This is a genomic window from Vibrio sp. THAF190c (assembly GCF_009363355.1).
Taxonomy (GTDB): domain Bacteria; phylum Pseudomonadota; class Gammaproteobacteria; order Enterobacterales; family Vibrionaceae; genus Vibrio; species Vibrio fortis_A.
This window is the reverse complement of sequence record NZ_CP045340.1, coordinates 403,701-518,670: the sequence shown is the minus strand read 5'-3', so window position 1 is coordinate 518,670 and position 114,970 is coordinate 403,701. Positions and strand designations below refer to the sequence as shown.

Annotated in this window: 117 protein-coding genes and 1 pseudogene (1 of these 118 running past the window's edge); 74 read left to right on the top strand and 44 right to left on the bottom strand. The window is 44.2% G+C overall.

Annotation, left to right across the window (positions count from 1 at the left end):
* Positions 1-134: 134 nt before the first annotated feature.
* Positions 135-641, top strand: a complete 507-nt coding sequence (locus FIV04_RS25195; RefSeq protein WP_152471124.1) for a GNAT family N-acetyltransferase — start codon at positions 135-137, stop codon at positions 639-641.
* Positions 642-702: 61 nt separating this feature from the next.
* A pseudogene (locus FIV04_RS25190) lies at positions 703-894 on the top strand (MerR family transcriptional regulator); the annotation flags it as partial.
* A gap of 278 nt (positions 895-1,172) precedes the next feature.
* On the opposite strand, the gene manA reads toward FIV04_RS25190, so the two are convergent.
* A complete protein-coding gene (gene manA / locus FIV04_RS25185) occupies positions 1,173-2,360 on the bottom strand; it encodes a mannose-6-phosphate isomerase, class I (protein ID WP_152471123.1) in 1,188 nt (395 codons plus the stop codon).
* Positions 2,361-2,421: 61 nt separating this feature from the next.
* A complete protein-coding gene (locus tag FIV04_RS25180) occupies positions 2,422-3,189 on the bottom strand; it encodes a phytanoyl-CoA dioxygenase family protein (RefSeq protein ID WP_152471122.1) in 768 nt (255 codons plus the stop codon).
* 247 nt (positions 3,190-3,436) lie between these two features.
* On the opposite strand from FIV04_RS25180, the gene FIV04_RS25175 reads away from it, so the two are divergent.
* Positions 3,437-4,306 carry an AraC family transcriptional regulator gene (locus FIV04_RS25175; protein ID WP_152471121.1) on the top strand — a complete coding sequence of 290 codons (870 nt, stop codon included), beginning with the start codon at positions 3,437-3,439 and terminating at the stop codon, positions 4,304-4,306.
* Here FIV04_RS25175 and FIV04_RS25170 read toward each other — a convergent pair.
* The 7 genes from FIV04_RS25170 to FIV04_RS25140 form a co-directional block, all read right to left on the bottom strand.
* On the bottom strand, positions 4,303-4,638 hold the full coding sequence (locus tag FIV04_RS25170) for a PTS fructose transporter subunit IIB (RefSeq protein ID WP_014232161.1): 336 nt from the start codon (positions 4,636-4,638) through the stop codon (positions 4,303-4,305). The genes FIV04_RS25175 and FIV04_RS25170 overlap by 4 nt on opposite strands.
* Before the next feature lie 152 nt (positions 4,639-4,790).
* Positions 4,791-5,468 (bottom strand): transaldolase family protein, encoded by a 678-nt coding sequence (locus FIV04_RS25165; protein ID WP_152471120.1) that lies wholly within the window; start codon positions 5,466-5,468, stop codon positions 4,791-4,793.
* 51 nt (positions 5,469-5,519) lie between these two features.
* Complete coding sequence (locus FIV04_RS25160) at positions 5,520-6,377, bottom strand: sugar nucleotide-binding protein (protein ID WP_152471119.1); 858 nt, start codon at positions 6,375-6,377, stop codon at positions 5,520-5,522.
* A 2-nt stretch (positions 6,378-6,379) separates the two neighbouring features.
* The gene (locus tag FIV04_RS25155) at positions 6,380-7,258 is read right to left on the bottom strand and encodes a [formate-C-acetyltransferase]-activating enzyme (protein ID WP_152471118.1); all 879 of its coding nucleotides are present in this window, start codon (positions 7,256-7,258) and stop codon (positions 6,380-6,382) included.
* The gene (locus tag FIV04_RS25150; protein WP_152471117.1) at positions 7,224-9,524 is read right to left on the bottom strand and encodes a formate C-acetyltransferase; all 2,301 of its coding nucleotides are present in this window, start codon (positions 9,522-9,524) and stop codon (positions 7,224-7,226) included. Before FIV04_RS25150 ends, FIV04_RS25155 begins: the two co-directional genes overlap by 35 nt.
* Before the next feature lie 187 nt (positions 9,525-9,711).
* A complete protein-coding gene (locus FIV04_RS25145) occupies positions 9,712-10,035 on the bottom strand; it encodes a PTS fructose-like transporter subunit IIB (RefSeq protein ID WP_152471116.1) in 324 nt (107 codons plus the stop codon).
* Positions 10,036-10,120: 85 nt separating this feature from the next.
* Positions 10,121-11,194, bottom strand: coding sequence for a PTS fructose transporter subunit EIIC (locus tag FIV04_RS25140; RefSeq protein ID WP_014232155.1), 1,074 nt, complete (start codon positions 11,192-11,194; stop codon positions 10,121-10,123).
* A 435-nt stretch (positions 11,195-11,629) separates the two neighbouring features.
* On the opposite strand from FIV04_RS25140, the gene ptsP reads away from it, so the two are divergent.
* The 14 genes from ptsP (at position 11,630) to FIV04_RS25070 (ending at position 27,974) form a co-directional block, all read left to right on the top strand.
* Positions 11,630-14,140 carry a phosphoenolpyruvate--protein phosphotransferase gene (gene ptsP / locus FIV04_RS25135; RefSeq protein WP_152471115.1) on the top strand — a complete coding sequence of 837 codons (2,511 nt, stop codon included), beginning with the start codon at positions 11,630-11,632 and terminating at the stop codon, positions 14,138-14,140.
* A gap of 70 nt (positions 14,141-14,210) precedes the next feature.
* On the top strand, positions 14,211-15,254 hold the full coding sequence (locus FIV04_RS25130; RefSeq protein ID WP_152471114.1) for a Gfo/Idh/MocA family oxidoreductase: 1,044 nt from the start codon (positions 14,211-14,213) through the stop codon (positions 15,252-15,254).
* A complete protein-coding gene (locus tag FIV04_RS25125) occupies positions 15,251-15,721 on the top strand; it encodes a heme-degrading domain-containing protein (protein ID WP_152471113.1) in 471 nt (156 codons plus the stop codon). Before FIV04_RS25130 ends, FIV04_RS25125 begins: the two co-directional genes overlap by 4 nt.
* Before the next feature lie 2 nt (positions 15,722-15,723).
* Complete coding sequence (locus FIV04_RS25120; RefSeq protein WP_152471112.1) at positions 15,724-16,317, top strand: SIS domain-containing protein; 594 nt, start codon at positions 15,724-15,726, stop codon at positions 16,315-16,317.
* A 185-nt stretch (positions 16,318-16,502) separates the two neighbouring features.
* Positions 16,503-17,477 carry a 1-phosphofructokinase gene (gene pfkB, locus FIV04_RS25115; RefSeq protein ID WP_172974329.1) on the top strand — a complete coding sequence of 325 codons (975 nt, stop codon included), beginning with the start codon at positions 16,503-16,505 and terminating at the stop codon, positions 17,475-17,477.
* Entirely contained in the window at positions 17,464-17,946 is a 483-nt protein-coding gene (locus tag FIV04_RS25110; protein WP_172974328.1) for a LacI family DNA-binding transcriptional regulator, read from the top strand. The genes pfkB and FIV04_RS25110 overlap by 14 nt, the downstream gene beginning before the upstream one ends.
* A 186-nt stretch (positions 17,947-18,132) precedes the next feature.
* Complete coding sequence (locus tag FIV04_RS25105) at positions 18,133-19,224, top strand: glycerol dehydrogenase (RefSeq protein WP_152471109.1); 1,092 nt, start codon at positions 18,133-18,135, stop codon at positions 19,222-19,224.
* Positions 19,225-19,393: 169 nt separating this feature from the next.
* A complete protein-coding gene (locus tag FIV04_RS25100) occupies positions 19,394-21,391 on the top strand; it encodes a methyl-accepting chemotaxis protein (protein ID WP_152471108.1) in 1,998 nt (665 codons plus the stop codon).
* A gap of 10 nt (positions 21,392-21,401) precedes the next feature.
* Positions 21,402-22,634, top strand: coding sequence for an ABC transporter substrate-binding protein (locus tag FIV04_RS25095; protein WP_152471107.1), 1,233 nt, complete (start codon positions 21,402-21,404; stop codon positions 22,632-22,634).
* A gap of 195 nt (positions 22,635-22,829) precedes the next feature.
* Complete coding sequence (locus tag FIV04_RS25090; protein WP_152471106.1) at positions 22,830-23,336, top strand: GNAT family N-acetyltransferase; 507 nt, start codon at positions 22,830-22,832, stop codon at positions 23,334-23,336.
* 61 nt (positions 23,337-23,397) lie between these two features.
* On the top strand, positions 23,398-24,567 hold the full coding sequence (locus tag FIV04_RS25085; protein ID WP_152471105.1) for a MerR family transcriptional regulator: 1,170 nt from the start codon (positions 23,398-23,400) through the stop codon (positions 24,565-24,567).
* Between the two features lie 185 nt (positions 24,568-24,752).
* Positions 24,753-25,544 (top strand): nucleotidyltransferase domain-containing protein, encoded by a 792-nt coding sequence (locus FIV04_RS25080; protein ID WP_152471104.1) that lies wholly within the window; start codon positions 24,753-24,755, stop codon positions 25,542-25,544.
* A gap of 236 nt (positions 25,545-25,780) precedes the next feature.
* Positions 25,781-26,338, top strand: coding sequence for an alkyl hydroperoxide reductase subunit C (ahpC, locus tag FIV04_RS25075; protein ID WP_152471103.1), 558 nt, complete (start codon positions 25,781-25,783; stop codon positions 26,336-26,338).
* Positions 26,339-26,750: 412 nt separating this feature from the next.
* Positions 26,751-27,974: an MFS transporter gene (locus tag FIV04_RS25070; protein WP_152471102.1), complete on the top strand. Its 1,224-nt coding sequence runs from the start codon at positions 26,751-26,753 to the stop codon at positions 27,972-27,974.
* A 56-nt stretch (positions 27,975-28,030) separates the two neighbouring features.
* On the opposite strand, the gene FIV04_RS25065 is transcribed toward FIV04_RS25070, so the two are convergent.
* Positions 28,031-28,507, bottom strand: coding sequence for a peroxiredoxin (locus tag FIV04_RS25065; protein WP_152471101.1), 477 nt, complete (start codon positions 28,505-28,507; stop codon positions 28,031-28,033).
* A 234-nt stretch (positions 28,508-28,741) separates the two neighbouring features.
* Here FIV04_RS25065 and FIV04_RS25060 point away from each other — a divergent pair, with 234 nt between their 5' ends.
* From FIV04_RS25060 to FIV04_RS25050, 3 genes are all read left to right on the top strand, one after another.
* Positions 28,742-29,473, top strand: a complete 732-nt coding sequence (locus FIV04_RS25060; protein WP_367618270.1) for a PhzF family phenazine biosynthesis protein — start codon at positions 28,742-28,744, stop codon at positions 29,471-29,473.
* Between the two features lie 26 nt (positions 29,474-29,499).
* The gene (locus FIV04_RS25055) at positions 29,500-29,784 is read left to right on the top strand and encodes a MazG nucleotide pyrophosphohydrolase domain-containing protein (protein WP_152471099.1); all 285 of its coding nucleotides are present in this window, start codon (positions 29,500-29,502) and stop codon (positions 29,782-29,784) included.
* Positions 29,785-30,041: 257 nt separating this feature from the next.
* Positions 30,042-31,094 carry a hypothetical protein gene (locus tag FIV04_RS25050; protein ID WP_152471098.1) on the top strand — a complete coding sequence of 351 codons (1,053 nt, stop codon included), beginning with the start codon at positions 30,042-30,044 and terminating at the stop codon, positions 31,092-31,094.
* Between the two features lie 59 nt (positions 31,095-31,153).
* Here the strand turns inward: FIV04_RS25050 and FIV04_RS25045 are convergent, their stop codons facing one another.
* Complete coding sequence (locus FIV04_RS25045; RefSeq protein ID WP_152471097.1) at positions 31,154-32,044, bottom strand: LysR family transcriptional regulator; 891 nt, start codon at positions 32,042-32,044, stop codon at positions 31,154-31,156.
* Positions 32,045-32,296: 252 nt separating this feature from the next.
* On the opposite strand from FIV04_RS25045, the gene FIV04_RS25040 reads away from it, so the two are divergent.
* Positions 32,297-33,271 (top strand): alpha/beta hydrolase, encoded by a 975-nt coding sequence (locus tag FIV04_RS25040; protein ID WP_152471096.1) that lies wholly within the window; start codon positions 32,297-32,299, stop codon positions 33,269-33,271.
* A 497-nt stretch (positions 33,272-33,768) separates the two neighbouring features.
* A complete protein-coding gene (locus FIV04_RS25030; RefSeq protein ID WP_152471094.1) occupies positions 33,769-34,800 on the top strand; it encodes an HlyD family secretion protein in 1,032 nt (343 codons plus the stop codon).
* A 97-nt stretch (positions 34,801-34,897) separates the two neighbouring features.
* Here the strand turns inward: FIV04_RS25030 and FIV04_RS25025 are convergent, their stop codons facing one another.
* Positions 34,898-35,368: a Dps family protein gene (locus FIV04_RS25025; RefSeq protein ID WP_150873190.1), complete on the bottom strand. Its 471-nt coding sequence runs from the start codon at positions 35,366-35,368 to the stop codon at positions 34,898-34,900.
* Between the two features lie 151 nt (positions 35,369-35,519).
* Positions 35,520-36,413, bottom strand: coding sequence for a LysR family transcriptional regulator (locus FIV04_RS25020; RefSeq protein WP_152471093.1), 894 nt, complete (start codon positions 36,411-36,413; stop codon positions 35,520-35,522).
* A 173-nt stretch (positions 36,414-36,586) separates the two neighbouring features.
* Between FIV04_RS25020 and tnpA the strand changes: the two genes are divergently transcribed.
* The 3 genes from tnpA to FIV04_RS25000 all read left to right on the top strand — a co-directional run bounded on the left by tnpA (position 36,587) and on the right by FIV04_RS25000 (position 38,015).
* Positions 36,587-37,024, top strand: coding sequence for an IS200/IS605 family transposase (tnpA, locus tag FIV04_RS25010; protein WP_152470858.1), 438 nt, complete (start codon positions 36,587-36,589; stop codon positions 37,022-37,024).
* Between the two features lie 107 nt (positions 37,025-37,131).
* On the top strand, positions 37,132-37,593 hold the full coding sequence (locus FIV04_RS25005) for a DMT family transporter (protein ID WP_152471091.1): 462 nt from the start codon (positions 37,132-37,134) through the stop codon (positions 37,591-37,593).
* Positions 37,590-38,015, top strand: a complete 426-nt coding sequence (locus FIV04_RS25000; RefSeq protein ID WP_152471090.1) for a DMT family transporter — start codon at positions 37,590-37,592, stop codon at positions 38,013-38,015. Before FIV04_RS25005 ends, FIV04_RS25000 begins: the two co-directional genes overlap by 4 nt.
* A 65-nt stretch (positions 38,016-38,080) precedes the next feature.
* Here the strand turns inward: FIV04_RS25000 and FIV04_RS24995 are convergent, their stop codons facing one another.
* Together FIV04_RS24995 and FIV04_RS24990 are read right to left on the bottom strand one after the other, a co-directional pair.
* Entirely contained in the window at positions 38,081-38,449 is a 369-nt protein-coding gene (locus FIV04_RS24995) for a VOC family protein (protein ID WP_152471089.1), read from the bottom strand.
* 178 nt (positions 38,450-38,627) lie between these two features.
* The gene (locus FIV04_RS24990; RefSeq protein WP_152471088.1) at positions 38,628-40,178 is read right to left on the bottom strand and encodes a glutamate synthase-related protein; all 1,551 of its coding nucleotides are present in this window, start codon (positions 40,176-40,178) and stop codon (positions 38,628-38,630) included.
* A 129-nt stretch (positions 40,179-40,307) separates the two neighbouring features.
* Here FIV04_RS24990 and FIV04_RS24985 point away from each other — a divergent pair, with 129 nt between their 5' ends.
* Positions 40,308-40,832 (top strand): GNAT family N-acetyltransferase, encoded by a 525-nt coding sequence (locus tag FIV04_RS24985; protein ID WP_152471087.1) that lies wholly within the window; start codon positions 40,308-40,310, stop codon positions 40,830-40,832.
* A gap of 72 nt (positions 40,833-40,904) precedes the next feature.
* On the opposite strand, the gene FIV04_RS24980 is transcribed toward FIV04_RS24985, so the two are convergent.
* Complete coding sequence (locus FIV04_RS24980; protein WP_152471086.1) at positions 40,905-41,933, bottom strand: metal-dependent hydrolase; 1,029 nt, start codon at positions 41,931-41,933, stop codon at positions 40,905-40,907.
* A 140-nt stretch (positions 41,934-42,073) separates the two neighbouring features.
* A complete protein-coding gene (locus FIV04_RS24975) occupies positions 42,074-43,240 on the bottom strand; it encodes a hypothetical protein (RefSeq protein WP_152471085.1) in 1,167 nt (388 codons plus the stop codon).
* 222 nt (positions 43,241-43,462) lie between these two features.
* Here FIV04_RS24975 and FIV04_RS24970 point away from each other — a divergent pair, with 222 nt between their 5' ends.
* Genes FIV04_RS24970 through FIV04_RS24955 form a run of 4 tightly spaced genes read left to right on the top strand, consistent with a single transcriptional unit; the run spans position 43,463 to position 47,805 of the window.
* Positions 43,463-43,921, top strand: a complete 459-nt coding sequence (locus FIV04_RS24970; protein WP_150873198.1) for a (2Fe-2S)-binding protein — start codon at positions 43,463-43,465, stop codon at positions 43,919-43,921.
* Positions 43,922-43,937: 16 nt separating this feature from the next.
* Positions 43,938-46,127, top strand: coding sequence for a xanthine dehydrogenase family protein molybdopterin-binding subunit (locus FIV04_RS24965; protein ID WP_152471084.1), 2,190 nt, complete (start codon positions 43,938-43,940; stop codon positions 46,125-46,127).
* 46 nt (positions 46,128-46,173) lie between these two features.
* Positions 46,174-47,214 carry an XdhC family protein gene (locus tag FIV04_RS24960; protein ID WP_152471083.1) on the top strand — a complete coding sequence of 347 codons (1,041 nt, stop codon included), beginning with the start codon at positions 46,174-46,176 and terminating at the stop codon, positions 47,212-47,214.
* A gap of 3 nt (positions 47,215-47,217) precedes the next feature.
* Entirely contained in the window at positions 47,218-47,805 is a 588-nt protein-coding gene (locus tag FIV04_RS24955) for an NTP transferase domain-containing protein (RefSeq protein ID WP_152471082.1), read from the top strand.
* A 62-nt stretch (positions 47,806-47,867) separates the two neighbouring features.
* Here FIV04_RS24955 and FIV04_RS24950 read toward each other — a convergent pair whose 3' ends face one another.
* On the bottom strand, positions 47,868-48,782 hold the full coding sequence (locus tag FIV04_RS24950; protein WP_152471081.1) for a LysR substrate-binding domain-containing protein: 915 nt from the start codon (positions 48,780-48,782) through the stop codon (positions 47,868-47,870).
* 263 nt (positions 48,783-49,045) lie between these two features.
* Between FIV04_RS24950 and FIV04_RS24945 the strand changes: the two genes are divergently transcribed.
* Both FIV04_RS24945 and FIV04_RS24940 read left to right on the top strand, forming a co-directional pair.
* Entirely contained in the window at positions 49,046-49,612 is a 567-nt protein-coding gene (locus tag FIV04_RS24945) for a nuclear transport factor 2 family protein (protein WP_152471080.1), read from the top strand.
* 90 nt (positions 49,613-49,702) lie between these two features.
* On the top strand, positions 49,703-50,395 hold the full coding sequence (locus tag FIV04_RS24940) for an SDR family NAD(P)-dependent oxidoreductase (protein ID WP_152471079.1): 693 nt from the start codon (positions 49,703-49,705) through the stop codon (positions 50,393-50,395).
* Positions 50,396-50,548: 153 nt separating this feature from the next.
* Here FIV04_RS24940 and FIV04_RS24935 read toward each other — a convergent pair whose 3' ends face one another.
* Both FIV04_RS24935 and FIV04_RS27045 read right to left on the bottom strand, forming a co-directional pair.
* Positions 50,549-50,917: a nuclear transport factor 2 family protein gene (locus FIV04_RS24935; RefSeq protein WP_150873204.1), complete on the bottom strand. Its 369-nt coding sequence runs from the start codon at positions 50,915-50,917 to the stop codon at positions 50,549-50,551.
* Between the two features lie 213 nt (positions 50,918-51,130).
* Complete coding sequence (locus FIV04_RS27045; protein WP_172974327.1) at positions 51,131-51,277, bottom strand: hypothetical protein; 147 nt, start codon at positions 51,275-51,277, stop codon at positions 51,131-51,133.
* Positions 51,278-51,656: 379 nt separating this feature from the next.
* Here FIV04_RS27045 and FIV04_RS24930 point away from each other — a divergent pair, with 379 nt between their 5' ends.
* Positions 51,657-52,028 carry a nuclear transport factor 2 family protein gene (locus FIV04_RS24930; protein WP_152471078.1) on the top strand — a complete coding sequence of 124 codons (372 nt, stop codon included), beginning with the start codon at positions 51,657-51,659 and terminating at the stop codon, positions 52,026-52,028.
* Between the two features lie 129 nt (positions 52,029-52,157).
* On the opposite strand, the gene FIV04_RS24925 is transcribed toward FIV04_RS24930, so the two are convergent.
* The 4 genes from FIV04_RS24925 to FIV04_RS24910 form a co-directional block, all read right to left on the bottom strand.
* Positions 52,158-53,066, bottom strand: coding sequence for an alpha/beta hydrolase (locus FIV04_RS24925; protein ID WP_152471077.1), 909 nt, complete (start codon positions 53,064-53,066; stop codon positions 52,158-52,160).
* 278 nt (positions 53,067-53,344) lie between these two features.
* On the bottom strand, positions 53,345-55,231 hold the full coding sequence (locus FIV04_RS24920; RefSeq protein WP_152471076.1) for a methyl-accepting chemotaxis protein: 1,887 nt from the start codon (positions 55,229-55,231) through the stop codon (positions 53,345-53,347).
* Between the two features lie 436 nt (positions 55,232-55,667).
* Entirely contained in the window at positions 55,668-56,099 is a 432-nt protein-coding gene (locus tag FIV04_RS24915; RefSeq protein ID WP_152471075.1) for a lipocalin-like domain-containing protein, read from the bottom strand.
* Positions 56,100-56,107: 8 nt separating this feature from the next.
* Entirely contained in the window at positions 56,108-56,404 is a 297-nt protein-coding gene (locus tag FIV04_RS24910) for a putative quinol monooxygenase (protein WP_152471074.1), read from the bottom strand.
* A 140-nt stretch (positions 56,405-56,544) separates the two neighbouring features.
* Between FIV04_RS24910 and FIV04_RS24905 the strand changes: the two genes are divergently transcribed.
* Positions 56,545-57,450: a LysR family transcriptional regulator gene (locus tag FIV04_RS24905; RefSeq protein ID WP_152471073.1), complete on the top strand. Its 906-nt coding sequence runs from the start codon at positions 56,545-56,547 to the stop codon at positions 57,448-57,450.
* Between the two features lie 126 nt (positions 57,451-57,576).
* Here FIV04_RS24905 and FIV04_RS24900 read toward each other — a convergent pair whose 3' ends face one another.
* From FIV04_RS24900 to FIV04_RS24865, 8 genes are all read right to left on the bottom strand, one after another.
* Positions 57,577-57,876 (bottom strand): DUF1330 domain-containing protein, encoded by a 300-nt coding sequence (locus FIV04_RS24900; RefSeq protein ID WP_152471072.1) that lies wholly within the window; start codon positions 57,874-57,876, stop codon positions 57,577-57,579.
* Between the two features lie 10 nt (positions 57,877-57,886).
* On the bottom strand, positions 57,887-58,720 hold the full coding sequence (locus FIV04_RS24895) for an NAD-dependent protein deacetylase of SIR2 family (protein ID WP_152471071.1): 834 nt from the start codon (positions 58,718-58,720) through the stop codon (positions 57,887-57,889).
* The gene (locus FIV04_RS24890) at positions 58,717-59,589 is read right to left on the bottom strand and encodes a protein-ADP-ribose hydrolase (protein WP_152471070.1); all 873 of its coding nucleotides are present in this window, start codon (positions 59,587-59,589) and stop codon (positions 58,717-58,719) included. Before FIV04_RS24890 ends, FIV04_RS24895 begins: the two co-directional genes overlap by 4 nt.
* 164 nt (positions 59,590-59,753) lie before the next feature.
* Complete coding sequence (locus FIV04_RS24885; protein ID WP_152471069.1) at positions 59,754-60,704, bottom strand: NAD(P)H-dependent oxidoreductase; 951 nt, start codon at positions 60,702-60,704, stop codon at positions 59,754-59,756.
* 384 nt (positions 60,705-61,088) lie between these two features.
* Positions 61,089-61,487, bottom strand: coding sequence for a hypothetical protein (locus FIV04_RS24880; RefSeq protein ID WP_253895609.1), 399 nt, complete (start codon positions 61,485-61,487; stop codon positions 61,089-61,091).
* A 281-nt stretch (positions 61,488-61,768) separates the two neighbouring features.
* On the bottom strand, positions 61,769-62,515 hold the full coding sequence (locus FIV04_RS24875) for a DUF4272 domain-containing protein (protein ID WP_152471068.1): 747 nt from the start codon (positions 62,513-62,515) through the stop codon (positions 61,769-61,771).
* 312 nt (positions 62,516-62,827) lie between these two features.
* Positions 62,828-63,727, bottom strand: coding sequence for a LysR family transcriptional regulator (locus FIV04_RS24870; RefSeq protein ID WP_152471067.1), 900 nt, complete (start codon positions 63,725-63,727; stop codon positions 62,828-62,830).
* A gap of 178 nt (positions 63,728-63,905) precedes the next feature.
* On the bottom strand, positions 63,906-65,036 hold the full coding sequence (locus FIV04_RS24865; RefSeq protein WP_152471066.1) for an aldo/keto reductase: 1,131 nt from the start codon (positions 65,034-65,036) through the stop codon (positions 63,906-63,908).
* A 236-nt stretch (positions 65,037-65,272) separates the two neighbouring features.
* On the opposite strand from FIV04_RS24865, the gene FIV04_RS24860 reads away from it, so the two are divergent.
* The 22 genes from FIV04_RS24860 (at position 65,273) to FIV04_RS24755 (ending at position 78,777) form a co-directional block, all read left to right on the top strand.
* Positions 65,273-66,040, top strand: a complete 768-nt coding sequence (locus FIV04_RS24860) for a nucleotidyltransferase domain-containing protein (RefSeq protein ID WP_152471065.1) — start codon at positions 65,273-65,275, stop codon at positions 66,038-66,040.
* Between the two features lie 127 nt (positions 66,041-66,167).
* The gene (locus FIV04_RS24855; protein WP_152471064.1) at positions 66,168-66,563 is read left to right on the top strand and encodes a DUF3465 domain-containing protein; all 396 of its coding nucleotides are present in this window, start codon (positions 66,168-66,170) and stop codon (positions 66,561-66,563) included.
* A 69-nt stretch (positions 66,564-66,632) separates the two neighbouring features.
* Positions 66,633-67,382, top strand: a complete 750-nt coding sequence (locus FIV04_RS24850; RefSeq protein ID WP_152471063.1) for a carbon-nitrogen hydrolase family protein — start codon at positions 66,633-66,635, stop codon at positions 67,380-67,382.
* 117 nt (positions 67,383-67,499) lie between these two features.
* Positions 67,500-68,003 carry a YgjV family protein gene (locus tag FIV04_RS24845; protein ID WP_152471062.1) on the top strand — a complete coding sequence of 168 codons (504 nt, stop codon included), beginning with the start codon at positions 67,500-67,502 and terminating at the stop codon, positions 68,001-68,003.
* 72 nt (positions 68,004-68,075) lie between these two features.
* Positions 68,076-68,657 (top strand): HD family hydrolase, encoded by a 582-nt coding sequence (locus FIV04_RS24840; protein ID WP_152471159.1) that lies wholly within the window; start codon positions 68,076-68,078, stop codon positions 68,655-68,657.
* 112 nt (positions 68,658-68,769) lie between these two features.
* A complete protein-coding gene (locus tag FIV04_RS24835; RefSeq protein WP_152471061.1) occupies positions 68,770-69,183 on the top strand; it encodes a VOC family protein in 414 nt (137 codons plus the stop codon).
* 35 nt (positions 69,184-69,218) lie between these two features.
* On the top strand, positions 69,219-69,698 hold the full coding sequence (locus FIV04_RS24830) for a GNAT family N-acetyltransferase (RefSeq protein ID WP_152471060.1): 480 nt from the start codon (positions 69,219-69,221) through the stop codon (positions 69,696-69,698).
* A gap of 18 nt (positions 69,699-69,716) precedes the next feature.
* Positions 69,717-70,145: a lysozyme inhibitor LprI family protein gene (locus FIV04_RS24825; protein WP_152471059.1), complete on the top strand. Its 429-nt coding sequence runs from the start codon at positions 69,717-69,719 to the stop codon at positions 70,143-70,145.
* Between the two features lie 76 nt (positions 70,146-70,221).
* Entirely contained in the window at positions 70,222-70,671 is a 450-nt protein-coding gene (locus tag FIV04_RS24820; RefSeq protein WP_152471058.1) for a YHS domain-containing (seleno)protein, read from the top strand.
* A gap of 241 nt (positions 70,672-70,912) precedes the next feature.
* Complete coding sequence (locus tag FIV04_RS24815; protein WP_152471057.1) at positions 70,913-71,428, top strand: adenylate kinase; 516 nt, start codon at positions 70,913-70,915, stop codon at positions 71,426-71,428.
* Between the two features lie 64 nt (positions 71,429-71,492).
* Positions 71,493-71,816, top strand: coding sequence for a divalent cation tolerance protein CutA (gene cutA, locus FIV04_RS24810; protein WP_152471056.1), 324 nt, complete (start codon positions 71,493-71,495; stop codon positions 71,814-71,816).
* A 28-nt stretch (positions 71,817-71,844) separates the two neighbouring features.
* Entirely contained in the window at positions 71,845-72,243 is a 399-nt protein-coding gene (locus FIV04_RS24805; protein ID WP_152471055.1) for an ACT domain-containing protein, read from the top strand.
* A 5-nt stretch (positions 72,244-72,248) separates the two neighbouring features.
* A complete protein-coding gene (locus FIV04_RS24800; protein WP_152471054.1) occupies positions 72,249-72,842 on the top strand; it encodes a bifunctional 2-polyprenyl-6-hydroxyphenol methylase/3-demethylubiquinol 3-O-methyltransferase UbiG in 594 nt (197 codons plus the stop codon).
* A 38-nt stretch (positions 72,843-72,880) separates the two neighbouring features.
* Entirely contained in the window at positions 72,881-73,444 is a 564-nt protein-coding gene (locus FIV04_RS24795; protein ID WP_152471158.1) for a nucleotidyltransferase family protein, read from the top strand.
* Positions 73,437-73,973 (top strand): GNAT family N-acetyltransferase, encoded by a 537-nt coding sequence (locus tag FIV04_RS24790; RefSeq protein WP_152471053.1) that lies wholly within the window; start codon positions 73,437-73,439, stop codon positions 73,971-73,973. Before FIV04_RS24795 ends, FIV04_RS24790 begins: the two co-directional genes overlap by 8 nt.
* An 81-nt stretch (positions 73,974-74,054) precedes the next feature.
* Positions 74,055-74,468, top strand: coding sequence for a GNAT family N-acetyltransferase (locus FIV04_RS24785; protein WP_152471052.1), 414 nt, complete (start codon positions 74,055-74,057; stop codon positions 74,466-74,468).
* A gap of 13 nt (positions 74,469-74,481) precedes the next feature.
* Complete coding sequence (locus tag FIV04_RS24780; protein WP_152471051.1) at positions 74,482-74,979, top strand: GNAT family N-acetyltransferase; 498 nt, start codon at positions 74,482-74,484, stop codon at positions 74,977-74,979.
* A 115-nt stretch (positions 74,980-75,094) separates the two neighbouring features.
* The gene (locus FIV04_RS24775; protein ID WP_152471050.1) at positions 75,095-75,520 is read left to right on the top strand and encodes a bifunctional diaminohydroxyphosphoribosylaminopyrimidine deaminase/5-amino-6-(5-phosphoribosylamino)uracil reductase RibD; all 426 of its coding nucleotides are present in this window, start codon (positions 75,095-75,097) and stop codon (positions 75,518-75,520) included.
* 61 nt (positions 75,521-75,581) lie between these two features.
* Entirely contained in the window at positions 75,582-76,376 is a 795-nt protein-coding gene (locus FIV04_RS24770) for a phosphotransferase family protein (RefSeq protein ID WP_152471049.1), read from the top strand.
* 16 nt (positions 76,377-76,392) lie between these two features.
* Positions 76,393-77,358 carry a D-2-hydroxyacid dehydrogenase family protein gene (locus tag FIV04_RS24765; protein ID WP_152471048.1) on the top strand — a complete coding sequence of 322 codons (966 nt, stop codon included), beginning with the start codon at positions 76,393-76,395 and terminating at the stop codon, positions 77,356-77,358.
* Positions 77,359-77,482: 124 nt separating this feature from the next.
* Positions 77,483-77,899, top strand: a complete 417-nt coding sequence (locus FIV04_RS24760; protein ID WP_032550662.1) for a GNAT family N-acetyltransferase — start codon at positions 77,483-77,485, stop codon at positions 77,897-77,899.
* A 38-nt stretch (positions 77,900-77,937) separates the two neighbouring features.
* Positions 77,938-78,777: a DUF3626 domain-containing protein gene (locus tag FIV04_RS24755; RefSeq protein WP_152471047.1), complete on the top strand. Its 840-nt coding sequence runs from the start codon at positions 77,938-77,940 to the stop codon at positions 78,775-78,777.
* 210 nt (positions 78,778-78,987) lie between these two features.
* Here the strand turns inward: FIV04_RS24755 and FIV04_RS24750 are convergent, their stop codons facing one another.
* Complete coding sequence (locus tag FIV04_RS24750) at positions 78,988-80,013, bottom strand: zinc-binding alcohol dehydrogenase family protein (protein WP_152471046.1); 1,026 nt, start codon at positions 80,011-80,013, stop codon at positions 78,988-78,990.
* A 164-nt stretch (positions 80,014-80,177) separates the two neighbouring features.
* A complete protein-coding gene (locus FIV04_RS24745; protein ID WP_152471045.1) occupies positions 80,178-80,468 on the bottom strand; it encodes a putative quinol monooxygenase in 291 nt (96 codons plus the stop codon).
* A 394-nt stretch (positions 80,469-80,862) separates the two neighbouring features.
* Here FIV04_RS24745 and FIV04_RS24740 point away from each other — a divergent pair, with 394 nt between their 5' ends.
* The 3 genes from FIV04_RS24740 (at position 80,863) to FIV04_RS24730 (ending at position 82,846) form a co-directional block, all read left to right on the top strand.
* Positions 80,863-81,780, top strand: coding sequence for a LysR family transcriptional regulator (locus FIV04_RS24740; RefSeq protein ID WP_152471044.1), 918 nt, complete (start codon positions 80,863-80,865; stop codon positions 81,778-81,780).
* 84 nt (positions 81,781-81,864) lie between these two features.
* Positions 81,865-82,275, top strand: coding sequence for a GNAT family N-acetyltransferase (locus tag FIV04_RS24735; protein ID WP_152471043.1), 411 nt, complete (start codon positions 81,865-81,867; stop codon positions 82,273-82,275).
* Positions 82,276-82,414: 139 nt separating this feature from the next.
* Positions 82,415-82,846: a GNAT family N-acetyltransferase gene (locus tag FIV04_RS24730; RefSeq protein ID WP_152471042.1), complete on the top strand. Its 432-nt coding sequence runs from the start codon at positions 82,415-82,417 to the stop codon at positions 82,844-82,846.
* A gap of 145 nt (positions 82,847-82,991) precedes the next feature.
* Here the strand turns inward: FIV04_RS24730 and FIV04_RS24725 are convergent, their stop codons facing one another.
* The 5 genes from FIV04_RS24725 to FIV04_RS24705 are packed head-to-tail and all read right to left on the bottom strand — an operon-like array spanning position 82,992 to position 90,258.
* Entirely contained in the window at positions 82,992-84,194 is a 1,203-nt protein-coding gene (locus tag FIV04_RS24725; protein WP_152471041.1) for a type III PLP-dependent enzyme, read from the bottom strand.
* Positions 84,187-86,052, bottom strand: coding sequence for an IucA/IucC family siderophore biosynthesis protein (locus FIV04_RS24720; RefSeq protein ID WP_253895606.1), 1,866 nt, complete (start codon positions 86,050-86,052; stop codon positions 84,187-84,189). The genes FIV04_RS24725 and FIV04_RS24720 overlap by 8 nt, the downstream gene beginning before the upstream one ends.
* Positions 86,024-87,232, bottom strand: coding sequence for an MFS transporter (locus tag FIV04_RS24715; protein ID WP_152471040.1), 1,209 nt, complete (start codon positions 87,230-87,232; stop codon positions 86,024-86,026). The genes FIV04_RS24720 and FIV04_RS24715 overlap by 29 nt, the downstream gene beginning before the upstream one ends.
* A 6-nt stretch (positions 87,233-87,238) precedes the next feature.
* Positions 87,239-89,050 carry an IucA/IucC family protein gene (locus FIV04_RS24710; protein WP_152471039.1) on the bottom strand — a complete coding sequence of 604 codons (1,812 nt, stop codon included), beginning with the start codon at positions 89,048-89,050 and terminating at the stop codon, positions 87,239-87,241.
* Complete coding sequence (locus FIV04_RS24705; protein ID WP_152471038.1) at positions 89,047-90,258, bottom strand: acetyl-CoA carboxylase biotin carboxylase subunit family protein; 1,212 nt, start codon at positions 90,256-90,258, stop codon at positions 89,047-89,049. Before FIV04_RS24705 ends, FIV04_RS24710 begins: the two co-directional genes overlap by 4 nt.
* A gap of 247 nt (positions 90,259-90,505) precedes the next feature.
* Here FIV04_RS24705 and FIV04_RS24700 point away from each other — a divergent pair, with 247 nt between their 5' ends.
* From FIV04_RS24700 to fecE, 6 genes are all read left to right on the top strand, one after another.
* Positions 90,506-92,542: a TonB-dependent siderophore receptor gene (locus FIV04_RS24700; RefSeq protein ID WP_152471037.1), complete on the top strand. Its 2,037-nt coding sequence runs from the start codon at positions 90,506-90,508 to the stop codon at positions 92,540-92,542.
* Between the two features lie 143 nt (positions 92,543-92,685).
* Complete coding sequence (locus tag FIV04_RS24695) at positions 92,686-94,839, top strand: TonB-dependent siderophore receptor (RefSeq protein WP_301339529.1); 2,154 nt, start codon at positions 92,686-92,688, stop codon at positions 94,837-94,839.
* A gap of 132 nt (positions 94,840-94,971) precedes the next feature.
* Positions 94,972-95,868 (top strand): Fe(3+) dicitrate ABC transporter substrate-binding protein, encoded by an 897-nt coding sequence (locus tag FIV04_RS24690; RefSeq protein WP_152471155.1) that lies wholly within the window; start codon positions 94,972-94,974, stop codon positions 95,866-95,868.
* On the top strand, positions 95,865-96,899 hold the full coding sequence (locus tag FIV04_RS24685; RefSeq protein ID WP_152471036.1) for an iron ABC transporter permease: 1,035 nt from the start codon (positions 95,865-95,867) through the stop codon (positions 96,897-96,899). The genes FIV04_RS24690 and FIV04_RS24685 overlap by 4 nt, the downstream gene beginning before the upstream one ends.
* Positions 96,899-97,870 carry an iron ABC transporter permease gene (locus tag FIV04_RS24680; protein ID WP_152471035.1) on the top strand — a complete coding sequence of 324 codons (972 nt, stop codon included), beginning with the start codon at positions 96,899-96,901 and terminating at the stop codon, positions 97,868-97,870. Before FIV04_RS24685 ends, FIV04_RS24680 begins: the two co-directional genes overlap by 1 nt.
* A gap of 2 nt (positions 97,871-97,872) precedes the next feature.
* The gene (gene fecE, locus FIV04_RS24675; protein WP_152471034.1) at positions 97,873-98,637 is read left to right on the top strand and encodes a Fe(3+) dicitrate ABC transporter ATP-binding protein FecE; all 765 of its coding nucleotides are present in this window, start codon (positions 97,873-97,875) and stop codon (positions 98,635-98,637) included.
* A 99-nt stretch (positions 98,638-98,736) separates the two neighbouring features.
* On the opposite strand, the gene FIV04_RS24670 is transcribed toward fecE, so the two are convergent.
* A complete protein-coding gene (locus FIV04_RS24670; RefSeq protein ID WP_150873255.1) occupies positions 98,737-99,471 on the bottom strand; it encodes a GntR family transcriptional regulator in 735 nt (244 codons plus the stop codon).
* 210 nt (positions 99,472-99,681) lie between these two features.
* Between FIV04_RS24670 and FIV04_RS24665 the strand changes: the two genes are divergently transcribed.
* The 3 genes from FIV04_RS24665 (at position 99,682) to FIV04_RS24655 (ending at position 103,931) form a co-directional block, all read left to right on the top strand.
* Positions 99,682-101,268, top strand: coding sequence for a PTS transporter subunit EIIC (locus tag FIV04_RS24665; RefSeq protein ID WP_150873256.1), 1,587 nt, complete (start codon positions 99,682-99,684; stop codon positions 101,266-101,268).
* Between the two features lie 72 nt (positions 101,269-101,340).
* Positions 101,341-102,666: a 6-phospho-alpha-glucosidase gene (locus tag FIV04_RS24660; protein WP_152471033.1), complete on the top strand. Its 1,326-nt coding sequence runs from the start codon at positions 101,341-101,343 to the stop codon at positions 102,664-102,666.
* Between the two features lie 125 nt (positions 102,667-102,791).
* Positions 102,792-103,931 carry a glycerate kinase gene (locus FIV04_RS24655; protein WP_152471032.1) on the top strand — a complete coding sequence of 380 codons (1,140 nt, stop codon included), beginning with the start codon at positions 102,792-102,794 and terminating at the stop codon, positions 103,929-103,931.
* A gap of 48 nt (positions 103,932-103,979) precedes the next feature.
* Here the strand turns inward: FIV04_RS24655 and FIV04_RS24650 are convergent, their stop codons facing one another.
* The 3 genes from FIV04_RS24650 to FIV04_RS24640 all read right to left on the bottom strand — a co-directional run bounded on the left by FIV04_RS24650 (position 103,980) and on the right by FIV04_RS24640 (position 106,654).
* Positions 103,980-104,714, bottom strand: a complete 735-nt coding sequence (locus tag FIV04_RS24650) for an alpha/beta fold hydrolase (protein WP_152471031.1) — start codon at positions 104,712-104,714, stop codon at positions 103,980-103,982.
* 73 nt (positions 104,715-104,787) lie between these two features.
* Positions 104,788-105,879, bottom strand: a complete 1,092-nt coding sequence (locus FIV04_RS24645) for a DUF1254 domain-containing protein (RefSeq protein WP_152471030.1) — start codon at positions 105,877-105,879, stop codon at positions 104,788-104,790.
* Positions 105,880-105,901: 22 nt separating this feature from the next.
* Positions 105,902-106,654, bottom strand: coding sequence for a hypothetical protein (locus FIV04_RS24640; RefSeq protein WP_172974330.1), 753 nt, complete (start codon positions 106,652-106,654; stop codon positions 105,902-105,904).
* A 175-nt stretch (positions 106,655-106,829) separates the two neighbouring features.
* Here FIV04_RS24640 and FIV04_RS24635 point away from each other — a divergent pair, with 175 nt between their 5' ends.
* Together FIV04_RS24635 and FIV04_RS24630 are read left to right on the top strand one after the other, a co-directional pair.
* Entirely contained in the window at positions 106,830-107,738 is a 909-nt protein-coding gene (locus tag FIV04_RS24635; protein WP_152471029.1) for a LysR family transcriptional regulator, read from the top strand.
* Between the two features lie 739 nt (positions 107,739-108,477).
* The gene (locus FIV04_RS24630; RefSeq protein WP_152471028.1) at positions 108,478-109,908 is read left to right on the top strand and encodes an EAL domain-containing protein; all 1,431 of its coding nucleotides are present in this window, start codon (positions 108,478-108,480) and stop codon (positions 109,906-109,908) included.
* Between the two features lie 87 nt (positions 109,909-109,995).
* On the opposite strand, the gene FIV04_RS24625 is transcribed toward FIV04_RS24630, so the two are convergent.
* Positions 109,996-110,391 (bottom strand): DUF2391 family protein, encoded by a 396-nt coding sequence (locus FIV04_RS24625; RefSeq protein ID WP_150873264.1) that lies wholly within the window; start codon positions 110,389-110,391, stop codon positions 109,996-109,998.
* Positions 110,392-110,721: 330 nt separating this feature from the next.
* Between FIV04_RS24625 and FIV04_RS24620 the strand changes: the two genes are divergently transcribed.
* From FIV04_RS24620 to FIV04_RS24605, 4 genes are all read left to right on the top strand, one after another.
* Positions 110,722-111,612 carry a LysR family transcriptional regulator gene (locus FIV04_RS24620; RefSeq protein ID WP_152471027.1) on the top strand — a complete coding sequence of 297 codons (891 nt, stop codon included), beginning with the start codon at positions 110,722-110,724 and terminating at the stop codon, positions 111,610-111,612.
* A gap of 115 nt (positions 111,613-111,727) precedes the next feature.
* Complete coding sequence (locus tag FIV04_RS24615) at positions 111,728-112,717, top strand: zinc-binding dehydrogenase (RefSeq protein ID WP_152471026.1); 990 nt, start codon at positions 111,728-111,730, stop codon at positions 112,715-112,717.
* 215 nt (positions 112,718-112,932) lie between these two features.
* Positions 112,933-113,925, top strand: a complete 993-nt coding sequence (locus tag FIV04_RS24610; protein WP_152471025.1) for a lipopolysaccharide assembly protein LapB — start codon at positions 112,933-112,935, stop codon at positions 113,923-113,925.
* Positions 113,926-114,106: 181 nt separating this feature from the next.
* A protein-coding gene (locus FIV04_RS24605) for an oxidoreductase (RefSeq protein ID WP_152471024.1) crosses the window boundary here: on the top strand, positions 114,107-114,970 show its 5' portion. It continues 42 nt past the right edge of the window; 864 of the gene's 906 nt are visible here — the first part of the coding sequence; its start codon is at positions 114,107-114,109; its stop codon lies off the right edge, out of view.

The following is a 114,970-nucleotide window of genomic DNA, read 5'->3' as shown; positions in this document are numbered from 1 at the left end:
TGCTCATATCGGTAGATAAAAAAATGTGATTCGATGTTGACCTGTCTATAGCTTTACACTTTATAGTTTGATTATTGAAAACGCTGAGACGTTAAATCGTTGTCGGCGAATATTCATTAATCGGATGAACAGATATGAACATTAGACATGAAACAGAACTAGACTTAAATCACATAGAGTCAATCACTTACCAAGCGTTTGAAAATCACCCTCACCATGAACCAGGTGCAAAACCGACCGAACATTTGATTGTGAACAGACTGCGAGAAGCCAACGCGTTAACGCTTTCTCTTGTTTGCGACGAAGAAGAAGCACTTATCGGACACATTGCCTTGTCTCCAGTGCTAATGGGTGGGAGCGAAAGCCGATGGTTGGGTTTAGGCCCAGTATCCGTAGCTCCTTCTCATCAAGGTAAAGGTATTGGAGGCGCATTGATTCGCGAGGTACTTTCACAAGTTCAAAACTTAGGTTTTGAGGGCGTTGTGTTGCTCGGTGAACCCCAATATTACGGTCGATTCGGCTTCAAAGCACAGCCAGAATTAACGTTATCAGGTGTGCCAGCCGAGTACTTCCTAGCATTGTCATTCAATGGTGAGTTCCCTGAGGGCGAAGTGAGCTATCACTCAGCGTTCTTCGGTTGACTTGTCTATAACTTCATAGTTTAAAGTAATGAACTTAAGCTACAAAGAATGAGCGTAAACCATGTATCAAATATCTGAGCTGGCAAAGAAAGTTGGGTTATCGCGAACTGCACTGCTTTATTACGAGAAGCAAAACCTTATCTCTGGTCGCCGATTAGAGAACGGGTATCGTGTATACAGCGACAAAGATGTGCAGCGTGTGCGCTTGATTCAGCAGTTACAAGCGGGTGGTTTGACGCTGCAGGAGTGCAAGCTATAAAGTGGATTTTGAAACTTATGCATATTTTTCAGTAATTTGCCTACATAAAAGAGCCTCCAAAGGCATCAGCGCTAACCTTTAACGCCAAAGTACAGACAGGTAGGTACTTGTAAAATAACATTAAAGATTGACTAATATACCACCATTGACAACTGCTATCTCGTTATCGGACTTTAAAGTCCTACTTGTTAGGTGATTGTAATTCACTAATGCCGGCGTCTAAAGATGTTGGGGGTGATCATCTTAATTTTGCAATTCTATCGTATTTTTTATCAGTTAAATGCACGAGCTAACATGCCGTGACCTTCACATAAATATTTAATGGAATGATTGCTGACAAAGACAGATTCGCCTGCTTTTAGGTTTATTTTATCCTGCTGGTTTGAAATGGTTACTTTTCCTTCAATACAAAATAGAATTTCTGGACTACGAACGAATTGTATGATGTTCTGATTTGCAACAGGCACAATTTCAAATCCAAAATCATCAACAGGAACAGGATAACTTAGCTTGCCCTCTTTCAATTGCGGCTTTAAACGAATATCTTTTGGCTTGATCGGTTCAAAAGAGGTGTTATTAATCAGCTCAGGCACATCAATGTGTTTTGCAGTGAGACCTGCGCGTAAAACATTATCTGAGTTTGCCATGATTTCAAGGCCTGTTCCTCGAACATAAGCGTGGGGAGTTTCTGAAAGTAGGAACATAGCTTCACCAGGCGCAAGTTCAATCGTGTTAAGCATTAAAGGAGCAAACAAACCAATATCATCAAAGTAATGCTGTTTAAACTCTTTACTGTACTGCAATGCTTCTCGACCCATGATCGTTTTTGCTGGACGTGTTTGAGCTGCATATAGTTCATTCAATGCTTGATCTTTGCGCTCTCCTTCAAGAGACATAATGGCAGTAAAAAATGTTTTGAGAGAGTCATTGTCTGCACTCGTTTTGAGCTCATTAAGTTCTATAGAAAGCGAAGAAATTTCCGCCTCTTCAAATAGTGCAATAATGTCAGCAATTGGGCGGAAGCCATTCATTGCCTTATAGAAGGTTAGTGCATAAACCAATTCAGGCTTATGATTTGGATCTTTGTAATTGCGGTTTTCTGCATTCAATGGAATACCCAGCGCATTCTCACGCTCAAAGCCGATTTCCGACTTACGTTTGCTTGGGTGCACCTGAATAGAAAGCGGTATTTCTGCCGCTAGTACTTTAAATAGAAATGGCAGCTCACCAAAGCGAGAAGCAGTGTAATGGCCTAAAACGTCTGCTTTGTTACCATCGATAATATGCAACAAGGACTCACCTGTTAAGTCCACTTTAGAACAGCCGTTTGGATGCGCTCCCATCCACATCTCAGCTTGCGGTGAGTGTTGGGGATTTTCGATATTAAACATCTCATGGAGAGAGGTGAGGCTACCCCAATCATAGGTTTGAATTACGTTGTTAAGTTTATATATCGACATGTTAAATCTCGCTATTTTAACCAGTTAGCCATTCATATTGAATGGCTAGCCTTTGACATAATTACTCTACATCTAGTAACCATTTTTGAGCTGGAGTTAAGCGGCTAGCTGTATGTTCTGTCAGCCACTTTTGCTGGTCTTGTTGGGCGGCATCATCTCGATCTATATATAGGCCGTGAAGTACTCGTCGGCGTGTTCCCGCATAGTTAATGGTTCCACCGTGCCAGGTGTGAGCGTTGAAAATCATCACGCTGCCAGCAGGGCACTCTAGATAGATTTCGTCGGGGTGCGCGCTTTCTACGTCGTCTAAAACTTCTTCAGGTAACTCTGGACGTAAATGAGTGCTTGGGATAATTCGCGGTGCGCCATTTTCACGAGTTAGGTCGTCAATTGCCCAAATAGAGTTAACCAAGTGAACTTTAGGAAAGTCGGGACGTGGTTTTTTCCAATCGGCATGCAGCGGTTGATGACCACAGTCAGGATGCGCTTCGCGCGCGTTGAGGCTAGAGATTTTAAAAGCGCCACCAAATATGTGTTTACAGGCAGCGAGAGCAAGCGGATGCGCCCATACCTTTTCCCATACTGTGCCTTTATTGATCAGGTTAGCGACTCTTGTTACGCCTTCTTCTTGGTGATGTTCTATCGCCAAGTTTTCGCCTTCTCGTTTAACTAGCATGTCGATAGTTCGACGCATCTCTTCAAGCCAATCTTCATCGACTACGTTGTGAATGACGGTGAAACCTAGGGTGTCTAGCTCGTGAATCATCTGGGGAGACAGTTCAAGATCTGCACCGAGCGCGCTTAAATGCGTTTGAGCGATTTGTGTCATGTAGGGTACCTTTTAACATTATTTTTAGTGCTGACTTCAACCACCAAAATAATGGACATTACGCGTTTTATAAGTAGGGTAATTGTTCGAAATGCTGGATATTTGTTGACTGTTGAGCAAAGTGTGATTTAGCACATATTCTTAAGGTTATTGCTCGAATATCTTGTTGTAAGTTAATGGCTACAATGCTTTAAGGCTTAATTATCCTAAGATTGGGTGTAATGAAAACTCATACAGATAATCAATCATGCTAGACAAAACATATTTATTAGAAGCACTTGAATATTATGCCAACCAGACGGAAGCGATCAGCGATGTCTACTTTGCTGGTAATCTGCCTACACCTCCGCCTTTGGCTTATCAGGTTCACTTTCCTCGTGTAGAAATGGTGCTGGTGGGCGAGTTGGATATGGAAGTGGGCAATAACATGGGTGTTGATACCCAGTACACGCTAAAACAGGGGGGGGTGTTGTACCTGCCTGCGGAAAGCTGGAATAAGCCTGTGTGGAATAAGCCTGTGGTGACGTTAACTGTTATGGCAGGTAAGCAGAGCTTTGGCATGAGTTTATTGAGTTGGGATGGTGAACAGTTTGACTCCGCGATTAAAGAAAGTGTCCTTCGTCGCGGCCCTCGCATTGGTACCTTTATCCTCAATGCCATTGAAGAGTTGATCAAGCAGCCTGAGAGTCAGGGTACTAAGCGACTATTGGTTGGTTCACTGTTTAGCCATATTCTTGATCTGATTGAACGTCCTGTTGAGACACCATCTAAAAGTCATGCGCTATTTGAAGCGGTGAGGGAACATCTTGAGCAACACTATCATGAGCCGTTAACGCGTGAATCGGTGGCTCAGCATTTTTATGTGTCGCCGAACTATTTGTCTCAGCTGTTTCAAAAAGAGGGGCAACTTAAGTTTAACGAATATTTAAACCATGTCCGTTTAGAGCGCGCTAAGTACTTATTGATTGAATACGATATGAAGGTCAAAGAGGTCGCGCATCGCTGCGGATTTAAGGATAGTAACTACTTTTGCCGAGTGTTTAGAAATCAAACTGCACGCTCACCATCGGAGTATCGCGCGCAGTATCTTAGCTCAAGCGCTACGCCAGCAGATTAGAGGATAAGCTCTGCATTGGGTGGCGCGTTGCGTATTTTTTCAATCGCCTGAAGAACTTCGACGCTATTTTTCAAAAAATGCGCTATGGAACAACGTACAATTCGCGTTTGGCTGAATCGCTCGACACCGTCAATATTGATATCGGCAATAATGACCGCAACATCAGCTTCTGCGATATCAGACTCTTCAAGTTGGTTCTCGCTCCCCAGTGCTCCTTGAGTTTCAACTGAGATTTTATATCCCGCTTTCTTACAGGCTTTTTCTAGTGCTTCTGCAGCCATGTAGGTGTGTGCTACGCCACTGATGCACGCAGTAACTCCAACGATTTTCATAATGCGGTCTTTTATTAGTTGTACCAATCGAGATAAATACCTGATTAGTATTATATGTTAATGCCCAACGATTGTAATATCATTGGGCATGCGATTGGTTTCAATTTGTGTGTTTCATAATCCAGTGACCAAAAACTAAGGACTAGATCACATTATAGTACATCTAGCACCGTGGTATCTTTCCCATAAACGCCTTCCCAATCAGCCACAAAGCCTGCGACACCAGAGTCTGTCAGTGGATGAACCAACAGTTGGTCAAACACGTCTGGTGCAATCGTAACTGAGTGTGCGCCTACTAGAGACAATTGATGCACTTGCTGCACGTTTTTAAATGATGCACCGAGAACTTTAGCATCCAAGTTATAAGTGTCGATCAGTGCCACCATCTCAGCAGCAACATTCACACCATCGCTACAGATGTTGTCTAGACGGTTTACGTAAGGGGCAAGAAACTCTGCGCCAGCAACTGCTGCCATTAGCGCTTGCTGAGGAGTAAGGATAGCCGTTGCGGTAATACGGATGCCTTCTGCATGGATAAGCTTCATCGCTTTGATGCCCTGAGGAGTTGCTGGCACTTTTACGATGATGTTGTTATCAAATGTCTTTAGAGCTTTAGCTTCTTCAAACATTGTCTCTGCGTCTTTACCCATCACTTGGGCATGTAGCATACGCTGTTCACCAATACACTCACGGATATCCAATAGAATCTCTTTGAGAGGGCGGTTCTCTTTAGCGATAATGGATGGGTTAGTCGTTACCCCAGCCAGTGGGTAAAGATCTACCGCTTTGCGAATTGCGTTAAGGTCTGCGGTATCTAGCATGTAAATCATGGTATTGCTCCTAAATTGGGCTAGGCTACGCCCCCGCGTAGCCAAACAAACTTAAATAAAGTGGAATTCTTTCAGGCACTTGGTAATAGCATCTTTACTCTCAGTAAAGACAACCCCTTCGTCGGCGAGTTTACTTGTGTCTAAGCGTACATCGCGTGTTTTTGGTGCATCTGCTGCTTCTAACAGTTCATTTAGGCGCTCTTGTTGGCCTAACTCTGTGAGAATGTGCTCTGCAATTTCGTAACGGCTTGCTGGGTTATGTGCACCTGTGTGGTAAGTACCGTAAGGAATAGTAAAAATTTTCGGGAACTGTTCGATAAGCTCGTGAACGTATGTTAGACCACGGAATTCATTGCGACGTTCTTGCATCACCTGTCCGTTAACTAGCGCTTGTAGTGTGTTCCAAACCACGTTCGGGTTGATGGTCGTATTGCGCTCAGGAAGACCAAATAGCCAGGTAAAGCGCAGTACCCACATCTCTTCGAGAATACTTGCTAGCTCCTTCTCTGCCTCTAGTTTGTTCTGACCGTATACGGTATCTGGCACTGGTTGGTCTAATTCGCTGTATGGACCTTTCTCTGGGTTACCGTTAAACACTTGCTCCGTGGAAATAAACACCAGCTTGGCACCGTGTTCTTTACACGCTTTTGCTACGTTGATTGCTCCTTGAACATTAACCTTGTGTGCAACATCAGGATGCTTGTTACAGAAGTCTGTCACCGCAATCGCCGCAGCGTGGATCACGTAATCTGGTTGGAAGCCAGAAAAAGTAGCAATGACCGCTTGGTTGTCTGTGATATCGAGTTGTTCAACGTCTAGGCCAAGGATTTCAAACTCGCCTTGGTAGCGGTTGATAAAACGAGTACCGAAGAAGCCTTTTGCGCCAGTAATGAGTATTTTCTTAGTCATGTTTATCCTCCAATGGTGACGTGGTAGCCTTGTGCCGCAACGTGCTGGCGTATGCTTTCCACCTCTGATTTACTCGGAACCGGAACGTCTTCGAGTAGATACTCCATCCCCAAGGTTTGGTATTTGTTTGCGCCATATTGATGAAATGGCAGTAAATGAATTTTGCTAAGATTGAACGGGCGCAAGAAGTTGATCACCCGGTCAGTATTAATTAGGTCTAAGGTGTAACCTGGGATTAGGGGTAGGCGAGGGACGACGTTCGTCCCTTGCTCTACCAATTGGCGGAAGTTGTCTAAAACCAATTCCAGATTAATCCCAATCACGGTTTTGGCCCGTTGTGGGTCCATGATTTTAAAGTCAAACAGCACTTCATCACACAACTGACCAATTCTGAGTAGTTGCTTGGTGTTACCGTGCCCCGAGGTTTCAATCGCGGTTCTAAATCCCATCGCCTTCAATTTGCTGAGTAACTCAATAGCAAATTTAGGCTGAGTTAACACCTCGCCACCTGATAAAGTAATGCCGCCATCTGAAGTGTTGAAAAACACGTCATCTTTTGTCACTTCAGCAACAACTTCATCTAAGGTCATATCTGTGCCTACTTGCTCCCAAGCGCCACTTGGACACTCATCGACATTCATGGCACAGGATTCACAATCAATGCACTTGGACTCTCGGCGCAAGTATGTAGTGCGGTGCGAACGCGATTCAGGGTTAGCACACCATGGGCAGCTTAATGGGCAGCCTTTAAAGAACACGACGGTACGGATACCAGTGCCGTCGTGCAGCGAGTAGCGCTGGATATTGAATATCCGACCGCTACTCGCTTGATCTTTTGGCGTTGAATTACAGCTCATGTGCGGTTCGGCGAATGATGTCATCTTGAATCTCTTTCGATAACTCAACAAAGAATGCGCTATAGCCTGCGACTCGAACCACCAGCCCTGCGTAATCTTCAGGTTTTTGCTGCGCTTTCTTCAGCGTTTCCGCGTTGAGCACGTTGAACTGAACGTGTTGTAGTTTTAGCTTCATAAACGCGCGCAAGAAGTCGGACAGTTTGCTTAGTCCCGATTGACCTTCTAGGGTTGCAGGAGTGAACTTAACGTTGAGTAAGCTGCCGTTCGAAAGTAGGTAATTGTCAAGCTTGCTTACTGATTTCAGTACCGCAGTAGGGCCAAGTTGGTCTTTACCCAACATAGGTGACAGGCCACCATCTGCGAGTTGTTCTCCAGCTAAACGGCCATCTGCAGTCGCCCCAACAACAGCACCTAGCGGTACGTGCGCTGAAACAGTGTAAGAGCCCGGAGTAAACTGACCACCGCGCGGGTTGTCATACTTCTCTACCTCTTTACAGAACAGGCGCAGAAGCTCAGAACCTAAGTTGTCGACTTCATCAATGTCGTTGCCGTACTTCTCATATTTGTTCATTAAGCGAGTGCGAATCTTGTCACCTTCAGGAACGTCGAAGTTGGCATTTAGAACGTCAATAAATTCAGAAAAACTCAGACGTTGCTCTTCAAAAACAAAGCGTTTTAATGCTTGTAGTGAATCTGATAGGTTGGCAATACCAATACCTTGCACACCAGAGAAGTTATAGCGCGCGCCGCCGTAAGTGATGTCTTTGCCGTTCTCGATACAGTCGCTAATGAATGATGACAGTAGAGGCACTGGAGCCCAGTCACGGTGGCCAAAATCACAGATGTTTGAGCCTTCGACCATGAGTTTTACGTAGTGTTTGATGTCAGTGCGAATCTGCTCAACTAAGTTATCAAAGCTGATATCTGGATTATCCTGATTGCGCTGCATGGTGAGTTCCATCACTTTGAGCAGGTTGAACATCGCAATGTCATGCAGGCCGTAAGTCTTACCTGGGATAGATAATTCAACGCAACCAACTACTGAGTAATCACGCGAGTCTTCCAGTGAAACACCACGGTTCAAGAAGGCAGGAACGACGACTTCATCGTTGAAGATCTGCGGGATACCGGTACCCAAGCGAATGGTTTCGGCGGTTTTCATTAGGAAGCCACGGTCAATGAACTCATTAACGCGTACACCAAGGTTTGGTTGTGGTAGCTGTACGCTTTGATATGCGTCTAAACATAGGCTAGATAATGGGTTAACCGCGCTTTTACCTGTGTCAGTCAGCCCGCCAAGTAAGATGGTGTAGCCAGTAGGGAAACCTGCGAAGAACTTAGCACTACCAGAAGAGCGCAGCAGAACGATATCGTTGGTCTTAATCCATAGACTTTCTAATAGCTCTTTTAGGAATGCCGGAGATTCTCCAGCATCAATGGACGCTTGATAGAACGGCATCATGTACTGGTCAAAGCGACCTAAAGATAGTGAGCTTGCATTAGATTCGTATTGCAGAACAATGTTCATATACCAAAATAGCTGACACGCCTCGTAGAAACCTTGCGGTTTACTGGTGGCGATCTTCTTAGAAATATTAGCGATCTTGACGAGTTCTGCTTTGCGCTCCGCATCATCACACGCTTCTGCCATAATCTGCGCAAGGTCAGCGTATCGGTAGATATGACGAATTGAAGCTTCTAGCAATAGCACCACAGATTGATAGAATTCATTGTCGGGGTTACTTAACGCTAGGCCTTGCATTTCATCCAGTAGTGAACCTAAGCCATGCTCTAACAAGCGATCAAAGTCGATGATGATATGACCTTGGCCTTTATCTGTTTGGTTGACGCTAAAGATCTTTTGCGCCACGGCATCTTTAACTTCAGATGGGATTTGCGCGTTGATGAAATCTTTCATTGAGCGTTCTGACCAGTAAGCCAGTAGCTCGTCACGGTAAACGGCTTTATCTTGTTCTGAGATAAAAAACTTATCTTGAGGGCGAGTAGCGAAGATATCGAGCTCTTTCTCAATCCAGTATGGGTCCATCTCTGGAGAGGCAATACCTGCGCGCGCTTTCACTGTGCGGTTACCGGCAATCAGCTCATCGTCACGAATAGAAATTTCGACATTATCTAGAACATAAGCGGTGGCTTTTGCACGACGAATAAGCGTGTGTTCACCTTCAGTTGTTTTATGACTTTCTGTGTAAAGCAATGCGCGCTCAAGTGAGATTTCACGTTGTGATTCAAACAGTGCTGACTTGAGGCGTTCAATTCTTTGGGTGCTCATTTGCGTGGCTCCTTGCATTACCAGTAATACGGTTGTTGAGCGTTTTGGGGTTTTGAATATTTATAACGAAGTCACCGTGTGCGGATTTCTCAGCAGCGGTCACTTTGGTATCACTACTCGTTGGTGTTAGGCCTCCCCTCCAAGGAGGAGGGGAGTGAGCTTATAGAGGAAAGTGCTTAATGCTATCCTAAGCCGTTACGTTTGCTAGATGAGCTTCAATCTTATCCATTACTGCTGCAGCTCGCTTAACCGCGTCGCTAACACCTATACTCACTACTGTTTTACCTTCAAAGCGTTCGCTGTTTTTGATGTCGATGTCTTTAGTTAGGATAACGACTTCAGCGGCTTCAATGGCTGCAGCAGTCAGTTCGTTTTCGATACCGATAGAGCCTTGAGTTTCCACTTCACATGTCCAGCCTTTTGCTTTTGCTGCTGCGTCGATCGCTTCTGCTGCCATGTACGTATGTGCTACACCTGATGGGCACGCTGTTACTGCTACGATACTAGTCATAATTTGGTTCCTTAATATTCAGTCTGGAGAGCAAGGCGCTAAGTCAAAGAGAGCGCGCCTTGCAAGTTTTGATAGGGTTTGTTGATTAACCGATTTTGATATCTAGGTCTAAGTCGTCAGATTCTTCGTTTGTTTCTTCAAGCACCGGGCGACGTGCCTTTAGGAAGTTAACCAATAGTGCAGTGACGATTGAGCCAACGGCTAGAGCTGCGATAAATCCGATGCGTCCATCAACAACTGGTAGAACAATTAGGCCGCCCCAAGCTGCGTAGCTTTCTACACCGATTACTGCTGCAGTTACTGCGCCGGCTGCGGTACCGATCATGATCGATGGGATAACACGTAGTGGGTCGCCTGCTGCGAATGGGATTGCACCTTCAGTGATACCCATAGTACCCATTAGGATTGATGCGCGACCTGCTTCTTGTTCACTTGAGTCGTATAGTTTCTTGTTGATGAAGGTTGCTAAGCCCATACCGATAGAAGGAACCGCTACGGCTACTGAAGAGATACCCGCTACGTTGTAGATGCCTTCGCCGACACACAAGATAACGAATGCGTAAGCCACTTTGTTGACTGGACCACCCATATCGAAAGCGATCATACAGCCCATGATGATAGCAAGTACCACAATGCTTTCATTCTGCATGCTCTTTAGGAAGTCAGTTAGTGAAGCTGTTGCGGCACCAATTGGCTCACCAATACCCCATACAATAGCGCCTGCTGTGATGAAGGTACCTATGATTGGAATAACAAAGATAGGCATGATGGATCGAGCAAACGCGGGTACTTTTATCTTCTTCAAGTAGAAGACGACGATACCACCGAGTAGACCAGCGAAGATCGCACCGAAGAAACCAGTATTGTACATGTTAGCGCCAATAAAAGCGGCGATGGCAGAAGGTGCTAGCGCTGAACGGTCTGCGATGGAGTAGCCGATGTAAGCAGCTAGGATTGGCACCATAAGTTGGAAACCAGCCACACCGATGAAGAACAGGTCGTGTAACCATGTTCCTTCTTCTGGAACGGCACCTTCACCATACATCATAACTGACGCAGCAAGTAGGATACCGCCAGCTACCACAAATGGGATCATATGAGATACACCAGTCATCAGATGTCTTCTGGTGTCCTTCAAAATTGTGATTAAATCATTCATAGACCTCTCCTTGGGTCAAACTGTAAGTATTGAATCTGTTTCACGTTGGTTTAGCTGCCCGGGCTTTGAATCTAATATAGTGAGCATTTGTGCTGTCTAGTTAGAGGATTTTTATGCTATTTACTGGATAATTGTTAGAGTGGAGGCAAAGTTTGATCACCATCTACATTTTTGTCCAGATTAGCGCCAGATATGCTTGTTATGGTTTTTATCTATTAAAAACAATGGCTTATTTGTTTTGTTTCTGGTTTTTCTATCATTTAAAGTGTTCTGGCTCACAAAATGGATAGTAAATTTGATTTCCTTCACACTTGGTTCCTGATAATACAAAAATCCAGTAATTAGTATTTTTGTCCAATGGCTGGAGTGTGATGATTTGTTATTGTTGTTACATCAACTCGGGCCTATCGCCTAGCAGTACGAGGACAATATGTAATGAAAACTTTCTCTTTCTCTTGCGAGCTACCAAACGGTGTTCACGCTCGTCCAGCGAGTCATGTCGAAGCGCTTTGTAACCAATTTTCTTCTGACATTACTTGGCAAAATAAACGCACAGGTATGAGTGGTAACGCGAAGAGCGTTCTTTCTCTTATTGGCACTGACACGCTTCTTGGTGATGAATGCTTAATTACCATTGACGGTCAAGATGAAGAGTCTGCCATTAACCAACTTAAACAGTTCATCGTTAACGAGTTCCCACACTGTGACGCACCGTTACAAAACAATGAGAGTGCTGACGATGCTGAACTAGCACCGCTACCGCGTAACTTCTCTAATCTAGAAGTGGCACATGAGCGTGGCCGTGCAGTGAGTGAAGGTATTGGTCGCGGCACCCTTACTATTATGGGGGCGGTAAACTTCGATAGTCTAGACAATCTTCCACCTGCGTTAGCGTTCAGTGAAGAGCAACTGCAAATGCAAAATGGGTTGGAGTCAGTGATTAAGTCGGTTTCAATTCAACTCAAAGCCGCTGAACATACCGAAGGGGAAGTGCTAAAAGCTCATCTTTCAATCGCTAAAGACGAAGAGTTTCAGCAAACCATCACAGGTAACTTGAGTGAAGGTCAAAGCTGTGCTGATGCTATTATCGCGACAGCAAAACACTTTGGCGAGATGATGAAGAACTCGTCTAGCAGCTACATGCGTGAGCGTGAGTTAGACATTCGCGATGTTTGCTATCAACTACTGCAAAGCATCTATGGCGACGAGCGATTTGCTAGCCAAACTCAGCTTAATGAGCCAACAGTGTGTCTGGCTGACGATCTAACGCCAAGTCAGTTCCTTGAGCTAGACAAATCTCTGCTTAAAGGATTGATTCTATCTCACGGAGGCAGCACTTCGCACACTGTTATCTTGGCGCGCTCTTTCGCTATCCCGACGATTATTGGTTTAGATGCGGATAAGTTAAGTGAGTTTATGGGTAAGCAGGTGATTGTAGATGGTCACTTAGGTGCGGTAGTGACAGATATCACTGACCCTGTTGAGCGCTACTATGCTCAAGAGCAAAAAGTAAAAGAGATTGTGGCTACACGCCAAGCCAAATACCGTGACCTAGCAGCAGCAACGGCCGATGGCAAAGTGTTAGAAGTAGCAGCGAACATTGCTCACTCAGTGGAAGCGCCACAAGCCTTTGCTCACGGGGCGGAAGCGGTAGGTCTGTTCCGTACTGAAATGCTCTATATGGACAGAACATCTGCACCAGATGAGAACGAACTGTACAACATCTTCTGTCAGGCTTGTGAAGCGGCGAATGACAAATCTATCATTATCCGTACCATTGATATTGGTGGCGATAAGCCAGTGGATTACCTCAATATCCCAGCTGAAAATAACCCATTCTTAGGTTACCGTGCGGTTCGTATCTACCCTGAGTTTATTGAGATGTTCAAAACTCAACTGCGTGCCATCTTACGCGCTTCGGCTCACGGTAACTTGAAGATTATGATTCCAATGATCTCATCAATGGAAGAGATCCTTTGGGTGAAAGATGTACTAGCAGAAGTGCGCCAAGAGCTGCGCAAAGAAGAAGTTCCTTTTGCCGAGCGTGTGCCACTAGGCATAATGCTTGAAGTTCCTTCAGTCGCTTTCATCATCGACCAGTGCTGTGAAGAGATTGATTTCTTCTCAATTGGTTCAAACGACCTGACTCAGTACCTAATGGCAGTTGACCGTGACAACGCTAAGGTCGCCAAAAACTACAACAGCTTGAATCCGGCATTCTTGCGCACGCTTGACCACGTGGTACGTGAAGTCCATCGCCATGGTAAATGGATTGGCCTATGTGGCGAGCTAGGTGCGAAAGGTTCAGTGCTACCACTATTGGTTGGCTTAGGCTTGGATGAAATCAGTATGAGCGCGCCAAGTATTGCAGCTACTAAAGAGCGAATTTCTAAGCTTGATAGTCGTGAATGTCGCCAACTGCTTAACCGTGCGATGGAGTGTCGCACTGTTCAAGAAGTAGAGCATGTTCTAGCTCAGTTCCGCATGACTCAAACAGAAGCACCTATGGTGTCGAAAGAGTGCATCAGCCTTGACCGAGATTTACGTAGTAAAGAAGAGGTCATTAAGACACTTGCTGATAACCTGTTTATCACTGGCCGTTGTCGTTACCCGAATAAGCTAGCCGATGATTTATGGGCACGTGAAGATGTGTTCTCGACTGGACTAGGGTTTGGTTTTGCAATTCCCCATACCAAAAGTGAGCATATTGAACAGTCTGCTATTAGCGTTTGCCGACTAGCAAAACCAATTGCTTGGGGTGATGAAGAAGCACAGTTCATCATAATGCTGACTCTGAATAAACATGCTGCTGGTGACCAGCATATGAAGATTTTCTCTAAACTTGCGCGCAAAATTATGCATGCAGACTTTAGGGAACAGTTAATGACTGCAAGTAGTGATACTCAAGTTGAAGCGCTGTTGAAACAAGAGCTGGAGCTCGCATAAGTTACCCCCGTTTGTACTTTTTGGCTGTGGCGCTCTCTGGAGTCACAGCCTTTTTTATAAGGATCATTTGATGGAAACAATTAGAGTCGGTTTAGTTGGCTTCGGTATTTCGGGGCAGTGTTTTCAAGCGCCAATTATCAGCGATTGTCCACAGTACGATCTTAAGGCTGTTGTCTCTAGCAATGGGGACAAGGTAAAAGCCCAACTGTCAGATGCAAACGTATATCCAAGCTTAGACGTTATGTTGGAGCAAGCTGACATCGAGCTTGTGGTGATCTCAACGCCGAACCATTTGCATGTGCCGCAGGCAATGGCATCACTGCAAGCGGGTAAGCATGTGGTGGTAGAAAAGCCGTTTTCCGTATCATACCAAGAGGGTAAAGCACTGCTAGATATTCAGGCTACCTCAGGCAAGGTACTGACGGTTTATCAAAGTCGTCGTTTTGATGGCGACTTTATCACTATCAAAAAGCTGATTAGTGAAGGCAAGCTCGAAGGTATTCATACCTTTTATTCCAGCTACAACCGATATCGCCCAGTGGTGAAAGTTCGTTGGCGAGAGCAAGACGTCCCAGGTGCCGGCATTCTTTATGATTTAGGCGCGCACTTAATTGATCAGTCCATCGCGCTGTTTGGTACCCCAAATGAAGTGACAGGCATATTGCGAAATCAGAGACCGGGAGCAGAAGCTGTCGACCACTTTCATATAGTGCTCCACTATCCAAAGCGTGAAGTGATTGTCCATGGCAACTGTTTGAGCACGACAGAAGGGCCAAGATTCCAGATTTTTGCCAACAATGGCAGCTTGATTAAATATGGCATGGATGGCCAAGAGGACTTTCTGCGCGAGAAGAAAGGGCCGAGCACCCCAGGTTGGGGTAGCGAAAGCGAAGATCTTTATGGTCAGTACACAGATGTAAACGGCGTTCAAAGTCGCATTGCGACCGAACTTGGCTGTTATCAAAACTTCTATCATCAATTGGCCGATGCAATTCGTCACGGTCATCCTGAACCCGTTCTCGCACAAGAAGCTTTGAGTGTTATTGCCGTCATCGAAGCGGCTTATTTGAGCGCTAAAGAGAAGCGTCGAGTGAAATTACAGGAGCAATTATGATTACCGATCTAAGTCAACTGTTGGCGCAAGAAGCTGAACTACAGTTTGAAGCGTTTAATAACCAAACTGCCTGGGAACTGGGCAGCTTTATTAAAAGCCGTGCTGAAGCGAAACAGGTTAACGTAGCGATTGAAATTGTGCGTAATGGTCATTGCCTGTTTAGTTTTGCCATGCCTGACACGGCTCGTGATAATCAATGTTGGATTGAGCGTAAGCGTAACGTGGTCGATCGTTACCAGCATAGTTCTTGGTATATGGGCCAGTATTACAAGGTGAAAGGCAAAACCATTGACCAAGCATCCTTGGTGGATGCCAAAGAGTTTGCTCCCTACGGTGGTAGTTTTCCTTTGATTATTCGAGGCGTAGGTGTGGTTGGCTCTATCTCTGTATCCGGCCTTCCTCAGTATGAAGATCACAAGTTGGTGGTAGATACCATTACTGAGTATCTGGCAGGTGAAAGGGCGTAACTATGGATATATTACAAAGAGCACGTGATGTAATCGTTCAAGAAGCGGCCGCTATTGCTAGTATCGAAGTTGATGATAACTACGAGAAGGTGGTAAAGCTAATCTTAGAGTGTGACAGCAAAGTCATAACTACTGGGATCGGTAAGGCAGGATTGATTGCGAAAAAGATGGCTGCGACGTTGAGCTCTACGGGTAGTCCGGCTGTGTTCCTTCACGCTGCTGAAGCCGCCCATGGTGATCTCGGCATCGTAAACAGTAACGATATTCTTATCGCTTGTTCAACCAGTGGTAAATCACGTGAGGTGATTGAGATCTTAGAACTCGCTCGCCACCTTGGCGTCCGACACATAGTTGGTGTTACCTCGCATCCAGATTCAGAGCTGAGAGAGCATTGTGAATATGTGCTAAACATGGGGCAGCACAAAGAGGCGTGTCACCTAAACCTAGCACCGACAACCACAATCGCGGTGATGCTGGCGATTTGTGATGCGATTTCAGTGTCTGTTTCAGAAGCAAAAGGGTTTACCAAACAGGAGTATGGACTTAGGCACCACGGCGGTTACTTAGGACGAGCCTCGCGCACCAATAACAATTAATTGCGTGACATCTCAATATTAGCAAGATCGCACATTTTTCTAGTTTATCGAACATCTAACCTACATATCGCAGTACGCAGATTACTTAAACTGTTTACAAATCTACAACAATCCATCCTTTTGGGGCGTTTGCCCTATATGGTTGAGAACCTTTAACCAAGTACATTGCATATAAGGAGGTCAGTTTGAGTCCGACAAAATGGGTTAGTGTGACTCTAAATCCCGCTGTAGACCTGTCTGCTGAAGCGGAACATTTTTCGGTTAACCAAGTTAATATAGTCAAAGAGCAGCACCGCTACGCCGCCGGCAAAGGGATAAATGTTGCTAAGGTAATGTCGGATCTTGGTGCTTCAGTTACTTTAACGGGGTTTCTTGGCTGTAACAATCGAGAATTGTTTGACGAGATGTTTGACGTTAGTGGGCTAGATGCTCAATTTGTTAGCGTGGATGGTACTAACCGGACTAACATCAAAGTTCATGCTGTCAACGGAGAGACCACCGACATTAACTTTAATGGCTTCTCTGTACAGGCTAGTGATATTGAACGGCTGCATGGCAAGCTTTTAGAATTGGCTCGCGACCATGATGGTTTTATTTTTGCCGGTAGCCTGCCTGACAATATGGATGAAAACGTCGTTACAAGTTGGATTAAAGACCTAAAACAGCTTGGAAAAAAGATTGTGCTCGATAGTAGTAAAGCCATGCTCAAAGCGGGTGTTGCGGCGCACCCTTGGTTAATTAAGCCCAATGAAACAGAGGTTTCTGAACTGCTTAGTCGCGACGTAGAATCAATCGAGGACGGCGTCACTGCAGCCCAAGAGTTAGTAGAGCTTGGCGTTAATAATGTTCTAATTTCTATGGGGGAGAAAGGGCTTATTTGGGCGACTGAAACAGACGTATTACTTTCGACGCCTCCGTCTGTTAAACCTGTCAGCACAGTTGGGGCTGGTGACTCTGTGGTCGCTGCATTCTGTTGGGCGAATCAGTTTGGCAACCCACACAGTCAGATTGCGACAGCGACAGCGATAGGAGCCTTGGCGGTTACTCAAGTGGGGGTTGGCGTTCCATCGACCAATCTACTCGATGAAATGCTCAATCAAGTTATTGTACAGCGATACTTGACGCGAATGACACATGAGACCAAGTATGAGATTAAGTGATCTTGCTAAGTTAGCTGGTGTGTCTAAAACGACTGCGAGTTATATATTAAGCGGTAAAGGTGACCAATATCGAATCAGTTTGCCTACACAGAACAGAGTCTTGGCACTAGCCAAGCAGCACAACTACCGACCACACATTGCTGCTAAAGCGTTGCGTGGTGGTCAGAGTCAATTGGTTGGTGTTGTATTACCAAACTTGCACAATTCAAAGGCAATGGAATGTTTGGCAAGAATAGAACAACTCTCCCGAGAACTCGGGTATCGCCTTCTCATTAGCAGCAGTGAATCCACGGAAACGTGTGCGGAAGATTTGTACCGTGATATGCTGCTGCAGGTCGATATTGCAGTCTTAATAACTCAAATTCAAAACGAGTTAGGCCTACAAATTGACGTGCAAGTGCAATATCCAAGAGCAGACAAATACGCTATTAAGTTGATGGAGGCTACTATGCGTAATGAAGAAAAATAACAGGGATGTCGCTAATTAAACTGGCCTATCGGATAGCATTTTCCTACTATTGGCTGTATCACAGAACGAGAATGAGTGTTCAAAAATACTATCTAGTGAAGATTTGTACTATTTCCGCCACTTACGACTCCTGTTGAAATGGAAGCAGAAAAGTATTGAAATCATTATCATAAGTAGAGGTAAATTATGATTACAACGACAGTATTTCCGGGACGCTATGTTCAAGGCAAAGGGGCAAGAAAACACCTCGGTGAAGAGCTTCAACGATTTGGACAAAAAGGTTTGATCATTTGTGACCCGTTTGTTTATGACAATATTTTGCCTGAGTTTGAGAGCTATCTTAGCCAGGTTGAAGTCGATATTGTTTCCTTTTCAGGCGAGTGTTGCGATCAAGAGATCTCTCGCCTTGTTGATAGGCTGAAAAGCAGAGGCGGCGAGTTTGTCGCTGGCCTTGGTGGTGGAAAAACCATCGATACAGCTAAAGCAGTGGCTTACTATGCTGAAGTTGCAGTCGCGGTTGTGCCTTCTCTTGCTGCTAGTGACGCGCCATGCAGCGCGCTTTCGGTTATCTATACCTCGCAGGGTGAGTTTGATCGTTACTTAATTCTGCCGCAAAACCCTAACCTGATTTTAGTCGATAGTGAAATCATTGCTAAAGCGCCGACTCGCTTGCTGGTAGCAGGCATGGGTGATGCCCTTGCGACTTGGTTTGAAGCTAACTCATGTAAGCAAAGCTTTGCGACTAATATGACAGGCCGCTTAGGCTCTATGTCGGCCTACGCGTTGGCAGAGTTTTGTTACAACACTCTGTTAGAGTATGGCCCTCTAGCCAAAGTATCTAATGATGAAGGTGTGGTCACTACAGCGTTGGAGCGTGTTGTAGAAGCTAACACACTGCTTAGCGGCTTAGGTTTTGAAAGTGGCGGTCTTGCAGCGTCGCACGCAATTCACAATGGCTTAACTGTACTAGAGCCAACTCACGCCTATCTACATGGTGAAAAAGTCGCGTTTGGCGTTCTTACTTCGCTTTTCCTAACGGGCAAAGACCCACAAACTATCGAGCAAGTTTACCAATTCTGTGAAAAGGTAGGTCTTCCAACGACGTTAGCGGACATTGGCCTAAAACAAGTGGACGATGCTGACCTAGTTAGAGTCGCACAAGTGGCCTGTGCCGAAGGTGAAACGATTCATAACGAACCAAATCCAGTCGATCCTGACGCGGTGTTTGCTGCAATGAAAGCTGCAAACGCAGAAGGTTGTCGACGCAAAAGCGCTTAGCTTCAACTAGCAAACCCATATCAAATGCAAGTTTTGCGTTATCAATTACTATTTAATCAATCTATCTAGAACGTGAACTAAAGAGGCTTCTTTTTGGAGCCTCTTCCTACAACAATAAGTGGAGCCAGGCGCGCTTCATTTGTCGAAGACTCCACACAAGGGGCTAACATTGAATTTAACTGTCATTAGTCGCACCATATTAGGCTTTAGTTTTGTCGTCTTTTTGATGACACTCTTAGCGGGGGTGGGCTTCTATGCCCAAAAGCAATCATCCAGTGCCTACAAAGAAACAGCAGAAACGCTGATTCCCATTATGGAGCGCAGCTATCAACTAGCGATCATCGCACAAAACGTTAATAGAGCTGTGAGTCAACATGCTAATGCTCTCAACAACCAACAACGCAATCAATTAGAGCAAGAGTTTGATGCTGCCGTCAAACAATATACGGACCTGCGTTCTTTACTGAGCAGCTCTTTAACAGACCAAACTGAGTTCAATCGCTTGCTAAAGCAAGCTGATCAAGCGTTCTCTCAAGCCTTTGCTTTGGGACAACAGCAGATAAGCGCTACCAATGAACTGGCGACGACACGAGACGTGTCACGTGCGGAGATACAGAACTACACAGCCAGATGGATTACTTTCGATGATGAGAGAGATGCAGCAGTGTTGCTAGCTAGCAACTTAGGCTTGGTAGAAAGCTTTGCGGTTTCAGTTATTGCCGACAGCTTAACCCTTGCGCAAGCAACCCTAAGTGGTGTTAGTAATATTGAGAATTTAGAACTGCTGAATAACATTAAGCAAAAGCTATCGACCAATGCGCTAAAGACCGTATCTCGAATCAAAAAGCTCAATGATATGGCACCGAACTCAGCCGAGAAGCTTAAACCTTTTGTCGAATTCCTTAATTTCTCGGTTAACGATAAGCGAGGCTATCTATCTCTGCAGATCAAGTTGGTCTCATTAGGTGAGCAGATAAACCAAAATTTAGTTGAAATCGGCTCATTGGTCAATCTAGGTGCGAAAAGCCTTGATGAACTATCTCAATCGATAAATTCGTTAGTGGCGAGTACCAACCAGAAAGTGGAACAAGGCGCTGACTCTAATATTCTGATGACTTCTGTTTTATTTGTCGTAGCGATAGTTTTCAGTGTTTTGATCGTGTTGAGCCAAATTCAGAGTATTAAGACGCCACTAAAAAGTATCACCAATGCACTGGTTGCGTTAGGCAATGGTCAGATTGATCAGCATATCGATCTTAACAAGAAAGATGAGTTTGGTGAGATTGCTGGTGGTATTAATCAGCTCGCCAAAAAGCTTGGTGGCGTGCTTTCCGAGTTAAAAGAGAGTTCAAGTACGCTGTCTCATTCAGCTCAAGGTGCACTCGATGTAACAACTAAATCGGAAGAGATGCTAGAAAGCCAAAAATTCCAAACTAGTTCAGTTGCGACAGCGGTCACCGAGATGGAATCGGCGGTTTATGAAGTTGCGAGAAATGCAGAATCTTCACTGGGGCAAGTGTTAGCGATTCGCGAACTGGCATCTACTGGTAAGTCGAAGATGGATATGTCGATTAATTCGATTAACGAGCTTGATTCAGACATTGAATCAGCCGCTCAAACCATAGGCCAGATGAAACAAGAGTCGGAAAATATTGAAGGGATTCTTGAAGTGATAACCGGTATTGCCGAGCAAACCAATCTGCTCGCTCTAAATGCGGCCATTGAAGCGGCTCGCGCAGGGGAGCAGGGCAGAGGTTTTGCTGTTGTTGCAGATGAGGTGCGCAATCTAGCCAGTAAAACGCAGAGCTCGACGGAAGAGATTTATCGCATGATTCAGTCACTACAGAAGATCTCTACGTCATCTGTGGACATTATGCAGAAAAATAGCCAGACCGCGAAAGAGGTAGTGGATAATTCTCAACATGCGGCTACTTCGCTGCTTGAAATCTCAACTGCTATTGAAACTGTTGCCAATATGAGTGAACAGATAGCCTCTGCGGCTCAAGAGCAGTCTCATGTATCGAAGGAGATTACGGAAAACGTGGTCGCTATTTCTGACTCTGCAGAGGAAATACACCAATTATCGCGAGGTAATCGACAAACTTTTGCGGACTTAATGTCGCTTTCAGATCAGCAAGCGAAAATCACAGAACAGTTCAAGATGTAGGGGAAAGATAATGAAGAAACTCGCACTCACATTATGTTTATGTTCTGGATTTGTTTACGCTAACTCTTCGGTTGAAGTGCTTCATGGTTGGTCATCCGGTGGTGAAGCTGCTGCCGTAGAAGTGTTAAAGAACAATCTACTCGAACAGGGCATTGAATGGAATGACTTGAAAATTGCTGGGGCAGCGGGCGTCAACGCTCAAAACTACCTTCGTGTTCGAGCCGCCTTTGGTAATCCGCCAACAGCGGTACATATCGGCGGCACTAAGCTGACTGAATGGGCTTCAGAAGGGGTGATGGCAAACATCAATAGTGTCGCGCAGAAGGGGAACTGGGATCAAATTGTCCCTCCAGCACTGCAGAAATTTTCAAAGTATGAAGGCAAATGGGTTGCGTCTCCCGTAGGGATTCACCGGACAAACTGGATATGGGCCAACAAGCAGATTTTCGATGAGCTAAATATTGCAGTTCCAACAACATTTAACGAACTGATGGCTGCCGCTAGTTTAATTCAAGCGTTTGGTTATGTTCCGTTTGCTGGTGGCGGTCAAACTTGGCAAGAAGTGACCATTTTCGATAGCGCAGTACTCAGTGCAGGAGGCTTAAACTTCTATCGCAAAGCGTTTGGTGATTTGGACTATAACAGTTTGAATAGCGCGACTATGGCTAAGGCATTTGAACAGTTAAGGCAGTATCGCGGCTATGTGGATGCTGATTACCCTGGGCGGGATTGGAACAAGGCTACAGCTATGGTGATGCGTGGCGATGCTGCAATGCAAATCATGGGCGACTGGGCCAAAGGGGAGTTTATTAATAATGGCAAAGTGCCAAACAAAGACTTTCTCTGTTTCCAGTATCCAGGTACGGATGGCGCTTTTGTGTTTAACTCTGATCAGTTTGGAATGTTCGACGTGTCTCAAGAGAAGAAAGGGGCTCAAGACAGTATGGCGAGAGCGGTCATGGATCCGGGATTCCAGGCTAAGTTTAATCAGGTTAAAGGCTCTGTTCCGCCAAACTTAGAGGTTAGCGATGATGGTTTTGATGCTTGTGCTAAGAAGTCGATGGCTGATTTAAAGCAAGCCGTGAAGCAAGATTCAATGGTGGGAAGTATTGCGCATGGCCACATGGTATCGAGTGAAGTTCAAAGCGCGATTTATTTGGTCGTGAGGGAGTTTATGAACTCCAACATGAGTGCCCGGCAAGCGTCAAAGGTTCTTGCGGATTCAATCGCTTTTCTTAAGTAGAACCTTGACTTACTAGAGTAAATGAGGCGCTCAGAGGAGCGCCGAATTTCTATCTGATGGATGCTCATATCGGTAGATAAAAAAATGTGATTCGATGTTGACCTGTCTATAGCTTTACACTTTATAGTTTGATTATTGAAAACGCTGAGACGTTAAATCGTTGTCGGCGAATATTCATTAATCGGATGAACAGATATGAACATTAGACATGAAACAGAACTAGACTTAAATCACATAGAGTCAATCACTTACCAAGCGTTTGAAAATCACCCTCACCATGAACCAGGTGCAAAACCGACCGAACATTTGATTGTGAACAGACTGCGAGAAGCCAACGCGTTAAAGCTTTCTCTTGTTTGCGACGAAGAAGAAGCACTTATCGGACACATTGCCTTGTCTCCAGTGCTAATGGGTGGGAGCGAAAGCCGATGGTTGGGTTTAGGCCCAGTATCCGTAGCTCCTTCTCATCAAGGTAAAGGTATTGGAGGCGCATTGATTCGCGAGGCACTTTCACAAGTTCAAAACTTAGGTTTTGAGGGCGTTGTGTTGCTCGGTGAACCCCAATATTACGGTCGATTCGGCTTCAAAGCACAGCCAGAGTTAACGTTATCAGGAGTGCCAGCCGAGTACTTCCTAGCATTGTCATTCAACGGTGAGTTCCCTGAGGGCGAAGTGAGTTATCACTCAGCGTTCTTTGGTTGACTTGTCTATAACTTCATAGTTTAAAGTAGTGAACTTAAGCTAAAAAGAATGAGCGTAAACCATGTATCAAATATCTGAGCTGGCAAAGAAAGTAGGGTTATCGCGAACTGCACTGCTTTATTACGAGAAGCAAAACCTTATCTCTGGTCGCCGATTAGAGAACGGGTATCGCGTATACAGCGACAAAGATGTGCAGCGTGTGCGCTTGATTCAGCAGTTACAAGCGGGTGGTTTGACGCTGCAGGAGTGCAAGGTTTGCCTTGAGGCTAAGGTAGACAGGCAATTACTTCAGAATCGACTCAAAGCGTTAGATGAAGAGATAGAGCAGAAACAAAAGTCACGAACCCTATTAGCGGCGATGCTCGGAGAAGGTGACTTAAAGGCATGGCATGAAGGGCTAGATAAGCTGGCTCCAGATGCTCATCTTGATTGGTTAATGAAGCAAGGCTTTAGTGAGAAAGAAGCCTTGCGATTGAAATGGTTATCAAAAGATATGAACGAACATGATCTCTATATGGCTGACTTTATGCGTGTATTTGAAACGCTAGAGCGATGGGGACCAGGCAGCGAAGAAGAAACTAAGAAAGCACTGTCTCGAGTACCGACTAAGCCGACTAAGATCCTAGAGATTGGTTGTGGTAAAGGGCTGGCGACACAAGTATTGGCAGAACAGACTGAAGCGACGATTACCGCGATTGATAATGAACAGTCAGCACTAGACAGATTAACCGAACGATTTGAGCAACTCGGATTGTCTCAGCGTCTCGCAACGGAATGTTCGAGTATGACTGAGTTACCTTTTGCGAAACGAAGCTTTGATCTAATGTGGGCTGAAGGCAGTGCTTATATCATGGGCGTGGAGAAAGCCCTCGCTGCGTGGAAAGATCTGCTAAGTGACAGTGGTTACCTCATGATCAGCGACATGGTTTGGCGCACGGATTCGCCGAGCAAAGAATCTATCGATTTTTGGAACCAAGAGTACCCAGATATCCAACTGGTACAAACGCGTATCGAACAGATGAACAAGGCGGGTTATCAGGTAGTGGACCATTTTCCAATGAGCGAGGAAGTATGGTTGAACTATTACGGTCCATTAGGCCAAAGAGTCGCTGAGCTTGAGAGCGAAATGGCGGGATCGGCAGCGTTTAAGGATATTAAGCATGAAGTTAACTTATGTACGCAACGTTCTCATGAGTTTGGCTATCACATGTTTGTACTGGCGAAAAGTTGATTTGTTAGTGCGTTAAGTTGCACGCTTGGCTAGCTAAAGGGATCACTGATATGGACGTGACCACTTTACTTATTTCCTTAAAATACATGTTGCTTTTATCTAGAAAATTGACGATTCTATAATGCTGCGTAAATTTTACCGCACCAGCAGTTGCGACCGACAACAATTTTCTTCAAAGGTAAAATATGAAATTCCCTCAATCTCTTCCTCAATCTCACAAAGCACTTCTGCAAGACATTCTGGTTGTTCTCATTGAAGACCCGCGTATTTGCGGTATTGGCCTCAGTGGCTCCTATGCATCAGATACGATGGATCAATACAGCGACTTAGACTTTGTTATTGCAATCGAGCCAAGCCAATATCAAGAAGTGTTTGAACAACGTTTCGATATCTTGAATCAGTTCGAGGAGATGTTGGCAGGTTTCTCGGGCGAACATGTAGGAGAGCCAAGACTGATTGTCAGCGTATTCGGTGGTACAGAGCTTATCCATGTAGATTTCAAGTTTGTGTCTCTGCCAGATGCCGCTCAACGAGTCGATGACACGCAAGTGATCTGGCAACGCGGTACCTGTTTGAGTGATGTGTTTGCAACGGCTGAACCGTACTACCCTCAGCCCGATGCTCAGTGGATTGAAGACAGAATCTGGATTTGGGTTCATTATGCGGCAACGAAGATCGCACGTGGTGAGTACTTTGAAAGCTTAGAATTTCTCTCATTTTTGCGTTTTACGGCATTATCGCCACTAGCACTACAGCAAGCTGGGATGACACCATCAGGTGTTCGTACTATTGAAAAAAGGTTACCGGAATTCGCTGCCAAGTTAGTGAAAACGGTGGCGATGCCTGAAAGAGCATCACTCATTGCAGCACTAAAACAGTGTGTTTCGGTCTACTTAGAGCTGCAGGCTAAAGAGAACGTTACCATCAACGTAAAGGCGAAAGAGGCCAGTATCGAGTATTTGGAAGGGCTAGAGTGACATTGCCCCTAACTTAATTCTTGATGGTGTGACTCCATTTGTGGATATAAGCGGACCTTTTGGGTCCGTTTTTTGTTGGTACTCACAGCACTGTTTTTGTTCAGGTTTCTTTTGATAGGTTTTACCTACTGAATTGATAGAAAAGTCCAAATTTACCCTTCTAAAGATTCGATGCAATATAACCCCAACAGCGCAAGAGAGCGCAAACACAACCGAATTATTGAGAGAGTAAAATCATGATCAACACAGAAATCAAACCATTCAACGCAACGGCATTCAAAAACGGCGAATTCGTAGAAATCTCAGAGCAAGACGTGAAAGGTAAGTGGGCAGTATTCTTCTTCTACCCAGCAGATTTTACTTTTGTATGTCCTACTGAACTTGTAGACCTACAAGAGAAATACGCAGAGCTTCAATCTCGTGGCGTGGAAGTTTACTCAGTATCAACTGACACACACTTCTCTCACAAAGCATGGCACGACACTTCTGACAAAATCGGTACTATCGAGTACTTCATGGTAGGCGACCAGACTGGCACTATCACAGATAACTTCAACGTAATGCGTGAAGGTCAAGGCCTAGCAGACCGCGCTACGTTCCTAATCGACCCAGAAGGTGTTATCCAAGCAATGGAAATCACTGCTGAAGGCATCGGTCGTGATGCTGAAGACCTACTACGCAAAGTTAAAGCGGCTCAGTACGTTGCCAACAACCCAGGTGAAGTTTGTCCAGCTAAATGGAAAGAAGGTGAAGAGACTCTAGCACCATCTCTAGACCTAGTAGGTAAGATCTAAGCATCTGTTAACCTGTTCTACAGGCCCGCCTTAGCCTGCCTCCTAAAGGGCTTTGGTGCGCCGCCCTAAATCCTAACGCTTCACCATGATACCGAGATATGTTCGCTTGGTTTTACGAAAGTAAGTCATATGGTGAGGTGTAAGTTCTCCCTCTGTCCAACACGTTCTTGTTAGAAACTTGTCGCAAATTCGACACCACTCCTATGGATTTAGGAGTGGCTTTTTTGCATCTGTAGAAAGTTTATTATTAGTTTTTATCTAACAATTTAGTAGGTATTGTTCGTCTAGTTGTCACTAATCTCTTCTCCTATGATCTCCCTATCGACGTACAACCGCAATCGTACGTCCATACACTTTACACAAAGCAAGCTACGAAAAATCTATTCCGCTTGCTTGCAATGGGAAATCAACAATGAATACAGCAACTCAAAGTGCTACGTCAAAATACAGCGTGGGATTAACTCTACTCGCAGGATTACCTCTTTTTACCCTTTTGCCACTTGGCTTGGACATCTTCTTGCCCGCGGTATATCAGATCGGCGAATTTTTCAGTAACCAAGGAGTACCGTCGTTAGCGATCAGTGTGTATATGCTGTTCTGGGGACTAGGGCAACTGTTTTGGGGTGGTATGGCTGATACCATCGGAAAGAAAAATATCGCTCTGATTGGCCTTTTGTTGTTCGCTTTAAGCTCTTACTTAATCTCTGGGGTGTCGGCAAATGAGACGACTCAGTTCTTAGCCTATCGCGCACTTCAAAGCTTTGGTGGGAGCGCGTGTTTCACCGCTATCTTTGCAATCATTCGCATGCGATTTGAGGGTGAAACACTGAACAAAGCGTACAGCTACTTAAATGGTATTTTGGCGTTCGTGCCTGTAAGTGCACCTTTAGCCGGTGCTTACATTATTGAAAACAATGAATGGTTCACTCTATTTACCATCATGGCTACGCTGGGTGCGATAAGCATGGTTTGGATTGTTCTAACATTGCCTAATGACAGAACTAAGGGGGCGGTCAGCCAGTCCGAGATTAGTGGTTCTCTAATCAAGCGTTACGTGTCAGTGCTGGCTAACACTCGTTTTAGAACCTACTTGTTCTTTGCCTTGGTTGCACAGAGTCTGTTTATCTACCTTTTAACGGTCGCACCTATGTACTTAATGGGTAAACTCCAAGTGTCACAAGTCGCGTTTGGTCAGATGTTCATGGTGATTGCCGTTGTGTTTATGGTCGGCAGCTTTTTGTCTCCAAAAGTGAATGCGTTGATGAGTATAAAATCACTAATTGCACTTTCACTGACACTTATTGTGGCTGGTGGCGCACTGATGTTTGCCATGAGCGGTGTTGACGCGTGGTACTCATTAATTGGTCCAATGGTGATCATCGCTATCGGCTGTACCATTCTTTTGAGTAGCAGCCCTGCCAATGCACTAGCAGAGTTTAAAGAGAACGCAGGCATTGCAAGTGGCCTATACACGGCGACGACTTTTGGCGCTGGTGCACTTATCTCAGCCTTGTTTACAAAGTTAATCGACAACACGGATTTGACTCAAGTATCACTAGTGTATGCGCTATTTGCAGCCTTCGCGTTAGTGGTTTTCTCACTGAATAAAACCGTTAAACAAGATTCAATACATTAAAAAATAAGGCTCAGCGTTTCGGCTGAGCCCTCATTTTATCTATCCGGTATTTCGGATTACTTCAAAGCCGCCAAAATTGTCTCGGCTTTGCTTGCTTCAAATTGCTTTGGTTCTTCAACATTGAGTTGAGTGACTACGCCATTTTCCACGATCATTGCGTATCTTTGAGAACGCACACCACCAAAGGTCGCGGTATCCATCTCTAACCCAAGTGCTTTAGTAAAACTTGCATCACCATCGCCAAGCATCAAAATTTCGTCAGCATTGTGTGCCTTGCCCCATGCGCTCATCACAAATGCATCGTTAACAGACACACATGCAATCGCGTCAACGCCTGCGGCTTTGATTTGGTCTGCTAAAACGACATAGCCGGGTAGGTGGGCTTCAGAACACGTTGGTGTAAATGCGCCTGGTACTGCAAAAAGTACGACTTTCTTGTTTGCAAAGAGCTCTTCCGTTGAGTGATTCTGCATTCCTTCATCGGTCAGTTCGCTAAGAGTTGCACTCGGTAGTGTTTGGCCTTGCTGGATCATGTTTGCTTTCCTTGTTGTGTTTGTAATAAACAGTGTAGCGAGCAATGGTGAATTGAACCACCGACAGAAAGTAAGGGATTGAGAATATTACTAAAAGTGAGTCATAGACTATTCGTATCACTCGCGATATCTTGGTGTTTACTTAAGCGTTTTCTCCAAGTTGATGACCGTTGATCGCTCGCTGAAGGTTAAAACAGGATAGGTAGGTGCATTATTAGAACGATGATTTTCGATGTGTTTTCTGGGGAGTTTCAATCTGGAAACCCTTGCGGTGTGGTGATGCTGGATGAGTGGTTGACTGACGCAGAACTGCTCCAATTGAGTCAACAACTAGGGCAACCGGTAACTTCGTTTTTGATTAAGTCGAATGGACAATTCCAGATTCGTTGGTTTTCATTGGAAAGTGAAATTAACCTGTGTGGTCATGGTAGTTTAGGAGCCGGTGCCTTTGTTATCACCACATATCAACTTAATAAAGTAGATCTACACAGTCAGTACGGCACAGTAACGGTTCAGAAGCGAGATGAGGGTTATTGCATGACACTACCTGCCTGGAAAGGTGAGTCTGGTGTCATTCCTGAATCATTAAATGGCAGTTTCATGCAAGTGGATGACGTACTTTTTACTCGCGATTTAGTGATCGTTTTACCAGATGAACAATCTGTTGCCAACTTTCTACCTGACCAACAAAAAATTAAGCAGATTCGTAAACATCATGCTCTGATTGTTACTGCGTCGAGTGGCGATAGCGAGTACGTTTTAAGGTATTTCGCGCCCAACATCGGTATAGATGAAGATTTTGCGACAGGGTCAGCACAATGCTCGTTAGCTCCGTATTGGTTTGATAAGCTTGGCGTGGAAACTCTGAGTGTTCGCCAATTATCTAAAGCGGGTGGTCTGTTTCATGTCGAGAAGGCTTCAGACTCGTTGATCACCGTTATCGCCAATGTGACTCTTCGAACATAAACAGTAGATAAGCGTAAAAGGAAGTTATGAAATTATCTGAATTACAAAGCCATATTAAAGCGTTTGATCATGCCCCTGAGCTGTCGGATCACTATTTCTTAAAGTTGATAGAAGAAGTTGGTGAAGTGTCGGAAGCCATTCGTAAAGGGCAAAGTGGTCAGCCAGCATTAGAAGAGTTAAAGGGTTCGCTTGCTGAAGAGTTGTATGATGTTCTCTACTACGTCTGTGCTTTGGCAAACATCTACGACGTGGACTTAGAGAAAACTCACGAACTTAAAGAAGTTCTAAACAAAGCTAAGTACAACCGCTAATGCTCTTTAGCGTATCCGTTTAATCGGAGCCCAACGTCTATGTTTTTTTATCGAACTTGCTTTGGATGGTCACATAGTCACGTGCAAAGCAGCTTCTACTCATTTTTTCCCAAACTATGAACTAGTATCTCTAAGTTATGACAATAGAAAGGTAGATCGTTTCGTCTCACGCTTTATGCTTGTTGCACAATACAGCCGATTTATAGGCGCCACTACCCTTGTACTATGGCGCTAAATGATTGAATTAGAGACTATTGATGAAGAAAATAATTCTAGCTGCACTGATATGTTGTGCTTCCAATGCTCACGCTGAATGGGTCAAGCCTAGCGAGAGATATGCGAATGAATACAAGAAGCATGAAAGTGCAGTTTGTCCTATCGAAAAGAGCGATATTCGCCATTTTGTCTATTTTGCGAGAGACAGGGCCGGCATCCAAAATCACCCATTACTGAAATCTAATAGTTTTGCTGGCGCCCAGATCATGTATCCGTGGGCGGAGTTAGAGCCTGTAGAGGGCGAATATGACTTTTCTCAAATCGAAGCGGATCTCCAATATCTAGAAGCGCACGGAAAAAAGCTATTTATCCAGCTTCAGGATGCGACGTTTACAACCACCTTTAAAGGTGTCCCTGAATACCTTCTGACGGAAAAGTACGATGGTGGCGTTGTTAAACAGATTACGGATGATGGCGTGCATGAAGGCTGGGTGGCCAAAAGGTGGAACAAAGACGTCAATCAACGTTTTGCGAAACTGATTGTTGCCTTGGGTAAGGCGTTCGACGGCCGTATTGAAGGCATAAACCTTCAAGAATCTGCCATCGGCGTGACAAGCGAGATATCTCCGGGATTTACTAATGAGGCTTATGTAGCAGCGATAAAGTCGAATATGGATGCATTAAGTTCAGGTTTTGAACAGTCCGCTACAATTCAGTACGCGAACTTTATGCCTGGCGAATGGCTGCCGTGGGAAGATGAAGGTTATCTTAAGTCCATTTACGAATATGGCGAGAGCATTGGTGTTGGCCTCGGTGCACCAGATTTGATGCCAAAACGTAAAGGACAGCTAAACCATGCGCTTGCGATGATGCATGAGAGTGACTACTCGGTACCCCTGAGTATTGCAGTTCAAGATGGCAATTACATTGGCAAAACCAACAGTATGGATGTTGAGAGCGGTCGTGAAAACCTAGTGCCACGCTTAGTCTCTTTTGCTACGAAGTTTTTGAAAGTCGACTACATGTTCTGGGTAAACCAAGAGCCATACTTCGAGCAAGATGTCCTATCTTGTTTTGATGGTCAGGGAAAATAAACTCAACCGACTTAAATACAAAAGAGCTTAAAGCACTCACTTTAAGCTCTTTTTTTCATTCATTTGAGCATCCGTTGGGAATAATCACGGATTTCTCTTAAGGCGTATGAAATCACCTCGTTATGTTCTAATGCTGGAGAGAAGAATACGCAGATATTGTAATCAATAGTATTTGCGAGTTCATAACAGTCCACTTTTTTGATGTACCCCAACTGAAGATAGTCTTTTGCGAACTCATCGGGAAGTGCTGCCCAGCCTCCTTGTTTTAGCAGCTCTATAACAAGATCATTGCTGCTTATTAAACTGTAATTCGGTGATATTTTGGTACCTTGCAGCTCGGCATCAAAGTGAGTTTCAAAAATATACTGTTTGCTCAATTGCAGTTCTGCTATACGCACATTTTCCCTGTTCGCGAGTGTATGGCTGCTACCCGTATAGATGGAGAGAGGTACTCTACCCAAATTGATGTAATTGACCTCTTTATCAGGTTTCACCAACATTTTTATTGGCATTAAAGCAAGGTGTGCTTGTCTTGAAATCAAATCTTCCATCGCTTGCTGGCGGTGCTTTTGAAGCCAGTTGACCTGTACCTCAGGGTGTCGCTCTTCCATCATATTTGCGATATGGGCTATGAGGGACGCGGGAACAATGGGGTCGTAATAAATGTTTAAAGTTAGTAGCTCTTGTTCAAAAGAGTGAAGAGCGGCTTGTTCAAACTCTTCGATTTGTCGAGCAATAGCAATGCTCCGAGGAAATAACTGCTTTGCTGGCGCCGTTGGTATTGCAGAACGCCCAACAATCTCAAACAGCGCCACACCTATATTGTCTTCTAGTATCGTTACATGTTCACGCACGGTAGAGCGATCTCTGCCGATCTTGCGCGCTGCTGCACTGTAAGAACCTTCCTCATAAACAGCACAGAAACTAATTATTTGGTCTCGGGTAAACATAGATGGCACCAGTTCAGATAGTCAGAATTCATCATAACGAGTAGAACATGGATGATAAAGAAATGAAACTAGCTATATTTTGCTCTCTTCCTGTTGTTTGAATGGCTAACCCCATCATAAGTGGTTATTTGATTCTAGTTTTGGTGGGTATATTTGTCTTGTCGCAGCGAGATAGCGTACTAAGTAATGAAGGTATTTGGTTGCTGTTTTTAAGCTGAAAAATCATATAGTAATTTATAGGTGAGGCAGATTATGTTCAAAATTAACCATCTAACAAAAGCAGTATTGGCATCAGCATTGATTGGTTTTACGAGCTTTACAATGGCAGGCGAACATCAAGTCATTGAAGGGGTAGTTTATGGTCAGGGTGATATTACAAGCAACGGTAAAGTAGAACCAAGAGACTTATGGATGGATGCATACTTGCCTTCTACATCAGACGGTGAAGCAACAGAAGCGATTTTTATGACATTTGGCGGTGCCTATCACCGAGGACACCCGCATAACCCTTATCTAATTGAAGGTGCGCAAACTACTTCAATGAAAGAGTACTGCGAAACGTTCGTCAAACAAGGTTATGCCTGTTTCACCATCGACTATCGTGTAGCCCCGGAAATTCCCGTACCAACAGGGGAAGGCTATAGCAAAGACATGCTGGACCTAGCACCAGCAGCCAATATGGAAGGGCAAGTTAACATTGTACGTTCACTCATGAATCTACCTCCGCTCGATTTTTCAAATAGGTCGGATGTAGAGATTGTAGAAAACACCGTTTTGGCGGCAGCGGAAGACCTGAGAACCGCAGTTAACTTTGTTAAAGAGAATGCCAAAGAATACAACATTGACCCGGATAAGATTGTGTTGGGCGGTTTTTCGGCAGGAGCAATTACCAGTCTCAACGTTGGGCATGGTATGCAGGAACCTGTTGCGGGCGTAATGATGTTGGGTACGGCAGAAATCGGCTTTGATATTAAAAAGACAGTGGTGGATGGTAAATCAGTCAGTCCAATCCTTATGTTTCAAGGGCAGTATGACTTACCTGCAACCTTTATGGGGACTCCGGAACTGTTAAAGCATTACGAAAAGGTTGGCGTCGATTATTCATACTCATGGGTACCAGGAGCGAGTCACTTTTACCCATCAGGTGCGGTCGCTTTGTCAGGTGACGGCCTTCGTCAACCAATCGAGCAGAGAATGCTAGCGTTTATCGAGCGTGTGACAAAATAAATTCAGTCACATATAGAGTGGCCTAGCTATCGGTAGGGCCACTGATTGCTTACAAGCCTAAAAGCTCGATCTCTGAGCTCAGACCATCAATTTCTAACCATCATGGATTTGTCTTAAATTACTTGGTGGTCTGCGTTATTAAAGCTCTCGATTACGGGATGTAACTTGGGTAATCATTGAGGTTTTGTCATGATAATTCACAATACAAGCTTAACCTATGAGGCTCTACCAACGGTATATCCTCTATTGAATACGCCTATTTTCATGTGGGCGATAGTCATCTTTACTGTTTTACTTCTTTGCTGGGTGTTGAAGAAGCTTTGGTACATTCATTCTATACCAAAAATGAAAGCTAAAGAGGAAGGCTTGGCTCAAGCTAAACTTGTCTTTTGGCTCTGCATAATGGGTCTAGTGTGGAAGCCACTTTGGATTGCAGCTGTTATCGCCATAGTGACTGACTGGAGTAAAGTACAGCATTGGCTGAAAGGAGCGCGCGCATGAAAGAAATAATGCTTCCTTATATTCTTCTCGTTTGGCTACTGTTTAAGTTTAAACTGCTAGAGCGCACACCAAGCAACTATTTCACTACAACTCTTATCGGAGTTTTTTTGATGGTAAGTCTGTTTTTTGCGCACCGGTTTTATTCACCTGCTGACTTAACAAATTCTACGACAGTGAAAGCATCGCACGCGATATTATCTCCGGCATTCGGCCAGCAAATTGACCGTGTGTACATCGACCACAATCAGGAAGTGAAAGAAGGTGAAATTCTTTACACATTAAAAGACGACAATATCAAAGCATCGATTATTGAAGTCGAGTCAGAAGCATTTGAGATAGTTCAGCTCATATCCGCTAAGCAAATTGAATTAAAACAAGCCCAGAGAAATCATGTGAGAAATGTGGGTGTTGGCGAGCATGTTTCAAAAGAGGTGTTAGAGCAGTCTGCTGACTTGATAGAGATATTAGAGGCCGAACTAGCGATATTGGAGGCTAAACATACCGGGTTGAAGGCTCGTTTAGCTCACCTGAATTTCGAATACGACAGATTAACTGTTCGAGCCCCCTTTGATGGTATGGTTACCCATGTTTTCATTGCAGATGGTTCACGAGTTGGTGCGTTACATCTTTGGGATGTGAATAAGAAATTTATTGAAATGAGAATCCCTGATCAAGCTTATAAAAACATCCGAGCTGGGCAGTTTAGTGAGTTTTATGTGGATGCATATCCAGGTGAGATTTTTCGCGCCAAGGTGCACAGTATCGTAAATGCTACTGGCGAAGCTCAGGGCAATTTGATGCCAATTGAACAACGCGTTTCCAGTCACATTACGATGGGCGCTGCGCCCGTGGGCAGAACGGTAATCCTAGAAATGGATGCTGAAACAATGGCGCTAATGCCAATTGGTGCAACAGGCTCTGCGTGGATAAGTGCTGATAAGCCTCACTCTTTGCTAGGGTTCCTAGATATTATCGGCGGTGCTGGGGTTAGACTGACCTCAGCCAAATCTTATCTTCAAACGCTTTAGCGCTTTGCATTAGAGTGTTGGACTTTCCAAAATGAAATCAAAAAGAGCTTAAAGCAATCGCTTTAAGCTCTTTTTCAATTTAGAAGTAATCAGCTGGTTACTGAAGGTATGCGTTTAGCATCCACATTAGCTTCTCTTGCTCACGGATGTAGTCACCCATAAGAGCTGCTGTACCTTCATCAGATGCGTCACCTGCTTGTTCAAGAATGTCGCGCTGTTTGACTAATAGCTCGCTGAAGCCATTTACTAGTCCAGTTACGCAGTCTTTACCTTGCGTGGCGTTTTGGTGTTCATTGATTGAACTTACTTCAAGGTAGCGGCTGAATGCGTGATCGGGTGTATGACCTAGTGTAAGGATACGTTCTGCGATCTCATCGATTTTGGTTTGAAGGTCAGTATAGATCTCTTCAAATTTCACGTGCAGCTCAAAGAAAGATTCGCCTTTGATGTTCCAGTGGTAACCACGCGCATTCATGTATAGAACTTGGTAGTGAGCAAGCAGTGAATTTAGTTCATGTGCAAGTTGTTGTGATTGTTGGTTATCTAGTCCAATAAAATTCTTAGTCATTTTGTTTACCTTGTTCTTGTTAGGTTATTTTGTTTTGTTGGGTACAGTTTATGCTGTCCCTATGACTAAGAGAAATGGACTGTTTCTATGTTTTTGATAGGTAAAAGCTATCGTTAACCTGAATTATGAAATAGGTTGCTCGCAGTGGCTTTTAGTATATCGGATTCAATTTACTCTCTAAAAAGTCCAGAAAAACTCTGACTTTCTCTGGTACATGACGACGCTCTGGATAGACAGCGTAGATGTTGTGATCAGGTAGGCTGTACTCTTGAAGTACTTCTAACAATTGCCCTGAATCTAGGTGGCTTCTTACTATGAAAGTGGGCATTTGGCATATTCCTAGCCCCTGTAAAAGCATCTCGCAAATTGCATCGCTGTTGTTGACCACGAAGTTACCCTTAGGTTCAACTTTTAGTTTTTCGTTATCACGATAAAAGGTCCACTCAACTCCCGCTTGGAATAGGCTGTAGTAGATACAATTATGATCTTTTAAATCAGACGGTGTTTTCGGAGTCCCATATTCGGCCAGATATTCTGGAGAGGCGCACACTACGCTGTGGCATTGAGCGAGCCTTTTTGCAATCAAGGACGAGTCTTTGAGCTCACCAATACGTATGCCGACATCGTAACCGCCTTCAATCATCTCTACGACTTTGTCATCCATGCTCAGTACCACTTTGATATCTGGGTACTGGTCGAGAAATTCTTTTAATAACGGGACTAAGTGCAATCTAGAAAACGTCATTGGTGCATTGATTTTCAATGTGCCTTTGGGCTTTCCCTGATGGAGTGTGGTTGCATTGATCCCTTGTTGAGCGATGAATAGGGCGTTGCACGCATAGTCAGAGAACTGCTCTCCGGCCTCAGTCAGTGTGAGTTTACGAGTGCTACGGTGGAATAAACGCGTGCCGAGGTTATCTTCCAGACTGGAAATACGTTTGCTGACTGCGGACTTTGTCATATTCAAGCGTTCTGCTGCTGCAGAGAACGAGCCCGATTCCACGACAGCGACAAAAACAGGTATGGCTGAAAATACATCTCTCATTGTTGAATTTAACTCAACTTAGTTGTTATTAAGTGGATATTATACTTGTTTAATTGTCATCCCTAAACCACCGCCTTTGGCGGTGGTGATTGTTCCTAGGGGCTGTTGCCCGAAAACACGCCCATGTTAGAAGTAATGCTCTTATTCACCACAAGTAAGAGGAAACAAATAACATGGGCGATTATAGAAGTTCATCACACGTCTATTGGCGATGCAAATACCATATCGTTTGGACCCCAAAGTATCGGTTTAAAATTCTCAAGGGTAATGTTGCCAAGGAACTGTATAAGTCAATCTACATACTTTGCAATATGAAGGATTGTGAAGTACTGGAGTTAAATATTCAGCCAGATCACGTTCATCTAGTTGTTATCGTTCCACCAAAAGTTTCGATCTCAACATTGATGGGTATTTTAAAGGGTCGGTCTGCCATTCGATTGTTTAATAAGTTTGCCCACATTCGAAAGAAGCTTTGGGGTAATCATTTTTGGGCGAGAGGGTACTTTGTCGATACGATAGGTGTGAACGAGGCCATAATTCGGCACTACGTTAGACATCAAGACAAGAAAGACCAAGAGTATGAAGCGCAGTTAGAATTGAAGATGAACTAACAGCGTGGGAACGCCCCCTTTTAGGGGGCTGAAAACTAAAGCCGCCTTCTAAGAAGGCGGATTTTTACTGCCTAATTATAATCATGCCATCTTTAAGAGGGTAGATTATGTTAGAGAAACTAAGTTTGAGCCTTATGGCCGTATTTAGCGGTGTGTTATTGGCTTTGATGATTAATGTGAATAGTGAGTTGGCCGTTGCAACGTCTGCTTTTCAAGCGTCCTGGATTGCTCATGGTGTCGGCGGCATAGTAGCGCTCTTCTTGTATTGGATATTTAAGAGTCGTGGCAGTTCGCAGGAAAAGCTAGAGGTAAAGAACCGATATTGGTTTGGTGGAATACCTGGGGCTTTTACCGTGGTCTTAGCTTCGATAACGGTACAGAGTGAAATTGGCCTGACAGGAACGTTAGCTCTGGCGCTGATTGGGCAATTTGCGTTGTCACTTTTGATCGAGCAATTTGGACTGTTCAACCAACCGACGGTAAGGTTATCGCTTGCCAATCTCGTTCCTACATTGTTTGTAACAGCAGGAGCGTTATTGATTATTTACGCTAAGGTAGGCGGCCAATGATTTTTGTGTTGATTGGAATACTGAACGGCTTCTGTATCACATTGAGTCGAGTCTTTAACGGGCAGCTTTCCACGAAATACGGCGCCTTTCATGCGTCTTTAGTGAACCATGTTGTTGGCTTTCTGTTGTTATCCATACTGCTGCTCACTATGTCGGTTTCACTATTGGGCCCTTTGCAGGCTATGCCAAGCGAACCCTTATTATATCTCGGTGGTGTCATTGGAGCTTTATATGTCGCAGTTAACAGCTTCGTAATAGTGAGGTTAGGTTCGACAAACTCCATCGTATTGGTGGTGGCTGGCCAGATGTTGTTTGGCCTCGTCGTGGAAATGTACACCAAAGGTCTAGCGACTTTAGAAATGCAAATGATTGGAGCAGTTTTGGTGGTTTTTGGCGTGCTTTTGAAAGGACGTACTTCGTAATGATGCACTTAACTCGCAGTTTTAACCTTCGAATTATTTGCTAGAACGGCGAGTTAACGAGAGTGCTAAGGGTAGACACTCACTTCGACTAAGTTTTTATCGGGGTCTGAAAAGTACACGGATTGGATTGTGCCAACGGCACCAGATTTTGCGATTGGACCTTCAATGACCTCGATGTTTTCTTTATCCAAGTGATTAATCACTTGTTCTAGTGGCCAATTGGCAATTAAACAGAGATCACCAGAACCAACATTAGCGATGTTTCGTGGCTCTTGTCCTAACAATTGAAAATTGATCTTTTGGTTTCCGAATTTGACTGCCTTGCGACCGTTAGCAAAAGTCACTTCTTCCATGCATAACACACGTGTGTAGAACTCGACAGCTCTCTCTATATCAGAAACAGTAAGAACAATATGATCGAAATGGCTAATCATCTTCACACTCTTTTGGGACATTTATTGTCGTTATTTTAATCAGACTGACCACAAGTAAACAAAGACTTATCTAATTTATGAGAAGTGGGCAGTGAAGAGATCGAAGGAGTTAGAAAGAACGATGGGTTTGAAAAATTACAGTTTGAGAGAAAGGGCAGTGCGAAACTGCCCGATAAGCTTACTGACCAGTTAAAGTGTAGCCAGAGTATTTGATACCAGAGAGGTGAGCCATTTCGCGATTCCAAGTTGCGAGATCGTTGGGGTTAAATTGGTTGAGATGATTGTGGCCACAGGCTCTCGCCATTACCGTCATTAACTCAGTTGAGGCTTCGAAGAAATTCTTCAACTGGTTCGACGCTTTTTCTACATTCAAACGCTGCCTTAAATCGGCTTTCTGGGTTGCAATGCCTGCGGGGCAGCTGTTGGTGTTACACATTCTGGCCGCCACACAGCCGATGGATTGCATCGCACTGTTAGAAATCGCCACACCATCAGCCCCAAGAGCCATAGCTTTAACAAAGTCCATCGGTACCCGAAGGCCACCAGTGATAATAAGTGTGACACGATCTGACGCGCCTACTTTATCTAGGTAAGCTCGTGCTCTAGCCAAGGCTGGTATTGTAGGAACACTGATGTGGTCTCTAAACATCTCTGGAGCTGCACCTGTACCACCGCCACGGCCATCGAGAATGATGTAGTCTGCTGTTGCATCAAGTGCGAACTGGATATCTTCTTCAATATGGTTGGCGCTTAACTTAAAGCCAATCGGTATTCCGCCCGTCACCTCTCGTACTCGGTTGGCAAATTTCTTGAAGTCGTCAACAGTATTCAGGTCTTTAAATGTCGGTGGGGAAATTGCAGCAGTACCTGCTTCAATGCCTCGTACCTCAGCAATTTTTCCGATGTTTTTGGCTCCGGGTAGGTGGCCTCCCGTCCCTGTTTTCGCACCTTGTCCTCCTTTAAAGTGAAAGGCTTGGACATTTTTTAATTTAGACTCTTCGAACCCAAACCCAGCACTGGCCAGTTCGTAGAAGTAACGGCTATTTGCTGCTTGCTCTTCAGGAAGCATTCCACCTTCTCCGGAACAAATCCCCGTTCCTGCAAGCTCGGCGCCCGTGGCTAAGGATACCTTCGCCTCTTCAGAGAGTGCCCCAAAACTAATGTCAGACACGAACAACGGTATTTTGAGTTTAAGCGGCTTCTTCGCTTTAGGACCGATGACTAGCTCCGTGGAAACAGGAATGTCTTCCATCAGCGGTTTAGTTGCCATTTGAGCGACCATAACCTGAATATCGTCCCAATGGGGAAGCAGGTGTCTTGGCACGCCCATGGAAGTCATAGGACCATGATGCCCCATCTTAGATAGTCCTTCCCGAGCCAGCTGATGGATAAACTCCACTGTGGGTTCAACCTTGGTTGCGGTAGCGACTGGCATAGCATCGACAGTTTGAATTTGTACGCCCGGGCCTTCAGCGCCTATATCAGAATCAGAAAATTGCTTATGGGATCCGTCACAGAAAGGAAGGTTTTGGGAGTGTTTACATTGGCAGAGGTAGCTGTCACCACTCTCTTCAGCCGTAAAAGCTTTGGGTTTGAATTCAGTTCCCGCATGAGAACCATCACAGAAAGGTTGGTTTTTTGACCGTCCACAAGTACAAAAGTAGTACTCTTGGTTAGCCTTCAGTTCAACCTTGATAGGTTTGTTACTCGCGACTATTGGTTTGCTCATCATCACATCCATATATTATTAATTTTTTATGGTTTGCTATCAGGCTAAAGTAAAGTTGGACATCGCGAATATTGCAATTAAGCTCGGTAGAAGGACTCCATAGATTGGATAATAGAATAGGGATACAGAGTGGAACAGAAACGCATAAATATAAGACCAGCCAAAGCCAGTGAGCTGACTGAGGTACATGCTTTAGTTACCTCTAATAATGAGTGGACAAAATATAATGGGCCTTACTTCTCATACTCACACCCAACGCTTGAGCAATTTAAAGCATCGTTTTTCCAGCGGTTACTTTCGGGTACAGAACTACAACTTATTACCGCAGACGATATCCCAATTGGAACAGTGAACTGTTATTGGGAGTGTGAAGAAACACGTTGGTTAGAAGCTGGCGTGGTCATTTATGATGCCAATTATTGGGGGCAGGGCATTGCAGCACTCGCGGTCTCACTCTGGGTTTCTTATCTTTTTGCAACAAAAGAGATTGAGCGAGTGGGTTTAACGACATGGTCGGGTAACCCACGAATGATGTCGCTTGCCTCTAAACTTGGCTTCCAACAAGAAGCGAGGCTGCGCAAAGTCCGCTACTTTGAGGGCGAATACTATGACTCAATTAAATATGGCGTGCTTAGATCAGAGTGGGAAGGGTAATATTATCACTTATCCAATGATAGCCAGTGATGGACACTTTTCGAGTTCAACACCACTGGCCACTTGTAATTGTTACTGTTTATAGCTCACTTCGATTCTCTGTAAGTTCGCATCAATGGTCTGATCGCCCTTCAAACGTTGCCAAAGTGGTTCGAGTAAATCTAGGCCTCGTTCACTTGGGTAACGTCGAGTCGCTTCAAGCAATTTCCATTTACCATTGCTATCTTTCTCTGCAAATACAAACTCAAATGATAGGTTATTCGCCATACCTAAACGCAGGTCCGATACAATTAAGGCGTCGTCTTCCACTCTATAGTTTAAGTAGCCATGAGAAAATGCATTGAGCCCCTTTAGTGTGTTTGGTTTCTCTTCTAATGGCCAATTCCCAAGTGGACGAGATATGAAATCAATGTGCTTGTCTTTATCTAAAACTGACGCCAACCCTTCCCAATATTGCCCATCGTCCATTACAACCACGCGCCATAAGAAGGTGTTGAACGCTGTTGGTGTAATCAACACTTGCTGCCCGGGCAGTTTTTGAGCAAGTAAGTTCTGTTCAACGCGTTCAGAAATCACTTGCTGCGATACATAACCCCATCCCAAATAGAGAGTGGATAGCAGTACAACACTTTGACACCATCGCCCTCCTTTGTGCTTAGATATTAAAGCCACACCAATCGCTAGCAATAAGGGTAGGGTGTACAAAGGGTCGATAATGAATACGTTGCGAAGCTCGAAATATCCTTCAAATGGCCAAATGAGTTGGGTGCCATAGGTAGTCATCGCGTCTAACAAGGTATGTGTTACCAGTACACTCACCGTTAGGAAGAACACTCTCGACAGTGTCCAAAACGAGTCAGCGTAGCGGCGGCAATACAGCCATGAAATCAGTAATGCGAAAGGTGGGAGCACCAGCAACGAGTGACTAAAGCCTCGGTGCTTAATGGTGTTTTGAACGGCATCACCGTAATCCAGAATGACATCTAAATCTGGTAGTGTGCCCAAGGCTGCACCTGCGAGGAGAACCTTTGCGTTGCAGCGTTTTCCAGCAATCGCACCAGCAACCGTTGCGCCCAGCGCAGCTTGAGTAACAGAATCCATATCGCCCGTATTAATGTTATTGAAAGGTTACGTTGATTCAGAAAGTAAATTGAAGACGTTTGAGAGTCAAACGTCTTGAAGACTGTGGAGTCTTAATTTACTTACTTTTACATTTTTATGGGATTGTACGATGCTCCAAACTATTTGATGTATGCTTCCAGAATTCGATATTTATCTGGGTGGGTTTCACCGTCACGCTGTTTAAACGAATCAAAGGCTTGTCTAACGCGTTCGTCGGTGACCCTGTTGTTGGTAAGCTTTCCTCCCGCAGCGACTATAGCATCAAGTTTTTCGATAGCTTGCCCAAAGCGCTCTTCGTTTTTTGCTGACGCGGCTTGTAAAAATGCCGCAGCAGCAAAGGATATTTCAGCTGGCCCTATTAGGTTTGGGTCAATGCCGGCATCAAAAAGTGCTGTCATGGTTTCGCCCCTTACGATATCGCTTGAACGTAGAGCGGTGATTATAATGGTGTTAGCATTCTCTTCATCTAAGTTACGATCTAGCTTATTTATCATTGACATTACTACATCGTCATTGGCGCCAGCTCCCATTAAACTCACTAAAGCAATACGATTTTTGGCTCTCTGGTTTGGGTCAAACTCGTTGAGCTGCTCAGCTATATAGGGATTATTGTTCGCATCACCAAAAGTGACTAAGGGGATGATGTGATCATAGGTATCGGTGAGCTCATAACCTGCCGCGAGCAAATAATCAATTTTCTCACGCTGAACACTCACTTCTTGATTGGAGCGACTGATCATTCTAATCAGCGGACTGTAGATCTTCGCGTTGATATCTTGTGAAGCATCGACCAGTTGCGAAAATAGCTCGATGTTTGATTTTACTGCGGCAAAAAGTAACGGATATTGAAAGTTCTGAATTCTAACCCGCTTGTCTATATCAGCACCCTGCTCGATAAGATTAGTGATCAGCTCTTGGTCATTGAGAGTCATGGCAATGTAAAACACGACTTCTGGACTAAGTCGCTCTGAGAAGTAATCAATGGCCGATAGGCTTGTGAATTCTGACCACTGCTGCTCCGTAAGATTGGCCAAATCAAAACCATAGTCATCGAGGGTTTCTTTGATAAATTTTGGAAACGTTTCAGGAGGTTTGGGTAATCGTTCCCCATTAGCTGACGCGCCGTCATTGTTTTCTATTGTCTCGACGGGTGGTGCCTGTGTCTTTGCAGTGAAAACCTCTGCAGGCGTGATTTTTGTTGATGATGTGTGATGAAGGTAGGCACCTGAGGCGTAGCCAACACCGACTGCGAATATAATAGGTAGAGCCTTTTTAACGTTTGTCATTATCCATAACTTATTAGTATTTAAAGGCTTTACTTTATCGATAATGTGAATCGTTTACAATTAGATATTAACCAGTTCCATCTTTAAGCATAGCTTCCAGTCTTGTCTATAATTTGCACTATGGCTCTTTTAGGTCAGCCACATCGAAGGGAGTATACACAGCAGTTTTCGCCTTAGGTTATGACTGTGTATACGTAAATTTCGGCGAGCAGGAGAAGCTCCATGGCATTAACTCTTAACGTAAATGGTGTCGATGTAAGTGTCGATGCAACTCCAGATACTCCAATCCTATGGGTGATTCGAGATCACCTTTCTATGACGGGCACTAAGTTTGGCTGTGGTATGTCATTGTGTGGTGCGTGTACTGTTCACCTGAATGGTCAGGCTATTCGCTCTTGCATTACACCTGTTCAAGCTGCGGTTGGACAAAAAATCACTACGATTGAGGGGGTGGAGAGCCCTGCAGCAAAAGTAGTTCAAGAAGCGTGGGACGAACTTCAGGTCCCGCAATGCGGTTATTGCCAATCAGGTCAGGTGATGTCGGCAGTTGCGCTTTTAGAGCAAAACCCAAACCCGACGGACGATGATATTGATGCTGCTATGGCTGGTAATGTGTGCCGATGCGCTACCTATGTTCGTATTCGCAATGCAATCAAACAAGCTTCAACAAAGTTGTCGTGAGATGGAGTGAACGATTATGCGCTTAATGTCTTTATCAATGGCAACACAAGAAGTTGCTACTAGTCGCCGTGACTTTCTAAAATTGATCGGTGGTGTTGGAGCTGGGTTAACTCTGGGTGTTTCGATAACCAATCAAAAGGCGTTTGCATCCGAACAGTCGGCATCAGATGTATCGTTTGAACCAAATGCGTTCGTTCGTATTGGCAGTGACAACACCGTGACTGTGATGATCAAACACGTTGAAATGGGTCAAGGAACTTACACAGGGTTAACGACACTTGTTGCTGAAGAGTTAGATGCGGCATGGGAACAAATGGTTCCTGAGGGTGCACCGGCGGATGCTTCGCGTTACAACAACACGTTATGGGGCCCTATGCAAGGAACGGGCGGTAGTACCGCAATCGCCAACTCTTACATGCAATTACGAACTGCCGGTGCAGTGGCCAAGTCTATGTTGGTGGCTGCTGCTGCGAAAAAGTGGGGCGTAAACGCCGATGAAATTGTCGTCTCTTCAGGTGTGGTGAGTCATGGGAATAAACAGGCAAGTTTTGGTGACTTGGCCGAAGAGGCTGCCAAAATGCCAGTTCCCGACCCAAGTACCGTCTCTCTTAAATCGCCAGACGATTTTACTTTGATTGGTAAAACCAAGCTCAGTCGAAAAGATATTGGGAAAAACAACGGCACGGCGATATTTACTCAAGATTTCAAATTGCCTGACATGCTGACGGCTATGGTGCTTCATGCGCCTAAATTCGGCGCGACACTGAAGTCGGTCGACTCTAAAAGCGCGAAAGCTTCTCCGGGTGTTGTTGACGTCATTACCATTCCAACTGGGGTTGCCGTATTAGCCACTGATTATTGGAGCGCAAAAAAGGGACGAGACCTACTCGTTGCATCTTGGGATGAGAGTAAGGCCTTCAAAAAAAGCTCCGTTCAGATAATGGAAGAATACACGGAACTCTCAAAGAAACCGGGACTGCCGGCTCGAATTGATGGTGATGCTGTTAAAGCTCTCGAGTCGTCAGATGTTGTGATCGACAACACCTATGAGTTTCCTTTCTTGGCGCATGCAACCATGGAGCCGATGAACTGTGTCGCGCAAGTTTCTGATGATGCTTGTACGGTTTGGAATGGCGAGCAACTTCAGACAGTCGACCAGATGAACATTGCAAACTTATTGGGTATTAAGCCGGAGCAAGTCACCATCAATATGTTGTTAGCTGGTGGTAGTTTCGGACGAAGAGCCAACCCAAGATCGGATTACTTATTAGAGACGGTCGAAATTGCAAAACAGAAAAAGGGCACACCGATAAAGCTTGTTTGGAGTAGAGAAGACGACACCCGCGCAGGTTACTTCAGACCGGCCTATGTCCATCGAGTCAAAGCTGGTTTAGATGCTGATGGCAATATCAACGCTTGGCAACAACATATCGTTGGTCAGTCTATTCTGCATGGCACCGCTTTCGAAGCCTTTATGGTCAAAGATGGCATTGACGCGACTTCGGTCGAGGGTGCGTCGAATAACCCTTATGACATTGCCAACCTCTCTCTTGAATTAACAACGGTTAAAGAAGGCCCGACGGTGCAATGGTGGAGGTCTGTAGGTAGTACGCACACTGCATTTGCCGTTGAAACTATGATCGATGAACTGGCCGTCAAAGCAGGCAAAGACCCGGTTGAGTATCGAATGAAGCTGTTACAAAAACACCCACGCTGGCAAGGTGTCCTTAAACTCGCGGCAGAAAAAGCTGGCTGGGGTAAGTCACTACCAGAAGGAAGTGCCCTTGGTGTTGCTGTTCATGAGTCGTTTGCTACTTATGTCGCACAAGTTGCCCAAGTTTCGATGAAAAATGGCATGTTGAGCGTTGATAAAGTGGTGTGTGCGGTCGATTGTGGCGTTGCAATAAACCCAGATGTCATCAAGGCACAAATGGAAGGCAGTGTTGGTTTTGGTTTGTCTCCAACCCTAATGAGTACGATTACCTTGGATGGTGGTGGGGCGGTAAATCAGTCAAACTTCCATGACTATCAAGTGCTACGCATCAACCAGATGCCGGAAGTCGAAGTTCATATCGTACCATCGGCAGAGGCACCTACAGGGGTTGGCGAGCCGGGTGTTCCACCTGTTGCGCCCGCTGTAGCAAACGCGTTTGCTGCCCTTACTGGCAACAGACAGCACGTGTTGCCCCTCAACCTTAAAGGTTAGGGTAATTCAGTAAACGTCGATAACAGATAAGGGAATGGGGAGTAATATGTCGAATCACTTATTTCATGTTCTGTCGCAATGGCTTCCAAGAAAAGACCAATCTAATTGGGTATTGGGGACTGTGTTCAAAACGGAAGGGTCTGCTTACCGAAAAGCAGGCGCAATGATGCTTTTTAGTGATTCGGGTGAACAGCTTGGTATGTTAAGTGGCGGCTGCTTAGAATCGGATATCCATTTGCAAGCACGTAAGGTCATACTGACAAAAAAGCCAAAAACCTTAACCTATGATGGGAGTGACGAGGACGATCTTGCGTTCCAGTTAGGAATTGGTTGTGGTGGGACGGTCCACGTATTACTGCAACCTATCTCGAGTGAGAACAATTATCTTTGCCTGCCCGATTTGTTCGCCGCGATGAAAGAACGTCGTAAGGGCGAGTATCTTCAGAAAATCGCGATTGATGAAGTTTATGCGAACTTTAGTTCAGGCGCAGTTCGGCTCAGAAGTACAAAATCAAACACTCAATTGATCAAAGATGAAAAGGGTTTGTGGCTTTCGACGCAAGTAGAGGCTCCACCTCACTTGCTTATTGCCGGTGGTGGGATTGATGCGCGACCTGTGGCCAATATTGCTCTCCAGTTAGGGTGGGAAGTCACGATATGGGATCCGAGACCTGCCAATGCAAGACCAGAGTATTTCCCTGAAGTGAAACAGCGCTTGGCCGGCAGTGAAGAGGAACTAACACGCTATTGCAAAGAACATACGGTGCAAGCGGCAATTCTGATGACACACAATGTAGAGTTAGATAGCCAAGCATTGTTCGCTTTGAAGAGTGTGCCGCTGAGCTACATCGCTTTACTCGGGCCCACCAACCGACGAGATCGCGTATTGTCACAGTCAGGCGTAGCGGTCGATGAGCTGAGTGTTCCACTCTCAGGGCCTGCTGGTTTGGATATTGGGGCCGAGTTGCCTGAAACCATCGCTTTAGCCATTCTTGCTGAGTGTCAAGCGGCAATGAGCCAAACAACGGCTGCGTCATTGAGTGGCGTGCTACCTGAGAACGAAAGCCTAAAACGAGCAGCCAGCTAAAAGATGAAGTTAGCAATCATGATTTTAGCGGCAGGACAAAGCCAAAGGTTTAATGGCTGTAAACTGCTCGCTCAAATGAGTTCTGGGGACAGTCTTTTGTCTCACTCTATCGTGAATGCTACAACAAGTGAGGTTGGCGATGTTTACGTGGTTACGGGGCGCTGGCACGACGACATTGAACATGCCCAATGCCAGGCGTTAGTTCCTCCATGTAAACTACTATATTGTTCTGAATGGAGTCTTGGCATTGGTCACTCTATCGCATACGGTGTTGGCTGCTTAGCAGATGATTATGAAGCAATATTGGTGACTCTCGCAGACCAAGTGGCATTGACATCCGAAACGTTCAAATTGCTTGTTTCCGAATACGACGGTAGTGAGATTGTTTGTGCTCTGTACGCTGGCCAGTGTGGCGTGCCAGCACTTTTTCCTAAGCGATATTTTTCGAAATTGATGTCGTTGAGTGGCGATAGTGGAGCCAAAAAAATCCTTTATACTGAAGACGCAGTAAAAGCGATACAGATAAAGAGTGCTGATGTCGATATTGATACCAAAGCCGACCTTGACCGCTGGAATAGCCTAAACGCCTAACACTCAAAATATCCCATCATTAAAGTGCTTTTCACTCGTGATTGATGGGGGAAACCTAGCATCTAGATTTCATTGAGTTGCGCTTTCTCTATCAGGAAATCGATAAGCACGCGCGTTTTCCTCGCTTTCTGACTATTTTGAGAAAAATAAACGTAAAGCCCAGGGATTTCATGCCAGTAGTCTTCAAGAATCGGTATTAAAGTACCGTCTTTGAAGTGCTTCTCTGTCAACGTTGCTAAAAACCGACCAATACCAATCCCAGCTTTCGCAGCGTCGATACTGATATTGGTATCGTTCACTATCATGGCCAGAGGCATCTCAACAGTTATCGTACTTCCATCTTGATCGAGTAGAAGCGGGGCCAGTTTATTTGAGGCACCAAAACGATATTGAATCAGTTTATGTTGCTGTAGATCTTGCGGAACTTTAGGAATGCCATATTGCTGCTTGTAGTCTGGTGATATAAAAAGGGCTTCTTTCACTGGGTCGGTCAGTTTTCTGGCGACAAGGCCTTCTTCAATTCGATCTCCGAAGCGAATGCCAACGTCTATCCCTTCTTTAATAATATTCACTGACGTGTCTGATACTGAGATTTCGAGTTCGATATCTGGGTATAACTTGCAAAACTCGGGGAAGATAGGGCGAATAACGCTTTGATAAACAAACCGAGGAACCGTCATCCTTACCTTTCCTGAAGGGGCGTGGGATAAGTCATGGACACCTTCCAATGCATAATCGAGAGAAGCGATCGCATCCGTGGTGTTTTCCAGTAAAAATTTCCCCGCTTCGGTTAGGCTCATTTGTCGCGTTGAGCGGCTGAATAAAGGCAGTCCTAATTTTTTCTCTAGTAGCTTGAGCGATTGGCTGACAGAAGGCGCAGCCATTTCTAGCTTACGAGCGGCCCCTCGAATACTACCTTCCTTCGCAATACTGTGAAAAATTACGATTTGATTATAACTTGCTCCTGCACCTTTCATCGCTAAATCCATTTTGCTTTACGTAAGGAAAAGGCTAACAGTCTAGTAGTCTTGTGTCATCTTTAATTTATCAATCCATAACCTAGAATAGAATCATCAACAGATGAGTAACTTTCTAGTTTGCTCTTATTTTAAGTGACTTAGGCGACCTAACACCCTTAGCGTGAAATTGTCACTGTTGATGCTCCAGGTAGCTTTGAAATATGGATCTACTCGGTGGCAACCGTCTGAACAACGTAACCTTACAACAGAGGACAAACACCATGAAAAATGTAATTACTCGCTCGCTGCTACTTGCAGGGCTTTTTTCAACATCTGCATTCGCCGGTGACATGCCAATGAATAACCCACAAGCTGCTCAGGATGCAGTTGAGATAAACAATCCTGCACTGTGGCCAAAGCCAGCCAACCCTGTGGCCTCTGGCTCGGAAAACAGCGATGCGCTTAAAGTTGTACAAGGTTTTTTTGGTGCTTACGGTAAAGGTGACATGGAAGGTCTGAAGCAGTTTGTATCGGAAGATGTAGAGTGGCATATTCCTGGCCGCCACCAACTTGCGGGCACTAAGCGTGGTATTGATGAGTTTGTCGATTTCTTTAATCAACTTGGCAAAGCTGGTTTTGCTGCTGAGGTAATGATTCTTGCAGCGAACGATACTTACGTTATTGATGCGCACAGAGGCTGGAGCTCAAATGCAGATGAGAACGTTGATTTGAACTGGATCCTTCTCTATCAAATTGAAGACGGCAAAATCAAACGCGTTCAGAACTTCTCAGGAAATCTCTATGAGTCTGACAAGTTCTTCGAAAAATTCGCTCAATCTATGAAGTAGAAACCATGAGTCAATCGATATAGTGTCGTGTTATTGAGTATTAAATCAGCCTGTTACCTTAGTGACAGGCTGTTTAGCTTGAGGTGGAATATGAAACAAACAAGCCAAAAAATAGCCTTGGTTACGGGTGGTAATCGAGGAATCGGAAAAGCGATCGTCGAATCATTGGCAGCGCAGGGATTGAAGGTACTGCTTGCCTGTCGTGATAAAGAAGACGGGCTTAAAGTCGCTCGAGAAATTCACGGAGATGTGTCAGTCGTACAGCTTGAACTTTCTGACCCTAAGAAGCTCAATAAACAAATCCGCCAAATTGGTGCAGAGTATCCTCAGATAGATGTCCTTGTTAATAATGCAGGCGTACTTGAAGAGAGAGGTTTTTCAAACCTAAGCAGTTCAGATTTGATGCATTCCATGCAGGTCAATGCACTCGCAGCGTACGAGCTCATCCAATTCTTCGGAAATCGCATGGAAAACAATGCCTATGGTCGTATTGTTAACGTATCTTCTGGTTGGGGCGCATTTTCTGATGGACTCACTGGCCCTGCAGCGTACTCGATTAGCAAAGCGACGCTAAATGCAATAACTAAAGTTGCCGCGAATAACTATCCTGATAGCGTCAAAATCAACGCATTGTGTCCTGGTTGGGTGAGAACTCGTATGGGAGGCGCGTCAGCGTCAAGGTCTCCTGAATTGGGAGCTGAGACGGCAGTTTGGCTAGCAACGTTGGATGATAAAGGGCCAACAGGACAGTTTTTCAGAGATAAAAAACAGATTAATTGGTAGTTAATGGAATATATAAAACCAAAGAAATAGCTATGAATGTGGCAATTGAACATAAACAAAAAGGCCACCCAAAACATTCGGGTGGCCTGCGCTTAGGTCGAACTTGGAACCGACATTTAGGCGCAAAGCAGTATATGGACTGATAAAGACGATTTATTCTGCATATTGAAGAGACATACGAGTGATCTTCCCGTCGTTGTTCCACCAATAATGGTAATGTGCAATCCAAGTACTCCAGGCTACTTCTGTTTTGGCGTATGAATCATTTTTCTCTAGTATTCTCACATGTGAAAAGCTTCGGCCGTAGGGAATTACCTCTCTGAGTGCCCAGCGCCTAATAGCATTTTTACCCTCGAAATTACGTGAAACATCAGTCATGACAGAATTTTCCGCGAAGCAAGACATATAGGCATCAATATCTTCTGATTGAGTATTAGTCTGATAACAATCAATAGCTGGTGGAAGCGGCTGCGCGTAGGTCAAGCTTGGTGATAGAGCTAAAGCAAGTAATAAGTATCTCATGCACTTTCCCTTTTTGGTTTTTAACATTTAGGGATAATTTTAAACATCGCTTGATAAGAGTTATTGAATAAAACTGCTTTATTCGTAGTACTTTCTTGCTTAATTAAAATGGTTAAGTATTCTGAGCATTTTTTGTCATTAACAGGGTTAAAATCCGTAAATTACTTCTTGCAAAGGCAAGAAGTAATTTACACAATGAGTATTGTTTAAACTCTATACATAGATAGAAATGCCATGACCACTACAACCACCAGAGCTGTGAGAAGCAGCAGGTGGTGCAGGCTGAGGGGCTGCTTGTTGAGGTGGTGGAGTGCTAACTTGTTGTGGCACTTGTACTGGTGCTGAACCTGATACATTCATATTTATTTCCTTATTTGATAATGACGTTTAAATCTCGATATCTACGAGGTTGAATAAACATAGTAATAATATCGGTTAACACTAATGGAATGTAAGGAAAGGGTTCACTATTAGTTTGTTAGGAAGAAGCTAACACTGGTATCTAAAATTATTCGATATTGTATTATTAGTTGTTATTTATATGTTGGATTTACTTTGTTGGGTTCTATTATCTATGTTTTATTAATTATGTTTACACTAGCTAATAAAATTATCAAACCTGACTTAAGAGTGTTAGTTAATGGCTAATTATTTATTAGGTTGTTACGTTCTTCTTTGAAAAATCGTGAAGCTGTAATCTAAGTGAAATTGTCTAATAAATATAGGGTTAGGAGTGAGTATGAATCGAACTGAATGGGCACTTAGTTTTTTTATGGTCGTAGACTCTCAAAAAATTGAAGATATTACCGCTTATATGACGGATGATGTTCGCCTTAGAATGGGTAATTTCGAAGCGACAATTGGCGTTGAATATGCGAGACAAGTGTTTGCGGATTCAACGGAACGTTTTATGTCCATACAACATGTGGTCGATGGGGTTTGGGAAGGAATGTCCGCAGGTCAGGAGGTTGTATCTGTTGAATGTCGTGTTCGCTATACATTGAGGGATGGACGAGAAATTGAAATTCCAGCAACAAGCACTTTGAGGCTGAGAGGTGAAAAAATCTGTGACTATCGTATTTTTATCGACCCAACACCATTATGGGCATAGTTCGTTGTTTTAATACTTCCTAGGCCGACAAGTTAGGTTATCGAAGAAATAAAAAACTGCAGTAATAGCAGACTTTGAACCTGTTGTTACTGCAGTTCGCCTGTAGTGTGGTTATCGAGAGTATTGTTATTACCCTTTAAAGAATGCAGCAACTGCATCACTGGCATCGTTCACCACATCAGTACGATCATAAAAATCAAACTGAGTTACGTCATCATCGAGCCAAAGCTTTGTTAATGGAGCTTTCATTCTCTTTTCATATGCGTCAGCGCCTACTGGTAAAGCAATAGAAGGAGAACCGACCATTAACATTGGTTTGGTTAATCTATCTGCAGAGCTTTGGGCATCATAAGTTAACCATGGCTTCCAACTCGCAACGGATAACTTGTTGTCATATTCAGTAATCAAACCACGGTCTGTTTCGGTGTAATAAGGAGCTTGGTACATGACTGCTGTTTCGTCAGTTGTACTTGCACCTAATAGTACTTGCTCTGCTGCGCCAGGCGCTTCACTTGAGGCAATTAAACCAGGGACAACCTCTGGTCCACCGTACACCGCTTCAGCGATTGCTGGATCATGTAACCAAGGTGCAACTAAAGCGACTTTTTGAAGATTACTATTGTCGGCGACGGCAGCGGCCATATAGCCAGAAGACGCGCACACCCCTACACCTGAGATGTTTGAGCTATCTACAATATCAAGAGCCGTAAGGAAATCTGCTGCGGATTGGATATCAGCCGTCTTTACTGCAGGATCTTCTACATAACGAGGTGAACCTTCACTCTCTCCCCAACCAGTGAAGTCAAATGCAAGTGCGACAAAACCACGTCCTGCTAGCTCGCGAGCATAAGTACCAGGCATTTGTTCTTTTACTGTCGTCCAAGCACCTGTCACTACAACAGCAGGGAGTGGGGCACTTTGATTATCTGGTGTATATAGCGTTCCCTTTAACGTTGTTCCATTGCTATCAAAAGAGATACTTTGGCTTACAACACCGTCTTTATCTGGAGTGTTTTGTAGATTAATAATGTTAGACATTATATGTCTCCTTGCGTTGGGTCGCTCTGTGAGCTTGTGATCTAATGGAAGAGGCTCTAGTCGATAGAGTCGGATGTTGTGGATGTAACCAGTTATAGTCGTAACAACATGAAAACCATTTTATGTTAATCAGGTGTATAAGATAATAGTCACAAAGCCTAATGAACTGTTAGGTTTAAGCTTACATATGATGCGTCTTGTTCATATCTTAAGTAATAAAAAAACGGCCAGACACTAATGAGCCTGGCCGTTTTCAATGTGAGCTGTTTTTGCAAAAACTACGAAAGTTTAAAGGTAGCTACTTTGTCTGTTAGTTCTTGCGCTTGCTGCTTCAACTTCGTTGATTCTCGTGAGCTATCTTGAGTACTGATGACAAGCTCGTCGGCAACGTCTTTTATAGAGGTAATGTTCTGTGTGATTTCACCTGTGACGTGTGTTTGCTCTTCCGCTGCTGTAGCAATTTGTGTTGCCATGTCGCTGATTAACGAAACTGCATCATGGATTTCACTCAGGGCATTGGTTGCTTGATCCGCATCTGACACGGACTTGTTTGCTAAACCTGAACTGCTATCCATTAAACTTACTGCACGGGTCGTGGTTTGCTGGAGTGTATCAATCGTTGTTTTAATTTCTTCTGTGGATGCATGAGTTCGTTGTGACAGGACGCGAACTTCATCAGCTACTACAGCGAACCCTCGACCTTGTTCACCTGCACGCGCAGCCTCAATTGCAGCGTTAAGTGCCAATAAGTTGGTTTGTTCAGCAATGCCTTGAATAGTCGAAAGTACAGTCGAAATCTCTTGTGCGTGGCGATCCAACTCACTGATAACAGAACTTGCTTCATTCAGTTCAATCGCAAGGTTGTTGATTGATCCTTTTGTTCTTTGTACTAAAGATTGGCCATTGTTGGTGCTCTCGGTTGAGCCTTGCGCTGCATTCGCCGTTTGCTCTGCGTTGGAGGCGATTTCGCGTGTCGCGCTTGCAAGCTCAGTTACCGCCGTTGCAACCATGGTGATCTCTTGTTGCTGGTGGTGAATCTCGGAAACGGCATGGTTAGAGCGCTGTGTATTGTTATCTGACTGTTCATTGATGAGATGCGCTTGCTCTCGGATATGGCCAATCAATTTTTGTAGACTGTTCACAAAAGTATTGAAGTTATGGGCGAGACGACCCACTTCATCTTCGCTTTCGACATCAATTCTCTGAGTAAGATCACCACTACCATTGGCAATTTGCTCAAGTGCTTGCGAAACGTTGTTTAAAGGCCTAAATAGGATGTTACAAAGTAGGTTGAATAGCAGTGTACAAATAACTACTACGATGGCTGTTGCTAATACTTGACCCCACACAGCCTCAAATAAAGGTGCGACCAAAGAACCGTAGTTTATGACAGTAACGGTTGTTAGTGACGTTCCATCAATCTGCTGAGCGTATAATACGTACTTTTCCCCAGAGATTGAAATTGATTGGTCTTGGCCACTGCGTGATGCGTTCTGAATGGTATCGAAGTCTAAGCCCAGTTGTGTCACTGGTTGATTAAGAAGCTTAGTGTCCTTATGAGTAAAGATATTGCCTTTCTCATTAGCGATGAACATATAGCCGTCGCCAGGAAGGATCACTTTATCCATGCTATTTAGAATGTCAGTGATTTCTACATCAGCACCTAATACGACCTGTTGGCCATGCAGATTGAGCGCTTTACCTAAAGATACAACATTGGCACCGGTAGCGGCGGCAACGGTTGGGTTGTCCATAAATACTTTGCTAGGATTGGCGACGGCGTTGATATACCAACCCCATTGACGCGGATCATCGTTTCCTGGCGGCAGCACAACGCCATTTGCGTTATCTTGACTACCATCTGGATAAGCCAAGAATACGTTATCGAAATCTGCAGAGTGGCTAACTTGCTTAAGGTGCGTCACGATAGCGGATTTATTGACTTCTTGAGACAACGAAGTCAAGGCTCGCTCCTTCGATAGCAACCAATCAGTTACGTATTGATTATAAGATGCCGTTGTACTCTCAAGGCGCTGCTCAACTTCTACATCCATGCGATTTAGTGAAGCATTGAATGACAAGGCTTCTACGAGTAGCCCCCCGACTATGATGGCCGTACTCGCTGAAATCGCGAGTTTGTTTTTCAATGAGAGTTTCTTAAGCATTGTAAACCTTCTTAAGTGTTAGATTCAGTTCCATTCGGAACAAGCGAAAATTATGTAACTATTTATTTCTAAGCGTGAATTAAATAATCTTCGAAGTCTAGCTTTTCTAGGTTACCGAGCTCAAATATTCATAAAATTGTCTGTAGCTTGTAATGAATTCACAATATCTATGTTGTCTATGTTGTCTATGTTTACAATGACTTGCTATAGATCTCTGCTCATGAAGTGCCATTTGATGGACGAGCCGGAGGAGGGGGAAGGCTATTTTTGTATATTAATCGGAAAATGAAATCGGTGCTTCAGCGTATCCATGCACGTATTTCGAATACTAAAGGAAGCGGTCATTTGCTTCCCTTAGACAAATTCGAAAGGTTGAGTTATTTGGCTAGACCTGGGCCATGCTTTAATACCCCCGACTCGAATTATTCACCTCATATCAATTTCGCTTTTGGAAAATTACGACGCCAACTCTCTCTGCTCCCGCAATGAAAAATGGAGGTGTTTTCAGCGTGAGTTTGTCACCTTCTACGCTGTATTCTCGTTCTTCTGAATGGCCAACCCAGTTAGGAAATAGGGAATGCTCAATCACGTGTTTTAGCTTACCTTTCTCTTTGACAACCACCCGGCCCGCGTAAGAACTGTATGTTTTCATCGCTAAGACGAATTCCTGTTCGCTACCAGATAAAATGTCATCGGACGAAAAAGCTTCGCGCTCACTATTGTGCAGATCAACACTCATAAAACCGTCTTCGGTGTAAATAAGCTGGCCGCTGGGTTCCTCACCAAATGGGAATAAGACATCGTCACCATTGTCACTGGTGAGCGTAAACCTTTTTAATGCCCATGTACCGATAAGTGTTTTGTCCATTATCTACCTCAGAACAGATCAAACTTGGTTGCTTCAAATGTTTCCATCTCTAGTGAGTCGAACCATGGCTGCGCTTCAGCAAGGTGAGACTGCATGTGTTCTGTTGCTAGGTGAGCAAGAATATCTTCTTTGCTTTCCCACTTTTCAAAAAGAAAGAGCACTAATTCGTTTTCTGTATCGACGTTCAAGTCGTAGGCAATACAACCCTTTTCTGCTCTGACTGTTTCAGCAAGTTCTGCCATGTGAGCAATGAACTTTTCTTTGAATTCAGGTTTTACTTGGCCTTTTACTGTATTGATAATCATGAGGTTCTCCCAATAGACAGTTGCTTTAAGTGAGCATTGCTTTGCTCCAATGGATACAAACGAATTTACGGGTGAATCTTTTGACAATAAATACAACAACACACAAAATACTTTTGTACATATAGGCAATAGGCAAAGTGATGAGTGAAACAAACCTAGACTTGAAATTACTGATGGTGTTTGTCGATGTTGTTGACGCTGGCAGTTTCACCGCAGCTGCGAACCTGAGAGATACAGATGTCGCATACATCAGTCGCCAGATAAAAAAGTTAGAACAAGGGTTGGGGAGCGTGCTGTTTAATCGTTCAACGCGCTCGCTATCATTAACCTCATTGGGTAACGCGACGTATCAAGATGCATGTAAAATCAAAGCGTTGTCTCAAAATATTGTCGAATCTGCCAATCTCGAACAAGAGACGATACAGGGTACAGTTCGAGTCACTTGCGGTTATTACCTCGGCAGGCGATATGTGTTTCCTGTGTTAGAGAAGATAAGTGACCAATTTAGCAAACTGACAATCGAATTTGAGCTTAACGATGATCAGGTCGATTTGATTAAGCAACGCTTTGATTTGTCGCTTAGGGTATGGAAACCAAGAGATACCAATCTTGTTGCGCAGAAGCTACACAGTTTTAGCTTTAAGCTCGTCGCCACGCCAAGCTTCATTGCTCAATACGGTGTGCCACAGTCTCTTGATGATCTCTCCTCGCTACCTTCGGTGCTCTATGCACGACAAGAACACTCCAATAAGCAGTTCTCTTATTACGACTCGGAAGGCGTGATTCGGTCTCACCGTTTGGAAAGCAACTTACTGCTAAGTGACGCTGAGTTGATCGTACAAAGTGTATTAAGGGGCAGTAGATACGGCATCTTCCCAACGTTTATGATTCAAGAACACTTAGAAAGTGGAGAGCTCATTGAGCTTTTACCTGAGATTGAAATTGCGAGTGATGAAGGGATTTACTTGGTGTACCCGACGAAGACAAAAACCAAAGCGGTTGAGTTGGTTATCGATGAACTAAAACGCCAGATTTCGTTCGCGTAAAATACTCAAAATCTTGAGTGGACGAGTAGAGGTCAGGGATTCAATGGCTCAACAGAGTTCCTGTGGAAATAACCAAAGTGCCCGAAAAGTCGAGTAAAAAAGGGCACAATGGTTATTAATTATGGATCAGCTTAGTGCTGGTACTGGAATGATTTTTAGGTCGCTAAGAGCACGATCATCACGTAATTGCTTAAGTGGCGCATACTCTGGTGAATCTAACCAAGCTTGCGCGGCTTCTAGAGATGGCCATTCTTGAATCACGCTAGCATCGATATCAACTGAACCATGAAGTGCGCTAGGTTCCTTATTAACTGCAATAGTTTTGCCGCCATACAAAGCTACGGTGTCAGATACGTTTGCAGCGTACTGTTGAAAGGCTTCCATCTCTTTAATTTTAAATTGGATGTATAGGTATGTCTTACTCATAGGTATTTCCTTAAGCTGAAACTAAACTTGAGAGCGTTTCTTTGATGCCTTGTTGAACTGAGAGCGTCCCCTCTGGCCCGTGAGCATCTTTTGGGTTAATTCGAACTAAAGTACAGTTCGGAATTTGTGTAGCTAAGTGCTCAAAAGGTGCTCTAATGACCCCCGGCGTGTTAAAGCCAACACCAATTTCAAGCAGTAAAAGTTTCTTACCTGCGATATCGGTTAGCCATTGATTGAGTCTTTCATGTTGAGGCTCGTAATGCTTGCTGATGTAGAATGGGCCACTTCTCACATTCATGTAGACTTCGCCACCACAATGAGGGCAGGTGGGTACATATTTGTCATCGGTGAGCATCTGGGTTTCTGGATTTATGTGCTGTTCCATCTCTTCAAGCAATGGCAAAGCATCCCATACGTCTTGAGAACAAGGTGTTTTGCATTGAAACAAGAAAGAGTCACCCTGAGGCGTATAAATCTTGTCGCCATCAAAGCCATTTTTGTAGAACAGACGATCGACATTCGTTGTCATGATGAAATGGTTTTTATCAGCTAAGACGGTCTTAAGGTTCTGGTAAGTCTCATCACGCCCCAAGCGCGCACTGTCCATTAAACTTGCAGAGAGGTATCCCCATCTAAGTTTGTCATCTTGATACGGATATCCCAATAGTTGATAACCATATTCAAAACCGTACTGAGTCATCGCAGGATAATTTTTTTTGAACGCTTCACGATCATCAAGGTCAATGCCAGCAGGGATCGACATTCCTGCACCAGCACCAACTAAAATTGCGTCTGACTCATCAATAAGACCACGTAGCTGGTTTAACTGAGCATTCAGAATCATAGTGTTAATCCCTTCTGATAAAGTTCTGTTGTCTGCTCATCAAATGTGTTGAAAACAACGTGTTTAATCTTGTGATTATGGCGACTTAGCCACGCGTTAACCGTGTTGATGGCAATTTCTGCAGCTTCTTCTTTTGGGAAGCCAAATACACCAGTAGAAATCGCACAGAACGCTACTGACTCAATTTCACCATGCTCTAAAGCAAGATCTAAACAACTGTTATAGCAATCAGCCAAAGCTTGTCTGTCACCATTGGTCAAGAGAGTACCTCGATGGATGATGGGTCCTACAGTGTGCAAAACATAACGGCTTGGTAGGTTGTAACCACGAGTGAGCTTGGCTGCGCCCGTTATTTCATCCTCACCCTGGAGTTGAATGATGGTATGACAATCTTCTCGAAGTCTTGGACCCGCAGCGGTGTGGATGGCATTGTCAATACACGCATGAAACGGCTGAAAACACCCTTGCATCTGTGAGTTAGCGGCATTGACGATGGCATCGGCTTGCAAGGTTGTGATATCGCCCTGCCATGTGATTAGTTTGGTCCCGCAACTGTGGTGCTTATTTACAGGTAAGTCAGATACGTTGACACTTGGCTTAGCACTGTTTGTCTGAATACACCAATGATCAATCGCTCTAAAAAGAGACTCGTTATGGTAACCGGCAGGGCGTAGTGTAAGCATGGCTTTTACCCACTTTTCTTTCTGATCAACAGAAACGATTGGTGCTGGGTGAGCTTTTACGTAAGCCGCCAAAGCTTGGTCATTAGACAGCTGCTCAATGACCTGATCAAGCTTGATGATTTCTTTATATTCTGGTGACCAAAGCTCAAAGAGATTGATCTGCTTGGAGTAATGTTTTAAGTGCATATCACATCCACAGTATTGATTGCTTGGGTTCTATTCTAACTCTGCACTTTTAACCTAGTAGTGGGTAACGAGTTGAATCTATTTAAACCAAAACGATTAAAAAAGTGTTCGAAAAGGTGGGGGGAGTGAAAGCCGCGCAATTAAACAGCGCGGCTTCAGCGCCATTAGATCGTTTTTGAGAGGCGCTCTGTAATGATGACTTTATGATCTACTGTCAAATCGATGGACCACTCTTCGCTGGTGGTTGTGTCAATCGCTTGGCCGTCAATCGTTTGAGCCTTGATATTGATCGTCATGAATACTTTAAAGGCGGATTTGTCACCTTTGGTCATGTTAAACGATTGAATTGTATGTTTGATCGTACCAGGTTTTAGTGTCGCTCTAAGCCCCTCAATCCACTCGACAAACCCCTCATGTGCTTTGTATGTTTTGCCATCAAAATCGAAATGTGTCGTTAGGGTGAAGTGAGCCGTGAAGTGGCCGTTTTCTTCGAGGTCATCCGAAGCAGGAAACCAATCGTTGATTAGAAAATCTTTAATGTGTTCTTCTTCTGAAAATTCCGTGATCGTTTTGATCTCGTTAATCAGCTCATCTGCGTGTTGTTTGGCCCTCGCTTTTACCGACTTTTCACTGTGGTAGATGCCTGGTACATACGCCATATCGTGGCTACGAACCGCGCGGTGCCAGATCATTCGCGCTTTCAATGCGGTTTCTTCGAATGGCGATAATAAGGTATCGATATAGAAATGGTTCGCTCCACCTGGTTTGTAGAATGAGTCACCACCACCAGCCGTGGTTGAAACAATAAGGTGCTTACCTACAAGAGCGTTGCCATTCGGGCCATACGCCCAGCCAAACTCAAGGACTTCATCCAAGTAGTGTTTCAAAATAGCAGGTGAGCTGTACCACCACCAAGGGAACTGAAAGACGATAACGTCTGATTCTTCAAGGGCTTTTTGCTCCGCTTGTACATCAATCTGAAAGTCGGGATACAGAGAGGCAATATCACGCACCTCGACTTCGGGCATTTGTCGATCAATTTGGCGAATGATCTCTTTATTAGCATAAGAACTGCTCATTCGTGGATGAGCTAAGATAACGGTCGCTTTTTTCATAGAACATACTCTCAATGAATTGTTGAAATCTCTAAGAGTAATTATCTTGATTCGCCCAAAAGACAGTAGGGTGAGTGTGGTTATTTGTCTTTCAACCGAATGTAAAAGCTGACAGCGATTATTTAATAAGATAACTGATTAATGTCATGAAAATGGAGGGGAAGGTTTGGTATGTCGTGGTAATGGTGGGAATTGGTGGGACTCTAGAAAGGTTTTGGACAAAAATGTGCCAGAGGTTTTGCTAAATTAGCAAGCCATCAATAACTACCCATATGGCAAATAGTAAAACTGACGTGCAGGACGCACAAGTTAAGTATATAGAGGCTCAGGTTTGTTCAACACTTAGGAGTTTACGTTGGCTACGCAAAGCTTAATGTTAATCTGTTAGGGCTTGTAGCCATATATTCTCAACCCTACCTTGTCCATCTCTACTTCGAAACTCCCGAGCATATTTAAATGCTCTAATATTGGCATTAAATCCTGCGTTTTGTGTTGCGTTGGTGCATTTTTATATGGCTTAAACTCAACTCGCTGAGGCAATAAAAGCCATTCAATACGCCTGAATTCAAAAGGACCATTCAAAGCGCCACAGTCGCCTACATAATTGTCACCAAGTTGCTCTAAATCGGGAACGAAGCCACTTCGGCATTGCTGTTCACCTACAAGTTTCCACGTACATTGTACCATTTTCAAACTTGAGTCATTAACAACCCCGAACAGTTTTCTCCATTTAGAATCGGACATGCACTTGTATGAAAATTTAGCGATATCTTTGTTTAACACCGTATTCTCCTAGAGCCCTAACGTTCATTCTCATATTAACTCAACTGACAATCAATACCTTATGCCACATAAAGAGAAGTTAGAGTACAAGGTGTCACCGAGTAACGGAAAGAAGAGTTATCAGCTCAATCGAATCAGTTTTAGTAGGGTCAACGCACGCCCTCTTATTTGCATAGAGTATTTAGTCTAAGTAATTTTGGGGCATTTTCCACTTTGACCAATTAGTGCAACAAACAGCTGCACTAAAAGTGTTAGCTTAACGTATCAAACACCGCAACCCGTTACGTGTCTGTTGATACATCATCCCATTCTTGGCCCATATAACCTACGAGCCAATTTAAGGTGTAGTGTCTTTCTAACACGACACTTGAATTTATCCCTGAGGGAGTTGGTCGTCCATTGATGCGAGCGTCTACTACTGCCCAGTGATAACGGTAGATAAGATCTGTCTCATCAAGGATTTCGTTAATTGGTCTTAATTTAGCGTCGGAGATGAACTGTTCTGTAGATCTTTGATCAACAAACGCAATAGCTGCATTCACATCACAGATAGTGCTTGGATAGGATAACTCTTCAACATAGCCTAACGCCCATAGAAGAACCCAAGCTGCTTCATACCTCCAGATAAATTGGGTTGTATCATATTCGGAAGGCGACTCATCGTTAATAAACTTCACTTCATTTGGCGACAGCACACTCTCTAGATCATAAGTTTCAACTATTCCATCTATGCCTTCTTGGTTAACTCCATGTGCTTTCACGGCTACTGTAAGTAAAGCGATAGCTCTTTTGGCAATCTCTTCTGTACTCCTTACTAAAGCCTCGTGTTCATCCTCGATATACGGAAGGTTTTTATTAATTGGGACGTCGTATTTGCTCAGGATTTGCTCAGATCTAAATTTTCTCTTTGCAGATGAGATGGATATTTTAGATTCCATCTTTTCAATGTGTTCTCTTCTCTCATTTATATCAGAGGCATTTACATTCATTACACAACCAAGCGCGAGCACCAGTAGTAACTTTTTCATAGGAGGTCTTGAATTCTCTTCACTTAATATTTGAAACAGGCTGGCTCGTTTGAATGCTCAAAACGCAACCTTAGACAGATCGTCTTTATATCTAGTTGCGGGGACTGTATGTCTAGTTCCTTCTTGAGACAATATTTATAAAAATTATGTTATATAAACAGTGATCTACAGCTATAAACCAAGTGAATAGGTGATGGTGGTGGGGTTGGTTTGTATAGTCATTGACAGGGACTCACTAGCAACTATAGTCGAGAAGGGTGGGGAGCTTGTTTTTAGGCCACACAGGCTAGAGCAACCTGTGTAGCTACTTCGCTACCTGAGCTTATCAACAATGAAGTCGATGAATAGGCGTGTACGCTTGGGAAGATTTTCTCTGGATGAATAGTAAATCCAAACGGGTTTAGCACCAGGCCAAGCCGACTCTAATATCGGAACAACTTCTTGTTTTTCGAGCTCTTCTTTTACGTGCCATTTGCCCATATAGACGATACCTAGATCTTGCATCATCACGACTTTTGCAGCGCTAATATTAGATAGAGATAGCTTTCCTTGTGGCGTGAATTGGATGTGTTCATCGTCCTTATTTGACGATGTTTCTCGTAATGGCCAAGTAAAAAGCCTACCGCTCGACAGAGGGCGGTAGATGATGGCGTTGTGTTGCTTCAGTTCTTCAATCGATTTTGGTTCACCGAACTTCTCAACGTAACCTTTGCTCGCAAAAAGCCCACTTTGCATCTGATAGATGGTTCTTGCTACTAGGCGACTGTCTTCATTAATGCGGTTGCCAACACTCACATCAAAACCCTTATCGACTACATCAAGAACGTTGTCACTTAGTACAATATCTAATTCGATTTCCGGATAAAGAGTCATGAACTCGGCAATATGAGGCATGATGAACTTGCGGCCGAAACTATCAGGTAGGTTCACTCGTAACTTGCCTGACGGGTTTCGATTCTGCTCCGTTAAGCTATCCATGCTCTCTTCGATTTCTGAAATCAATGGCTCAACTCGATGGTACAGAGCAGCGCCATCTTCAGTTAATGAAAACTGACGTGTATTACGATGGAAAAGTCGAACGCCCGCGTGTTTTTCAAGTGCAGCGACGCCCTTACTTACCGCTGCAGCAGAGATACCTAGCTTACGCCCAGCCGCAGAAAAGCTTCCTTCTTGGGCAGAACAAATAAATAAGGGGAGTTGAGAAGGCAACATAGATAGGCTCCTAAGTATGTCGATATACTGACGATAAGAGTAACTGTATAGAACAATTTTAAACTTATGGTTATAAGTGGTGCCACTTTTTATTTTTGTCTTTATGTCATGTATGACGAAAAAGGTCTGATATGGCAGTGATCAATATCAGACCTTGAAGGGTGCATCTTAGATGATGTTAAACGTGTTTTACGGTGGTACCAGTATGAATCAGTTCTAAGAATTCAGGAGTGTGGTACGAGTATGGCGATTGTGGGGTTAATGCACTGACTTTGTTTAAGGCATCAACATGTGCTTGGTCCAGGTCGAACTCTAACGCTTCAAGATTGCTTTCTAGTTGCTCAAGTTTACGAGCGCCAATAACCGCCGTAGTTACGCCGCGATGTTTAATCATCCAGTTAAGTGCAATTTGCGATGGCGTGTGTCCAGTTTCTTTCGAAATGCGCAAAAGCTCTGCAATAACAGCGACTTTCTCTTTCGTAGCGAGGTTCGCGACACTTGGGTCTGTTGCCCATGCTTCTGTCAGTCGTCCTGCTCCGGTTAGCTCACCTTCCGCGTTGACTTGGTATTTACCTGTAAGTAAACCGTTCGCGAGTGGGCTCCATGCCGTGTAGGCAATACCTAAGTGCTTACACATTGGTAAATACTCGGCATCATCACCGCGTGCGACTAAGCTGTATTGGTTTTGAATAGCCGATACTGGGTTTAAGAAACGTTGTTGAGCAATAGTGTGGGCTTTACTTACATACCAAGCTGGGAAGTTTGAAAGACCGTAATGGCGAATTTTTCCCTCTTTGATCAACTGATCAAAAGTCATGACTACTTCTTCAACAGGAGTCACTTGATCCCAATGATGTAGGTAGAACAGATCGATGTAATCGGTGCCCAGTCGCTCTAGCGATTTGTTGACGGATTCAATAATGTGTTTACGTCCATTACCACCACCATTTGGATCGTTCACCGCTTGATTCTGTGTCGCTTTGGTTGAAATAACTAAGCGATCACGGATGCCTGCGTCTTTGATGTACTCTCCGAGCCACAGTTCACTCTCACCAAATTGGTACACGTCAGAGGTATCAAAGAAGTTGCCACCCGCTTCAACGTATCGATTGAAGATTTCGCGGCCTTGCTCTTTACCCGTAGACCAAGCATCCCCCCATTTTTCGCCAAAGGTGCCAGCGCCGAATGCAATTGGTGAAACTCTTAAACCAGTATTACCCAATAGTCTGTATTCAGTTAATGATTGAACACGTTTGTCTTCGTTTTCTTGCTTAGCGAATGCGCCATCCCATTTTGAAGTGTCTGTCATGATGTTCTTGCAACCTGTTGTTTAAAATCACTCGATCAATATAACGACTTAGTTATCAATGAGTAGCGAGCAAGAGTTTAAACAGTTTCAACTGGTTGTTGTAAATATTGGCATGAGTGCTTTTATATGTTTGGCAATGTAAAAAAGCCTCACTGTTGTACAAACTAGTGTCCGAAGTTGGCGATTTGTAGGGTATGCTTGTAGCAACAAACACGTCGTTAAATGATAAGGATTTTATGCATAACGAAGATACTGGCCTCGATGAGCAGGGATTTATTCTCAATGATTATTCGGTTGATAAGATTCAACCTGAGCTTAAACCTGTCGTCGACAGTGTGGTGCAGCAACTGACTCAACAACTCCCAGGTCAAATTGATGGAATCTATTTGTACGGTAGCATCCCAAGAGGCACGGCTGTCGTAGGTCGCTCAGATCTTGATGTATCTATTATTTTCAACAGGCCAATCACGGAATCAGAAAAACGGGTATTCCAAGAGATAAGTCATGCAATTCCCGATATTCACCCAGAGATCAGTAAGATCGATATCGATCCGGGTTATCTCAATACCATTCAAAAACCAGAAGAGCTTTACCATTGGCAGTTTTGGCTCAAACACTGTTGTTGCTGTGTATGGGGTAATGATAGAGCGGTTTCATTCGCTAAGCATCAGCCTAAGTTAGAGATAGCTCTTGCGCTCAATGGAGATCTACACTCGTTCTTGGACCAAATGGCTGATAGCTTCTCTAAAATGGATGACAAAGCGGTTGCGAAGATCATCGGAAAGAAGTTAGTAAGGGCAGCGTACTATTTTATCGCAGAAAAAGACGGGAGTTGGTATATCGATTTAGCTCAATGCGCCCGAGCAGCGAAAAAGCATTACCCTGATCAACAAGACGATATTGAACTCGCGTACTTATTTGCACGTGGAAAGCTAACGTCAAAAGCCGATGCCATAAAACTCTACCAGCGATTAAATGACAAGATTAATGAAGTGGCGACTTAAGCGCTTTATCTGAATCATAACTCTTGGCAATTTCATTGTGCGCTAAATCAAAACGTGAAGGGCCCATTCTGGAGCTCGTTGATGGTTTTCTATACTCTTCAGCGATATTGATTTAGGAGAGGCCATTATGAAAAGGATTTCTGCATTACTGCTAGCGTTATTGGCAGCTTGCTCCATCAATGTTCAAGCGAACGATCAGCAACTCAAGCAAGCATACCAAAACCACCAAAGTGACTTGCAGATCCAAGGTTCAGGGACCGTATCAAGAGTACTTCCTGACGACAATATAGGCTCTAGACATCAGAAGTTCATACTGCGTTTGGACAGTCGACAGACATTGCTGGTCGCGCACAACATCGATCTGGCACCTCGTATTCCAAATTTAAAAGTTGGTGATGTCGTCCAATTTTATGGTGAGTATGAATGGAACGATAAGGGAGGCGTGATTCACTGGACACATCGAGATCCTGGAAATCGACATGCCCACGGCTGGCTCAAACACCAAGGCAAGATTTACGAGTAAATTCGCTAGATTGAAGCCGACAAAGGCAGCTTAAATGGATTGTTCTTAAATGATAAGGGAGGAGAAAACTTGAAAAGTAGTATTACTATCAGCTTACCACAGATACCTGTTACCAAAGGCGACGTATCGACGAACTTGAAGCACCACATCAGTGCTATTGAGCGATCTTCTGAGCAGAACGCAGATGTCGTGGTGTTCCCTGAACTTTCTCTTACTGGCTATGAGCTTGAACTTGCTTCTGATTTGGCGTTTGACCCACAACCTTCTGCGTTCACAGAGCTGTCGCAAGCTGCGGCAACACACGAGGTTGTTGTGATTGCTGGCTGCCCTCTGAACACTTCAGGATCTTCCAAACCCACCATTGGCTCTGTGATATGTTTCCCTGATGGTAAGGTTGATTTTTACTCCAAGCAATATCTGCATTCTGGTGAAGAGATATATTGCTCACGAGGAGATCGAGATTATCATTTTCAGTTAAAAGGCAATCAGATTGCACTGGCTATCTGTGCCGATTTTATCGAGCCGCTACACTCTACAAGAGCCAAAACAATGGGTGCTGACGTGTATTTGGTGAGTGCACTCATCTCTGAAATGGGTTTCGAACCAGACTCTAAACTACTGTCTGATATTGCTTCTACACATAACCTACCTGTGCTGCTAAGTAACCATATATCGGTGACTGGAGGCTGGGATACATGTGGCAAAAACTCGATATGGGGAGCTAGCGGTAATCGGGTAATCTTGTCGAACGGCAAAGAGGAGTGCTTGGTTATGTGCTCGATTGATGGTGGACAGATCCAAGCTCGTATAGCGCAATAAATATTTGAGATAAATAACAATAGCTAGTAGTGTCGATAGCCACTTGCTGACGCGTTAAGCCACGATGTAAGGTCGCATCAATTGCGCGTGCGGGTCTTTACTTACAAGGAGTGTAGGGTGACACCATTTGTTTTGTCTCAAATACTGGTCGCAATCGCGATCTGTTTTGATCTGATGTCCTTTCAATTCAAAGAGAGGAAAAAGATCGTTACGTGTCTTTTCTTTGCCGGGACTCTCATCTCAAGCCATTTTATCTTGCTTGAGCAGTGGACCGCAGCCAGCCTTATGCTCATCGCCACCGTTCGCTATTTAGTGAGTGTGTTCTCTACTTCGGCAAAATTGAAGTACCTATTTTGTGGGGCTTCAATCATTTCTACTTCGGTCACTTATACTGGCCTAGTCAGTGTTGTGAGCTGTGTTGCTTCTCTGTTTCAAACGGTTGCCGCTTTCAATAAAGATGACCGCCGTTTAAGGGAGCTGATGATTATCGGCACCGCACTTTGGCTTATTCATAACTACATGGTTGGATCGCCAACGGCGGTCGTCATGGAAGTCCTTTTTATCTCAAGTAATTTAATTGGATATTATCGTTATTACATTAAGGGTGCGGCATTGGCGTAATTGTCGGCAAGGTTATGATACGCATCCATTTTTGAATATAGGGCTTGTTCTCTAAAAGATAGGAGTCAGATGTTGAAAGAAGTTACTCAAATCCTCGATTTCATGGTCGAAATCGAAAAACTAAAAGGCGTATTGAGAAAGTCGAGACCGGTTGGCTTAAAGCGGCATGAGAACTCTGGCGAACACAGTTGGCATGTGTGTATTAGTGCTCTGATGTTAAAAGACTACGCTGACGAGGCCATTAACATCGATCGCGTGATCACAATGCTATTGATTCATGACCTGGGCGAGATCGACGCCGGCGACAAAATCGTTTATGAATCAGAAACCGTAGAGCAAAAGAATAAAGAGTGGAATGGCGTCAAACGAGTGCTCGATATGCTGCCAAACCGACAAGGTGAAGAATATTTGGCATTGTGGGAAGAATTTGAACTTGGTGAAAGTGCCGATGCAAAATATGCAAAAGCCATCGACCGCATCCCTCCGCTTCTGCACAACATCAACGACGATGGTTACGGCTGGAAGAAGCATAATATTCCCAAAGAGAAGGTTCTCAACTTCAACCAGCAAAGAATATCAGCTGGTGGAGAGAAGATATGGGAAGGTGTCGAAGCTAAACTACAACAAGCTATCGTCGATGGGACTCTAACCTAATCATCCCAGTTACTTCTTCGGTTAAGCACAACCATTCTCCTTTGAATGTCATTGTGAGCTTTCGTAAGGGGTTGAGTCATGTAGAATCGGTGTTTTAAGTTTAGAGGCCGCCATGATGAAACCAGTGCAACAGCAAATCGGAAACATCGCCCTTGTCGTCGAAAATTATGACGACGCCATTGAGTTCTATACGCAGAAACTTCAATTTACGTTAGTTGAGGATACCGATTTAGGCGGTGGTAAACGCTGGGTACAAGTCGCTCCGCCCAATTCTAACGGCACCAACCTTTTGCTTGCTCAAGCGAGTACCGAATCTCAAACACAAGCCATCGGTAACCAAACGGGTGGTCGCGTGTTTTTGTTTCTTCAAACCAACGACTTTTGGCGTGATTATGAATCCATGAAAGCCAAGGGTGTGAGGTTTAACGAAGAGCCTAGAGTTGAAGAGTATGGAACTGTGGTTGTGTTTCAGGATCTGTACGGAAATAAGTGGGATTTGCTGCAGCTAAATCGAAGCGGAAACTAGCGGGCACAACCGTCGACCGCAATCCGGAGGTAGAGATGGAACTGAGAGAATTTAGACGGGAAGACTACGATACCCTGATTCATTGGATAGATTCAGAGCGGCTCAACTATCAGTGGGGCGGTCCGAATTTTGATTTTCCATTAGACCATAATCAACTCGAACACCATTGCGTGAAATCCGAGGTGCTGCCATTTATCTTCACTTCAAATGGAGAGGAAGCAGGTTATGTTGAGTTGTTCAAAGTGTCAGATTCTCAACATCGTATTTGCCGAGTGTTTGTCTCGAACGATTTTCGAGGGCAGGGGCTGGCTAAGATCATGCTTAAACAGCTCATTGAGAAAGCTCGAGTAGAATACAAGGCACAGGTTTTAACGTTAGCTGTGTTTGAGCGAAATGTCGTTGCCAAAGGTTGCTATGAATCTCTTGGTTTCGTGGTGACATCTCGTGAGTCTGGAACGCGCAGTTTTGATGGCGAGTTGTGGGATTTGTTGTTAATGGAAAAACACTACAATTAATAACTTTAGGAACATCAAATGAAAGCTAAAGCTGTGTTACTCGTTGCCTTGGCGATGTTGCCGATGACTGCGCTCGCTCAACAAGATGAAATCGATTGTGAGAACGCAATGAACACCTTAGAGATCAATCAATGTGCAGCGATAGAGTTACAAACCGCTGAAGAGCAATTAGAGACTTATCTTCAAGCAAGCTTTGAACATAACGCTGAAGATCCAACCTTGGTAGAAGCGATTAAGCGAGCACAGAAAGATTGGTCGACGTATATGACTGCTCATTGTGACGCTATCTACACGCAATGGCGAGATGGTTCTATTCGTGGGGTTATGGCGCTTTCTTGTAAAACTGAGCTAACCAAAGAGCGAACCCATCAAATCTGGGCCAATTTCTTAACTTATATGGACAGCACACCGCCCGTTTTACCTGAACCAAAGATTGGTAACGATTAACGCGTTCTTGGTTTGTGCGTCTTGAAATTTTTGCCGCGTTTTTCCTCTCTTTATAAATAACATGAGGAGAAACGTTATGAAGTATCTTGCCAAAATTGTTCTAACACTTGTCTTTTGGTTGGGGATTGTCGCCCCTTCTTTTGCTCTTGAACCGGTATACAGTGACTTTTTCGGCAAGGCGATCAGAGGCTACGATCCCGTAGCGTACTTCACTCAAAGTAAAGCTGTGGAAGGAAGCGATAATTACCGCTACGAATGGAATGGTGCTGAATGGCGATTTTCCTCACAACGACATCTCGATTTATTCAAAGCGGACCCTGAACAATACGCCCCTCAATACGGCGGATACTGTGCTTGGGCGGTGAGTAAAGGCTATACCGCCAAAATAGACCCGCGAGCTTGGAATATTATCGATGGCAAGCTTTACCTAAATTACAGTAAATCGGTACAGCAAACTTGGCAGGGTGATATCGCTGGAAACATTGCAAACGCAGACGCCAACTGGCCAAGATTGCTGAATGAGTAAATGAATCCAATATCGATTTCTGAAACAACTAACCATTGATTGCATTTATAAATTCAATTGACACTCACTTAGATTTATATGACATTGGCTGCATGAAATGTAATCGAACAACATTCAACCAACGAATTATCATCATTCTATAAGAATGGTGGGGATTTTGTTGTACTGAGAAAAGCTAACCCACCCGGTAAGGTGGGTTTTCTTTTTCTATCTTCCGGGCCGTGTTCTTGGAGGAACTAACATGAAAAAAGTCGCCGTTTTTGGTAAGCCCGGTAGTGGCAAATCTACCTTCAGCAAATCATTAAGCCGATCAGCAGGTTTACCGTTGCATCAACTGGACTCTATCGTCTATCAAGCGAATGGCGAGCCAGTTTCCAAAGACGTTTTTAACCAAGCTCATGAAAAAATCTTGAATGAAGACGCGTGGATCATCGATGGACTTGGACCTCTTGGTGCATTCCATCAGCGCTTAGAATCTGCAGATACCCTTATCTATATCGATTTGCCCTATTTTGTCAGTTATTGGCTCGTTACTAAACGCTGCCTGAAAGGGTTGTTCGTAAAACCAGAAGGGTGGCCAGATGGCAGTTCAGTCATCAAAGGCACGCTCAATAGCTACAAGATGCTTAAACTCTGCCCTGGGTTTTGGAATGATGAGTTTATGTCTCGACTGTCTCAGATTTCAGAAGGTAAACAACTGCATGTTATTAAGAGTACCGCCGAACTCGATAATCTACTTACTCAACTCTCACAATAACAATGGGCCGGTGTTAATTGACTGAATAGATTGATACTTTGAACTGTCTGTCAATGGAGTAAAGATGGAATTCAAACTAGAAATATACGCCCCAGCATCAGAAGTTATTGCAATTCGCGATGCTCTGAACTCTGCGGGCGCTGGCGTTGTGGGCAATTATGACAGTGTCATCTCGATTGTGAAAATATCGGGATTTTGGCGCCCAAATTCAAAAGCTCAGCCAGTCACGGGCTCAAAAGGTGAAATCAACTTTGGCGAAGAGGTTCGTATAGACGTTCGCTGTAAAAAGGAGCGCGTTCAAGCGGCACTCGATGCTGTGCGAGCGGTGCACCCTTATGAGGAGCCCGCTATTAATATTCTCCCTCTCTACAATCACGAATTTAATTAGAATCGATACTGAAACAAGGACTGTATTTATGTCAGGAATTACCGATCTAGATGAACTTTTGCGCTCTATGCGCCCTAAGTTAATGCCAACGGAGTTTGTGTTCTGCACGACTTCTGGCGACCTAAGGGATTATGTCAATTTAGAGCCTGTAGCCACGTTTATCGAATCAGAAGGACTTACTCTGGTCCTTGAAAAGTCTCGAGCCGAGGAAACAGGTTTGGCATTTGAAGGTATCTACCAACAGATCACCTTAACCGTTCATTCCAGTCTGGATGCGGTTGGGCTTACTGCAGCTGTCGCCTCCAAGCTCGCGTCTAAAGGGGTCAGTGCTAACGTGATTGCGGCGTACTATCACGACCATATTTTTGTACAAAAGGATAAAGCCACTGCTGCGCTATTGGCACTGGAAGAGTTTTCCACTGAGTGATGGGCATGGATACTAACACCGAGATTTGGCGCAGCTATTATGAGAAAGCACTTGCCAAACCACATTTAAAGCGGACCGAATTTGTCTGTTCACTTAATCAATCGGCATCAAAGGTAGCAATTGACTGCGGTTGTGGCGTGGGTAGTGATGTGGACTTTTTGAGTCAACATGGCTACCGAGTACATGGCTTTGATATTAATTCAGACTCGATTGAGATGTGTGAAGAACGGTTTGCTGATAACCCTTTAGTCGACGTTACAAACGCTTCATTCGAACAATTCCAATATCCGAAAGCTGGGATTGTACTCGCGAACTCTAGCTTGTTTTTCGCTGATCCTTCTCAGTTTGAATCTGTGTGGCATAAGATCGTCGCGTGTATTGAAATTGGAGGTGTTTTTGCCGGCGATTTCATGGGTGTTAAAGATACTTGGGCAACCCACTACCGAAGTCCAACGTCTTCTTTTACAGAATCCGAAGTGCGCGATCTATTCTCCAGTTTTGAAGTTCTGAGGTTTCATGAAAGGGATGAGATGGCAAAAACTGCATTGGGACGAATGAAACACTGGCACACCTATTCAGTTGTCGCGGTGAAACGCTAATTTAACATGGGTTTATGAGTCTAAATAACTTAAAAGATATGGATAAAATCGTTCACCTTCTGAAACAAGATCCAATGAGAGTAGAAGCTTTGCACTGTGTTAAGAGGCTAGAGCTGCCTCAGTGCTATATTGCCGCTGGATTTCTACGAAATTTGGTTTGGGACGCCCTGCATAACAAGACTAAGCCAACACCTTTGAATGACATTGACGTTGTCTATTTCGATGATGATGAAGTGGACCCTAATGCCTGTTTCAAGTATGAGGCTTGGCTCAACACACAAATGCCACAGTTTAACTGGCAGGTTCGCAACCAAGCTCTGATGCATCACAGAAACAACGACCAACCTTACAAAAGCACACTGGACGCGATGAGCTATTGGCCTGAAAAAGAAACGGCTGTTGGTGTTAGAGTCACGGCAAACAGCGATTACGAGTGTGTTTCCGCTTTTGGTTTTGAATCTCTATTCAACGGACACATTAGTTATAACCGGAAAAGACCGCGTTCGCTGTTTGATCAACGTGTATACGCAAAGAACTGGCTCGTCTTATGGCCATCGCTCAAAGTGATTTATGACAACGAAAAGGATTCGCAAGATGTTTAAATTGGAAACTGAGCGACTGATTTTGAGAGACATGACACTCGATGATCAAGATGCTTTTGTCGCAATGTCTCAAGACGCTAAGTATCAACGTTTCTATGATGAAGATGATTGTGATCCAAACAAATATAGGCAACTCACCGAACTGTTTGTGGCGCAGTCAACTGAAAGCCCAAGGCAAGCTTATCAACTCGCAGTTGAACTTAAGAGTACTAATGAGTTTATCGGTACGGTTTGTTTGCGATTAGAACAAAATCGACAAGCGTCTATGGGCTGTGCTTTCTCTCGAGCTTCTCAAGGAAGTCAGCTAGCTCAAGAAGCGGCATTTAAGCTCGCTGATTTCGGTTTTAAGGAATTGGGTGTTCATCGTATTTATGCTGAGACTATCAGCCGAAACTTGGCTGCGATAAACCTTTGCCGTCGTTTAGGCATGCGGAAAGAAGCGCATTTAAAAGAGCATCGCTTCTTTAAAGGGCAGTGGTGGGACACTGTTATTATGGCTGTACTGCACAGTGAGTGGTGTGATTTTTAACCAAAGTTCAGATAATTTACTGATACTGTTTTTATGTACAGTGTTGTTGTGTATCCTATCCTAAAAAAGGAGTAGTACACGATGACGTTTGTATATGAACAGCAAGTCCCTAACCCTCAAGAATTTTGCGATATGCGTGTTGCAGCAGGCTTATCCCCTAAATCACTCAAAGCAGCAACTATCGCTCTGCCTAACAGTTTGTATGGGATCTCTATTCGAGATGCCGATAAGCTGATCGCGATGGGGCGAGTTGTCGGTGATGGTGCGTGTAATTTTGAAGTGGTTGATGTTGCCGTTGATCCTCAATATCAGGGCTTAGGGTTGGGTAGGAGAGTGATGGAGTATATTGATGGCTACTTAGCATCTGTAGCGCTAGAAGGTTCTTATGTCTCTATGATTGCTGATGAGCCTATATTTTACGAAAAGCTAGGGTACAAGCTCGTATCACCATCTAGCCAAGGTATGACCAAGAAATTCAGACCCAATAACGTTTGAGTAGGGTAAGACAATGGAAATTAGAACAGGGAAGTTAGCTGATGTTTCGAGCATTACGGATATTTTCAATTATTACATTGAACATTCTAATGCTCGCTTCGAGGAGTCCCCGTTGTCATTAGACAATCGATTGAAGTGGTTCTCCCAGTTTAAGCCAGATAGTAGACACCAAATCTATGTAGCGATCGATAGCGGTAAACTTATAGGGTTCGCTTGCTCCCAGCCATACAGAGCAATGGCTGCCTTTGATGAAACTTTAGAGGTGACGGTTTATCTGGCGCCGTTCATTCAAGGAAAAGGGGTTGGTTCCAAGCTTTATGAGAAACTATTCGGCGCCATCCAAGCTCATGGTGTTCATCGAGTTTTATCAGGTGTCGCCTTGCCGAATGAGGCTTCAATAGCGCTACATAAGCGTTTTGGTTTTAGAGAAGTGGGCGTGTTTAATGAATATGCAAAGAAGAACGGGCAATACATAAGCTCGATGTGGTTAGAAAAGATGCTTAGCGAATAATTCGATATCGATTCGAAGTTGGTTAAAAAGGGAAAGTCGAGATTTTAATTGCAACTCAATGTGTTAGATTAGCTTTCATCGAGAGTGATTTGAATACTGAGAGGTGCAGAATCTAATGGACGAAACATACATGTTTAGAGCGTTAGAGATTTCTAAGCAAGCCTTGCCGATGTGTATCCCTAACCCGCCCGTAGGTTGCGTTCTAGTTAAAAATGACAAGATTGTTGCTGAAGGTTACACACAAGCCGTGGGTGGTAACCATGCCGAAGTTGAGGCTCTAAACGCATATCAAGGTTCGGCAGAAGGTGTGACTGCCTATGTTACATTAGAGCCATGCTCATTCGTAGGTCGCACTCCTGCATGTGCCCGTACATTAGCGCAATTTGGTATTAAGAAAGTCGTCGTGGGTATGTTGGACCCTGATCCTCGAAATAACGGACGTGGAATTGAGATATTAAAACAGGCTGGTGTCGATGTTGTCATCGGTGTGTGCACAGAACAGGTTGCTGCTCATCTCGGGCCTTATCTCAATCAATCTTAGGGCATCAATATTAATAGAGACTGTTCAAATATGATCGATTAGCAGGGAGTGCTAAGCAAGGATGACCAAACAAGATCTAGCACAAATGGGAGCGGCTAAAGTTTCCTTGGAATGCCTTGATGGTGTTCAATGCATCCGTAAACAACAAGCCTCGCAAGTGGAGGTGAACTTTTATCAAACTGCCTCTCACTCTTTATCGGGAGTGAACGCACCAAAGCTGCTGGGGATATCTGATAATGATCTCCTCATTGAATACATCCCTCACAGCATTTCACTTGATGAGCTCGTTGCTCACGATCAAACGTTTAAGCAGTTAGCTTCTATTCATAACTCGACTTATATTCCCACCTTCGATGTAAAAGAGCATGCCTGGACTGTTAGTGCAACGGAACAAGCTTTCGAAAGTTTGCAGTTGCCCAATATCGTCGAGTCTTCAATTTTAGCTATACAAGCGAAATCAGGCGTTGTGTTCGAACGCTTAGGTTTGATTTCCGGTGACACCAATGACGGCAACTGGGGCGTCAGATCTAACGGCGATTTGGTGTTGTTTGATTGGGAAAGGTTTGGCTTTGGCAGCCCTGCGATTGACTTGGCGCCTCTCGTTAAAGGACTAGGAACCCCACAGTCTTATCAAGCGCTGGTGGAGCGCTATCGCCAACACAGTGCGGCTATTCCGAAACCGGAGCTTGTAAGGCAGCTAATTATTGCAAAGTGTTGGATCATCGTAGAGGTGGTAAACATCCTAACCTCAAAAAGTAGTCCAACTCCTAGAAACAGTGCTCAAGCATCAAAATATATACAGTGGTATCAAAACCACATCCCTCAGTGGCTAGCGTTAGTAGAAAAAGAATTATAACGATAAGGAGAAAACCGTGAAAATAGCAGTATTGGATGATTACCAAAACGCAGTTCGAGATCTTGATTGTTTTGGTTTACTAGAAGGGCTGGATGTTACAGTCTTTAATGAGACCTACTCAGAACAAGCATTGGTTGAGAAGTTGGCGAATGTCCAAGCTCTAGTTCTGATTCGAGAACGTACCCAGATAACGGAATCGCTCTTATCTAAACTCCCGAACCTTGAAGTAATCAGTCAAACAGGCAAGGTGAGCAATCATATCGATGTGCAGCTTTGCGAAAAATACGGAGTTAAGGTACTAGAAGGGAAAGGCTCGCCAGTTGCCCCTTCAGAACTCTGTTGGGCTCTAATAATGGCAGCAAGCCGACATATTCCTAGCTACGCAGCGAATCTTGCAAATGACCAGTGGCAAAGTTCAGGTACCTTAGGGCTAGGGCGAACCTTGAAAGGGTTGAAGCTGGGTATTTGGGGCTATGGGAAGATAGGACAACGAATCGCTCAATATGCAAAAGCGTTTGAAATGTCAGTCGTAGTATGGGGAAGCCAAGCTTCGCGAGACTTGGCAAAATCACACGGCTTTGAGGCCTCTGAATCCAAACGCGGCTTCTTTCAGCAAGTGGATGTTCTGTCTCTCCATCTTCGTTTGAATGAGGCAACGCGAGGGTGTGTTACGGGTGAAGATCTAAGATCAATGAAGTCAGATTCCTTGTTTGTGAATACCAGCCGTTCAGAGCTTGTCGAGACTGATGCCCTGTTTAATGAACTCAAATCCAATCCGAGCAAACGAGCGGCTGTCGATGTTTTTGATTGTGAGCCCGCAACTAAAAGTACAGAGCCTTTGCTTTCTCTACCTAACGTTACTGCGACCCCTCATTTAGGGTATGTAGAGCAAGGAAGCTACGAGCTTTATTTTAAAATAGCGTTCGAAAATCTTGTGGCGTACGTCTCAGAGAACGAAGCGCTTGAAGAAGTATGTGATTAACGGGTCGGTATGGTTCAGTATGAATAACTTAACCATGAATAAATCGAGCGTTAATCGATTCATTATATTTGGCACTTTGTAAGGTGTTTAGGTTTAAGTAAGGAAACAAGTCGTGTTACGAGAAATGGACATCTCAGACTATCAGCAGGTCATGAACCTTTGGTCTGAAACGGAAGGCATGCAATTAAGAGAAGCTGATTCTGAAGAAAACATCGGGAAGTATCTCGAGCGTAACCCAAACCTGAGTTTTGTTGCTCTGCAAGGCGAGCAGATCGTAGGTGCGATATTGGTGGGAACAGACGGTCGTCGTGGTTATATCCAACATTTAGCGGTATCGAAGGCTTGTCGTGGTCAGGGCTTAGGCGCAAAGCTGATATCAAACGCAGTGGACGCATTGTCATCCATCGGGATTGCTAAAACCCACTTGTTCGTCATCAACGACAACCTGAACGCCCAAGCGTTTTATGAAAATATTGGCTGGCATCCACGTGATGAAATACGTATGTTTTCATTTAACGCATCAAACGTAGGCAATATCTAGGTGCGAGTCAGTACAGAGTAGGAAAATTTAGAGGTGTTATGAATGAAGGTGCAATCGTGCAAGCAATCGCAAATATACGTTCCAAGTCTTGTTGCGAAGAGGGTAATCACGCTCATGCGGTGACGATTAACTTTCACCCTGACCGTTATACGTCGAATAAAACACCGCTACTTCAAGCGATTGCGAGTGATGGCAAACTCAAATCTCAATTCGAGACCAGCACGAGTAACGGCGGGCTAACGGCCTATACTGGCGGAGCAAGATGGATTTGGGAGCAGATTGTGTTTGATGGCGCGTATGATAATGCCGCTGATCACTTAAGACCCAAGTATGGTGCTTTGAACTTTCGAGAGTACCCAACTGGCGCAGCCGCGCGCTTTGGCAGTAGTTATTTTGAGTTGAAGCCACACGTATTGGAGCGTACTACGTTTTGCTATCCAGATAGTTTCTTTGAACCCACAGACTTTGCCATTGCAAGTCGACTGAAGGCATTGATCGATAAGGCATCTTCTGACAACGTAGATCGTTTGGATGATTATATTGAAGCGCATGTTCATGGTGAGATATCACTGAAAGAGGACGTCGAGTGTATAGTGCTTGATCCAGCTTATCGCGAGACCGGGATCGAAAGGTATGCTCGCCACTTAGATATTCCAGTTAAATGGCATAACGGGTTTAAACTGAGTGTTGAAGAGATGGCTCGCTATCCAGAATATCGTGGGAAAGAGTACATAGAGCTCGCTACAGAGTTAGCGCAAGATGGTGCCATCGATCCAAGAATGCTTGGGTTGGCCGTCACCGAAAAAGGTTACGATGAACAAGATGTCAAAAAGGTTTGGCATTATTTGGCGCGATTCGGCTATCAATCTCTGGATTAAATGTTGTTTTGAATGCTAACCTTGAGTGACGCTGTCACTTTAAGCGGCCTTATCATTAGTCTGGGTCAGGTAAGAATAAAGCTTAGCGAAAAGTAAGAGAGCCACTATCGAGTGGCTCTTTGTGTATTTGGATATTTCTAGCTTAGAAGAATGTAGTTTGATGAGCACTTACTGCCTCTATTCGAAGAGCGGTAAATTACTCTCAATATCCTAATACTTGATCGCTGTTTTACCGATTGAAGCACTACTTTCGATACGTTGGTGGGCATCTTTGAGCGTTTCAACACTAAAGTCATTCAGTGTTGTCGTTAGTGTAGATTTAATGCGGCCAGCGTCGATCAAATTTGCTGCTTGGAATAAAATGTCTTGCTGCTTCTGGATATCTTCCGTGTCAAACAGTGAGCGTGTAAACATTAACTCCCAAATAAAACCTGCGGATTTGCCTTGAAGTGCTGACAAGTCGATACCACCATCGAACTCAACGATTGAGCTGATTAAACCTTGTGGTGCGATAAGTTCTACCATCGCATCCCAGTGCCCTTTTGTATCGGCCACATTGAAAATGTAATCGACATGTTTGATGCCTTGTTCACGAAAGGACTCAACCAAGTTGCGGTGGTTGACGACATGATCGGCCCCCATATCTCGCACCCATTGTTCAGTTTCTGGTCTTGAGGCTGTCGCGATAACAGTCAGGTTAGTAAGCTGTTTTGCTAATTGAATCGTAATGGAGCCTACGCCACCAGCACCGCCAATGATCAGTATCGATTTTCTCTCTTCCGGGCGAACACGGAGTCGGTCAAATAGAGCTTCCCATGCAGTAAGTGTTGCTAACGGCATGACAGCAGCAGATTCATCAGAAAGACTCTTCGGCGCATGAGCAGTGATGCGGTAATCCACTGCTTGATATTGTGCATTAGCCCCCATGCGTGTCACATCGCCAGCATAGTAAACTCGATCACCAACCTCGAAGCCTTCAACGTTTGCACCTTTGGCGATCACTTCACCAACAGCGTCGTAACCTAGTACTTTAGGTTGTTCTAAGGTTTTATCTTTGGCATTACGAATGCGTATTTTAGCATCTGCGGGATTAATTGACGTCGCACTCACCTTGACGAGTAGGTCGTTGTCTTTCACTTCTGGAACATCGGTTTCAAACTCAAACAGACTGTCTTGCTCTGTAATTGGAAGTGATTGAGTAAACCCGATTGCCTTCATTTTTATTGGTGCTGTCATTGTGCTTCCTTTTGATTAGGTGAAGTGGCTTCAGCCAAATTTTTAAATCGTAATCAACGAAAGTTGGCCCATTCAATATCACGCATATCGATTGAGATGTTATGAATGGGCTTAAACGATGATCTGCTGAGCCATTGATCTTGAGTGCCTTAGAGCACTAGCAATCAAGCAATGTGCGTCATTTCATGGAGTGTAAAGCTTGCGACTGCGCCCTCAGTGGCTGCCATGTACTCTGCAAGGTGGGTGTTGTTCATATGTGTTTGCCACAACTCGCGTGACTCCCAGTTTTCGTAAAATAAGAAGTGTGCTGGGTTTTCATTGTCTTGATGTAAGTCGTAGTTGATACAACCTTCTTCTGCACGAGTGATCTCAATCAGCTTAAGCAGCTCAGCTTTCACTAGGTCAATTTTGTCTTCATTTGCCACGATGTTTGCAACAATAGTTAATTTAGTCATGTTACTTTCCTTTGTGTGTTCAGCTCCGAAAAAACGGGAACTTAGATAAAACAAGAAGTTATAGAGTCTCAAAATTGGTTACATAGCGGTCTGTTAGCTCAATGAGTGTAGACAATATATCGCCATCGGTTTTCTAATGGTTTTTGAAACACTATCAAAAAGTGTTTGTTAATTTATCGCGCCGTCGTTTATCGCTATTGAAGGTAAATGGGTATTCCCATATGGGGCGCTTCGTTAACATGACGTTATCTTAGGTGACTAATTGACAATGAAAAACAGCCTCCACTTTGAATTATTATCAAATTATATTTGATAATAGCGATCCTTTACTCTATAAATACTGAGCGTTCATAGCGTGTTCTTACTCAACTTAATTAAAGAATGAGGCTTATTGATGTTGTTAGAGGATTTGAAGGTTATTTTGAAAGTTGCCGAGTTTCGCAGTATTACCGCTGCAGCAACCAACCTTGATATGCGGACAGCAACGGCCAGCGCTGCGGTAAAGCGCGTCGAAGCATCTTTAGGAGCAGAGCTTTTCGTTCGTACGACACGCCACTTACGGCTATCGGCGGCGGGAGAGCGTTACTTGCCACAATGCGAGGAAGCGCTAAAGATGCTTGAGCAAGCGAAAATGAACATGCACGAAGAGCTCGGCATTATTGATGGTGAAATCCGTATTGCATTATCGTCTGATCTAGGACGAAATCTCATTACGCCTTGGTTGGATGAATTCTTGTTGGAATATCCGAACGTGTCACTTCGAACCAGTATTAGTGATAGCAATATCGACTTCTATCGTGACTCGGTGGATATGGCGCTACGTTATGGTTCTCCAACCGATGCCAACATGTATGGATTTAAGATCTGCGATGTTCCTAGAGTGTTATGCGCAAGCCCGAGTTATCTCGCTGAACATCAAGAACCGATGCAACCCAACGATCTGTTAGAGCATAATGCCCTCTTTTATCAGTTACACGATGTTCTCCAGAATGAGTGGCAGTTCAGTCATGAAGAAACCACTCATAAAGTGAAGCTAACTGGAAACAGGGCTTCCAACGATGGTGATTTGGTTAGACGCTGGTGTGTAGCAGATAACGGGATTGCGATTAAATCATGCCTTGATATGTCTGACGACTTGCTCGCTGGGCGGGTCGTCAGTGTCATGCAAGACTACAAACCAACTCCTACTGAGCTTTGGCTGGTATGCCCAAGTCGTCAATCGATCACTCCCACTGTTCGACTATTAAGAGATCTGTTCAGGGAGAAAACCAGTGACATTCTTAACAAACTGGCTCAGCTCGGTGCGATTTAGTAGAAGTTTAATCGCTACGTCGATGACTATTTTGTCGAATGCCAGGGCTCATCAGCAAATAGATATCAACACGTAAGGAAAGAAATGGAATACAAATTTGATAGTGAACCCTCAGACAAGGACATCAATGAAGTTCGTGGTGGTTTGATTGAACACAATACGCCTTTCTTGGAGGGTATACCTAAATCTCAAGTTGCTTATTATGCTTTGGAGGATCAAAAGAAAGTCGGCGGTATTATCGTAGACCTTTGGGGAAACTGGCTTCTTATTAAGTTTCTTTGGGTTGATGAATCATTAAGAGGTCAGCAAGTTGGAAGTGAACTTCTCACGAGAATCGAAGAGTACGCGAAATCTCAAGGATGTACGTCATCGCTGGTTGATACGTTGAGCTTTCAAGCCCGTCCGTTTTACGAAAAACAGGGCTATGAATGCCAAATGGTATTAGACAACTATCCACTTGATTCATCGCTTTCATTTCTCACGAAGAAGCTATAACCCGAGCCGCTGAGGTATCATTCTACCCATCGGTCGTGTGCTACTTATTCATAATCTTAATTAGACGCCATTACACCTCGTCAGTTAAAATTAACGTTCGCGGCTGCACATTGATATCCGTTAACTTAAGAGAAATACGATGATTATTGAAAATGTGCGTCCTGAAAATTACGCTGAAATGCTTAATGTTTGGGAAAACTCAGTCCGAGCAACTCATGACTTCATAACAGAGGAAGATATTGAGTTTTTTAAGCCTATGATCATGGCACAAGCCTTTCCTGCTGTTACCTTAAGATGTGTGAAAAATGAAAGCGGCTCTATTGTTGGGTTCGTGGGAACTCACGAATCAAAGATTGAGATGCTGTTCATTTTAGATGGCGTAAGGGGGCAGGGAGTGGGTAAAGCGCTGTTGCAATATGCTATCGAGCATTTAGGCGCAACCCAGGTTGATGTGAACGAACAAAATCCACAAGCGGTCGGTTTCTATCAGCATATGGGATTCAAAGTTGTATCACGCTCACCACTAGATGATATGGGAAAACCTTTTCCGATTTTGCATATGACACTTTAACGCTCGGTTGTCGTAAACCAGTTTGTTAGAAGAAACGCCCAAAGCTAATAACTTTGGGCGTTTCCGTATGTGGAGGCCAAAAATCAAGCGTGTAGTTGACCTTTATTTAGTCATTAATAACGCGATATTGAATCTGTTGCTTTATCTAAAAGTAATGAAACACAGGCGGCTCATGCATCAAAAAGTTCTGGTGAGAAATGTTCCATGCATATGCTCCTGCTAAGGTGAACACGAGATAATCACCGATGTCGATGTACTCAATGTTTTGGTTTCGAGCGAGTACGTCTTTTGGTGTACACAACTGACCAACTAAATTGGCAGTAGTGTGGCGTATTGGGTTCGAAATGGTTGAGTGCTGCTGATTGTGGATAACAGCAAAAGGGTGATCATGGCTTTGTGCTGCTGGTGTACGGAAATGATGCGTGCCGCCACGAGCAATCACAAAGTTTTCGCCAAGATTCTGTTTGATGTCTAACACTTCCATCACATAGTAGCCGCACGGCGCAGATATATATCGTCCACACTCAAAGCGTAGTGTCCAATCTTGCATGTGTTCTTCAGCGATCAAGAATTCTAATTTGTCGCAAAATTCTATCCACGGGAAATGTTGACTAGGATCTTGGTAATTGATCCCCATACCACCTCCGAGGTTAATAATAAGATCTTCAAGCGAGTATTGTTCTTTCCACTGTTTAACCACTTGGAAATATCGTTGAACGAGTGCTAAGTGACGACCAACATCGAGTTGATGCGACATTAGGTGGAAGTGGAAACCTTTTAACTCTATTAAAGGGAAATCACGTAGATGCATGATGGCGTTATCCAGCTCTGCTTCATCGAAACCAAATGGAGTCGGTTTTCCACCCATGGCTAGCTTGCTGAGCGTGATGTCACCAATATCGATATTCATACGCAGAAAGATGGAAGCGGGTCGATTCAACTTTTGTGTCAAATCTCCGATACGCTGTAGTTCTGTAATACTTTCGACATGGATAGCATCAACATCAAGTTGTATTGCTTGTTCTAATTCGCTCGGCATCTTCCCTGGGCCACCAAAGATCAGTGGTTTATTCAGGAGTTGCTGCTGAAGGTGGCTAAGTTCACCGCCAGATGCCGCTTCAAACCCATCAACGTAAGGTGCCACGGTCCTCAAGATTGGTGCAGAAGGGTTGGCCTTTGCGGCATAAAACAACTCTACGTTTTTGGGTAATACATGAAGCATCTGCTTGATGTGCTGTTCAAGCGCATTAAGGTCATACAGATAAGCACATAACGGCTGATTCTGCTGGTTCGCGAGTTGTTTTATTTCTTGCCCGATGTGAGAAGGAAGCAGAGTTAGCTTAGTCATGATTTTCTCCTGTGTATTTAGTCGCCCACGGTGTCGCAATTAGCGTGTAACCCGACTCTTTGTCGGCATTTTGCATCAAGCGAGTGGTGAAGTTGTTCTTACTTGGGAAGAAGCCTCCATCAAGTAACGCAACTAACTCTGGTTGCTTGCCATTGATTGACTGCCAACGAACAATGGATTCTTTCAATAATTCCCACAATGTCTCTTCAAGTTTGGCGTCTCCCTCAGCAATAAAGAATATGGCCTCACTGATGTTGTTAATAAATGTGCAGTAACCAATGCGATTCCAGCCTTGCTCTCGGCTGTAGTAAACCGATTGTCGAGCTTTTTCTGAAAGCTGTTGTAATGTCTCTGAAGGCCAAAATTCAGGTAACAATTTTGTACCTTCTAAATCACGGATCCACACGCAACATGGCATGCCTTGTTCAAAACCAATCAGCGTGTTTTGTAGATGAGGTTCGAATGCGACTCCATGTTTGAAGTAGTAGTTAAACACGCCTGGAACCAAGCAATGCAAGTAGCGCTCAAACCACAAGGTTGCGACACTTTCATACTGGCTTTGTGTTGCTTTTACCTTGTGTTTTAGCTGGGTAGCTATACAGCTATTTCCTTCTCGGTCATAGGCAAACAGCGAACCTGCTAATGTCGGTTGTAGAACGTCGGTTTCACTAAGTGTGAAGTTCTCGCGATACAAAATGCCAAATGATTCACGCGCTTTTATGATGTCGTTAGGCTCTTGCCCTTCAATCGATTCCAGATTCAGTGTTGTTGCGTATGGCTCACTCATCACTTTGAATATGGGGTTACGCAGCTGTTCGCTCTCTTTTATCGGACGTAGAATAGAGGTTAACTGTACGGCACTGTCGAGTTCATACCATGCGTTTTTGCGAACACAATTGGTCAAACGTACATTGATGGAAAACTTAGCGAACCATTCCATATCTGGGTGATAAAGAGTGCGCACGGATGAAGTGGGCAACAGTTTGTCTCCACCTAAGCCTAATGGTGTAATTTTTCCTTGTTCAATCGCACGTTGAACTGCTGGGTTTTGTAGAAGTGTGTAGCTTTCCCATGGGTGACACGGATAAAGTAATTTTGATTCTGAATCACTTTCTTTTGGGGCCAATTGTTCGAGCATCGCTTTAGGTGATGTACGCGTATCTGAGCGCAATATATCTAGTAAAGCTGCCTCCACCTCAAACCAATACAGAGGCACCTTCGCGCCAACTTCCGGAGAGCAAGCAAGTAAGTCATCCATACTTACACCAGAACGACTTTTTGGTGTTGGATGAAAAGTGTGTCCCCAGAGCAGTGACTGTTCTGATGCGATAAAGGCATTATGCTGCTGGAGTGTGCTGTCGGCGTTCAGGAATTGCTCGGTTACCAGCAAGCTGTTCTGCATTTGTTCTATCAACTCATGGTTGAACGGGATCATTAACACTTGTTTAAGGTAGTTGAGCAACAGTGTTAGGGTTTGGGTTGCATCTAGTTTAGACCAGCCAGCACCAGCCGTTTTCGACCAAGGTGAATCTGAAAGTTTTACCTTTCCTAGCTTACTGACGTATTCAACAGGCAAGACTAACAAGCTATTCTCTTGCGCCTGATTTTGCCGAGGGAGATGTATTGCCACACGTTGTTTAGCCGTATAGTTTCTTTTTAACGTCTGTGGCAGTGATGCTGAACTGAAGCACCAATCAACTTGCTTATTCGGTATCGCGTATTCACGCAGGTAGCAGTTCACTACGCCCATAATGGTATTTATTTGGGCTTTTTCTTGATTGAGCTGAACCTGACTGTGATTTATTTGTGTCTTGTTTCCAGCTCGGTTCTCAGTTGGATATGAATGATTGTTTAACATGTCGATGTCCAAATTTTGAAAGAATGATCATTGCGATAGCAGTACTAAAGCTGATCAAAGTAGAAAGTAGGAAAGGAACCTCAAGCCATCCCAAGCTTGATATAAAAGACGCGCTTAACCCTGCTGCAACACCACCCCATTTAGACATGGCATCAAAGCGCGAAAATATCTTGCCACTTTGTTGTCGGTCGATTTGATTGGCTAAAGCTTGATGCAGCCCTTGGTAGCAACAGACCATGCCAAGTCCAAAAACAACTCGAGCGATGATCAGCGTTGTTTGGTCAGGTATTAGGTGCATCGTTGTACTGACTGAGAGCAAGCTAAAACCAAGATACAAAGTAGTAAGCGGATGACGGCGGTTGAGCCTCTCTGAAAACAGATGAACTTTTCCTGCAAAGAGTAGGTAGACACCGTGTGGAAGGGCGTATAAAAAGCCTATCCATGCTTGGTTTGTCACACCGTATTGCTGCACAAAAGGTGAGAAATAGGGGAATGTGACGACCATCGAAAAAGCAAAGCAGAACTGTGCACCGAATACCCAGTAGAGGTTGTGTAACGGCTTGTATGTTGTTTGTTCTCTTTGACTCGTTATCTCGTCTTTTGCTTCTTTCTCTGCATCCGATTTCACTAAGTGATCTGCAGGGAGCGTGAGCGTGATTGCCGATGCTAACAAGGGTAAGGCAGACAACCACAGATACGCATTCAGGGGGCTCGTGTCTGATAATGTCCAACCTAGACCGATGGGCGCGACGATCAACGCTAAACGTGCAGAAAGTTGAGTCTTATTCAGTGAAGTGCCGAGGGTCTTTGCGTCTTTAATTTGACTTGATAGGTAGCTATTCGAGGCGGCCATAGTGCCGCCAAAGGTCCCTTGAACAATAAGACCAAACACAAACATCGTTAGGTTATCTGCCAAACCACACAGAGCGAACCCTGCGGCAAGCCCTAGCTGTGCTCGCAATAGAGAGCGACGTTTGCCAAACTTATCAGCAAACTGCCCCCAAAACCGAGCAGCTAACGCAGTACAAAAGGTTGGCAAAATAAATAAAATGCCTGCCCAATCTGAATCGATATGTGCGCCAAGTGTCGGTAACACCATAGGTAAAAACAGAGGCATACCTAAGGCTGCAAATGCTGCGATGAAGTGGCAGAGCAGCACACAATAAATGAGTCTGGTCATGGTGGGTTAGTTCACGCTCTGTTTGATGGATTCTAAGTAAGCGTGTTGTGCTTCTTCACTGGTAAGTAGTAAGAAGTTCGGAGCCGATAACCCATAAAATTTATTGATATCGCTAGCACCGGAGGCTTCTTTCGAGAGTAAACTGCCTGAACTCAATAAATACTTGGCGTACAGGTTCGGTGATTCAAATAGCATCTTGTTGGCAAGTGTTACGTCGTGACCTTGATTACTAAGTTGCTCTAGCTGTTGAGAAAGGCTGGTTGCCACTATTTTGTAAAGGTCAGCTGATGGCGCAATAGCTTGTGCGGCCATTGCTTCAACAATCGCCGCAATATCGAGTTGTAACGTGATGGTAGTGAACATCTGACCAAGAGCCAGTTCATCACCTACTTTTATACGCTGATCCAGCAATTGTTCGCACTTAACCGGTGAGAGGTGTTCGAAGTTTTTAAATCGCTCGGGCCAAATCCGCGCTGCATCATTGTCCTTCATCGCTAAGGTCATGTTTCCATGTCCATCGAACGCGATAATGGCGTTCTGTTGGTTGGACTCCAATGCAATGCCGTATTGAAGCCACAATCTCAGATGCACTTTTGAAAGCAGATCAACGTAATCCTTAAACCAAGCTAACGTGTCATTGTGATAATACTGTTCGGCGAGGTGCTCTAAGAACAAGCGGTCATCGGGCATTGGGCTAGCAAGTGCGGCAACGGGAACGAGTGCTTTGTCTTGCGAATGGTTTAATGGGTATTCACGTACGATGTAAGCGAAGCTCTTGTCATCTCCTACGTGTCCACCGTGTTTCTCATTGCAATGAAATAGCGTGCCTTGTAAATTGCTATCACTTTGTTCCAAGTGCGTTAATAGGCGCTCGAACCAGTGTCCATCATAAAGTGTCGAAGGCTTGATTAAGCGAATGTTTTTGGTACCTAGAGAACGCATGATAAGTGGTACTTTGATGTGAATATGTGGTGCAGAATTCACAACAACGGTACGCACCGATAGTGTAGGCGTAACCTCAAGGTATGGAGTAGGGGCTTCAATAATACCTTCTGGAAGAGACTCAAGGCTTTGCAGTGTTAAAGGGTGTGCTGGGAATAAATGATGACTCACAGCAAAGTCGTCCGGTAGACCTACTTGCTCCATGGTTGGCCAGCATTGTGGCTGCGAACTGGTCAAAGTGACGAGTGACTTATCAATCGCTAGCCAACGCAGAGCAAAGCTTTGTGCAAACTCTGGCGCATATTGCTGGAGGTCTGTATCACTTAACCCAAATTTTGCGCGAGCGGTTGGATAATAAGGGTGATCAAGGTAAGACGCGATTTGATCAGCGCGCAGTAATTTTTGGTTCCAATGCGTCAGCTGAGAAATCGGTTGCATCAATGATTCAGAATGTTGCTGGAAAGCGTTATCACATAGTGCTTTGTGTTCTTCTGCACATTCGAGTTCTTGTAAGTAACCGTCTAGCAATGGGTGGGAGCTTTCATGTGCACACGCTTTTAGCAATTGTATCCAATCATGATAGTCATGCTGAAGTTCAAACTGGCCCTTTTTCTCTATTAGCCAACCACGACCATCTACCCCATTAGGAGAACCGTATACCCAGCGCTGCATGTAGTAACTTGGCGTGACGGGTAGGTAAAGCGTGAAATCAGAATGGGAAAAGGTAGCCCATACTTGTTCACCCGGGTAATTCGAAATTGTAATGCTGGCAGGCGCTTTAGCTTTGAACTGACTTTTAGACACTAAGCCAAATAAGTCTTCACGAAGGCACGTATCGATGAGTCGCTGAGTTAGGTATGAAGCGTTGACATTCATGCGGTCACCTCACTATTTGGAGTTAGATCGAATCGAGAAACGGTGTGTTGAAGAGCAGCATCTAGCGTTTGTCCTGAAGGCGACGCTATAGAAATTCGCGCTAAGTAATCTTTGTTTGAAAAGCTTTGTAGGAAGGTATCACCCGGGTGTTTGAGTACCTGCAGCTGCGTGACAATATCGCCATCTTGATGAATGAAAGACGTTGATGTCCCCTCGATGACGCCACTCTGCTTTGCCACAACATAGTGGACACTTGCACTACCAGTTATTTGGAATGAAGGATCTAGCTTGCTGCCGAGGTGCAGACTTAAAATGGTGCTGAACCACTTTCCACCACTTAGATTGTCGAGTAGGAACTCACGACCATCTCCAATACTGCGATAGTTGATTTCAACTAATATTGGGCCAGACTTTGTGATAATAAATTCACTGTGACAAACACCGAAGCCCACGCCAAATGCCTTCAACTGTCTCACACACTCATTCTTGAATTGAGTACTGTTGTCGCCATTCCAAGTCGCAGCAGTTTCAATAAAGAACGGAGGTTCTGAGAGTTCTACATCAAACCCACCTAGTGCAATTAAGTTTTCTCCGTCTCCCAAGGTTTCTAAAGTGATCAGCGGACCCTGCAAAAAATCTTCGACCAAGATTGGGCTAGTCGGTTGTTTCTGCCAAAAGCGCTCGCAATAACTTTCTAGCTCACCTTTAGAGTTACAACGTTGGACGTCTATGCTTGCCACACCTTCTTTAGGCTTGGCGACGACAGGAAAAGTAAAATCAAACGCAGAATCGGTGTCACGATATAGCAATTCACTTTGGATATTGGGAAGAGACTTTTCATTCAGAACTTGGCGAGTGAGGTGCTTGTTCTTTGCTTGCAACGCTACGGTCCAATCTTTTGCCGGTAGACCAAAGAACTGAGCGCAGATAGCGGTCGAAGTTTGCAAGTGATCACTGTTACTAAAAACAGCACTCGGTTTTATGTTTTGTTCTGTGATGGTCTCGATAAGTTCGAGAGGATTAAATACATCACACTCAAGAATTGCGTCTGGGCTAAAACGCTCGTCATCGTTACTCAATTTTAGGTGGCTGAGCTTGTGATCTGTGATCAGGATGACGTCAAGCCCCATCGCTTTTGCTGTCGGTACGAAGCCGTGAGTGACTGCGTCATTGACGACGTGAGTCACAATAATAATCGTAGATTTCATTGGGCTTTCCTAATTTATAAAACGTTGTTGTTACCTGCTCACAACTTGCATTCAAGTGGCCTTTTTCTTGTTTTTAGGGAAGGCTTTTTTCTATGTCATTGTTTTTATTGATAATGGTGTTAATAGTGTAGTTGCATATTGCCGGGCAACTATAAACTATAGTTGAAAAAATATATATTGCAAATATAAATGATATTTGTTTTCATTCGCATCGCAGTGGTTTTGTAAACAAAAATGGTAATAATAAATGAATATAAGATTGACCCTATCTCCACTAGCTTTGGCTATTGGTGGAGCGCTTGCGAGTGTAACTGTGGTACCAGCTGTAAACGCAAAAGAACAAGTTGTAGCGGACGAAACGCTACAAGTTATTGGACATCAATACGAAGGGTATGCGGAATATATGCCTCAGTCTGGTACCAAAACGGATGTTGAATGGCTAGATGTGCCACAAGCGGTTTCAGTGGTCACTAAGACTGAAATGGAAGACCGCGGAGCAGTACGTTTAGTGGATGCTCTCGATGGTGTTGCAGGTGTAAATAATACCCTCGGCGAAGGGAGTCGCGACCAATTTGTTATTCGTGGCTTTGATGCTCTTAATGATATGTATCGTGATGGGATGCGTGACGACGGGACTTTACAGTCTTATCGAAGCCTAGCAAATATCGAGCGTGTTGAAGTTGTCAAAGGCCCGGCCGGTGCACTTTATGGTCGAGGTTCTGCTGGTGGTATTATCAATCTAGTCACTAAACGTGCTAACGGAGATAACTTTACCAGTGTCAAAGGCAGTGTTGGTAGCAATAGCCAATTTGTAGGGCAGCTTGATAGCTCTATGGCGTTTTCAGACAAGGTTAATGGCCGTATCAATGTTGAGCATCGTCAAGCAGATTCTTATGTCGATCATGTTGATTCCAATGATTTCTTTATAGCCCCGACGATTCGAGTGAAGCCTTCTGATGGACACACTATTGATCTCGATGTCGAATACGCTCATCAAGAGTTAGTTCCGTATCGTGGTGTTCCGTCAAAGGATGGTCAACCTGTTGACGTTTCTGAAAGCACTTTTTATGGTGGTACCAACGATTATCAAGAATCTGATAGCCTCCGAGTTGCGATAAATTATGAATGGCGTCTAAATAGTGACTGGGTATGGACAAACCGTGCAGCATACAACCATATTGAGTTGGAACAAAAGGGGACTCGTCAAGGAACGGTGACAGGAGATCAAGTTTCTCAAACCGTGAATAATTTTGGCTACGACCCACGTACCACGACTACATTGCAATCGGAACTCGTTTGGGAAACCGATTCTAATCAAATGATGATAGGGACGGATTTCAACCAGATTAATATCGACCTTGTCCTAGCCAGTGACAAAACGCTTCCATCTCAAGACATTTACAACCCTGTAGTGGGCCCTACGCCCGATCCTGGTTTTAAGCCTTTCCGCGACAATACAACAACGACCACCGGCGTTTACGTTCAAGACGTTTACACCTTGGGTGATCTTTCGTTGATCGGTAATGTGCGTTACGACTCTATGGAGCTTGAACAACAAAAGGCAGGCTCAGCTAAAGAGAACCTTGACGACAACAAAGTAAGCTACCGTGGTGGTCTGGTTTATCGCCTTACTGATGATATGTCTGTGTATGCAAGCTTAGCTCGTTCATGGCAGTTGCCTTATTCAGGAATCTATATCAATCCCAAGCTAGCGGAATTTTTCCATACAGATCTTCAAGAAATAGGCGCAAAAGCTTACTTGCTAGACAACGCACTGATGCTCAATGCTGCGATCTTCCAAATTGATCAAGAGCAACCTCAAACCGATACCAATGGTGACGTAATTAGCAAGATTGAAGCGCGTCATAAAGGTATCGAGCTTGAAGCTCGCGGTCAAATTACAACTCAGTGGGATGTATCGGTTGGGTATAGCTATCTTGATGCTGAAGACAAAGATACAGGTAAGAAGCCAAACGACGTATCTGATCACTTGTTCTCACTTTGGAGTACCTACCAGCTAGACGATAACTGGCGTTTAGGTGGCGGTGTTAAATACGTTGGCGACCGTTACGCAGGTAATAATGAAGCCGTCGCTTTAGGTGACTACACCACAGTCGATTTGATGGCTGCATACACTACAGGTCGTCATAAAGTTCAAGCGAATGCTTACAACATTTTTGATGAAAAATACATTTTGGGTGCAACCAACGGTACGTCTGGTACCAACCAGATTGGATACGGCGCACCTGCTGAATTCATGCTTAGCTACGGATACCAGTTCTAGCAGTTAGCTCAATTCTACAGCTATTTTTTCCGCTAATTAGCGAATAGTTGGCCTTATTTTAGGTCGTTTTAGCCCAAAGGGTCAGAGTTAATTATAAAGAAATATAGATCTTTGACCCTAACCTGCCTACTTAGGAGATCTCCATGCTTTACCAGAATTTGGATGGTAACCCACAAATGAAATTGGACAAGAATGCGCAAACTCAAGCGCATCAAAAGCTGCGTTTGAGTGTACTTGCTGTTGCTGTTGCCTCTGTGACTTCAACTAACGTGTTTGCCGCTAATGAATCTGAAACCACGACAATGGAAACGGTTGTTGTAACGGGCAGTATCATTGGTAATTCTGAGCTAGAAGACGTTAAAGAGTACCCAGGTGCTCGTACTGTACTTACCCATGAACAAATTAAAAAAACTGGCGCACTTTCTATTGATCAAGCGTTTCAAAGTGTACCTGGTATTAAAGTCCAAGACGAAACTGGCACAGGTGTTCTACCTAACATTTCAGTGCGTGGTTTGAAGGCAAGTCGAAGTGGTCATGCTCAGTTTCTAATGGATGGTGTACCGCTGACTCTAGCGCCTTATGGTCATACCGGACAATCGATCTTCCCAGCGACACTTTCGATGTTGGATCGTATTGATATCGTGCGTGGCGGCGCGGCTGTGCAATATGGACCAAACAATGTGGGTGGTGTGATCAACTTAGTGACCAAACCAATTCCTCATAAATGGCAAACTGAAATTAGCAATCGTTTAACTGTTTTCGAAGAAGGTGATGCTCCTCTAAATGATTTGTATCTGCGCACGGGAGGCTGGCTGACCGATACATTGGCACTTCAAGTTGAGGGTAACTTCTTAAAAGGTGAAAGTTTCCGTGAACACTCAGACACCGATGTGAAGAATTTCCAAGCGAAACTGCAGTGGTTATTGAGTGATACACAAGAGCTACAAGCATTCATCCAACGCTATGATGCAGATACTCAAATGCCAGGTGCTTTATCGCCAGGCGACTACAAAAATGATCGTACACAATCCAAGCGACCATATGATGAGTACCAAGGTGAATCGACGCGTTGGAGCCTAAAGTACCTACATGACCTTAACCTTGCCGATAGTTCAGAGCTTGAAATTCTAACCTTTGGTCACCGTTCTGAACGTTTCTTCCAGTGGGGCTTTAATAGTGCAGGTGGTCACTGGGCGGATCCTGCATTGCCATCTACTCATATTCGTACTTCACCTCGTGAGTTTTCAGTTTATGGTGTTGAGCCTAAATTAGCGATGTACTTTGACGGAAACACCGTAACGCAAAATTGGATAGTAGGCGCGCGCTACGTGAACGAAGATATCGATTACAAACTTACCCAAACGCCGATTGCTGGTGGCGCTACGACCATTCCACGTGATTGGCACTTAGATACAGATGCATTCGCAGGCTATGTAAGCAACGAAATTGGATTGTTTAATGATGTGTTAAAGGTAACCCCAGGCATTCGTTATGAATCAATTGATATGGCATTTAATGACCTCGGTAATGCGGAAAAGACCAACAACAAAGTGACCGAATGGTTACCTGGTTTGACTGTAGCTTACCATCTTACTGAGCAATGGGTGGGGTACACCAATGCTCAAAAATCTTTGCGTGCACCACAGATTGCTTACATCCGTGGTAAAGGTGAAGAGGGCAGTGAGCTCGCATGGAACTATGAGTTAGGTGCGCGTTACAACCAAGAATCAACCAGTTTCAATGTGGCGCTTTACCGAATCGATTTCGAAGATCAGCTTCAATGGCAAAGTGCGACCCAAACTTTTGACAACATTGGTAAAACACTGCACCAAGGTGTTGAGCTTTCCGGCCGTTATACTCCTGAATCACTTCAAGCTTTGAGTCTAGGCGCTGGGTATAACTACCTAGATGCGACGATTGAAGAAGCGGGTGCAAACAAAGGTAATCAACTTCCTTATACATCCAAACATCAATTTAGCTGGGATGCGACTTACGTATTTAACAAGTTAGACACGACGCTATCTGGTTATTACTTCAGTGAGTCATATTCCGACAATGCGAACACCAGTGCCGAAGATGCAACGGGCGCAACGGGTAAAGTACCGTCATACATGGTATGGAACTTTAATCTAGGTTCCGATCTATACAAGGACGACAGCAGCAAACTACGTATGAACTTTGCGGTTAACAACTTGTTCGATGAGGACTATTACTTCCGTGGTATTGATACTAGTCCGGTTGGTCGTTATCCAGCTCCTGGACGCTCTTATACCTTGGATCTGAATTACCAATTCTAATACGTAATTTATTGAAATTTAATATAAACAAAAGTCGCCAATACTCTTGGCGACTTTCACGGTTCTAGCGTTAGAGGATAATTTAATATGGGAAACGACTTTCAACCAGCTTCGATAATTACACAATATTCAATGAATAGGTTATGGATGAGTCTTGCTGTATTGGTGATGTGCTTAATCTCATTTTCTGGATTGGCAAAAACAAGAGTGATCCAAGATGAGCAGGGCCAGTTTGAGATTAACACTACGCCACAACGCATCGTTGTTCTGGAGTTCTCATTCGTGGATGCATTGGCGGCGGTAGATGTTTCTCCCGTTGGCGTCGCTGACGATAATGATGCTACACGGGTGATTCCAGCAGTGCGAGAGTTGGTTGAACCCTGGCAGTCGGTTGGTATGCGTTCCCAACCTAGCCTAGAAGCCATTGCCATTCTCAAACCTGATTTGATCATCGCAGATGCTGAGCGTCACCGTACTGTCTATCAAGATTTACAGCTAATTGCGCCAACTTTGCTATTAAAAAGCCGAGGCGAAACGTATCAAGAAAATTTGGAATCAGCGCTAAAAATTGGTGTTGCTCTTGATAAGCAATCAGCTATGGAGAAACGAATTCAACAACATCAACAAGCTATGCTCGAATTCAAGAGCCATTTCTCTCTAAAACAAACTGTTCAGTTTGCTGTCGTATCGGACAAAGGCATGTGGCTTCATAGCCCTGCATCCTATGCCGGTGGAGTACTGACAACATTAGGAATTGCAAGCCCGATTGAAGAACTGACTGAAAAAGCATATTTGCCAACAAGCTTTGAGTTGCTACTAAAAACCAATCCGGACTGGCTGCTATTGGGGGCTTACTCGCATCCTAATGTGGTCAACGATTGGGAAAAGAATCCGTTATTCAACCTAATGACGTCGGCAAAAAATAAGCAAGTCGTTGAAGTGTCTCCTGCACTTTGGTCATTGAATCGAGGCATGCTAGCGGCTGAACAGATGGCGAAAAACCTAGAGAAGATCTTGGAACGATCATGAGAACGATATTGATCTCTAGCGGAAAGAGCAAGCGGCCAATATTACCGTGGCGAGCCACTGTATTTACGTTGTCAGTGTGTTGTTTAATGCTATCTGGGTATGCAGCTTCTATGCTGGGATGGTCGAACTTTTCTCTGACTCTAAGTGACCTAGTAGAATATTGGTTTTCGTTTGATACAAGTAATATGACTCATCAAATTTTGGCGACTCTGAGAGCGCCAAGAGCTTATGCTGGGTTATTGATTGGAGCCAGTTTAGCAGTAGCGGGCTTATTGATGCAGGGCTTAACAAGAAACCCACTCGCGTCTCCTTCTATTCTTGGTATTAATTCAGGTGCAGCCTGTTTTATGGCTTTAGCTGCCATAGGCGTGCCTGTTATCAGTGAGCTAAATCCAATTCTCAATGCTGTTATTGGTGCTTCGTTAAGTGGCGGTGGTGTGATGATCCTCGGTGGTTTTTTTTCTGCACGCTCTCATCCATTGCGTTTGGTTTTAGCGGGCATTGCCATTACGGCATTACTGATTGGGTTGACTCGAGCAGCACTGATTCTTGCCGACGATATGGCCTATAGCGTTCTACATTGGGTTACAGGCTCATTGTCTACCGTGGATGATGAGCAATGGCAAATACTGTGGCCTCCCGTAGTGATTGGTTTAGTGTTGGCTATCAGCATGGCGCGTAACCTCAATTTACTTGCACTTGGTGAGGAGGTTGCGGTTGGGCTGGGCAGCAATATCCGCCTTACGCGATCAATTTGTAGTGTAACCATTGTTTTGCTGGCGGGCGCAAGTGTCGCTATTGCTGGGCCTATAGGCTTTGTCGGATTGTTAATCCCCCACTTAGTTCGTCCTATGGTTGGGCATAATTACCATGTGTTGATTCCCGTTTCCGCGATGGCGGGGGCAGCGTTGGTGTCTTGGTCAGACGCGTTATCAAGAGCGATTGCTTTCCCGACAGAAACGCCTGTGGGTGTCATTACCGCTTTACTGGGGACACCTTGTTTTGTTCTTATCGCGACGAGGAAGTCTTAATGCACCATAATGCGAAGCTATTATTGTTACTTGGGCTACTGATGTTGATGGCCTTTTCTGGATTGTTTGTTGGAGCGGCGTCACTTTCTGCTTCTCAAGTGATGGAGCACCTGATCGCTTTTTCTAATGACGATTTTGTTATCCAACAGTATCGATTGCCACGTATGTTACTCGCAATCAGTGTCGGTGCCGGGCTGGGGCTTTCAGGCGTATTAGTACAAGGGGTGATACGTAACCCTCTGGCGTCTCCTGACTTGATGGGAATTAGCGCCGGAGCAGGCCTTGCGGCAACAGCCAGTTTGGTTTGGTTTCCGAATGCGCCAGTCAGTTTACTTCCGATATTTGCGATGTGTGGCGGTGTTTTTGCAGCTGGATTGATTGCTTTCTTGGCGTGGTGGTCAAAACCAACACCGGCCAAATTGGCACTGATCGGTATTGCGGTCAGTGCATTTTTGGCCAGTTGCATTGATTTCTTACTCGTCACTAACCCTATCGAGATCAATACTGCCATGGTATGGCTAACCGGTAGCCTTTGGGGGAGGAACTGGCAGCAAGTTCCATTTATTTGGGGGACGTTGGCTTTACTACTTCCCATGGCATTATGGCTTGCTTGGCGATTAGACGTGTTGGGGCTTGGTCATGAAAGTGCGACCACCTTGGGTATCAAGCCCAAACAGATTCAGATTCTCGCATTGTTGGCCGCTGTGTTACTTGCAAGTGTCAGCGTGTCAGTAGCCGGAACAATCAGTTTCGTTGGGCTATTGGCGCCTCACTTAGCGCGTTGGTTGTTTGGGCATAATCATAAGTTGCTAATCCCTGCGTCTGCTTTACTTGGGGCCATTTTAGTGACCTGTGCTGATGCACTCGCACGAGGTTTGAACCCTCCAATCGAATTGCCTGCAGGCGTGCTGACATCGGTGATTGGCGCACCTTATTTCATTTTTCTTCTTTATCGTTATCGAGGTTGGTAACCATGCTAAAAACGCAGAACCTTTCCGTCGCGTACGGCAAACAAACGATCATCCCAAACCTCACGGTTTCAATCCCTGAAGGGAAAATTACCGCATTAATTGGTCCCAATGGATGTGGAAAATCCACCTTGTTAAAAACCTTGGTAAGAATCAATAAACCCATGTCAGGGGAGGTGTTGTTTGAAGGTAAACCATTAGCAAGCTATGGCGATAAAGCGCTTGCACGTTCTTTGTCGCTTCTGCCGCAAATCCTAGTTAGCCCGGAAGGCATTACCGTCAGGAAATTGGTCGAATATGGACGTTCTCCTTATGTATCCCATTGGGGAAAGTTGGGCAAAGACGATCAAATCATTGTTGAGCAAGCTATGTGTGATACAGGTGTGCTTGAATATGCTGATAAGCCGGTTGAATCCTTATCTGGCGGTCAAAGACAAAGGGCTTGGATCGCAATGGTACTAGCACAAGATACAGATATCGTAATGCTTGATGAGCCAACCACGTATTTAGACATGTCGCATCAGGTTGAGTTAATGAATTTGATGCAACAGATGAACGCCAAGGGTAAAACGGTAGTTGTGGTATTACATGACCTTAATCAAGCGTGCCGTTACTGCGATCATTTGGTGGTGTTAGAGCAGGGCCGTGTTGTGGCTGAGGGGGCGCCTGACGAGGTGATGACAGAGGCGTTACTTGATGATGTTTTTGATTTGAATGCGAAAGTCTTCCGAGATCCGATTTCAAATACGCCGATGTGTGTTGCGATTTAGGCGCTTTGGGGCGTTAACCTCAGCGGTCGCTCTATAAGACACCTATGATCTGGCTTTAATCATAGGTGTCATCTAAGTATGCATTAGGCGCCAACAAACCTATCGGTTGGCACTTAGCGTGAACGTATAGTGCTCTTGGTTGTAATAAATGTCTGAAACTTCGAACGGTTTACCATCTTCTAGTTGCGCGACACTGCGAGCGTATAGAACAGGATCGTCTCTTTTTAAGCCTAGATGTCGTCTCACCTCCTCTCCGGGTAGCTCCGCTCGGATTTGCTTTTCACTCCCTTTCACTTTTAGGCCTTTTGAATCTAGGTAAAGGTACTTGGAGCTATTCAAATGAGCTTCGGTGAGATCGTCAAAGTAAGGATCAATAAGCATGTGCGTTGATTCAAATACGAAAGGCACGGCTCCCACTAAACGAAGACGTTTCATAAACCAAACTTGAGAATTCTCTTCAATGCCAAGTGTCTCGCACACTTTTTGTGATGCTGTTACTTTCTCGAGATGTAGGAGTTTATTCACGATGGAGGAATTTAGACTATTGGCTACTTCGCTAGAGGTGAGGTGACTGTCTAAGGGTAACGCCATTTTAAGATCGAGAGTTTGTTCGCAAATAAACGTTCCTCGACCTCTCTGTCTTTCTACAATACCTTGTCTAACCAAGTAGTCGACGGCTTTGCGTGCAGTCATACGAGAAACACCGTATTGCTCAGCTAACACAGTTTCAGACGGTAGTGGATCGCCAGGTTTTAGAGAACCATCGTCGATCTTCTTCGATAAAATTTGTTCTATCTGGATATAGATTGGAACGTGAGACTGCTTGTCGATCATTGAAACCCCCAGTAATTCGTACCTCATCCTATCCCAGGATACCTGAATACACAACTATACAACCAACTGCGAAGATTTATGCATTTAACTGCTTATCTTGGTAAAGACCTTCGTGATAGGAATCACATACACGAACAAGTTGTATAGACAACTATACTTATCGATCGTTTAATGCTCACATAACTTATAAAGATACGGAGTAATCTGACAATGAAACAATTCGGTTCAAAGCTCCAAGATCTCGGAAAAGCGTTGATGATGCCAATCTCAGTCATCGCTGCTGCGGGTATATTTCTTGGACTAGCTGCTGCCCTACAAAACCCTAATATTACAGGTCAAGGATTTAACCAACTTGAGTTTGTGCAATTGATCCTAGGATTTATTCGCAAAGTTTCGGGTTCTTTGTTTGGCAACTTGCCACTGTTCTTCGCCGTTGCTGCTGCGATTGGTTTAGCGAAGCAAGAAAAGCCAACTGCTGCTTTCGCTGCAATCATCGGTTTTATTGCAATGCATGTGGGTATTAACTATTCGTTGACGGCTCAAGGCCTAACCCCTGCAACCACCTCTGTTGCACACCTTGTCGAGCAGGGAATGGGTAAAACTGAAGCAATGATGTTCTCCGCGGAGTTTGGCTACACCCTAGGTATATTCTCTTATCACATGAGTGTATTAGGTGGTGTGTTGGCGGGTTTGGTGACGGTTGCTCTTCATAATCGCTTTTATACGATTGTCTTGCCTACTGCTATTAACTTCTTTGGCGGGCGTCGATTCGTGCCAATCATCACCGTTGTCGTATTGCCAATTATCGGTGTATTGATGTCCCTAATTTGGCCTACGATCGGTGCTGCGATAGCCAACATTGGTCAATTTATTGGTGAGGCAGGTAGCTTTGGTACTTTCTTGTTTGCAGCTACGGAACGCCTACTTATCCCGACCGGTTTGCACCATATTCTTAACGAAACTGTGCGCTTTACCCCTATCGGCGGCATCGCCAATGTTGATGGTGAGAGCATCGTTGGTGCGCTAAGTATCTTTAACTACGCTTTAGCACACCCAGAATCTATTAGTAACGATGTTGTGAAAGAGGCTACGCGCTTCTTAGCACAAGGCAAGATTCCAGTGATGATGTTTGCTCTACCGGGCGCTGCGTTAGCTATGTATCACTGTGCTCGCAAAGAACACAAAGTGCGAGTGAAAGCCCTTGTTATTGCTGGTGCGTTGGCCTCATTCACAACCGGTATCACAGAGCCTCTAGAGTTCAGCTTTATCTTTGTTAGTCCGATTCTCTTTATCTTCCATGCCTTCATGACGGGTTTATCTTTCGCGTTGATGCACTTGTTTGGCGTCATGATCGGTAACGTACAAGGTGGTGTGATTGACTTACTCGTCTTTGGTGTCCTTGGCGGTACTGCAACCAATTGGTGGTTAGCTGTTCTGGTCGGTGCTTGCTACTTCCCAATTTACTACTTTGTTTTCCGATTCATCATCACTCGAATGAATGTGAAGACTCCGGGACGTGAAGATGAAACAGCGACATCAAGCCAACAAGTTACAGCATCAGAACAAGCAGAGCAGATCATCGCTGGTCTAGGCGGCGCTCAAAACATCCAACTGGTTGATAACTGCTTCACGCGTCTTCGAGTGAAAGTTAAAGACATGGACAAGATCAAAGACGACTCACTCAAGGCGACTGGTGCAAGTGGTATCAAACGTGCCAGCGATGAGGATGTTCAAGTTATCTATGGCCCTCAGGTAGAAAGCATCGCTAACGATGTAAAGCAAGCCTTAGCTATTTAAATAAATTTTAAACGCAATTGAGCCTCCGAAGGTGAGGCTCCCATTATTCTAATTTTGTAAGTGAGAAGTAAGATGAAAAAAGCATTCAATATTGTTCTAGTCGGTGGTGGTTCTACATGGACTCCTGGCCTACTTAAAGCGCTTTGTAAGCGCAAAGACACTTTCCCTCTAAAACGTTTGGTGATGTTCGATGTGCACGCATCACGTCAAGAAACGATTGGTGAGTACGCTAAACTGCTATTTTCTGAAGATTACCCAGAGCTAGATTTTGAGTACACGACAGATAAAGATGTCGCTTATAAAGATATGGATTTCGTACTTTGCCAAATGCGTACGGGTGGCTACGAAATGCGTGAAAAGGATGAAAAAATCCCACTGTCACTGGGTGTGATTGGCCAAGAAACATGTGGCCCAGGTGGCTTTGCATATGGCATGCGCTCTATTGGTGACATGATTGAAATGGTTGAAGATGTGCGTGAACGTGCTCCTGAAGCTTGGATTCTGAACTACACCAACCCAGCTGCGATTGTGGCGGATGCACTTAAGAAACGTTTCCCTGAAGATGAGCGAATCCTAAACATCTGTGACCAGCCTGTGAACTTACTACGCTCTTACGGTCGTCTGCTTGATGTTAACCCAGATGAGTTTGACCCTGTGTACTTTGGCCTGAATCACTTCGGTTGGTTTACTCACCTATATAACCAAGAAGGTGAGGATTTGGCACCTAAGCTTAAAGCTTTCATCTCTAACAATGGCTTTAAGCCAGTAGACGCGGAGCAGCGCGACCAATCTTGGTTAGACACCTATGCGGCAGTGGCTGACATGTTGCGTGATTTTCCTGATTACCTGCCGAACACTTACCTGCAGTACTACTTATACCCAGAGTATAAGTTGTCTAAGTTGGATGCGAACTACACTCGTGCAAATGAAGTTATGGATGGCCGTGAAAAGCGTGTATTTGCAGAGTGTCAACAGGCTGTACAAGACGGAACAACAAAGAACTCAAGTGTCGTTCATAACGATGCGCACGGGGATATGATTGTTGAAGTGGCAGAGTCAATTGCATTTAACCAAAAGCGTAAGTTTGTAGTGATTCTAGAAAATAATGGTTTGGTAGCAAACCTAGATGACGATGTGATGGTTGAAGTCACTGCTGAGCTTGGAATTAATGGTCCACGTCCGTTTGGTGTTGGTAAGATCCCAACGTTCTATAAAGGCATGATCGAACAACAGTTTGCTTACGAGCGCTTAACGGTTGAAGCTTGGTTTGAAGGTTCGTACGGCAAAGCTCTACAGGCGCTTACATTGAATCGTACGGTAGGCGATGCGAAAAAGGCTCGTCTGGTCCTTGATGCACTCATCGAAGCAAATAAAGACTACTGGCCTGAACTAGTGTAACTGAAGGTCAATCGGGTCTAGTTATAAGTCTAAAACAGCCCCCCCTTAACCGCTGTTTTAGCTGCTCCAGCTCCCAGGTTACGTCAGTGACTTGGGAGTTTTATTAAGGACATGAGGGAATAGAAGTGAAGATAGTTATAGCCCCTGATTCTTTTAAAGAGAGTTTGACAGCGCAGCAGGTGTGTCTAGCTGTTGAAAATGGTCTAAAAAGGGTTTGGTCAAATGCTGAGTATGTATCGATACCCGTTGCTGACGGTGGTGAAGGCACTATGCAAGCGCTGATTGATGCGACTAGTGGGAAAAAGATACAAGTAAGAGTAAAAGATCCAAGAGGGCAAACCGTTGAGGCGAGTTATGGTCTCCTCGGTAACCATAGAACGGCGGTTATTGAAGTTGCAGAGGCGTGTGGCTTGCATCTAGTGCCCGCGTCCGAGAGAGACACAAAATCGACATCCAGCTACGGTGTGGGCCAACTTATTCGTCACGCTTTAGATTCCGGAATCAGCCGTCTAATTATAGGTTTAGGTGGCAGTGCAACGACCGATGGCGGTAGTGGTATGCTAGCCGCGTTGGGCGTAAAGTTTTTAAATGAAGACGGAGAAGAAATTGAACCTTGCGGCGCATCAATGCTTAACGTCCATCAAATCGTGACTACCGAGTTTGATCCTAGATTAGCGCACTGCGAGATCATAGTTGCATGTGATGTCGATAACCCTCTGTGTGGAAGTTCCGGTGCCGCTGCGTTTTTTGGGCCTCAAAAGGGAGCATCGAGTGAAGATGTGCTACTGCTGGATAAGGCGTTATATCAATTTGGTCAACTGTCAGAGAAAATTACGCAGAGGTCAATCATTGATAGCAAGGGATCTGGTGCCGCTGGTGGAATCGGTGCTGCGTTTTTGGGATATACTAATGCAAGATTACAACCGGGTATTGATGTTGTAATGACTATGCTTGATGTCGAAACGAAGATGCAAGGCGCACATATGGTTATCACTGGTGAAGGCAAGCTTGATCAGCAAACGGCTCATGGTAAAGCGCCAGTCGGGGTTGCTAAAATTGCTAAGAAGTTTGATATTCCAGTCGTCGCTGTTGCAGGTTGCACCAATGATGGATATCAGGTGCTTTATGAGCACGGAATTGACGCTGTGTTTACTTGTGTTCCAAGAGCAATGAGCTTATCTGATGCATTTTCAGAAGCTCAAACAAACTTGAGCAATCTTGCGGAAAATATTGCACGCACATATCAGCTTGCCTTGGGTAAATAGCTTTTCAAGTTGGCTCGCATTGACGAGCCTTCTCTAAGCAGCCTAGCCCTATTCGAACTCCCCAGTTTTCAAATAATGGACGACTTGCTGAATGACTTTTGGGTCAGACCGTAATTGATGGTGCGGCAGGTTTACTTCCCAATATGCATCCATAGTGGATATTTTCGCCGAGTCTACGCTGACAAGACCGTCGTTTGCTTTATCAAAGTTCTCTCGTGTCCAGCGGTAGGTTTTGGTTCCAGCAATCACGCCGACAGGGTAGTTTGGATCATTCAGATTTTGTGCAATGCCATCTTCATTGGTTGTTAGAGACTTCGGCACCTCACCAAACCAATTTGACCAAAATTTCTCGCTGTAATGATCAGCAACTTCACTGCCGTGATTTGGCGTTCCTATCATGACCACTCTGCCTAATCTTCGTTCCTGCTCTAATGCATCGTCAGTTTGCAGGTGATAACGAATCAGCAATCCGCCTAATGAGTGGCCCACAAGGTGAACGACTTTTGCTTCTTCCGTGCATTGATGGATCTGCTTGTCGGTTTCTACAATCACTTCACTCATACTGACACCAACGGAAGAGTAGTCGAGCACACAGGTTTGGTATCCAGCGTCCAAAAGCCCTTGATTGAGTTCACTCATTGAGCGACCGCTTCTAGTTAAACCGTGAATGATCACAACCAAATCAGATTCTTCGTTGTTTGAATAGGATATTGGCGGAGTAGAACATCCTGTAATCAGAATAGCGGTACTCAAGAATAAGCAACGCATTATGGACATCATCATAGCCTCACTTAAAAGTAATAAAGCCCTTGTCGATATAGTATCAACAAGGGCCAACAATTAGGTTGAGCAAGCGTTAGTTTAGAGTTAGTTCTTTCAACTCTGGCATCTGGTACAGCTTCATCTTTTCAACATCTGGGCGATATGCTCGGATTTGACCACGCCAGCCATCAACATTGGTTTGAGCAAAGTTAACATCTTGCGCTTCTGCGATACTTTTACAACTTTGATCACCAAAGATGACCGTGAAGCTACCATCATCATGACTCTTAAAATCAGGGCGGTTTGTGCTCACGATGTTGTGCTCGTCTGTCATTAGGTAGTTGTGTGAATCATACATCGTCAGAGAACCAAATGACTTAGCCGGAATAGCGTCAAATGTTGCTGTGTAGCATTTTCCTGCCTCCGTATTTTCCGGTGCCCATGATGCGTACATTGCTGTTGATTCTGGGCTTAGGCCCCAAGAACCCGCAATCGTGTATGTCCATTTTTCCCAATCCGTTACTTCACGAATATCGAATTGAACAGAGTCGTACATGTCCGGTAGGTTACCCCATTCGTCCAAGAGGGCATTACGTAGCTCGACAATCTCTTCTTCCGTCGTATCTGATTGGTAAGGAACAGCAGAGTTTGATTCGATGTTCATTTTGGGTTGAAGAACGTCTTGGATGTACTTGATATCCGCTTCTGTCGCATCAGTGCCAGTACGAATACCTACAAACACATAATCTGTTTCAATTTCACCCTCTTTGAACTCATACACACCAGCTTCCCATGCGTATTCTACGAAGGTGTGGTTTTGGTCTTGGATGTGCAGCGACATAAAACGTTCACCCATCTCTGGGACTTCAATTTTAAAGCCTTTACGGGTATCGATGATCGCAAGTGAATAAACTGTATCAACGTTTGGTGTTACAACCCAGTTGTCACCAGCTTTACTTAGGCCAGGGAAATGGATGAACTCATTAATCTCACCACGATTAAGCATATTAAGTGCGAAAAGATCGCCTTCTTTTTGCTGGTATTCCATCGCAGTCATGCCGTAATCGAGTGGGTTAACAGCCCAGTTCGAGGAATCGATTTGTTCGATAACCTGTTCAGCGGTTGCAGATGCAAAAGCTGATGAAGAAAGTAGCGCTATTGATAGTGCAAGTGTTGTCTTTTTCATAGTATTTACCTTTCAAAAGTCATTAAAGCTGGTAGTTAAATTCGATGATGTGTGAACCATCTCGATAACTGATTTCTTCATTCCATTGAGCAAAATAACGAACATTTAATTTCGGGTTGATTTGGTAAGACGCGGCGAACTCATGCGTTAGCACACTGTCACTATTGGCAAAAGCGTGGTCTTTGTAGATATCTGAACCAGAGAGTGTCGTCATGTACATTGGGTTGTAATTCAACCAAATGTTGTCGGTTAGCGTTAATTTTCCGTATGTACCTACAACCGCAAATGTGCCCGGTACGCTGTAACCGCTAACGACCTCACCGTTATCCCCAAGTGCGTTGTTTGCGAATGCAGCGCCAACTCCAGCAAGCGGGTAAAGCTGCAGGGGACCAATTGCTGGTATCGCTTGTATAAAGCTGTAAGAGAGTGAACCTGCCTCTGTATCAAAGTCATAGTTGAAGTCGACTTGTGAACCGCGGCCATTGGTCAAGTCCACGCCAAATCGGCGTAGGCGAAGGCTATCAATGCTGTCGTCGGCGTAGTCACGCATGCCTAGTGCATCGCCATAACCGCCTTTTAATTCCAGTACGTGCATGCCCATTGTGGTGTCGCTACCAGTATCGAAGGTCTGGCCTAGCTTTAGGTTTAAGCCTTTGTCGGTGTAGCCCATGCCTACCTGTGTGTAGACAGCTAATGGGTCTGACATGTCTTGAACGGCTTCCGTGCCTTGGTTTGGCTGATTGTCTGCAAGCACAAGTGGCGCTCCAATCAGCATAAGGAGTGTTAAAGGAAGTCGTTTTATTTGAAACATCGTTGCTGCTTTCCTGTCGTCTATTAAAGCGATGGAAGTATCTTAAGAAAGTTGAGATATGTGCAGAAGTGAAGCTGTTGAATCTTAGAAATTAACTATATTAATATCTAGGGTGTTATGAGCTGCATGGAAATGAAAGATGAAATCGTTCGATTACAATCTACTTAAAGTATTGCGAGTACTGATTGATACTCAAAACACGCGTCAAGCCTCAGAAATACTCAACCTAAGCCAATCGGCGGTAAGTCACGCACTCGCTCGCCTTAGAGACGCGTTTGATGATCCGTTGTTTGTGAGGGAGCGCTATGGACTGGTTCCTACTGAACGTTGTTTAGAGATTGAAAAATCGCTACCTGAATTGGTTGAACAGATCGACGGTTTGTTTCGAGCTTCGGAAGGGTTTGATCCAATGAAGTTCGATGGAAAAATTTCCATTAGTTTGACCAATGCTCTTACAAACGCTATCGGAGTAAAACTATATCGAGAGCTCAGTGAGCGAGCGCCAAATGCGCAGTTTGAGATTATGGACTGGACGTGGCAGGTAGAGTCCGGATTATTATCGAGAAAAGTGCATGTTGCTTTGGATTACGGGCCTGAGAGTTACTCTAAGCAGATAAGGCAGAAGCCAATGCCAAAGAGCCAGTACGTCATTTGTGTACGTGAAGGGCATCCGCTCACTAAACTTGAATCAGTGACACTTGATGACATTGCGCAATATCCATTGGTGTTGGTTCGAACTCCTGATTGGCGAAGCCGCCACGAAACTGCAGAAGATACTTTGCTTCGAGCAGGTCATATTCCTAATGTCATATTGAAATCAGACTCGCCACAAGTGAACTTTGAAGCTATTCGACACTCTGATGCGATATTTCCGATGATTCGCTCAACGCAGCCACTACCGCCCGGAATTGAGAGTGTAGATTCGATAGGGCAGTCCCCTAAATACAACATGGACATCTACGCGTACGATCTGTATCAAACGAAAGACCTTGCTCTTAACACTTGGTTAGTGAAAGAAATTGAGTCGATATTGAAGAGCACGCTTTGAATAGTCAATACGATTGAGTTCACGTGAGAAATGCTACTGGGCGAGCTATTGCGTCATGGTCATTACCTTGGCGTTATTTTAAAACATCATGCTGGGTATCTTTCGCAGCGTTTAAGTGCTTTCGATTAACGGGCTAGCTGCATATTTGTTGGATTTTCTTCTTATAATTGTTCGTCTCATAAATAATATGACCATTATTTTACAATTTAGATATATGTCACAATAATTGGTTGGTCCAGTGGTTTTTAGATCTGAAAATTCGATACGTTCAAATAGTCAACTCGCTTCAGTTTAACTGTTGATGTTGGTCACATTTTCTTATTTATTTACATAAATTTACACGTTGTGGTTATTGCAGTTTCAGATTTTCAGTAAAGACAGTTGGTTAGATATTCATTTTAATAATGAGTAAAACAACTGGTTTTTTCGTATGGCTGCTTGGTGTAAACAGTCGTTAGCAATCTAAAACACTCCGTAGTGAATAACTATGCATCGCTTGGTGGGTGTTAGTCGTTGTCTCATCCTGCAAATCGTAAGTTAATGTCAACGACGCGGTGGGCAAAAGCCCTCAATACTCATTCATAAATGTAATCGATTTCATATTTGGCATAATTGGTGTTAATGCTCTATTTGTCGTTCTTAATCGCGCTTTTTGCACCCTCCTTTCGGCTTGAGTCCGTTGATATTAGTGTGTTGGATCGGTATGTTCTGCTTTTGTTTTCTTACTTGAGTATGACGTATGGATATTGAACCCATCCCATTTTCTCCAATCACAACCGGTGTGACAGCGATTATTCTTGGTATTGTCATCATCGCGACTCTCTATAATGCTCGCCAAAGTAAGAAGCATAATTACGCACTGAACCGATTAGAGCGTGAGAAGCATAAACTGGAGCAAGCTAGGTTTATATGCGAAGAGAGTAACATCCCCAATATTCATTACATTCAACAAAAAATGGCGAACCTTGAGGCAAAAAAAGGTGAAGTGTATTACACCGCTCATGTGATTTGTGTTGGGCGTAATGGCGATTTCTATCGCTACTTTGATCACCAAACGTCGATGAAAATTAAGCAAACATTACATACTCAATTGAGCGGCGACTTAAAGCCTAGTTTGATTGGGCTCTATGATGATCGATATATCGTGATGATCTTTGTGTCTGAGGCCCCTTTGAACAATAAGCTGCAGGTTGAGCATCAACAGAAAGTAAGAGCTGCATTGCCGAACCAAATGGTTATCAATAGTAAGAAAATGCCGTTTGATTACTCAGTAACGACGCTACACTTTTCCAGTACTTACGACATCGCCAAACCAGATCGCCTGTTTAGACGCATCAGCTATGGGATCTTGCGTGCGATTCAAAATCAGGATGGGTTATACATCCACAATGAAAAGGATTATCAAAAGAATCTACGTAAACGCCACATGCTTCAAGATTTACAAAGAGACATTCGTGATGGCGGGGCAAACTTCGAGCTCGCATACCAACCGATCGTTCATAGCATGAACCAGAATAAAGAGTGTATTCGTGAAGTTTTGCTGGTATGGAGGAAGCGCGGGCATATTGAGCCAGAAAATTATATGTCGCTGCTCAGTGATACACCGCACATTCACTACTCTTTAACACTCATGATCACTAGAAAAGTTATTGAATTAGCGAGAAAAGAAGACGCCGAACAAGGGGATTTTAGTATCAACATTTCGATGTCAGACCTTGCGATGACCTCATTTTCTAACGATATTTGTAGCTTAACTAAACATTGCCCGGAAATTCGAAAAAAGTTGATTTTTGAATTGGTTGAACATAGCGAAGCTATTTCTCAGAAGCACGTACAAGATAATCTTCAAAGCTTGAAACGTGTGGGATGTCGCTTTGCGATAGATGATTTCGGTACAGGTTATACGAATTACGAACTGTTAAATAAAGGGCTATTTGACTTAGTAAAGTTAGATGGAAACTTTGCAATGAATATGGGCAAGGACCCTGTGAGCAATGAATTTTTGAGGTTTATGTTTCGCTTGTCTGAGCAAGTAGGCTTTACTTTAGTAGTATGCGGAATAGAGGAAGAGTTACAGGCTAAATATGTGCCGAAAAAATCTCATGTATGTTTACAAGGTTTACATTTTTCTCATCCAAAAAAGCTAGTCAATACGTTAAGAGTTGCGTAAAACCCATAGACATTTCGAGCATGCCTGTGCGACTAAAGAACTCATGACGAGTCTTTAGTCCGTGCAAGTAGGCTGTTGAAACCTGGCTTATTCCTTATCAAAACCATCAACAATAATAGCTCCCATTGACGCTGGCATAGCAATGACGATAACTCGTTTTAAAGCAACCAACGGAGAATCAAGCGCTGGGAGCTTATCAATGCATAGCAACACCAAAGCGACGACCATAATTGTCAATATATAAGCAATCACGATACGTGAGATAAACTCCATGACTCTGCCGTTGATATTTCTTTGGTAAACGCTCTCGAAAGCGTAAATTGACAAGAACAAACACGACAGAAGAAAAAGTAACGCGAGGTTTGCTGTTGGTAAACTTTCGCCTAGCTGCCAAGCTTCCTCCGAAAATGATATAGGGACTGCGAGAGCAAAGGCCCCCACAAAAATTTGTCCTGCATCTTCAAGGTTAAAGCTCTTTGACACGTGGCCTCCTAAGCATAAGTTCGTTTGGGTTAATCGTTGGTCCACTGCGATGTCATTCCACGCCTTTATCAGGTATTACACCATGAAACCAACTATGTTTAGTATATCGTAGGAATTTAACCTTACCCCCGTAACTACTTAAAACTGATGGTTTTTCATTCTCAATAAAGAAAAGTGTGTCTCAACTTGGTTATTCAGCCAAAGCACCTATCGGTCTAATAGAGTTTAAGTAGGATGTCCAAGCAATTAACATGTTCCATTTGTAGAGATTGCACTTCTCAGCTAAACCCATACAATCCTAAAAGTGGGATAATAAAACGAGATGTGAGTATGAAACGGGTATTGGACGACTTAAATATTTTCTGTGCAGTTGTGGAAACAGGTAGTTTGAAGAAGGCTGCAGAGCGGATTTCATTACCCCATAGTACCGTAAGCCGAAGAATCGACGCGTTAGAAGCAAGTTTGGGGTTAACGTTACTGCACCGCACGACTCGTGAAGTAAAAGTATCATCCCGAGGGCAGGAGCTGTATCAAGATTGCTCACCCTTGTTCACATCTATTCAGCGCTCTATCGATCTCGCTATCGATTCTGAAGTAGAGTTTAAAGGCAAGCTCAAGGTATCAATGCCCGTCCGTGCTGGCTTAGACTTTCTTGGCAATTGGTTGATTGATTTTGCTAGCGAACATCCCGAACTCACGCTCGATATTGCTTTGTCGAATAGCAATCAAAACCTTATCAAGGACGAGATTGACTTAGCGTTTAGAGTCGGTCCATTGATGGACTCATCTGCGATAGCTCTAAAGTTATGGGATATTCCATATTCATTGTGTGCCACTCAAGACTTTCTTGATAGACATAACATTAAAGACACCCACATCACCACAGAGCAACTAGAATCTCTTCCCAGTGTTATCTCTCGTCCTATGACATCTTGGGCATTCACCAACCCTAAACATCAAGAAATTATGTTGGATCCGTCTCAAGATCTTATGGTTGACGATCTAGGCCTCGCATATCACTCGCTCATGAAAGGCACTTATCTCGCGATGATTCCTACCGTAATGATTAAAGACGCAGGTGTTGTTGAGTTATCTGTCGATGATCTTAAACCCCGTACACGTATTATGTACGCATACTACCTAGGGCGTCGTCACGCGCAGAGCCAAATTAAGCACATTGTCGATTACATTAAGCAGAGAAATTCTGACTCAATTTTATAATCCCATTTTTGCAATTCTGATGTCCCAGATTGCGGATTTTTTCATTTTGGATTTGCCACTAATATTTCTTCCGTAGACAACGAATAGAGCGACTAGCTTCAACGGAGAAAGAATCATGAAAGCAATCATCATCGAAAAAACAGGTGGCAGTAACGTACTTGAATACAAAGAAACTGATAAACCTCAGCTGGCTGAAGGCCAAGTACTGGTTAAGGTCGCTGCAGCGCCAGTAAACTTTATTGATACGATTATCCGTGAAGGGAATATGCCTCCAGGTATGATGTCAGAACTGCCATTTATCTCTGGTGTTGAGGGGAGCGGCATTGTGGTAGATGCCAACAATACTGAGTTGAAAGAAGGTCAAAAAGTCGCTTATTTAGGGCCGATTGGTGCGTCAATGTATGCAGATTACACTGCCATTGATGCAGATAAATTGATTGTTCTAGACGACAGCGTCGACGTTCATGAAGCAGGCGCTATGCCAGTGACTTATTTCACGGCATACCACATGCTGCACAACGTTGTTCGTGCTGAAGAAGGAAAATTCGCATTAGTGTACGCCTCAACGGGTGGCGTAGGTACTGCGTTAATTCAGCTTGCAAAAGCGGCAGGGCTTAAAGTTATTGCTTTAGACCGAAAAGACGAAAAAGTAGAACAAGCTCTAAAACTAGGCGCTGACTACGCACTTAATTCAACAGGCGAGTGGGTTGAACAAGTAAAAGAGATCACCGGCGGCAAAGGGGTAAATTATATCTTTAACCCGGTAGCGGGTGACACTGCTGTTCAAGACCTAGAGGTGTTAGCGACACTTGGTCATATCGTTGTGTTTGGTTTCTTGGGGGGCGTCGGAGAGACCAACTTGCAAGCTGAAGCCATTAAACATTTCTCTAAAGCACCGACTATCTCTTATTCAGAAATATACGCTACATACTTTAGCAATTTCGACCTAGTCAAAGTATCGCTCGAAAACGTTTATCAAATGCTCGCTGAAGGTAAAGTAAAACCGATCTACTCGACGATGCCATTGTCACAAGCTGCGCAGGCACATGACAACATTGAAAGTGGTAAAGTGATGGGCAAACTGATTTTGACACCAGAAGCTTAAGCAGAAAATACGTTGTATGGCGAGCCAATCAAGGAAGAGGCTCGCTAATGATTTACCGCGCCTGAAGGTTTGACTTCTAGTGTGTATTGAGTGGTACGTTAGTACGAACATTCTAAATTAAATGATAATCATTCAAGCCATGGTTCATAAGTGCTATATTCGCCAATAATATATTGATTTAATGAATAATGTCTTATTGTTGGCGAGATTTGGTTATGGAAATAGTACAGAAAATAAAAAAGGCCGAAGAACAGGTTTTGGCAGAACCGGATAACAGCGCGAATTATTTCACGTTGTTGTTAGCTTACTTAGAAGATCCCGCCTTATTTGGTAATTCGAAACGTACTCACTACATCAAAGAGGCGGTACAACGCTTTCCCAAAGCGACTTTATGTCAGAGTCCAGTTGTGAATGTTGATGCCGAGCGTTCTCCGACTGAATACAATGAGATCGAAGGCTTGTGGTTGAATCTGCTTGATAAAGAGCCTGAGAATATCCAGATTGTAAAGGGCGCTGCTAATTTTTATAGTACCAATGACCAACAAAAAGCGTGTGATATTCTCAAGAAGGCAATTGAACAAGCACCAGAATCTGACGAACTGTGGTTTGATTTGTCTCGCTATACATTAGATGAGAAAGAGAGGTTATCCCACCTATTAAGCGCCGAAAAATGTGGTTCAACTCAGCCAAATTTAATTGTGTGGATCGCCAGTACTGCGGTTAGCGTGGAAGAATTTGATATCGCACAGCAGTACGCTGAACGCTTATTCTTATTGATTCAAGAGGCAAAAGAGTTATTTGGGGCTAAGCTAAATTGGCGCGGTGACAACAGACAACTTTTTAAGAAAGCATCAGAGCTAATGGATGAACCAGAGGCTAGAAAGCTTGTTAGATCGATAGGCACGAATAATTATCACAAGCACTGGGCAAATACTGTACTGGGTCAAATTGCACTGATAAGAGATAGCGACGAACGTGCTGCATTGGAATATTTAGCGGCATCGGGTGACGTTGGTTATGACGCGCGTTTGTCTTCTTATGGCCCCTCAATGATGTTAGTAAAGAGCCTGAGCAAATTAGGTCATTGGGAAGCATCCATCGATTATTTGAGGAACTGTCAGTCTTTGTGGGAAACATCGATCATTGAAGATTGGATAGTGTCGTTAAGCCATCAACAGCAACCAAGCTGGATAAGGGAACGCGTTTAACTGTCTTCGCCTATTCAAGGTGCTTTTCCGCGAGTGCGCCTGACTCAATTCTTATCATGATGACCACCTGTAATCAGTATACAAGCTTCAGTGATTTGTATAACGCGATAACTTGGTGGTCAAGTTAGACTCATTCCATCGCTTAACTCATCATCATTACCTATATGCCGAGGAGTGCTCTATGGGATGGAATACCACGAACATAATCGATCAAACTGGCAAACGTTTTTTGATCACAGGTGCAAACAGTGGCATCGGCCTTGAAGCTGCCAAAATACTCGCCTCTAAAAACGCCGAAGTTATCCTTGCTGTAAGGAATTTGGATAAGGGTAAGCAAGCACAACAAGAAATTGTAAAATTCGCACCACATGCGATGACAAGTTTAGTTGAACTCGATTTATCTGATTTGGAATCGGTGAATAAATGTATAGGGCATTTGCTTTCAGAAGGTCAATCTATAGATGTTTTGATTAATAATGCGGGGATCATGCTTTTAGATAAACGTGAGACGTCATCTCAAGGGTATGAGGTTCAATGGGCAACTAATCATCTAGGACACTTCACTCTTACTGCTGGATTACTACCACTATTGGAAAAAGCTCAGGAACCACGTGTCGTTACACTTAGTAGTCTTGTAGCTAAAATGAAAGCAGCAGATATCTATTATGACGATCTCAATTTTGAAAACAGTTACGATAGGATGGCGGCTTATGCGCAAAGTAAGTTAGCAAATGTGATGTTCGCGACCGAGTTAAATGTGAGGCTGGAAAGACTGGGGAGTAAAGTAAAATCGATTGCCGCACATCCCGGTTATACGGCGACCAACCTTCAGCAGCACATGGGGTGGGTTGGTATTGTTATGAATGCATTGATGGCGCAAAAGGTTGAGATGGGCGTTTTACCAACACTTTTGGCGGCGACAGATACAAAATTGAAGGGTGGTGAGTATATTGGTCCGATGAAATTGGCAAACTATAGAGGTTATCCGGGGATGAACACTTTGCCACATATGGCCAAAAACGCGGCTGAAAGAGTTAAACTCTGG

Bases quoted from the DNA above. Each gene is read 5' to 3' on its own strand.
- FIV04_RS24930 (WP_152471078.1), top strand. From the start codon at position 51,657: ATGAATCGAACTGAATGGGCACTTAGTTTTTTTATGGTCGTAGACTCT.
- FIV04_RS24855 (WP_152471064.1), top strand. From the start codon at position 66,168: ATGAAAAGGATTTCTGCATTACTGCTAGCGTTATTGGCAGCTTGCTCC.
- FIV04_RS24665 (WP_150873256.1), top strand. From the start codon at position 99,682: ATGAAACAATTCGGTTCAAAGCTCCAAGATCTCGGAAAAGCGTTGATG.
- FIV04_RS24980 (WP_152471086.1), bottom strand. From the start codon at position 41,933: ATGGATTCTGTTACTCAAGCTGCGCTGGGCGCAACGGTTGCTGGTGCG.
- FIV04_RS24685 (WP_152471036.1), top strand. From the start codon at position 95,865: ATGAGAACGATATTGATCTCTAGCGGAAAGAGCAAGCGGCCAATATTA.
- FIV04_RS24710 (WP_152471039.1), bottom strand. From the start codon at position 89,050: ATGAATGTCAACGCTTCATACCTAACTCAGCGACTCATCGATACGTGC.
- FIV04_RS24680 (WP_152471035.1), top strand. From the start codon at position 96,899: ATGCACCATAATGCGAAGCTATTATTGTTACTTGGGCTACTGATGTTG.
- FIV04_RS24760 (WP_032550662.1), top strand. From the start codon at position 77,483: ATGGACATCTCAGACTATCAGCAGGTCATGAACCTTTGGTCTGAAACG.
- FIV04_RS24910 (WP_152471074.1), bottom strand. From the start codon at position 56,404: ATGATTATCAATACAGTAAAAGGCCAAGTAAAACCTGAATTCAAAGAA.
- FIV04_RS25030 (WP_152471094.1), top strand. From the start codon at position 33,769: ATGAAAGAAATAATGCTTCCTTATATTCTTCTCGTTTGGCTACTGTTT.
- FIV04_RS25160 (WP_152471119.1), bottom strand. From the start codon at position 6,377: ATGACTAAGAAAATACTCATTACTGGCGCAAAAGGCTTCTTCGGTACT.
- FIV04_RS25080 (WP_152471104.1), top strand. From the start codon at position 24,753: ATGAAATTCCCTCAATCTCTTCCTCAATCTCACAAAGCACTTCTGCAA.
- FIV04_RS25130 (WP_152471114.1), top strand. From the start codon at position 14,211: ATGGAAACAATTAGAGTCGGTTTAGTTGGCTTCGGTATTTCGGGGCAG.
- FIV04_RS24835 (WP_152471061.1), top strand. From the start codon at position 68,770: ATGATGAAACCAGTGCAACAGCAAATCGGAAACATCGCCCTTGTCGTC.
- FIV04_RS24905 (WP_152471073.1), top strand. From the start codon at position 56,545: ATGAGTGAAACAAACCTAGACTTGAAATTACTGATGGTGTTTGTCGAT.
- FIV04_RS25085 (WP_152471105.1), top strand. From the start codon at position 23,398: ATGTATCAAATATCTGAGCTGGCAAAGAAAGTAGGGTTATCGCGAACT.
- FIV04_RS24815 (WP_152471057.1), top strand. From the start codon at position 70,913: ATGAAAAAAGTCGCCGTTTTTGGTAAGCCCGGTAGTGGCAAATCTACC.
- cutA (WP_152471056.1), top strand. From the start codon at position 71,493: ATGGAATTCAAACTAGAAATATACGCCCCAGCATCAGAAGTTATTGCA.
- FIV04_RS24635 (WP_152471029.1), top strand. From the start codon at position 106,830: ATGAAATCGTTCGATTACAATCTACTTAAAGTATTGCGAGTACTGATT.
- FIV04_RS24775 (WP_152471050.1), top strand. From the start codon at position 75,095: ATGGACGAAACATACATGTTTAGAGCGTTAGAGATTTCTAAGCAAGCC.
- FIV04_RS25150 (WP_152471117.1), bottom strand. From the start codon at position 9,524: ATGAGCACCCAAAGAATTGAACGCCTCAAGTCAGCACTGTTTGAATCA.
- FIV04_RS25155 (WP_152471118.1), bottom strand. From the start codon at position 7,258: ATGACATCATTCGCCGAACCGCACATGAGCTGTAATTCAACGCCAAAA.
- manA (WP_152471123.1), bottom strand. From the start codon at position 2,360: ATGTCGATATATAAACTTAACAACGTAATTCAAACCTATGATTGGGGT.
- FIV04_RS24875 (WP_152471068.1), bottom strand. From the start codon at position 62,515: ATGAAAAAGTTACTACTGGTGCTCGCGCTTGGTTGTGTAATGAATGTA.
- FIV04_RS24950 (WP_152471081.1), bottom strand. From the start codon at position 48,782: ATGAAAGGTGCAGGAGCAAGTTATAATCAAATCGTAATTTTTCACAGT.
- FIV04_RS24750 (WP_152471046.1), bottom strand. From the start codon at position 80,013: ATGACAGCACCAATAAAAATGAAGGCAATCGGGTTTACTCAATCACTT.
- FIV04_RS24660 (WP_152471033.1), top strand. From the start codon at position 101,341: ATGAAAAAAGCATTCAATATTGTTCTAGTCGGTGGTGGTTCTACATGG.
- FIV04_RS24965 (WP_152471084.1), top strand. From the start codon at position 43,938: ATGCGCTTAATGTCTTTATCAATGGCAACACAAGAAGTTGCTACTAGT.
- FIV04_RS24620 (WP_152471027.1), top strand. From the start codon at position 110,722: ATGAAACGGGTATTGGACGACTTAAATATTTTCTGTGCAGTTGTGGAA.
- FIV04_RS24720 (WP_253895606.1), bottom strand. From the start codon at position 86,052: ATGTTAAACAATCATTCATATCCAACTGAGAACCGAGCTGGAAACAAG.
- FIV04_RS25045 (WP_152471097.1), bottom strand. From the start codon at position 32,044: ATGTTTACCCGAGACCAAATAATTAGTTTCTGTGCTGTTTATGAGGAA.
- FIV04_RS25070 (WP_152471102.1), top strand. From the start codon at position 26,751: ATGAATACAGCAACTCAAAGTGCTACGTCAAAATACAGCGTGGGATTA.
- FIV04_RS25180 (WP_152471122.1), bottom strand. From the start codon at position 3,189: ATGACACAAATCGCTCAAACGCATTTAAGCGCGCTCGGTGCAGATCTT.
- FIV04_RS25025 (WP_150873190.1), bottom strand. From the start codon at position 35,368: ATGACTAAGAATTTTATTGGACTAGATAACCAACAATCACAACAACTT.
- FIV04_RS24730 (WP_152471042.1), top strand. From the start codon at position 82,415: ATGATTATTGAAAATGTGCGTCCTGAAAATTACGCTGAAATGCTTAAT.
- FIV04_RS24895 (WP_152471071.1), bottom strand. From the start codon at position 58,720: ATGATTCTGAATGCTCAGTTAAACCAGCTACGTGGTCTTATTGATGAG.
- FIV04_RS25140 (WP_014232155.1), bottom strand. From the start codon at position 11,194: ATGAATGATTTAATCACAATTTTGAAGGACACCAGAAGACATCTGATG.
- FIV04_RS25105 (WP_152471109.1), top strand. From the start codon at position 18,133: ATGATTACAACGACAGTATTTCCGGGACGCTATGTTCAAGGCAAAGGG.
- FIV04_RS25195 (WP_152471124.1), top strand. From the start codon at position 135: ATGAACATTAGACATGAAACAGAACTAGACTTAAATCACATAGAGTCA.
- FIV04_RS24795 (WP_152471158.1), top strand. From the start codon at position 72,881: ATGGATAAAATCGTTCACCTTCTGAAACAAGATCCAATGAGAGTAGAA.
- tnpA (WP_152470858.1), top strand. From the start codon at position 36,587: ATGGGCGATTATAGAAGTTCATCACACGTCTATTGGCGATGCAAATAC.
- FIV04_RS24885 (WP_152471069.1), bottom strand. From the start codon at position 60,704: ATGAAAAAAGCGACCGTTATCTTAGCTCATCCACGAATGAGCAGTTCT.
- FIV04_RS24865 (WP_152471066.1), bottom strand. From the start codon at position 65,036: ATGACAGACACTTCAAAATGGGATGGCGCATTCGCTAAGCAAGAAAAC.
- FIV04_RS24900 (WP_152471072.1), bottom strand. From the start codon at position 57,876: ATGAGTAAGACATACCTATACATCCAATTTAAAATTAAAGAGATGGAA.
- FIV04_RS24770 (WP_152471049.1), top strand. From the start codon at position 75,582: ATGACCAAACAAGATCTAGCACAAATGGGAGCGGCTAAAGTTTCCTTG.
- FIV04_RS24755 (WP_152471047.1), top strand. From the start codon at position 77,938: ATGAATGAAGGTGCAATCGTGCAAGCAATCGCAAATATACGTTCCAAG.
- FIV04_RS24805 (WP_152471055.1), top strand. From the start codon at position 71,845: ATGTCAGGAATTACCGATCTAGATGAACTTTTGCGCTCTATGCGCCCT.
- FIV04_RS25095 (WP_152471107.1), top strand. From the start codon at position 21,402: ATGAAGAAACTCGCACTCACATTATGTTTATGTTCTGGATTTGTTTAC.
- FIV04_RS24725 (WP_152471041.1), bottom strand. From the start codon at position 84,194: ATGACTAAGCTAACTCTGCTTCCTTCTCACATCGGGCAAGAAATAAAA.
- FIV04_RS24825 (WP_152471059.1), top strand. From the start codon at position 69,717: ATGAAAGCTAAAGCTGTGTTACTCGTTGCCTTGGCGATGTTGCCGATG.
- FIV04_RS24970 (WP_150873198.1), top strand. From the start codon at position 43,463: ATGGCATTAACTCTTAACGTAAATGGTGTCGATGTAAGTGTCGATGCA.
- FIV04_RS25170 (WP_014232161.1), bottom strand. From the start codon at position 4,638: ATGAAAATCGTTGGAGTTACTGCGTGCATCAGTGGCGTAGCACACACC.
- FIV04_RS24715 (WP_152471040.1), bottom strand. From the start codon at position 87,232: ATGACCAGACTCATTTATTGTGTGCTGCTCTGCCACTTCATCGCAGCA.
- ahpC (WP_152471103.1), top strand. From the start codon at position 25,781: ATGATCAACACAGAAATCAAACCATTCAACGCAACGGCATTCAAAAAC.
- FIV04_RS24890 (WP_152471070.1), bottom strand. From the start codon at position 59,589: ATGCACTTAAAACATTACTCCAAGCAGATCAATCTCTTTGAGCTTTGG.
- fecE (WP_152471034.1), top strand. From the start codon at position 97,873: ATGCTAAAAACGCAGAACCTTTCCGTCGCGTACGGCAAACAAACGATC.
- FIV04_RS24650 (WP_152471031.1), bottom strand. From the start codon at position 104,714: ATGATGATGTCCATAATGCGTTGCTTATTCTTGAGTACCGCTATTCTG.
- FIV04_RS24615 (WP_152471026.1), top strand. From the start codon at position 111,728: ATGAAAGCAATCATCATCGAAAAAACAGGTGGCAGTAACGTACTTGAA.
- FIV04_RS24700 (WP_152471037.1), top strand. From the start codon at position 90,506: ATGAATATAAGATTGACCCTATCTCCACTAGCTTTGGCTATTGGTGGA.
- FIV04_RS25005 (WP_152471091.1), top strand. From the start codon at position 37,132: ATGTTAGAGAAACTAAGTTTGAGCCTTATGGCCGTATTTAGCGGTGTG.
- FIV04_RS24915 (WP_152471075.1), bottom strand. From the start codon at position 56,099: ATGGACAAAACACTTATCGGTACATGGGCATTAAAAAGGTTTACGCTC.
- FIV04_RS24975 (WP_152471085.1), bottom strand. From the start codon at position 43,240: ATGACAAACGTTAAAAAGGCTCTACCTATTATATTCGCAGTCGGTGTT.
- FIV04_RS24695 (WP_301339529.1), top strand. From the start codon at position 92,686: ATGCTTTACCAGAATTTGGATGGTAACCCACAAATGAAATTGGACAAG.
- FIV04_RS24870 (WP_152471067.1), bottom strand. From the start codon at position 63,727: ATGTTGCCTTCTCAACTCCCCTTATTTATTTGTTCTGCCCAAGAAGGA.
- FIV04_RS24745 (WP_152471045.1), bottom strand. From the start codon at position 80,468: ATGACTAAATTAACTATTGTTGCAAACATCGTGGCAAATGAAGACAAA.
- FIV04_RS24990 (WP_152471088.1), bottom strand. From the start codon at position 40,178: ATGAGCAAACCAATAGTCGCGAGTAACAAACCTATCAAGGTTGAACTG.
- FIV04_RS24790 (WP_152471053.1), top strand. From the start codon at position 73,437: ATGTTTAAATTGGAAACTGAGCGACTGATTTTGAGAGACATGACACTC.
- FIV04_RS24690 (WP_152471155.1), top strand. From the start codon at position 94,972: ATGAATAGGTTATGGATGAGTCTTGCTGTATTGGTGATGTGCTTAATC.
- FIV04_RS25175 (WP_152471121.1), top strand. From the start codon at position 3,437: ATGCTAGACAAAACATATTTATTAGAAGCACTTGAATATTATGCCAAC.
- FIV04_RS24830 (WP_152471060.1), top strand. From the start codon at position 69,219: ATGGAACTGAGAGAATTTAGACGGGAAGACTACGATACCCTGATTCAT.
- FIV04_RS27045 (WP_172974327.1), bottom strand. From the start codon at position 51,277: ATGAATGTATCAGGTTCAGCACCAGTACAAGTGCCACAACAAGTTAGC.
- FIV04_RS25040 (WP_152471096.1), top strand. From the start codon at position 32,297: ATGTTCAAAATTAACCATCTAACAAAAGCAGTATTGGCATCAGCATTG.
- FIV04_RS24995 (WP_152471089.1), bottom strand. From the start codon at position 38,449: ATGATTAGCCATTTCGATCATATTGTTCTTACTGTTTCTGATATAGAG.
- FIV04_RS24630 (WP_152471028.1), top strand. From the start codon at position 108,478: ATGGATATTGAACCCATCCCATTTTCTCCAATCACAACCGGTGTGACA.
- FIV04_RS24740 (WP_152471044.1), top strand. From the start codon at position 80,863: ATGTTGTTAGAGGATTTGAAGGTTATTTTGAAAGTTGCCGAGTTTCGC.
- FIV04_RS24820 (WP_152471058.1), top strand. From the start codon at position 70,222: ATGAAGTATCTTGCCAAAATTGTTCTAACACTTGTCTTTTGGTTGGGG.
- FIV04_RS24960 (WP_152471083.1), top strand. From the start codon at position 46,174: ATGTCGAATCACTTATTTCATGTTCTGTCGCAATGGCTTCCAAGAAAA.
- FIV04_RS24780 (WP_152471051.1), top strand. From the start codon at position 74,482: ATGGAAATTAGAACAGGGAAGTTAGCTGATGTTTCGAGCATTACGGAT.
- FIV04_RS24800 (WP_152471054.1), top strand. From the start codon at position 72,249: ATGGATACTAACACCGAGATTTGGCGCAGCTATTATGAGAAAGCACTT.
- FIV04_RS25165 (WP_152471120.1), bottom strand. From the start codon at position 5,468: ATGATTTACATGCTAGATACCGCAGACCTTAACGCAATTCGCAAAGCG.
- FIV04_RS24920 (WP_152471076.1), bottom strand. From the start codon at position 55,231: ATGCTTAAGAAACTCTCATTGAAAAACAAACTCGCGATTTCAGCGAGT.
- FIV04_RS25000 (WP_152471090.1), top strand. From the start codon at position 37,590: ATGATTTTTGTGTTGATTGGAATACTGAACGGCTTCTGTATCACATTG.
- FIV04_RS24785 (WP_152471052.1), top strand. From the start codon at position 74,055: ATGACGTTTGTATATGAACAGCAAGTCCCTAACCCTCAAGAATTTTGC.
- FIV04_RS24735 (WP_152471043.1), top strand. From the start codon at position 81,865: ATGGAATACAAATTTGATAGTGAACCCTCAGACAAGGACATCAATGAA.
- FIV04_RS24945 (WP_152471080.1), top strand. From the start codon at position 49,046: ATGAAAAATGTAATTACTCGCTCGCTGCTACTTGCAGGGCTTTTTTCA.
- FIV04_RS24640 (WP_172974330.1), bottom strand. From the start codon at position 106,654: ATGCTGATTGGAGCGCCACTTGTGCTTGCAGACAATCAGCCAAACCAA.
- FIV04_RS25050 (WP_152471098.1), top strand. From the start codon at position 30,042: ATGAAGAAAATAATTCTAGCTGCACTGATATGTTGTGCTTCCAATGCT.
- ptsP (WP_152471115.1), top strand. From the start codon at position 11,630: ATGAAAACTTTCTCTTTCTCTTGCGAGCTACCAAACGGTGTTCACGCT.
- FIV04_RS24705 (WP_152471038.1), bottom strand. From the start codon at position 90,258: ATGAAATCTACGATTATTATTGTGACTCACGTCGTCAATGACGCAGTC.
- FIV04_RS25055 (WP_152471099.1), top strand. From the start codon at position 29,500: ATGAAATTATCTGAATTACAAAGCCATATTAAAGCGTTTGATCATGCC.
- FIV04_RS24860 (WP_152471065.1), top strand. From the start codon at position 65,273: ATGCATAACGAAGATACTGGCCTCGATGAGCAGGGATTTATTCTCAAT.
- FIV04_RS25145 (WP_152471116.1), bottom strand. From the start codon at position 10,035: ATGACTAGTATCGTAGCAGTAACAGCGTGCCCATCAGGTGTAGCACAT.
- FIV04_RS24610 (WP_152471025.1), top strand. From the start codon at position 112,933: ATGGAAATAGTACAGAAAATAAAAAAGGCCGAAGAACAGGTTTTGGCA.
- FIV04_RS25120 (WP_152471112.1), top strand. From the start codon at position 15,724: ATGGATATATTACAAAGAGCACGTGATGTAATCGTTCAAGAAGCGGCC.
- FIV04_RS24645 (WP_152471030.1), bottom strand. From the start codon at position 105,879: ATGAAAAAGACAACACTTGCACTATCAATAGCGCTACTTTCTTCATCA.
- FIV04_RS24940 (WP_152471079.1), top strand. From the start codon at position 49,703: ATGAAACAAACAAGCCAAAAAATAGCCTTGGTTACGGGTGGTAATCGA.
- FIV04_RS24925 (WP_152471077.1), bottom strand. From the start codon at position 53,066: ATGTCTAACATTATTAATCTACAAAACACTCCAGATAAAGACGGTGTT.
- FIV04_RS25020 (WP_152471093.1), bottom strand. From the start codon at position 36,413: ATGAGAGATGTATTTTCAGCCATACCTGTTTTTGTCGCTGTCGTGGAA.
- FIV04_RS25110 (WP_172974328.1), top strand. From the start codon at position 17,464: ATGAGATTAAGTGATCTTGCTAAGTTAGCTGGTGTGTCTAAAACGACT.
- FIV04_RS25065 (WP_152471101.1), bottom strand. From the start codon at position 28,507: ATGATCCAGCAAGGCCAAACACTACCGAGTGCAACTCTTAGCGAACTG.
- FIV04_RS24955 (WP_152471082.1), top strand. From the start codon at position 47,218: ATGAAGTTAGCAATCATGATTTTAGCGGCAGGACAAAGCCAAAGGTTT.
- FIV04_RS25090 (WP_152471106.1), top strand. From the start codon at position 22,830: ATGAACATTAGACATGAAACAGAACTAGACTTAAATCACATAGAGTCA.
- FIV04_RS25125 (WP_152471113.1), top strand. From the start codon at position 15,251: ATGATTACCGATCTAAGTCAACTGTTGGCGCAAGAAGCTGAACTACAG.
- FIV04_RS24935 (WP_150873204.1), bottom strand. From the start codon at position 50,917: ATGAGATACTTATTACTTGCTTTAGCTCTATCACCAAGCTTGACCTAC.
- FIV04_RS24670 (WP_150873255.1), bottom strand. From the start codon at position 99,471: ATGATCGACAAGCAGTCTCACGTTCCAATCTATATCCAGATAGAACAA.